Raw genomic sequence first — 115,343 nt, 5'->3', positions numbered from 1 at the left:
TTCGCCGGTGGTCCACACCCGCCACTCGCCGCCCGCGGCGAGCGGCGCGACGGAGACGCTCCTGCCGTCCCGGGAGAGCGCCGCCACCTGCTGCACCGACTGGCCGCTGATCGCCGGGCGGGTGAGCCCGCTCTCCTTCTGGCCGGCCCTGCCCGGCACGGGTCGCCCGACGTTCTCCTTGTCCAGCAGCCAGAGCGCGCCGTCGGCGAGATAGAACGAGGCGGCGGTGTCGGGGCTCGTCCACGGGTCGAAGTTCGACTGCTCCTGGGCGTCGATCTGCAGAGGCGTGTCGGCGTAGTACGACTCGCCGTTCACCTTGACCTCGAAGCCCCAGCCGCCCTGGGTGAGCGCGGTGAGCGTCGCGGCCAGCTGGGCCGACATCGGGTCGATCAGGCCGGGGTCCACCCGCTCGGTGAGGTCGACGACGACCCGGTTGTTCTCGGTGGTGACGTCGATGAGCTCGGTGCCGGCGAAGGCGGAGCGCACCGCGCCCTTGAGGGAGCTGCTCGGCCCCCGAAGCAGCCGCTCCACGGTCGTCTTGGCGAAGTTGGCGCCCGGGTCGATCGGTACCCGCACCTGATCGACCACCAGCCCCTTCCACTGGGAGTCGAGAAAGTAGAGATCCACGGGGAGGTAGCCGCGGGCGACGTCGGCCTCGGAGAGCAGGAGACCGTCGGGGGCCGCGCTGATGCGCCACTCCCCGCCCGCGTCCTTGGCGAGCGTGAAGGGCTGATTCAGGAGACCGCCGCTCGGACGGTAGCGACCGTCCTGATCGATGACGGCGGTTTTGGTGCCCTTGAGCGTGACCTGGGCATGCTTGTCCTCATCCCGCAGCGGCGCGAACCTCTCGTAGTCGCCCTGCCGGTAGACCGTGACACCGCTGTGCGGGTTCCACTTGTCCGCGAAGTCGTCGGTGAGGTATTCGCGGGCGACCCGGAAGTCGGGGTCGTCGGGGCTCGCCATCGCGGCGCGGAAGCCGGTGACGACCTCCTGGGGCGACCACGCGGCCTTCGGCGGCATGGCGATGACCCGCGCGTATGGGTTGTCCAGCGGGTTGCCCTTGCGCTCGTTGTCGACCGCGACGACGGACTTGCCCCCGGTGGGGATGACCGAGCAGGCGGTCACCCCGAAGACCAGGGCGACGGCCAGGGCGACGGCCAGGGTCGCCGTCCCCGCCTTCCGCATGCTCTCAGCCGGCATCGCGTCCCCCGTCGGCCACCGCCGGCGACAGCACCGGCGTCATGTGTCCCCGCCACGTGCGGCGCATCTCCACCTCCGGCGGGACCAGCGGCAGCGGCGAGCCCCGAAGCACCGCCCCCGCCACCCTGGGCAGCGAGAGCCGGAACTGCGCCCCCTCCCCGTGCGAGCCCCAGGCCTGCAGCCAGCCGCCGTGCAGGATGGCGTCCTCCCTGGAGATGGCCAGCCCAAGGCCCGTACCGCCGATTGTGCGCGCCCGAGACGGGTCGGCCCGCCAGAACCGGTCGAAGACCAGGTTCTCCTCGCCGGGTTTCAACCCCACCCCGTGGTCGCGTACCGCCACCGCCACCGCGTCCCTGTCGGCGGCGACCGAGACGACGATGTCCCGGCCCTCGCCGTGCTCTATCGCGTTGAACAGCAGGTTGCGCAGGATGCGCTCGACCCTGCGGCTGTCCATCTCCGCCATGCAGGGCTCACCGGGCAGGCGCAGGTCGAAGCGGGTGGCGTGGCGCTCGGCCAGCGCCTCGGAGTCGGCGACGGCGCGGAGCACCACGTCCCTGACGTCCACGGGGTCGACGTCGAGGTCGGCCGCGCCCGCGTCGTAGCGGCTGATCTCCAGGAGATCGGCGAGCATCGCCTCGAACCGGTTGAGCTGGTTCTGCATCAGCTCGGCCGAGCGCGCGGCCATCGGGTCGAAGTCCTCACGGGCGTCGTAGAGCAGGTCGGCGGCCATCCGCACGGTGGTCAGCGGGGTGCGCAGCTCGTGCGAGACGTCCGAGACGAACTGCCGCTGTACCTGGGAGAGCTCCTCCAGCTGGTGGATCTTCAGTGCCAGGTTGGCGGCCATCTCGTTGAAGGAGGTGGCCAGGCGGGCCAGGTCGTCCTCGCCGCGGACCTTCAGACGCTCGTCCAGGCGCCCGGCGGCCAGCCGCTCGGCGGCCTGCCTGGCCAGCCGCACCGGCGTGACGACCTGGCGGGTGACCAGGGAGGAGATCGCGGCCAGCAGCAGCACCAGGCCGGCGCCGACAAGGATGAGCATCTGCTGGACGTAGGCGAGCGTCTGCTCCTCCTTGTCCAGCGGGACGAGGTGGTAGATCTCGTACGACGAGTCGAGCCTGGTCCCCCAGGTGTCCAGGCGGGTGCCGATGATCATCCCGGGCACCGGATCGGGCTGCCCCTTGTAGTACAGCGGGGTGTACCAGGTGCTGTCCTTGCCCGCCTCCTTCTTGAACAGCTCGTCGCGCTGCCTGGGCGGGATGCTGACGGGGTCGATGTTCGTGGTGCCGTAGAACTCCCCCGGTAGCCCCTCGTTACGGATGATCACCGAGTAGCGGCTGGCGGACCCGGCCCGCCGCGCGAGCGCCTCGGTGGCCTGGCTGAGCGGGCCGCTCCCCCCCGGCTGGAGCACCTGGCCCGGCTCGACGGGCTGCTTGGCGGCCTCGGCCGGCTGGTTGAGGTAGCCGAGCACCGCGTTCCTGTCGGCCTGGGCCTCGCTCTTCGCCGCGCTCTCCCTGGTCTCCAGGGTGGCCCTGACGATCTGCTGCATGAGGAAGACGCCGAGCACGACGACGACCACGATGGAGATGACCATCGTGCTGGTGACCACGCGCAGCTGGAGCGAGCGCCAGAAGACACGGCGCACCCGCCCGGCCGCCCGCCGGGTACGACGCCGGACACCCCGCAGCAGCTGGCGCGGGGTGCGGCGGCGTTTCTTCGGTGCGGGAGGCATCTCGGGATCCGGGGGGAGTCTCGACTAGGCCGGGCCGGCCTTGTAACCGACTCCCCGGACCGTCACGACGATCTCGGGATGCTCGGGGTCCTTCTCGATCTTCGCTCGCAGCCGCTGGACGTGCACGTTGACCAGGCGGGTGTCGGCCGCGTGACGGTAGCCCCAGACCTGCTCCAGCAGAACCTCGCGGGTGAAGACCTGGCGCGGCTTGCGGGCGAGGGCGACCAGCAGGTCGAACTCCAGCGGGGTGAGGTTTATCGTCTCGTCCTCCCGCTTGACCGAGTGCCCGGCGACGTCGATGGTGATGTCGCCGATCTGCAGGATCTCCGGCGTCGGCTCGTCGGTGCGGCGCAGCCTGGCTCGCACCCTGGCGACGAGTTCCTTGGGCTTGAAGGGCTTGACGATGTAGTCGTCGGCCCCGGACTCCAGCCCGAGCACCACGTCGATGGTGTCGCTCTTGGCCGTCAGCATGACGATCGGCACCCCGGACTCGGCCCGGATCCGGCGGCAGACGTCGATCCCGTCGGCGCCGGGCAGCATCAGGTCGAGCAGGACAAGATCCGGCCGAGTATCACGGAACGCGTCAAGCGCCTTGTCACCATCGGAGACGAAGGAAGGTTCGAAACCCTCCCCGCGCAGCACGATACCGAGCATCTCAGCGAGAGCGGCGTCGTCGTCGACGACCAGCACGCGTCCTTTCATGGCCCCTCATTCGGTTTACGCAGTTCGGGAGTTATTGGGATAAACCGCTCGGTCGTCGAAGATTACCCTTGTCCGTCAAGTAGATGACACCAGCTGACCACCAGGCATCCAAACGACGAACTTCAGGCGCACACAACGTGAAACGCACAGTAGTGCCCCCCGTACGGCCGCCACCGGCCCCGGCGACTGCGAACGCCGGGCGGCGATGACCACGGTCCCAGTCTGCGGTAAACGACGGCGTCTCGGCCATCCCTCCGGCATCTCCACCGCTCTGCGGGAGACGAAACATCCGCGTGATCGCCCGATCACCACAAACAGTGTGGCCACATGCCAGGATTGGGATATGTCAGAAGGTCACGGCTCCGCTCCCGGTACGCCTCCGGGCTGGGCGTCCAACCAACCTCCGCCGTACGGCGATGCCCCGGGGTCACCGTGGACCGCACCCGGCTCGGTGCCCGACTCCCAGGCGGGCCCACCGCCGCCTTCCGGGCCGTTCCCCGGCCGGCCCCAGGATCGGCCTCAGGATCGGCCCCACGGCCAGGCACCGCACGATCGAGGCCCCTACGGCCAGGCACCTTACGGCCCGCCGCCTTACGGCGTGCGCCAGGAGCCCCCCGCGATGCGCCCCGGGATCATCCCGCTGCGCCCGCTCGGCCTGGGCGACATCCTCGACGGCGCGATCAAGCTGATGCGCTCCAACCCCAAGAGCGTCCTGGGCCTGTCCGCGATCGCCGCGGCGCTGAGCGCGATCCCCGTGGCGATCGGGCAGGCGCTCATGCTGAGCTCCACCGCCTCGTTCCTGGAGAACCCCACCGAGACGGCGAACCTCCCGGAGGCGAGCTTCCTCTCCCAGTACGGCGGCACCCTGCTCTCCTACGCGCTGCAGCTCGTGGCGGTGACGCTGCTGACCGGCGTGCTGACGCGCATCCTGGGCCGCGCCGTGTTCGGCGGCAAGATGACGGCGGGCGAGGCCTGGACGCTGACCAGGAGCCGGGTACCCACGCTGTTCGGGCTGGTGATCGTCAGCACGGTGGCCCTGCTCGCCCCGATGCTCCTGATCGTCGGGCTGTTCGCCACGCTTGACGCGGCCGGTGCCGGACCCGCCATGGTGGTGATCGCGGGCGTGTCTGCGCTGCCGGCCTTCGTGGCGTACGCCCTGTTCATCACCACCCGGCTGGCGCTCGCCCCCGCGGCCGCGGTACTGGAGCGGCGCGGCGTCGTCGACTCCCTGCGCAGGTCATGGAACCTGGTCTCCGGCGGCTTCTGGCGGACGCTCGGCATCCTGCTGCTCACCCAGATCATCGCCGCCCTGGTCGGCACGCTGCTCTCCCTCCCGTTCACCCTCGGCGGGAGCCTCCTCGCCTTCCTGGGCGGGGGCTCCACCGGTGCGCAGATCGCCACGGCGGTCATCATCGCCGTGGGCGTCACCGTCGGCTCGATGATCACCTATCCCTTCCAGGCGGCGGTCAACGGCCTGCTCTACGCCGACCGGCGGATGCGCACCGAGGCGTTCGACCTGGTGCTCCAGACCGCGGCGATCGAGCAGCGGCGGCAGGGCTGGGTCCACGCCTCGGCCGACGACCTGTGGGACCCCGCCGTCACGCCCACCGGCCCCGCGCGGCACGGGTTCCCCGATCAGGGAGCTCCGTGGTCCCAGTCCTGACGCCCCCACTCCCGACGTCCCCGTTCCCGACGTCCCCGATCGACATCGGGCGTGAGGAGGCGCGGCGCCAGGCGATCCAGGAGCTGCTCAGACCCGAGTACGCCAAGGAGTCCCTGGTCGACCGCCTCTGGCGGGGAGTGAACCAGTTCCTCGGCGACCTGCTCGACCAGGAGTCCGCGGGCGTCGTCGGCAGCCTGGCGGCGCGAGCCGTCCTCATCGTGATCGTGATCGGGATCATCGTCGCGGTGTTCCTGGTCGCCCGCAGGACCGCCAGGGGCGCCACCGCGCGCACGGAGGGGCTCTTCGGCGACCGTCGCCTCACCGCCACCGAGCACCGCGAGGCCGCCGAGCGGCTGGCCGCGGAGGCACGGTGGTCCGAGGCGGTCCGCGAGCGGCTCCGGGCCGTCGCCCGCGACCTGGAGGACCGCGTGATCATCGACTTCACCCCCGGCCGCACCGCCGGGGAGCTGGCCACGGAGGCCGGGCGCGCGCTGCCCGCGCTCGCCGCCGAACTGGCCGCGGCGGCCCGGGTGTTCGACGACGTGACCTACGGCGAGGTCCCCGGCACGCCCCAGGCGTACGAGATGATGTGCGCTCTCGACGAGCACCTGCGCACCACCCGCCCGGCGCCGGTCGTACGGATGGAGGCGCCATGAGCCTGGCCGCGCCCGAGCGTGCCGGGTCGACCTCCACCTCGCCGACCGCCCGCGGCCTCTGGCTCGGCGGCAGGGGCGTTTTCCTGGTGGCGCTCCTCGTGGTCGCCGTCGCCGTCACCGGCGTGCTGCTCGGCGGCTCCGGCCAGGAGGGGAGGCCCCTCGATCCCGCCGACACCTCGCTGTCGGGCGGCAAGGGCCTGGCCCGGCTGCTACAGACGCGGGACGTGCGGGTCGCCCGGGTCACCTCGGTCGCCGAGGCCGAGTCCCAGGCCAGGCAGGCCGGTTCCGCGGGCAGCACCCTGCTGGTGAGCGACACCTCCCCGCTCGACGAGGCGGAGGCGGAGCGGCTCGCCGCGACACCGTCGGACCTGCTGCTGGTGGGCGTACGGTCACATCTGGAGCGGCTCGCGCCGGGGGTGAGCCCGGCGCGGGAGGTGCGGGCGCGCTCCCGCGAGCCCCGATGCGCGCTGCCGGCCGCGACGAGAGCAGGCAGCGCCCACATCGGCGGCATGGCCTTCACCCCGCCCGCCGGGGCGACCGGCTGCTACCCCGCCGACGGACGGCCCACCCTGGTCTCCCAGACCACTGGGGACCGGCAGGTCACCGTCATGGGCGACGGGCAGTTCATGACCAACCTGAGGCTCGCCGAGGACGGCAACGCCGCGCTGGCGATGAACCTCGCCGGCGGGCGGCCCACCCTGATCTGGCTGACGGCCCCCGAGACCGCCCCTCGGGCGGACGGCACGGCCGGTTTCTACGATCTGATCCCCGAAGGGGTCAGGTGGGCCGTGGTGCAGGTGCTCGTCGCGGTGCTGCTGCTGGCGCTCTGGCGGGGCCGCAGGCTCGGCCCCGTGGTGGCCGAGCGGCTGCCCGTCGTCGTCAGGGCGGCCGAGACCGTCGAGGGACGTGCCAGGCTCTACCGTGCGAGGCGTGCCCGCGACCGGGCCGCCGCGGCCCTGCGCACGAGCTTCATCGACCGGGTGACCCCCCGGCTCGGGCTGCCCTCACGAGCGGGAGCCGACGCGCTGGTGAACGCGATCGCCGAGCGGACCGGCCAGGCGGCGCCACATGTGGGCGCCGCCCTGTACGGGCCCCCGCCGGTCGACGAGGCGGGGCTGGTAGCCCTGGCCGAATACATGGACATCGTGGAAAGGCAGGTCGGAAAGTCGTGACCACACCACCGGGGAACGGCGATCTCGCCGAGGCGACCTCCGTCGTCAGGACCGCGCCCGGCGCACCCGCCGCGCAGAGCGCGGACGGCGCCAGGGAGGCGCTGGGAGCCCTGCGCGCCGAGGTCTCCAAGGCGGTCGTCGGCCAGGACGCCGTGGTCACCGGGCTGGTGATCGCACTGCTCTGCCGGGGCCACGTGCTACTCGAAGGCGTGCCTGGCGTCGCCAAGACCCTGCTGGTGCGGACCCTGGCGGCGGCGCTCTCCCTCGATTTCAAGCGGGTGCAGTTCACCCCCGACCTCATGCCGGGCGACATCACCGGTTCGCTGATCTACGACGCGAGGACATCGGAGTTCGAGTTCCGTGAGGGGCCGGTCTTCACCAACCTCCTGCTCGCCGACGAGATCAACCGCACACCCCCGAAGACTCAGGCCGCGCTGCTGGAGGCGATGGAGGAGCGCCAGGTCAGCGTGGAGGGGGCGGCGCGCGGGCTGCCGGACCCGTTCATCGTGGCCGCCACCCAGAACCCCGTCGAGTACGAGGGCACCTACCAGCTGCCCGAGGCGCAGCTAGACCGGTTCCTGCTCAAGCTGACCGTCCCGCTGCCGCCCCGCGACCAGGAGATCGCGGTGCTGGAGCGGCACGCGCTCGGCTTCGACCCGCGCGACCTGTCGCACGTCAGGGCCGTGGCCACCGTCGCCGACCTCGCCGCGGGACGCGCGGCCGTCAGCCAGGTGCACGTGGGTCCCGAGGTGCTCGGCTACATCGTGGACATCGCCAGGGCCACCCGTCAGTCACCCTCGCTCCAGCTCGGCGTCTCGCCGCGTGGCGCGACCGCGCTGCTGGCCGGAGCACGAGCCTGGGCATGGCTGTCGGGCCGCGCCTACGTGACGCCCGACGACGTCAAGGCACTGGCCAGGCCCGCACTGCGGCACCGGATCCAGCTACGCCCCGAGGCCGAACTGGAGGGCGCGACCGCCGACGGCCTCATCGACGCCATCCTCGCCTCCGTCCCCGTCCCCCGCTGACCCATGGCGTTGACAGGACGGGCCGCGCTGCTGGCCCTGCTGGGCACCCTGGTCGTGCTGTTCGCCCCCCGCCCGGGGCTTGCCGTGGCCGGGGTGGCGCTGCTGATCGCGGTGCTGGCCGTGATCGACCTGCTGCTGGCCGGGAGCGTGCGCCCGCTGCGCCTCACTCGCTCGGGCGAGCGGCTGGTACGGCTCGGCGAGTCGGTCGCGGTCGAGCTGATCGTGGAGAACCCCGGCTCCCGAAGGGTGCGCGGCGTGCTCAGGGACGCCTGGCCTCCGTCCGCCGGGGCCACGCCCCGGCACCTGCCGCTGAACGTGCCCGCCGGCGAGCGCCGCCGCCTGGTCACGACGCTCACCCCCACCCGCAGGGGGGACCGCGAGGCGGTCACGGTGACGGTGCGGGCGCTGGGACCGCTGGGCATCGCGGCCCGCCAGGGCTCGCACCGGGTGCCCTGGTCGGTCCGGGTGCTACCGCCCTTCCTCAGCCGCAAGCACCTGCCCGCCAAGCTGTCCAGACTCAGGGAGCTGGAGGGCCGGCACCCGTCGATGGTCAGGGGACAGGGCACCGAGTTCGACTCGCTGCGGGAGTACGTGGTCGGCGACGACGTCCGCTCGATCGACTGGCGGGCCACCGCGCGCCGCAACGACGTCGTGGTCCGCACCTGGCGGCCGGAGCGCGACCGGCGGGTGCTGATCGTGCTCGACACCGGCCGCACCTCGGCCGGGCGGGTGGGCACCGCCCCGATCCCGCTGGCCGGCGAGGTACCAAGGGGCGGCCGGGGCGAAATGCCGAAGATCGTGCCCGGCTGGCCCCGCCTCGACTGGTCGATGGACGCGGCACTGCTCCTGGCCGCGCTGGCCTCCCGCGCGGGCGACCGGGTCGACCTCCTGGCCCACGACCGCGCGGTGCGCGCCTGGGTGTCCGGCACCGGCCGTACGGAACTGCTGTCCTCGCTGGTCAACACCATGGCTCCGATCGAGGCCGAACTGGTCGAGGCCGACTCGGCCGGGATGGTCGCGGCGGTCATGTCACGAGCCAGGCGGCGCTGCCTGGTCGTCGTGCTGACCGACCTCAACCCGGCGGCGCTGGAGGAGGGCCTGCTGCCGGTGCTGCCCCGGCTCTCCGCGCGGCATCTGGTGCTCCTGGCCGCCGTCTCCGACCCTCAGGTGGCCGAGATGGCCGCCGGGCGCGGCACCTCCGAGCTGGTCTACGCCGCGGCCGCGGCCGAGCAGCTGAGCGCGGGGCGGCGGCGGATCACCGCCCTGCTGCGCCGCCAGGGCGTGGAGGTGGTGGACGCCGCCCCCGAGCAACTCGCCCCCGCCCTGGCCGACGCCTACCTGGCGCTGAAGGCGTCCGGGCGGCTCTGACGGTCGTCCGATCGGTCTGACAGTCGTCCGGGCGGCTCCGACCGTCGTCCGATCGGCTCCGACCGTCGTCCGATCGGCTCCGACCGTCGTCCGATCGGTCTGACAGTCGTCCGGGCGCTCAGCCGACGCTCGGGGCGAGGTCGGGGGCGCGCTCCACGTCGCCGGTCTCGCCCGCGGCCACGGCCCGGCGGCCAAAGAAGATCACGTAGGCCAGGAAGGCGACCTCCGCGACCACCCCGATGCCGATCCGCGCCCAGGTGGGCAGCCCCGAGGGGGTGACCAGCCCCTCGATCAGCCCGGAGATCAGCAGCACCACGACCAGGCCGAGGGCCACGCTCATCACGGCCCTGCCCTGCTCGGCCAGGACCTCGACGCGCCTGCGCGGGCCGGGGTCGACGACCGTCCAGCCGAGGCGCATGCCGACGGCGGCGGCGAGGAACACCGCGGTCAGTTCCAGCAGGCCGTGCGGGGTGATCAGGCCGAAGAAGATGTCGAGCTTGCCGCGCGAGGCCATCAACCCCGCGGAGACGGCCACGTTGACCGCGTTCTCCCACAGGACGTACGGGATCGGCAGGCCGAGCAGGATGGACATGATGATGACCTGCATCGAGACCCAGGCGTTGTTCACCCAGACCTGGCCGGCGAAGGAGGTCGCCGGGTTCTCCGAGTAGTAGTCGGCGAAGTCGTGGTCGACGAGCTGGGTGATCTGTTCCGGGGTGGCGATCGCCGCCTGGACGCCGGGGTTTTCCGCCACCCAGACGGCGACGACCGTGGAGACCAGCAGGAACGCGGCGGTGGTGGCCATCCACCACCAGCGGGCCCGGTAGGCGACCACCGGGAAGGAGACCGTGAAGAAGCGGATGAACTCCCGCCAGGCCGGGGTGTGCGCCCCGGTCACCGCCGAGCGGGCGCGGGCGACGAGTGCCGACAGGCGGCCCACCAGGATCGGGTCCGCCGAGGCCGAGCGGACCAGGGACAGGTGCGTGGCCACCCGCTGGTAGAGGTCGACGAGCTCGTCGACCTCGGCGCCGTCCAGCGAGCCGCGCCGCCGGACCAGATCCTCAAGGCGGTCCCAGACGGGCCGGTGCGCGGTGACGAAGGCGTCGATGTCCACGCGGGCAGCCTATCCGTTGACCTCTTCCCGCAGCGCGAGACCATTTCGGATCCGTACCGCCCCGGGGGACGATGTCCGAGCCGTTCGAAAATCCAGGTCGAAGGTAAGGTCTGAGTGTGTCCGATGTCGTAACCGGCGAGGCCGTGGTCGTCGAGGTCCGCGTCGCCCAGCTCCCGAGCAGGGCCGCGGCGCTGCTGATCGACATGACCGTCCAGGTCCTGACGCTGCTGGGCGTCTCCCTGCTGGTCGGCAGCCTGGCCCTGCTGAGCGACCCGGCGCTGACGACGATGGTCTACATCGTGCTCACCGTGCTCGTGATCGTGGGATACCCGGTGGCGTTCGAGACGCTCACGCGCGGGCGCAGTCTGGGCAAGCTCGCCCTCGGACTCCGGGTCGTCAGCGACGACGGCGGTCCCGAACGGTTCCGGCAGGCCCTGTTCCGCGGGCTGGCCGGGGTCCTGGAGCTCTGGATGCTCAGCGGCGCCCCCGCGCTGATCAGCTCGCTGATCTCGGAGAAGGGCAAGCGGCTCGGCGACGTCTTCTCCGGCACCATCGTGATCTCCGAGCGCGCTCCGCGGCAGTACGGGCCACCGCTGGACATGCCGCCGCAGCTCGCCCCCTGGGCGGCGACGCTGGAGCTGTCACGGCTACCCGAGCAGGTCGCGGCCACCGCGAGGCAGTACCTCATGCGCTGGCACGACCTGGCCCCCGCCGTGCAGCACGGTATGGGAGTGCGCATCGCCACCGAGATGTCGGCCTTCGTCTCCCCGCCCGCCCCACCCGGCGTGCCGCCGTTCGCCTACCTGACCGCAGTCCTGGCCGAGCGCCGGCGCCGCGAGCAGGCTCGTCTGGCGCAGCAGATCGGCACGGGGTGGGCCGCCCAGCAGTGGCCCGGCCATGCCTCGCCCCAGTCCCACCCGCCCGTGCCACCACCCCAGCCGGGCCCGGGCACCCAGCCCTACCCGCCCGTGCCACCACCCCAGCCGGGCCCGGGCACCCAGCCCTACCCGCCTCCCGGAGGCGGAGGCCGGCCGTACGCACCTCCCGGGTCCGCTCCCGAGCCCTACGTTCAGCCCGCCTACCGGCCCGCACAGCCGCAGATCCCGCTCCCGCCCCCGGCCGGGTCGCCATACCCGGCACCCCCGCCGCCCGCAGCCCGGCACGCCGAGCAGGCGCCCGGCCCCACACCGGGTGGTTTCGTCCCTCCCGCCTGACCTTCCCGCCCGGCACGCGGTGCCACGGGTGCCCGGCAGCCGAGGAGGGATGGCGGGAGACCCGCCATCCCTCCTGTCACGAGACCCGCGAACTCGCCACCGGTCTCTCACCGTCGACCGGCCTCAGGGCGCGGTCAGTGCCCTCCCCGGTAGGAGGCCTGGGTCTGCACGTTCAGCCGGTCCAGGTGAACGTTCCTGGCCGGGTCGGTACGGCGGTCGTCGATCTTGATGACCTCCAGGCCCCGGTAGAAGTCGCTGGCGTAGACATAGCCGTTGTAGTAGTACGCCGACCAGATGCCGCCGCCTCCGCCGCTCGGCTCGGGGCCGCGCTCGAAGAAGCCGAACTCCTGCGGGCGGGCCGAGTCGGTGAAGTCCACGAAGGAGACGCCGCCCTGGTACCAGGCCTGGACCAGGATGTCCTTGCCCTTGACCGGGATCAGCGAGCCGTTGTGCGCGACACAGTTCTCCGTGTCGGCCTGGTAGCGGCCGATCTTGAAGTAGCTCCTGAAGACCAGCTTGCCGCGGACGATGTCATAGATGGCGTCGGCGCCGCGGTTCGGGCCGACCGCCTCGTTGCAGGTGGCCGCGCCACCGCCGCCGAGCTCGTCGGTGAAGATGACCTTGGTGCCCTTGTTGTTGAACGTCGCCGAGTGCCAGAACGCGAAGTTCGGGTCGGTGGTCCGCGCGGTGACCACCGGGTTCTCCCGGTCGGAGATGTCGAACAGGACGCCGTCCCCCATGCAGGCTCCGGCCGCGATGTCCTTCTCCGCGTAGACGGTGATGTCGTGGCAGCCACTGGTCGGGCGCAGCAGGCCGGGCTGCGTCTCGTTGCCGCCGTCGGGGAAGACGACCGGCGTGCTGACCACGGCCGCGTCGGTCGGCTTGCGCAGCGGCACCTTGATGATCGAGATCTTGTCGTGCGGCGGCCGGCAGTCCGGGAACGACTCGCTCGGGGCGTAGGAGGAGACGTAGAGATAGACGTTCTTCTTGTCCCTGCCCCTGCCGGGAACCAGCGTCAGGGTGTGCGAGCCACAGGCGGTTTCCACCGCCTTGATGTACTTGGGGTTCTTCTTGTCACTGACGTCGAAGATCCGAACCCCTTCCCACGACTCCTTGATGTCGGCGCCCTGACCGACGCTGTTGCACGAGTCGTCGCTGCGGGAGTTGTCGACCGCGCTGAACAACAGGTCGCCGTAGACGGAGACGTCCATCTGGGAACCGGGGCACAGCACGCCGCTGACCAGCTTGGCCCGCTTCGGGTTCCTGATGTCGTAGATCGAGAAACCACCGTAGTTGCCGACGTAGGCGTAGTCGCCTTGGAAGGCGATGTCGCTGTTGACGGTGGCCTCAAGGCCGGGGAGCTTGGGCAGGGTGGCCACATGCGTCACGTTTGGGCTGGTGACGACCTCACCGGGCGGGGGAATGTCGGCGGCCTGCGCGGAGATCGTGGTCATCAGCATCGCGGCGGCCGTCGCCGCCATGACCAATGCCCTGACGGTCCTTCGTGGAGTGAACACTCGGGTGCCTCCTTGGAACGGACATAAGGCATGCATAAATTAGCAAACCATCCGCACTGACACCCAGGCCAACAAAGCATGACTTTGTCACAATAAAATGTGATTCAAACCCTTTACTGAGGACCCAGAAAAGTTTACGGTCTACCTCCTTCTTTCGATTCGCCCCGGCACTCCACCCCGTCACGGGTGATGGTCACCGGGCGCCCGTCGGGCGCCCGGTGACCATCACATCAAAGGTCAGTGATCGCGGCCGTTGTCGCGGTCATCGTCATCGTCATCGTCGTCGCGGTCGTCGTCGTGGTCGTCGTGGTCGTGGCCGCGGCCACCCTCGTGGTAGGAGGCCTGGGTCTGTGCGTTCAGGTCGCCGAACTTGACCTTGTCGGCCTTGCCCGTGCGCCGGTCATTGATCTTCAGAACGTCAAGACCAAGGTTGAAGTCGCTGCCGTAGATGTGGCCGTCGTAGTAGTACGCCGACCAGAAGCCACCGCTGAGCCTGTGGGCGCTGTCGGGGCCACGCTCGAAGAAGGCGATCTCCTTGGCGTTGGCCGAGTCGGTGAAGTCCACGACCGAGATGCCACCCTGGTACCAGGCCTGGACCATGAGGTCCTTGCCCTTGACCGGGATCAGCGAGCCGTTGTGCGCGACACAGTTCTCGGTGTCGTCCTGGTGGCGGGAAATCTTGAAGTAACCCTTGAAGGCGAACTGGCCGTCCTCGATGTCGTAGTAGGCGTTGGCGCCGCGGTTCGGGCCGATCGCCTCGTTGCAGGTGGCCGCACTGCCGCCGCCGAGCTCGTCGGTGAAGATGACCTTGGTGCCCTCGTTGTTGAAGGTCGCCGAGTGCCAGAACGCGAAGTTCTCGTCGTCACGGACCGTGGCGGTGACCTTCGGGTCGACCGGGTTGGAGATGTCCATCAGGACGCCCTCGCCCATGCAGGCGCCGGCCGCGACGTTCTTCTCCGGGTAGGCGGTGATGTCGTGGCAGCCGCTCGTCGCCGAGGTGCGGTAGGGGTACGGCTGGCTCTCGCCGGGGTTACCACCGTCCGGGAACAGGACCGGCGTGGCGACGACCGCGGCGGACGCCGGGTTCTTCACCGGTACCTTGATGATCGAGATCTTGTCGTGCGGCGGCTGGCAGTCCGGGAACGACGCGCTCGGGCTGTAGGAGGAGACGTAGACGTAGACGTTCTTCTTGTCCCTGCCCTTGCCCGGAACCAGCGTCAGGGTGTGCGAGCCACAGTTGGTCTCGACCGCCTTGACGTACTTGGGGTTCTTCTTGTCGCTGACGTCGAAGATCCGGACGCCCTCCCACGAGTCCTTGTTCGCGGCACTCTGGCCGACGCTGCTGCAGGAGTCGTTGTTGCGGGAGGAGTCGACCGCGGCGAAGAGCAGGTTGCCGTAGACCGACAGGTCCATCTGGCCGCCGGGGCAGACGACCGAGCTGACCACCAAGGTCTTGCTCGGCTTCTTGATGTCGTAGATCGAGAAGCCGCTGTAGTTACCGACGAAGGCGTAGTTGCCCTGGAACGCCATGTCGGTGTTGATGTCCGTCAGGGGGGCGGGCTTGGGCACGTTGAGGACGTGCTCGATGTTCGCGCTCTTGGCGATCTCGCCCGGCGCCGGAATGTCGGCGGCCTGCGCGGGTACCGCGGCCAGCACCGTGGCGACGGCGACTCCGGCCACGAACAGGAAACGGCCGGTCAGGCCCTTCCCAGAGGGGGTGAACACTCGCTGAACCTCCTAGCTACCTGCACCAATAAAGGGTGCATAAATGCCTAAATCGTTCATCCTGTGTGGTCGGTCAGGCAAGCCATCACTGTGTCAGCAACTGTTTTCGATATGCCGCCTTTACGGACCGCCCCGACAGGGGTTACGGTCTTGCGGCACTGGACATACAGACCGAAATACCCTGCAATTTCGGTGCGGGGCCCCTCTAGTCGTATCAGCCCGACCCATTAAGGTTGGGGTGTTCCGCGACAGCCACGTTGGACATGGCATTCAAAAACGAGGTAGGACGTGCCGTGTCCAGGCGAGGAGGCTTCGGGCGTGCCCGACCTGTGAACCGGCAGGTCGGGGGCTTAAAAACCCCAGGCTCTCAAGCCGTTGAAGGACGTCAATGGACATTCACCAAGGAGGCCGGGTGCGCGTCGCGCTCATCGCCGTGATCGCCGCGCTGTCTCTCAGCGCGTGCACCTCGGAGCCGGAACCGGCCGCGGCCCCCCAGGCCGGCGCCCAGTCCCAGGCCTCGGCCTCGGCGCCGGTGATCGCCCCGGGCAGGCCGGGTGAGGTCGCCAGGACCGTCGACCCGAGCGAGGCCGCCACGCTCGTGCCCCTGCCCACCGCCAACGCGGCCGACGTGAAGTACGTCCAGGACATGATCGTTCATCACCGTCAGGCTCTCGACATGTCCTCCCTGGCCCCGACCCGGTCCGAGCACACCAAGCTGAAGGGCCTGGCCTCCCGGATCAAGGACGCGCAGGGGCCGGAGATCCAGTACATGACCTCTTGGCTCCAGCAGCAGGGGCAGCGGGTTCCCGAACACCACGCCGGGCACGGCGACATGCCCGGCATGGCCACGCCGGAGCAGATGGAGGCGCTCAAGGCCGCCTCGGGCAAGGATTTCGACCGGCTCTTCCTCCAGCTCATGACCGCGCACCACCAGGGCGCCATCACGATGTCCGAGCAGGTCCTGACCTCCGGCTCACACGTGCGGATCGAGGAGCTGGCCAACGACGTCTCGGTCACCCAGAGCGCCGAGATCCGCAGGATGCGGGAGATGCAGGCCGGGCGCTGAACCGCTTCCCTTCGGGAACGACTCCGCCGGCTCGGGAACGACTCCGCCGGCCGATGCGGGGCACCCAGGTCGCGAGGAGGGCGACAGAGTCATGCACGAGGAGACTCCTCCCCTGTGCGGCCTGCTCGCCCGTTCAGGTCGACGCGTGGATCGCGGGCGTGACTACGAGCCGAGCCGCCACGAATGGAGATACTCCTCCTGCTCGGGGGTGAGCTCGTCCACCTCGATCCCGGCCGCGGCCAGCTTGAGCCGCGCCACCTCCACGTCGACCTCCCCCGGCACGTCGTAGACCCCCGGCTCCAGCCGCGCCCGCTCGCGGGCCAGCCACGCCACCGAGAGCGCCTGCGCGGAGAAGGACATGTCCATGACCGCGGCGGGATGCCCCTCCGCGGCCGTCAGGTTCACCAGACGGCCCTCGGCGAGCAGCAGGATCCTGCGACCGTCCGCGAGAACGTACTCATCGGTGTTGGGACGTACCCCCCGGTGGACCGCCTGTGCCAGGTCGTCCAGGGCACGGACGTCGATCTCGACGTCGAAGTGTCCGGCGTTGGCCAGGATCGCGCCGTCCTTCATCTCCACCAGGTGCTCGCCCCTGATCACGTCGCGGTTGCCCGTGACCGTGACGAACACGTCTCCGGCGCGGGCGGCCGCCGCCATCGACCGCACGTCGTAGCCCTGCAGCAGGGCGTCCAACGCCTTGACGGGGTCGATCTCGGTCACCACCACCCGCGCGCCCAGGCCCCTGGCCCGTTCGGCGACGCCCCGGCCGCAGTAGCCGAAGCCGGCGACCACCACGGTCTTACCCGCGAGCAGGGTGTTCGTGGCGCGCATGATGCCGTCCATGGTCGACTGGCCGGTGCCGTACCGGTTGTCGAACATCCGCTTCGTCCGCGTGTCGTTGACCGCCACCACGGGGAACCTCAGGGCCTTCTCCGCGGCCATCTGGCGGAGCCGGATGATGCCGGTGGTGGTCTCCTCGCACCCCCCGGACACCGTCTCCAGCAGTTCGGTCCGCTCGGTGTGCAGGATGTTGACCAGGTCGCAGCCGTCGTCCAGGACGATGTCGGGGACGATGTCGAGCGCCTGGTGGATGTGGCGGTAGTAGACGTCCCTGGTAACCCCCGCCCGCGCGTGCACGACGACGCCGTAGTCACGGAGCGCCTCGGCGACGTCGTCCTGGGTGGACAGGGGGTTCGACGCGGCCAGGGCGATCTCGGCCCCGCCCGCCCTGAGCGTGCCCATGAGCACGGCGGTCTCGGCGGTGACGTGCAGGCACGCGGCGATCCGCAACCCTTCCAGCGGCCGCTCGGCGGCGAACCGCTCGCCGAGGGCGGTGAGCACCGGCATCGCCCGCGCCGCCCACCCGATCCTCCGCTCACCCGCGGCCACCAGAGCGCCGTCCACGTCCCTCCCCACATTGCCCGCCAGATCGCCCGCCAGATCGCCCGAAGGCCCCCGCGAAGCCGCGGGGGCCCGATGAACCTCAGCCGCAGGTATCAGTAACGGTAGTGCTCGGGCTTGTAGGGACCCTCGACGTCCACGCCGATGTATTCGGCCTGGGCCTTGGTGAGCTTGGTGAGCTTCACCCCCAGGGCGTCGAGGTGGAGGCGGGCGACCTTCTCGTCCAGGTGCTTGGGCAGCACGTAGACGCCGATCGGGTATTCGTCGGTCTTGGTGAACAGCTCGATCTGCGCGATCACCTGGTTGGTGAAGGAGTTGGACATGACGAACGAGGGGTGGCCGGTGGCGCAGCCCAGGTTCATCAGGCGTCCCTCGGCGAGCACGATGATCTGCTTGCCGTCGGGGAAGCGCCAGGTGTGGACCTGTGGCTTGATCTCGGTCTTCTCGATGCCGGGAATCCTGGCCAGGCCGGCCATGTCGATCTCGTTGTCGAAGTGACCGATGTTGGACACGATCGCGTTGTGCTTCATCTGGGCCATGTGGTCGGCCGTGATGATGTTGAAGTTGCCGGTCGTGGTGACGAAGATGTCGGCGAGGCCGACGACCTCGTCCAGCGTGGTGACCTGGAAACCATCCATGGCGGCCTGAAGCGCGCAGATCGGGTCGATCTCGGTGACGATGACCCGGGCCCCCTGGCCCTTGAGCGCCTCGGCGCAGCCCTTGCCGACGTCACCGTAGCCGGCGATGACCGCCACCTTGCCGCCGATCAGCACGTCGGCTGCACGGTTGAGGCCGTCGAGCACCGAGTGCCGGCAGCCGTACTTGTTGTCGAACTTGGACTTGGTCACCGAGTCGTTGACGTTGATCGCCGGGAAGAGCAGCGTGCCGGCCTTGAACATCTCGTACAGGCGGTGCACACCGGTGGTGGTCTCCTCGGTGACACCCTTGATGCGCGAGGCGACCTGGGTCCAGTGGCCCTCGTCGGTGACCGTGCGGCGGAGCAGGTCGAGGATGATGCCCCACTCCTCCGGGTCGTCCTCTCCCGCGCTGGGCACGGCGCCGGCCTTCTCGTACTCGGCACCCTTGTGGACGAGCAGGGTGGCGTCGCCGCCGTCGTCGAGGATCATGTTGGGGCCGTCACCGCCGGGCCATGCCAAGGCCTGCTCGGTGCACCACCAGTACTCCTCGAGGGTCTCGCCCTTCCAGGCGAAGACCGGGACACCCTTGGGGTCCTCGGGGGTGCCTTCGGGGCCGACGACCACGGCGGCGGCGGCGTGGTCCTGGGTGGAGAAGATGTTGCAGCTGACCCAGCGAACCTCCGCACCGAGCGCGACCAGGGTCTCGATGAGCACGGCGGTCTGGATGGTCATGTGCAGCGAGCCCATGATCTTCGCACCGGCCAGCGGCCGGGCCTGGGCGTACTCCTCGCGGACGGTCATCAGACCCGGCATCTCGTGCTCGGCGAGCTGGATCTCCTTGCGCCCGAAGGCCGCAAGGGAAAGGTCGGCGACCTTGAAGTCCATGTGTGGTTACCCCTCTGGTTGATGGGCGGCCGCTGCCTCACACCCTCGCCGATCGCGCTCGTCTCGCGACCGTGCTTCGCTCTCGGGCCGGGCTCACCGCTCCACCGGAAAAGTCGACGATTGCGAGTTTAGGCGGCTGGAGAGACTCCGCGCACCCACTGAGCGGGTAACCTGACACAAGAATGTAAGATTTCCCGGAAATCCTCAGAGAGGGGCGGCGATGCGGATCACCGAGGCCGCCAGGAGACTGGGCATGTCCCCCCGGATGCTCCGCTACCGCGAGGCGCTCGGCCTGCTCCCGGAGATCAGGGGCCAGGGCGCGCACCGGCGGTTCGGCCCCGAGGAGCTCTCCGCCGTCGCTCAGGGCGTCGAGCTGGAGAAACGGTTCGACATCTCCCCCGCCGAGCTGGCCTTCGCGCTGCGAACGCTGAGCGAGCCCGCGGTCGCCCAGGCCGTACGGGACCTGGGGCTGCGGATCGGCCGGCTCCAGGCACCCCGCAGGGCCCTGGACTTCGAGAAGGAGAAGGCGCTGCGACTGCTCCAGCACCGCACCCAGCGGTGACGCCGCGCATCCCATTCCCTCCAAGGGGCACGAAGCACGGCTCGTTGTCCCCGCCGAGCCCTATCCTCGACCGTATGCGTTGGCGAGAGGTCGAAGCCCTTCCAGAGCTCAACGGTGGCGTCGCGGCGATCCTCGCGTCGGCCGACGCTCTGAAGGGCGCCTGGAAGGACTGGCTGAAGCATGCCCCGGAAGAGGAGTTCCGTCAGGCTCGACGCCGCAGCCTGCGCAGGCACGCCATCGAGACCGGCATCATCGAGCGTCTCTACGACGTCGACTGGGGTGTGACACTCGCTCTGGTCGCAGAAGGGCTGACGCAGGAGGTGGCCGCCAGAGAGGGCGGCATCAGCGATGACACGCTCGCGGTCATCCGCTCGCAGTACGACGCCCTGGAATTCCTCGCCGACGCCGCCAGGGGAGGCAGGGACCTGAGCGTGCACTTCGTGAGAGAGTTGCACCAGGCCATCGCCCGAAGGCAGAACGTCTACGGCGCCACCGACACATTGGGCCGTACATTCGACGCTCCCCTTCGGCACGGAGAGTGGAAGAAGCACCCCAACCACGTCATGCGTCCAGACGGCACGTTGTTGGAGTACACCCCGCCGGAGCACGTGCAGGCCCAGATGGACCATCTGATCACGCTCTACCGGACAATGGAGCGGGTCCACCCCATCGTCAAGGCCGCGTGGCTGCATCACCGCTTCATCTGCGTTCATCCTTTCGAGGACGGCAACGGCAGGGTCGCCCGAGCTCTGACCCTGCTGGTTCTCCTGCGGGACGACTACGCCCCCCTTGTCGTGGATCGATCCCAGCGGGCCAGATACATCGACGCGCTGGACCAGGCGAACGATGGCGACCTGGCGCCTTTGGTCCGGCTCTTCGCCCGGCTGGAGATCAGCGCGCTTCGGTTCGAGTTGGAGGCTCCCGCCGTGCTCCGGGAGGCCGCGAGCGGGGCGGCGGAGGTGGCACGCGCGCACGTCGACCGGCTCCGGGCGAATCTTTCCAAGGACGTCACGAACCGCGCGGTTCCCGCCGTCCACCTGGCCGACTCACTTCAGACCAAAATCATCCATTACCTGCGAAAGCAGGGGGACGCCCTGCGTGACGCCTTCTCGGCCATCGCCCCGGAGACACTCGTTCTCGTCGAGCAGGCTCAGCCACCGAATCAGCGCTCTCTCCTCAGGAGAGACCACTTTCGGAGCATGGCGAGCGGTGCGGGATTCCGGCCCAACCTGACCGAAGGCGTCTGGTGGGGACAGCTCTATATCGAGATCATGGAATACGTGCTGCATTTCGACACCGCCATCATCAAGGCCGGGGCTGCGGAGACGGGAGCCCTCGTCTTCACCGTCTCGGCCGCCGTGTCACCACCCGGGGAGCCCGAGAGGACGGAGCCCCCGGGACCGGTCTGGGTCTGCCATCCGACGCCGGACGACAGCGTGACACTGGTCTTCAGCGACACACCCGACGCGCGCTGGTCCGAGATCACCGAGGTCATCGACCAGGTGCTGACCGCGGCCGTCGATCAGTTGGGTCAGCAGCTCGGCTGATCCTCCCGGGAGGTGGTCCGGAGCCTGTCACAGCCCCGGACCACCCGGTGAGGCTCAGACTGAGCCGTTGACGCCGGCTCTGTCCAGGTCGGGCTCCAGGTAGATGACCCGGGCCTCGGGGACGGCGTCGCGGATGCGCTGCTCGGCCTCGTCGATGCCCCTGGCCACATCCGCGGCCGTGTCGTCGTGCGCCACCGCGATCTTGGCGGCGACCAGGATCTCCTCCGGGCCCAGGTGGAGCGTGCGCATATGGATGACCCGGGTCACCTCGGGAGCGCTCTCCAGGGCCTGCGCGATGCGCACCTCGACCTCGGGGCCCGCGCCCTCGCCGATCAGCAGCGACTTGGTCTCGATCGCCAGCACGACCGCGATGACGGCGAGCAGGACACCGATCATCAGGGTGCCGATGCCGTCCCAGACGGGGTCGCCGGTCACCACGGCCATCGTCACGCCGAAGAGCGCGAAGATCAGGCCGAGCAGCGCGCCCAGGTCCTCAAGCACGATCACCGGCAGCTCGGGCGACTTGGAGCGGCGGATGAACTGCACCCACGACTGGTCTCCCCGGACGTGGTTGGACTCGATGATCGCCGTCCTGAACGAGAACGACTCGGCGATGATCGCGAAGATCAGCACGCCGAAGGCCCAGATCGGGGACTTGAGCTCCTCAGGAGCGGAGATCTTGTGCCAGCCCTCGTAGAGCGAGAACACCGCGCCGATGGTGAACAGCACGACCGCGACCACGAACGCGTAGAAGTAGCGTTCCCGGCCGTACCCGAACGGGTGCTGCGGCGTGCGCGCGCGCTGCGCGCGCTTCCCGCCTAGCAGCAGCAACGCCTGATTACCCGAGTCGGCCACCGAGTGGACCCCCTCGGCCAGCATGGATGACGACCCCGTGAAGAAGGCCGCCACGAATTTGGCCACCGCGATCGCCAGGTTGGCGGCCAATGCCGCGATGATTGCCTTGGTACCGCCGCCCGCGCTCACGGCAGCCTCCGCTCAGCTCATTTGCTCCGGTAAAGACGAGACATGATCCTATTGCGAAATCCTCGCCTTGACTTCTGTGATCGCCGACACAGGGGTCGGATCGATCCCGTACCCGAGAGCGAGGTACGTACTTGCGAAGTCTCCGAGTGCGATCAGCGCGGCGAGCCGCTCCAGCGGGTGCTCCCCCTCGGCGACGATCTGTGTGACCGGAACACCGCGGCTCTCCGCCAGGCGCACCGACGCCTCCCGGTGCCGTACGACCCGGGGGTGCTCCTCCACGTCGCGCAGCACGAACAGCCGGAGCGACCTGCCGCTCTCGTCGGCGAAGATGTCGCGGTGGGCGAGCGGGCCGTCGAGGGCGACCACCTGGTTGTGGTCGACCTCGGGGAGTTCTCCCCACATCGCCGGATATTTACCGTTCGTATTGAGCTGACAGGCCCACCAGTGGGCCGCGACGGCCGCCACCGGGGAGGACCCCCAGATCATCGGCACGGTCTCGGCGATCTCCATCGCGAGCGACTTGCCCGGATTGATGAACGACTCGCTCGTCGGACGGCAGCGGTGTGCGAGGTCCTCAAGGCGCTTGGCCACCCCCTCGAACACCTGCTCATCCGCCTCCTCGACCAGGCCGAGCTCGGCGGCGGCGACGACCAGCGGAACCGATAGCGCCCACACCTCGGCACGCGGCCGGCCGCCGTCCGTGACGGGCACGAACGGCGCCCCCGCCTGCCTGGCGATCGCGTGGAGCGGCGAATCGGGTGCGCCGACGGCGAGCAGGCGGCAACCGCGGCGGACGGCCTCGGCGGCCACCGTGAGCGTCTCCTCGGTCCTGCCCGAGCGCGACACCGCGATCACCAGGTCGGTCGCGCCGATCCAGCCGGGCAGCCGGTAGGACCTGACCGTCACGATCGGCAGCGGGGCACCGTGACCGCACACCACGTTGAGAATGTCACCGGCGATGCCCGAAGCGCCCACACCGGCGACCACGACCGCCCGGGGCCGGCCGTCCCTCGCGAGCGAGGACAGGCCGGACTCCATGGCAGCCCGGTGAGAGGTACGGACCTGCGCGGCCGAGTCGGCCACCGCCCGCAGCATGTCCGACGGGTCATACTCGGCCAGCCGTTTCCGATCGTCGAGCAGATCGGGCTCCCAATTCACGACTTCCGGGCCTCGTCGACCAGCAGGACCGGGATGTCGTCCCGGACCGGGTAGACCAGGCCACAGGAGACGGAGGTGCAGAACAGCTCGTCCACCTCGGGCTCGGCTCGCAGGGGAGACTTGCACTTGGGGCAGGCCAGGATCTCCAGCAACCAGTCGTCGATCTTCACTCGTTCAGCTCCTCACGACAGCAAGGACCTCGTCCCTGATCGCTGCCATCTGCATCTCGTCTGCCGCCTCGGCGTTCAGCCTGAGCAGCGGCTCGGTGTTGGACGGACGGAGGTTGAACCACCATCCTGAGCCGGAGACGGTCAGGCCGTCCAGCTCGTCGAAGGTAACGCCGTCGCGGGCCGCGAACGTCTCGCGAACCCGCTCCGTCGCCGCTGCCTGGTCGGCGACCGTACTGTTGATCTCTCCGGAGGCCGCATAGCGGGTGTATTCGGTCAGGATCTCCGAGAGCGGCTTCTCCTGCTCGCCCAGCGCGGCCAGCACGTGCAGCGCGGCCAGCATGCCGGAGTCGGCGAACCAGAAGTCCCCGAAGTAGTAGTGGGCGGAGTGCTCGCCGCCGAAGACCGCGCCGGTCTCGGCCATCTCGGCCTTGATGAACGAGTGACCCACCCGGGTACGGACCGGCCGGCCACCGTGCTCGGCGACGATCTCCGGAACGCCCATGGAGGTGATCAGGTTATGGATGATCACAGCGCCGGGGTGCTTACCCAGTTCGCGGGCGGCGACCAGCGCGGTGATCGTGGACGGGGAGACCGATTCGCCTCGCTCGTCGACGACCCAGCAGCGGTCGGCGTCGCCGTCGAAGGCCAGCCCGATGTCGGCGCCCACATCGAGCACCGCCTTCTGCAGGTCGCGCAGGTTGTCCGGCTCGATGGGGTTGGCCTCGTGGTTGGGGAAGGTGCCGTCGAGCTCGAAGTAGAGGGCGGTCAGCTCGATGGGCAGCCCCTCGAACACGGTCGGGACCGTGTACCCGCCCATCCCGTTCCCGGCGTCGACCACGACCCGCAGCGGCCGGATGCCGGAAAGATCGACCAGGCCGCGCAGGTGGTCGGCGTAGCCGCGCAGCAGGTCGCGCTCGGAGAGCGTCCCGCCCCCCTCGCCGCCGAGAGCGCCCGACGCCAGGATCGCGGTGGCCCGGTCACGGATCTCGACGAGTCCGGTGTCGCCGCCGACCGGCACCGCGCCGGCCCTGCACATCTTCATGCCGTTGTAGCGGGCCGGGTTGTGGCTGGCCGTGAACATCACCCCGGGCAGGCCGAGACTGCCGCTCGCGTAGTAGAGCAGGTCCGTGGACCCCAGCCCCGCGCAGATCACGTCGGCCCCCCGCGAGGTGGCCCCCCTGGTGAAGGCCGCCGCCAGGGGCGCCGACGACTCGCGCATGTCATGTGCCACCACGACGGTCCCGGCCCCGGTCACTTCCACGAAGGCCGCGCCGACCGCCTCGGCGGTCTCCTCGTCGAGCTCGTCCGGCACGACGCCACGAACGTCGTACGCTTTGAAGATCTTGACAAGGTCGCCCACTTCAGCTCCGCCCTTTGCGTCGTGTCCGCTGCCTCCAGCCTAGGCCCTGTCCCCTGGATCTTTTGCCCACAGCGGCCGGTCAAACGGCGCCTCACCGCGCCAAGGACCCACTGGGCAGTGCCCGGCAGGGTCAGCGGTCGCGCTGGGGCTGAGCGGAGCGAAGCACCCGCAGATGACCTCGGCGTCCGACCTCGACGCCCTGGCCGACCGGCTCGGTACCGCCGCTGGGGGCGGGTCTGGCGGCCTCGCGGACCGCGTTGGCGAGGGCCTCCAGGTCGTCCGTACTCGGTGTGGCGCCGTCGGTCGGCAGGCGGACCACCTCCCAGCCGCGGGGGGCGGTGAGCCGCTCGGCGTGCTCGGCACACAGGTCGTAGCAGTGCGGCTCGGCGTACGTAGCCAAGGGCCCGAGAACAGCGGTCGAATCGGCGTAGACGTACGTGAGCGTGAAAACGGCAGGCTGACTGCACGCGGTGCGGGAACAGCGGCGGACGGGGCTCACGGTGGGACCGTATCCGGTAAGCGTCCGGGGCGCCACTATCTGAGCGCTCTTAACGAGCGTGTCGCCACAATTCGGACACGTGTCCCGGCTTCCACCCGCCTGTATGGCTACGCCCCTCCTCCGCACTCCCGCCGTGCGACCTATCTCGCTCGCATACCCGGTACGCCACCTTCCGTCCTCCGCACCCCCGCCGTGCGACCTATCTCGCCCACGTAACCGGTACGCCACCTTCCGTCATCGGCACTCCCGCCCCCGCTCGGGTCACGTCTAAGCTGGGGCCGTGAGCCCGGCACCCGGCAGACCTCGTTCTCCTCGCAGACGCGACAGGCACGGCCGCGGCCTGCGCGGTCCGCTCGCGCCCTCGCACGTGCCGATCGCCAAGTCCCGCAGCGAGCGGTTCGACGATCTCGTCCTGGACGCCGTCGACCGGCTCAAGCCCCGCTGGGCCAAGCAGCTGGCGGCCGTGGAGTTCGCGGTCGAGGAGGTCCCTCCGGTCAGCGAGCTGGGCGACGGCCCCGGGCTGCTGACCGGCGAGCCGATCCCGTTCGGGCGGGCCGAGCCCGCCGACGGGAGTCACCCGGCCGTTGTGATCATTTACCGTCGCCCCCTGGAGAGCCGGTCCCGCGACCGTGACCACCTGGGCGCGATGGTGCACGAGGCGGTGGTCGAGCAGGTCGCGGGTCTTCTCGGGCTCTCTCCTGAATCGATCGACCCCGGCTTCGACGACCACGACTGATCCACCGTCCCAGCGCCCCCGGCCACCCGTCTCACCGGTCGCGACCTGCCTGCCACGATCTGCCTGCCGCGACCCGCAACGCCACGCCTCGGAGCGGGGTCTCAGGGCAGGACCGTCGCGGCGGACTCGGCGATCGGCGGGATCAGCGCCCACATCCGGGCGGCGGCCAGTGGCTGCACGGTCAGCGCCGGCCCGCCCTTCCGCCGCTCGTCCATGACGCGCCCGCCGTAGACCGGCCCCGAGCCGGGCAGCGGCTGCACGACCACCGCGAAGACCCCGTCCACCTTGGGCAGCTTGACCTGCTTGGTACGCGAGGCGGAGATGTCCACCTGGAACGGCTCGTGCGGCTCGCCCTTGCGCGGAACCACCTGCACGCTCACCTTGCCCGCCGTGTCCGGCGCGGTCAGCAGCAGCCGGGAGGTCGCCTTGCCTCCCGTCCGGTTGTCGGCGACGACGCTTCCCAGATCGACGGGATCCGCCCCGGCGGTGAAGGCCACGTCGACCTTCGCGCCGGTACCCGTGGCGACGAGCCCCGCGACGATCGGGGTTTCCGAGGTGAGCACCAGCGCGGACGGCTGGCCGCCGACCCCGGTGGACACATCGAGGGTGGCGACGGAACCGGCGGGCACCTCGACGAACTCGCTGCCCTTGAGCGCGTACGTCCCGTCGGGGGTGAGTGCCCTGACCTCGACCAGCGTGTCGGCCTCGGCGTCGGAGGCGACGAGCAGCTCACGTTTCCCGCCGCCGCCGGGGATGCCCGGCACGACGACGCGGGTGGCGGGGGCCGTGGAGGCCGGCAACCAGTCGACGCCGCGCCCGCCGTTCATGATCGCCCTGGCCGCGGCGGTGACCCGCCCGGAGCTGGTGCGCACCTGGATCGCCAGGACGAGTGCCGAGGGCGCGAGATCCACGACCTTGACCGCACGGCTCGCACCGGGTTTCAGGGTGAGCACTCCGCCGCTGTCGGCCACCACGGGCCCCTCGCCCGAGTAGACCATGATCTCCGCGATGGCTGGGGCGAGGTCGGCGTTGGTCAGGTAGAGCGTGACGTCGGCCGCGGCCGGCCCCGGGCCGACCAGCCAGGTGCTCGCCACCGGCTCGGTGCAGCGCACCCCGGCCAGCCCCCGCTGCCTGCCCGACTTCTCCCCGCGGGTCTGCGCCACCTCCAGCCCCGCCGCCATGCTCCCGGTGGCCGTGATGACAAGGGGCGGTGACGAGGCGGGGACCTTCTCGTGCCAGAGACGGCCGGGGGTGTCGAGGGTGGCGAGGGTCTTGTCGCCGGTGACGAGGGCCGCGACCCCCTGCTCCCGGCTGCCCGGCGGGGCCACCACGCCGACCGAGGTGTCGCCCGGCGACGGGCAGACCGTCGTCACCGAGGCGACCGGGACCTTCTGAACCTGTGGCGCGGGGGTGGCGACCGCCTGCGGCTGGGTGGCGGAGGCCACCCCGTACAGGGCGAGCAGGGCCACCAGGACCAGCACCAGCAGGCTGAACCGATTCTCGATCAGGGATTTCACCGGCCGGCCAGCTCTCTACGGGAATCGGGCAGGTCCTGTGGTGCGGCGGGCTGGTCGGGCTCGGTACGCGAGCCGGGCGCTGCCAGGACCGAGACGACCAGCACCAGCGCGGCCTGGATCCAGAGCCAGCGGCTGTGCCAGGGGTCGCCGGGCGGGGTGACGGGAACGGCGATCGGCTGGGTCAGCCGCCACACGCCGACCGAGCGGGACAGGCTCATCCTCGCCAGCGAGGGCTGTGAGTCGAGGGCGGCGCTGACCTCCGCGTCGACGGGCGCGGTCACCACGACGAACCGGACGCCGTGGGCCGCCAGCACCCGGGCGTCGTCACCGCCCCTGCCGGACACCAGCCCGGCCGCGGCGATGCGGACCCGCTCCCTGGGACCCTCGGGCGTGGGGATGTCGGCCTCGCCGATCACCGGGGTGCGCCCGCGCAGCACCGTGAAGAGCAGGCCGTTCGGCGAGGTGCGCAGCAGCAGGGTCCGCTCGCCACCGGCGGAGTTGTCCGCCGCGAGGGCGGGCATGACATCGCGTACGGTTCCGCGGATCGGGCCGTCCACGCCCTCGACGATCCACATGCCCGCGGCGAGCAGCGGCGTGGAGAACGCGACCAGCACGACCCCGAGCGCGGCGAGCCTGCGCAGCCCGCCGGCCGCCCGGAACTCCACGACCCGGTCGGAGGTGAGCGCGGCCACCACGAGCATGCCGGTGGCCGCGAAGGCCAGTGGCACGCCCGGCCACGCGGGGGCCTCGACGTCGCCGTTGACCGAGGTGACGGGGGTCCTGCTGACCAGGATGGCCACCAGCACCCCGAAGAGGGCGACGCCCCAGCCGACCGCGATGACCATCCGGTTGCGGCGCATCAGCAGCGCGAACAGGCAGGCGGCGATGAGGCCACCGGTCACCCAGAGTGGCGGCATGCCGGGGCCGCCCGGGCTGAGCAGCAGCAACGACAGCGCGGGCAGTCCGGGGTCGACCAGCGCGGGCTGGTGCAGCCCGGCCTCCAGTAGCAGCCGCCTGGGATCCGCGACCATCTGGGCCAGCCAGGGGAACAGCAGGACCACGGGCACGGTGAACGCCACGAGCATCGAGACGGCGACGCCCCTGCGCGGGAAGGCCAGTGCCGCCAGCGCGCCGAGGATCGCGGTCAGCGGGTAGACCAGCGGGGCGAAGGCGGTGCCGACGGCCAGCAGGAGCCCCAGCCCCCAGGCTGCGCGGCGGGCACGGCGCCGTTCCCCGGTGAGCACCGTGGTGGCGAGCGCCGCGTAGACGGGAAGCAGCACGAAGACCACCGCGGTGCCGAGCCGGCCTGCGGCGACCGCGCCGGTGGCCACCGGCAGGAGGGCGTAGGAGGAGGCCAGCCAGACCCGGGTCCAGTGGCCCGGGATCATCGACCGGGTGGCCGCGTACGCGGAGATCCCCGCCAGCGGCACGCAGCCGAGCAGCAGCAGCGAGACCGCGAGCCACGTCTTGCCAAACAGCACAGTGGAGAGCACGGCCAGCACCGCCACGTACGGCGGAGCCCACGCGTCGGTGCCCAGGCCCGTCTGGTGGCGGCTCTCGAGGTAGAGATCCCACAGGTCGGAGGCCCCGCCGATCACCGGGACGAGCGCGCCGCCGCCCAGCCTGGCGCCGCCGGTCAGGGCGCGCTCGGCGACCAGCGTGACCGCCGCGAGCGCCAGGAAGAGCAGGACACCCGGGTTACCGAAGAGGCGCTGCGTCATGCCGGCGTCGGTGAGCAGCTCCTCGCCGTCCTCCTGCGAGTGCGGCGAGGCGGCCATCGCGTGGTGGCGCCCCGCGGACTCCACGAACCCGCCCCCGGCCAGGTAGTTCTGGGCCCGGTCGACGAGCCGCCGATAGCCGGCACCGGGCGGGGTGAGCAACCGGCTGATCGCCGCGTACCCCTGCCTGCGCCCCTTGGCCCGTGCCCGCCGAGCCTTGACCATCCGAATGGGATGGCCGAACACCGAGCCGAACGCGAGAAACTCGTCCAGCGCGTTGGCGGGCTGCTTGGCCACGAGGAACAGCAGCGTGCGGAAGATCGACCCGAACGCGTTACGTACCAGCGCCCACAGCAGCGGCCTCAGCGGCAGGTTCGCCATGACGACGAAGAGGGCGTTACGCCGGTCCAGGCGGCGGGGGTGGTCACCGCTGGCGGTGATGCGGCGACGCCGTCTGGCGGCGGCCTCGGCGTGCCAGGCGACCGCCCGGGTGACGTTCTGCACGCGGTATCCGGCGGCCCTGACCCGCCAGCACAGGTCGAGGTCGTCACGGAAGAGCGGCAGAGCGGGGTCGAGGCCGCCGACCTCGTCCCAGACGTCCCTGCGGATCAGCATGCCCGCGGTGGAGACCGAGAGCACGTCCCTGATCCCGTCGTACTGCCCCTGGTCGAACTCGCGGGCCTCCAGCTCGGTGTTCCTGCGGCCGGTGCGGTCGACGGTGACGCCGACCTCCAACAGGATCCGCCGGTCCAGCCAGTCCCGCAGCATGGGGCCGAGCACCACCGCCTTGGGATCCGCCTCGGCGGCCTCCAGCAGGATCCGCAGGGCGTGGACGTCCGGCGCGCAGTCGTCGTGCAGCAGCCAGATCCACTCCTGCCCCCCACCGGGACCGAGCCTGTCGAGCACCTCGGCGACGGCCTCACCGAAACCGGTCGAGCGCGGCAGGGTGAGTACGGCCCTGGAGCCGAGAGCTCCGGTCAGCAGCGCGGCGCTGCCGTCCCTGCTGCCGTTGTCGACCCCGACGACCCGGTCCGCGGGACGGGTCTGCCGGAGCAGGGCTTCCAGGGTCTCCCCCAGCCAGCGGGAGCCGTCGTGGGAGACGACGATCGCGGTGACCGTGTGGTGGGGACGGTGGGGGCGCTGGGAGTCGGTGATGGACATACGTCCCGTGTTCAGGAGGTGGTAGTGATCGGCGCGACAACGATACGACACCCTGTGTTGGACTATGTCTTATACCTGGTCGCGCAACCGAAAAAGGGTCACGTGACCGATGGTCACGTGACCCCGTGGACATATTCGTCAAGCGCCCCCGAGAGGGCGTCACGTACTTGCTGTCAGATCATTCGAACTTCTTCAGTGCTTCTTCGGCGGCCGGATTTCCAGACCGCCCGGACCTCGAAGCGCCCAAGCCTTCCAGCCATCCGTTTCCCGGACGACTCAGACCGCCTCACGCTTGATCCGCCGTCGTTCCCGTTCCGACAGTCCACCCCAGATTCCAAACCGCTCGTCGTGTTCCAGCGCGTACTCAAGACACTCGGCACGCACCTCGCAGGAGCGGCAAACCTTCTTGGCCTCGCGGGTGGAGCCTCCCTTCTCCGGGAAGAACGCCTCCGGGTCGGTCTGCGCGCACAAGGCGCGCTCCTGCCAGCCAAGCTGCTCTTCAGCGATGCTCTCCTGTGCGATGACCAGGTCGGCCACTGCACACCTCCCTGCCGCACGCCCGCAAATGGAGCCCCCCTATGAACGCCTCCCCCTTACCCACCCAGAGAAAGGCGTAACAACACGTGTGTAATTACACGCGCGTGCCCGGTGTGGCGTCAAGCGGCATGCTGGTATCCGGGGAAAGACCTGCTCTCCCCGGTTGTGGGTCGTGTGCCTGCCACGACGGCAATTGCACCAGGTGATCGCCTCGATCGCCAGGGGCTCAGTGCTCTCGGCGGTCGGAACCGTACCAGGACATGTTCTGATCCTGACCGGGGCCCACCCTCTCTCTATCCGGGCTTTCCTCATCCATGCCCTGACCTGGGCGTTGTTCGGGCTTGTAGATCGCCGTGGGGTCTATCGGCTGCGAGTCCCACGTCCTGACGGGGAGCGCGGGGTCGCTCAGCGGGTCTCCGGAGTAGGCACTCGGGTCGAACCTGAGCGTCGCCTCCGACCGCGGGTCCCACTGGTGCCCGCCGCCCTGCGGCTGGTACGGGGCCTGCGGGGCCTGGAGGTTCTGTGGAGCCTGGAGGTTCTGTGGAGCCTGGAGGTTCTGCGGAGCGGGGACCTGGGGTGCCTGCTGCGGATGCCCGAACGGGCCGTCGTAGCCGGAGGAGCCGTACTCGGGGACGCGAATCTGCGGCTCGGTGCCCTGGGCCTGCTGCTGGTAGCTCTCCGCCTGCTGGTAGGCCTGAGCCATCTGCTGTGACCTGAGGTCCACCGGGTCGGGCGCGGGATACTGCGGGTCCGGCTCGGCCGACCGGCCGAACTCCGCGCCGGGGTAACCGCTGAACGGCTGACCGTAGTTCTCCGGAGGCTGCGGGAAGGACTGCGGCGGCTGGCCGTCGAACGCCGGGCTCTGCCGGCCGTCGGCCGGCGGGTAGGGCACGGGGGCCTGCTGCTCGGACTGGTGACCGTAACCGGGCGGCTGCGAGTCCTGCTGCCCGAAGCCCTGTGGCTCAGGCCGCTGGTAACTCAGCGGCTCGGACTGCTGGTAGCCCGGCGGCTCAGACTGCTGGTAACTCAGCGGCTCAGACTGCTGGTAGCCCGGCGGCTCAGACTGCTGGTAGCCCGGCGGCTCAGACTGCTGGTAGCCCGGCATCTGCGGCTCCGAGTGCCAGCCCGAGTTCGCCGGCTGCGGCTCCTGACCGTATGCCGGAGAGTCGGCCTGCCGGCCGAAATCATGCGGCTCGGACTGCCCGTACGCGGGAAGATCGGCCTGTCCGTAGTCCGGCTGCCGCTGCTCCGAGCGGAGGCCGTACGCCGAGGAGTCGGGCTGCCGGCCGAAGCCCTGCGGCTCGGGCTGCCCGTACGCCGGAGAGTCGGGGAACTGCGGATAGCTCGGCAGCCTCGGGCTGGAGTGCCGCCCGGAACTCGCCGGCTGCGACTCCTGACCGTACGCCGGAGAGTCGGCCTCCCGGCCGAAGCCCTGCGGCTCCTGACCGTACGCCGGGGAATCGGGCTGCCGGCCGAAGCCCTGCGGCTCGGGCTGCCCGTACGCCGGAGAGTCGGGGAACTGCGGATAGCTCGGCAGTCGGGATTCCGTCTGGGGCTGCTGCTCCACGTGAGCGGCGTAGACCGGCGGGTCATAGGCAGCGGCCGGTGGGTCGTAGGCGACGTCCGGCGGCTCGTACGGCTTGGCCGGGACCGGGGGCTGGACATCGGCCGCGACGTACGGGCTCGGGGTGTAGCCCCCGGGCTGCGCGGCGGTCGGGGAGGCGGGCTGCGGTGCCTGCGGCACGGGCTGCGCGTAACCCTGCCCCTGCGGCTCCGGCTGCTGAGGTGACGGCGCGTAGGCGCCGGGCGGGGGAGCGTAGGGCTGGCTCTCGGCGGGCGGCGTGTAGGGCGGCGCCTGGGGGTGCCCGTCGCCCGCCTGCGGCGTGGGCGGCGCGTAGGAGGCCGCCTGCTGCCCGTACCCCTCGGGGACTCCGGCGGAGCCGTGCGCGGGCGCGGGCGGAAGCGCGGGGAGGTTGTGCCGGGGCTGCGGGTTCTGGACGGGCGGCGCCTCCTGCGGGTAGCCGTGGCCGCCCTGCGAAGCCTGGTCCTGCGGGTGGTGAACGCCCTGCTGCGCCATCTGGCCCTGCGGGTAGCCGTGGCCGCCCCGCAGAGCCTGATCCTGCGGGTGGTGAACGCCCTGCTGCGCCATCTGGCCCTGCGGGTAGCCGTGGCCGCCCCGCAGAGCCTGATCCTGCGGGTGGTGAACGCCCTGCTGCGCCATCTGGCCCTGGGGGTACGCGCCCTGCCCCTGCGGATGCTCCTGGAAGGAAACCGGCCCCTGTCCGGGGACGGGCGGCTGGTAGGCGTACCCCTGCTCCCTGGAAGGCTCAGGGGAGCGGCCGAAGCCGTCCTCGGCGCGGAGGGACCCGGCGCGCGAACCGGCGGGGACCGCCTTCGGCAGCACGTAGAGCAGTGCGACCGCGGTCAGCGCGAGGGCGGGCAGGTGGACGAGGAGGAGTTCGATCTTCTCTCGGAGGTCCGTCGCACCACCGAACAGCGCGGTGAGCAGGCCGATCACGCCGAAGAGCACGGAGAGCACGAGCGTGCCGGCCGCCACGAGGGCCATCGGCTTCAGCCGCTCGATCACCGGACCGAGGTGGGTGGCCAGCAGCACGGCGCCGACGAGCAGCGCGGCGGCGACCGGCGAGGTGAGCTGACCCAGGTAGCCCGCCGCGCGCGCGGCGAAGGACGATCCACCGAACAGCAGGCGTTCGATGCCGACGAGAACGCTCGCGGAGGCAACGGCTACCATGAGCCACGCCGCCGGTTCTCGGAGCCGGCCCGCCTCGACATTGATCACAACTACCCCCATAGGGTCTTTAGGTAAACCCGGGTCAGTTTTGCACATGGCTGACTTTGAGGTTGGTAGTCCCAGGAAGCCCACCAACCTCATAAGTGCTCCATTGCACCTTATACATCCATAATTCGGACATCGGGTTAGGCGATTCCGCCAGCGCGGACGACCATCATAACGATCATGAAAAGACTGCGCCGCCTCTTTCCCGGCACCCCGCCGACATCCGTGATGACCTAGTGGAACACTGAACGGCATGCGCATCGTGTCCCTCGCCGGCGGAATCGGTGGCGCCCGCTTCCTGCGGGGTCTCCTCACCGCTGCCCCCGACTCCGAGATCACCGTCATCGGCAACACCGGTGACGACATCAGTCTCTACGGCCTGCGGGTCTGCCCCGACCTCGACACCGTGATGTACACCCTGGGCGGCGGTATCGACGAGGAACAGGGCTGGGGGCGGCGGCAGGAATCGCACGTCGTCAAGGAGGAGCTGGCCGCCTACGGCGTCGAGCCGCAGTGGTTCGGCCTCGGCGACCGCGACTTCGCCACCCACATCGTACGTACCCAGATGCTCGACGCCGGATATCCGCTGTCGGCGGTCACCGAGGCACTGTGCGAGCGCTGGCAGCCGGGCGTGCGCCTGATCCCGATGAGCGACGACCGGACCGAGACCCACGTGGTCGTCACCGACGAGCGGGGCCGCCGCGCCGTCCACTTCCAGGAGTGGTGGGTGCGGCTGCGCGCCTCGGTTCCCGCCGAGCAGATCATCCTGGTCGGCGCGGACGACGCCACCCCGGCGCCCGGCGTGCTTGAGGCCATCGCCGCCGCCGACGCGGTCATCCTCCCGCCGTCCAACCCGGTCGTCAGCATCGGCACGATTCTGCAGATCAAGGGCATCCGCGAGGCCCTTGAGCGCAAGACGGTCGTCGGTGTCTCCCCCATCGTCGGCGGCGCCCCCGTCCACGGCATGGCCGACGCCTGCCTGGCCGCGATCGGCGTGCAGACCACCGCGCAGGCGGTCCTGGAGCTGTACGGGTCGCCACTGGTGAACGGCTGGCTGGTCGCGGAGGAGGATGCCGGGGTGACCCTCGCCGACGTCGACGTCGAGGCCCGCCCGCTGATCATGCACGACGTCGAGGCCGCCGCCGCCATCGCCCGCGCCGCCCTGGACATGGCCGCGCGGCTCGCGTCCTCCTCCGCACACGGGGAGGGTTCGCGATGAGCCGCGTCGGGCGCGGACGGCGGAATTCCGCCGACGTCAAGGTGGAGATCTTCGCCGTTCCAGGCATACCCGAGGTCCGCGAGGGCGACGACGTCGGGGAGCTGATCGCAGCGGCCCTGCCCGACCTGCGTGACGGCGACATCCTCGTGGTCACCTCCAAGATCTCAAGCAAGGCCGAGGGCCGGGTCCTGCACGGCGTGCCCCGCGCCGAGGCCGTCGGCGCGGAGACGAGGCGGGTGGTCGCCCGCAGGGGCGACACCGTGATCGCCGAGACGGCGCACGGGTTCGTCATGGCCGCCGCCGGGGTCGACGCCTCCAACACCAGGCCGGACACGGTGGTCCTGCTACCCGTCGACCCGGACGCCTCCGCCTCGGCCGTCAGAGCGCGTATCGCGGAACTGCTCGGCGTCTCGGTCGGGGTGGTCCTCTCCGACACCTTCGGCCGCCCCTGGCGCAACGGCCAGACCGACATGGCCGTCGGCCTCGCCGGGGTGACCCCCGCGCTCGACTACCGGGGCATGTCCGACGACTACGGCAACGCGCTCGAGGTCACCCTGACCGCCGTCGCCGACGAGTTCGCCGCTGCCGGAGACCTGGTCAAGGGGAAGGTCGCGCAGACCCCGGTGGCGGTGATCAGGGGCCTGGCCGAGTACACCACCGCGGATGACGGGCCGGGCATCCGCGAACTGGTCCGCCCGTCCGCCGACGACATGTTCCGGTACGGCTCGCGCGACGTGGTCTTCGCCCGCAGAACCATCCGCGAGTTCTCCGCCGAACCCGTGGACGGCGCCAAGGTCCGCAGGGCCGTCGACGCCGCGATCGCCGCGCCCGCCCCGCACCACACGACTCCGTGGCGGTTCGTCCTGCTGGAGTCCGCCGGCGCCCGGGAGAAGCTACTCGACGCCATGCGCGAGGCCTGGATCAACGACCTGCGCGGCGACGGCTTCTCCGAGGAGTCGGTGGCCAGGCGGGTCAGGCGGGGCGACGTGCTGCGCGCTGCCCCGTACCTGGCGGTGCCCTGCCTGGTCATGGACGGCTCGCACACCTACCGCGACGACCGGCGCAACGCCGCCGAGCGGGAGATGTTCGTGGTCGCGACCGGCGCGGGGGTGCAGAACTTCCTCATCCAGCTCGCGGTGGAGGGTCTGGGCTCCGCATGGGTGTCCTCCACCATGTTCTGCCGCGACGTGGTCCGCGAGGTCCTCGACCTGCCCGCCGGCTGGGACCCGATGGGGGCCGTCGCCATCGGCCACCCCGCCGCCCCACCCCGCGACCGCGCCCCCCGGCAGGCGTCCGACTTCGTCGTCGTCCGCTAGGGTCCGCGGCGGATCCTCCGCTCACCCGGCCGAGGTCGCGTGACATCGCGGTGGTACCGCGAGTACCACCGCGATGTCACGCGTCCAGGCCCCGACGACCCGCCCCGGCGCATCCGCGTTGTCGGCCTCACCCTGCGGCCCCGGCCTCACTTCCCCTTCGGGGGAGCCTCGATCGTCACCGGCGGCTCCCAGAACAGGCCTTCCTCCTCGGGAAGGTCCTCGGCATCGACGACCCGGTCCTCGGGCGGCGGCTCGATCGTCACCTTGGTGCCCCAGCCGGTGAAGCGCAGGTCGGAACGGATACCCAGCTCGTAGTTGTCGTTCGTCTGCTGAGAGGTCGTGGTGGTCAGGCGGGTGACCCTGCCCTTGGCGTCGAACCAGAGCGCCCAGGCGACCTTCTCCCCGCGTCCAAACCACCCGCCGAGGGGCCGGCCGGGGATCTTGGAGGCATAGATGGTGCCCTTGGCCGCGCGCGGGCCGACGGAGGAGGCGGTGGCGAGCAGCGCCCGCAGCGTACCGGGTTCGAAGAGATCGACCGTGACATCCATGGGACTGGACTCGGGCCATCGGCTGCGCACCCACTGCTTGCCCAGCGGCAACGTGCCGATCAGATCACCACCCGAGGTGTAGTACGCGCCGTCGACTTTGATGAGCAGCACCGGGAAGAGGACGGAAGAGTCCAATTCCGGGGTCTCAGAGCGGATCGGCGAGGAGAGTGTGCTGATGTCGTCCGTTTCCACCAGCCCCCCCTTACGGAATCCGGCGACCCGCGTGGTCCGGCTGGTGAACAGGTGCTTGCCGTCGGCCAACATGCGGGTGACCGCGGAGACGGTGACGCCCCTGCCCGGTACGACCTGGGCGCGGAGCGCCTTGATCGGATCGGGCGCGTCGGCACGGGCGGGCAGCGGCGTGAGCAGGAGGAGGCTCACGACAAGACCGGTGGTGATCCGTCTCATTCGATTTCCTTTGGCGCCCGGAGGGAAAGAGGATCCTTCCAGGCAAAGATCACGTCGCCGTCTCAAATCTTCCCGATACGTTCGAGCGATACGGAAATGCGGAACCTTCTCAACCGGCCGCTACGCGGGCAGGTCCCAGCTCGGGCCGTCCGGGTCGCCCAGCCAGACGTACTGGCGATCATGGGTGACGGTGAGCCCGAACCCGGACTGATGCGGACGCCCGGCCTCCTCCCAGACCAGGAGTGCCTTCTCCGCCTCGTCCCACAGCTTGATCGGCCCGTGCTGATGCACCGTCCACCCGCCTGCGGGATCTGGCGTGGTGTCAGCCCACGAACCGGTGCTGACATCCAGCAGGATCGTTTTGTCCTCACCCCAGGAGCACTGAACCTGCGGGGCTGCGAGTTGGGCGACCCACAGGGCCGTATCGTCGTCCCTGAGAATCGACGGGTCAATCCTGCTCCTGCGGGCATCTCCGAAACCGGTCGTCACCGGCGGCCGTGGCGGTGGCAGGTGGGAACGGGCGGTCATGAAGTACAGATCGTCCTTGAGGAAACGACCGCTGGCACTGCCGTCGTCAGCCAAGGTCAGATGGGCAAAGGCAACCCCGCCCATCCAACCCCACATGGGGGCGGTGATGGTTCCCCCTTCGCGGACCTGCCACATCCACGCCCACGGAATGGTCCGCACCGAGCACGTGGCGATCAGCCGGTCGTATTCGGCGTCCTCGCCATACCCGAGCAGTCCATCCCCTACCACGAGGGTCGGCGCGTACCCGGCCTCGGTGATCGCCTTCCTGGCCCGAGCGGCGACCTCCTGGTCGTACTCGATCGAGGTGACGGCCTCCTCGCCGAGTCGCTGACACATCAACGACGTTGAGTAACCGGTGCCCGTACCGATTTCCAGCACCGTGTCGCCCTCGCTGATCTGGGCGGCCTCCAGCATCCGTACGACCAGGCTCGGGAAGGTGGAGGACGAACTGGGTTGTCCCACCATGACGCCGGTCGCGTCCCCGGCCATCACTCCGTCGATCTGCGTCACCCATGTGGCGTCGGTGTAGGCCAAGGAGAGCCACTCGTCCGCACCCACCTCCGCGCGCCGGACGGGAATCCACCGATCACCACGGCTCTCATCTGCCCGGTAAACGGCATCGCCCAGGAACAACTCTCGCGGCACCGCTTCCAGCGCCTGACGCCAGCCGGGAGAACCCACATGATCCGCCAGTGCGAGGCGAAGTTTTGCGGCCGTATCGCTCACGGCCACCATCCTTCCAGCAGTACATCGGCGAAGGCGTCCGCCATCGCATCGGAATCAGGCAGCCAGCCCCACTGCCCGTTGGGGTTGCATTCTTCGATACCACCGTCGGGGGCACCCGCAGCCCCAGCCTGGTACTGAGGCGATCATAAATATTGAGATTTTCCGGAGGTCCAGGTGGTCCGCCTGCCACTCCAGCAGGGCCGACGCGCCTTCCGATCTTCTCAAAAGTCCCAGAACTTGTAGGGTCGGGGGCTGGCGCGGTGGCTTCTCCTGGCGGGAGGGCCTGGGGCCTTCCTTCCGTCGGTTTCCCGGACGGGTGTGCCACCCCAGTGGCCGTGACCAGGTTCTTCGCTCCGTTTCCAACCCCCGCCACCTCGATCCGTGCATGCGGTTCTCCCGCACACGGCTCACCGACGTCGTTCACCGCCGGCATTCGGCCTTTCCCGCCAGGGCTTGCCCGCCCTGGGCGCGACGACGATTCCATACAGGCTGATCAAGCCGAGATCGCTGAGCGAGCGTTTCAGCACGCCCCGGCCGTAGCTCCGGCTGCGCCGGTGTTTTCGGCTGAGGAACAGCGCCAGGCGCATCCAGGCGAACTCTCTGATCTTGCTAAAGCGCCGGGCAGAATGCCCGTACCGGAAATAGCCAGCCCATCCCCGCAGGAACAGGTTGACCTCCTTGGTGATCGCTTCGGTGCGAAGCAGCAGCCTGCGGCCGTCCGTGAGGTCACGGATCCGGTCGCGGGCGTGTTGCATCGCCCTGTCTGAGGGCCAGCGAGCGAGGAAAACGAACGGCCGTTTCCCGTTGAACCCGCGTGAGCGCACCAGCCGGTGGTGAAAGCCCAGGAAGTCCAGGCCTTCCCCACCGACCTCCAGGTGCACGATGCGGGTCTTGGCGGCCTTCGGCTCCAAACCGAGTGCCGCCAGCAGCTCCGTCAGGCGGGCCAGGGCCCGCTCGGCTTGACCGCGGGACCAGCACATCACGATCGCGTCGTCGGCATAGCGGGCCAGCACGCCGTCCGCCTCGTCCCACGCCCGATCCAATCGGTGCAGGTAGACGTTACAGAGGACGGGTGAAACCACGCCGCCTTGTGGCGTGCCGGTGACCTCTCGCCGGATCTGTCCGTCCTCCATCACCCCGGCGCGCAGAATCACCCGCAGGAGCTTCAGGAGCGACTGATCGCAGACGCGTTCCTCGATCGCACGCATCAACTCATCGTGCGGAATCGCCGAAAAGCAGTTGGCGATGTCCGTCTCGACCACCCACCGGCGGCCCCGCGCCTGCTCCTCAATGAGCACTTGCAGAGCATCGTGTGCTGAGCGCTTCGGGCGAAACCCGAATGAGCAATCAGCCATGTCCGCCTCGAAGACCGGTTCGAACACGATCTTCACAGCGGCCTGCACGATCCGATCCCGAACAGCGGGAATCGACAACGGCCGGTACTCGTCCTTCAGCCCAGGCTTGGGGATCATCACCCGGCGCGCGGGCAATGGCCGATACCGGCCCTGCCGAAGTTCCGCGGCCAACTCCTCAAGAAGCCGGACGATCCCGTACTCCTCGATGTCGGCCAGCGTGGTCGCGTCGATGCCCGGTGCGCCGTTGTTGCTGCGCACCATGACCCACCCGCGCTCCAGAACGTCTCTGCGATAGACCTTGTCCATGAGCGCGTGGAACCGACGTCCGGGATCGGCCTTGGCCGCCCGGTAGAGCACATGCTGCAAGGCGCGGACCGGATCACGCGGAACACGCGGCCCCACGGCGGCGGGAATAGCCAAAACGGCACTCACCGAGCCCCTCCTCCACCTCAATATGCATCGACGAAGTAGCGGCCCTTCCCTCACCGCCGGTTATGTTGTCCGGTCGGCTCAAGCAGTACTACGGCCGCCTCCGACGCCCACCCGGCCAGCAATCCACTTCCCGGCGTTGACCGGTTATAGGACGCCACGCTCCGGTAACACCTTCCGCAGGTCACCGGGCCGGGGAGGGCCTCCCCAGTTCCCGCCGTCACTATCGATACGTTCCGCGCCCCATACGCCGGGGAGTTCTTCGCGGCTGCAATTTCCAGGCTCTTCGCCGCTTCCATGGCCTTCACCCCGATCACGAGGGGCTCGGCTCTCCCTTGTCCCGTCCGAAGACGGCTGAGTAACGACGCCGCAGGCTTCGCGTCATGCTACGGACCGCATCGTCGCTCCCCCTTAAGGGCTTTTGACGCTGGGCTTCGACCCCGCCCGTTTCCAGACGAAGCCGCCAGCCTGCTACCGGGCCTCCTGGCAGCTACCCGGACCGGACTTTCACCGGCAAGCGACGACGAGCTTACGAACATGCAGATCAGCCGCTATGTCACGGCTTCACCTCCAGTTCTACTGGGCGCACATGATCGGCTCAGTAGCCACCTGTAGCTGCGTGACTTTGAAATCAGCCCTTCCGATATTGGCGGGATGGTTGACGTAGCGACAGTTCGGCAGGCTCGCCAGCAGCCCGCCCAGCCCATGTCTGGCCTCCGTCACGGCGAAATCCCGAGCCGGCTTTTCCAGGCTCTCGAAACGCCAAGAGCTGGGGCGGCGGTAATACACCGCCCCGACGTCCTCCAGCGCGATGTCACGACTCGGCGAACGGAGCCGACCGATCCACTCCGGGCGATGGCTATTGATGTAGGCGCTGAACATCAGCTCGGGGCCGACATCGGCGGGATCGACGCGGGCGACGTACGCTTGGCGCTCGTTCAGCGCTTCGATGACCAGATTGGCGGTGACGTCCTCCGCCGACGTGATGACCAGTACGATCTGCGGCAAGTTCCGTTCGACATGTCATGCGCTCCTTCGTCAGGCGGCGCATGGGGCGCCGGCGAACAGATCTCCGTGTGGGGAACGGATCTCCACCGACGCTAGGGGCGAGCAGTGGGGCATGCCAGGTGTCGGCCGTGTCTGTCGTACGACAGACACGGCTGTGTGATCCAAAACGAAGACCCCCGGCCGCACAGCCGGGGGTCTTCTCAGCTTGGGGAGGCTTAGAAGTCGAATTCGCCCTTCTTGGCACCGTCAACGAACGCCGCCCAGACCTCGCCCCGCACCACATAGGGGGCCTGGCCAGGAGCTTCCGTGTCACGGATGGCGACGCGGCCCTGGGACAGCGGAGCGACCTCGATGCAGTCGCCACCGTTACCGGTCGAGCGCCTTGCCTTGCGCCAGGCCGCCGTCTCTAGTTCAGCCGTGAGGTCCACTTCTCCACCATCTTCCCGATGAACTCGACCGACGCGCTGTGAGGGAGGGATTCCGCCCTGATGATGTCCATCTTTATGGTAACCGCATTGACTACCTCGGGATTGCTGGTCACGACGGGCTCCGCAGCAGTTTCCAGGTAGACCGTGTGACGGTGACCCTTGGGAGCTTGCGCGATGACGATACCGCCGCTCAGACCGGGGTTGGCGCCCAGTGGCGTGATCTGGATGGTGATGTGTGGGAGATCAACGACTTCCAGGAGTCGTTTTAGCTGCTCACACATGACCTTCGGCCCTCCAATGGGGCGACTCAGGACACCCTCGTCGAGCAGCACGAGGTAGCGGGGCGGGTTGGTACGGGTGAAGATCTTCTGTCGGGCCAGTCGGGCCGCAACGAGGGCTTCGATCTGATCATCACTGTAGCGACACTCGCACTTCAGCAATGCATGTGCGTAGGCCGCAGTCTGGAGGAGTCCCGGGACGACCAGTGGTTGACATGTCGTGATCGACAGCGCCTCCGCTTCCTCCTCCAGCCAGGGTCGGAACCATTTGGGCGCTTCGTCCCTGTGTTTTGAGAGATCGGCCCACACTTCCCGCAGCCCCGGCCCGAAGCCCACCTCGCACCCCGCAATGAACGGCTCCGTGGGAGCGCGCTTCCCGACTTCGACGGAACCGACCTGGCTCGTCGAATATCCGATCCGGTTCCCCAGTTCTTCCTGGGTCAGGCCCGCCCCTAAACGCAAGCGCCGCAGTTCAACGCCGAATGCCGCGTTTCTCCCCGCCTTTGGGTCCAGCTCGCGTGGTGCAGGCATAGCTACCTCCCGGTGGGGTATCCGGCGACATCCAACACATCCGTCAGACATCTAAAGCACAGCTTGCAGGGCGATTGCCCTTTCGAGTTTTCCCACAAAGTACTCCCCAAGCAGCAAGCTATGAAGGGGAAGCGAGAAATCGGCGGACGCCATAAGTCTCGTCCCACACCGAAATCTACTGCCGATGCGGCACCTGTAAGCCGTTTATCGGACATAGAGGACAGGTGCGGCGATGCGCTTATTCAGAATCAAAGCCGACTGAGGCCGGCGTTCTGAAACCCCGCGACGACGTCGCAATTCACCGGCTCAATGTGGAGGACAGAAAGGGCAGGGAAAGTGACCACCAGACAGGAAAGAGCAATGGTCCCCGCAAGGGGAACGGATCAAAAAACCGCCGTGACCGACGCGACGGCGGAGAACCACGACAGGGCACTGGCTGTCGTGCAGAAGCTGCTGAAGGCGAAGGGAGTTCATTCCTACGCCGTGCACACGATCGGCTTGAAGCTGTCCGAGGGCGGGAAGCCATGGCCCTTGGGACAGCGCACCCGGTATGCCCCCGAGTTGGTGGCCTGCGATGAGGGTGGGCGAGCGGTCGCGTCGGTGACCATAGGGCCGCGTCCCGGCGGCTATCTGGTGTCCCTTCCCAACGTTCCCGGTCTCCGGAACATCAGGAGGGAGCGGCCCGAGAAGGTGGCGCAGCTGATCCTGTCGGCCCATCCCGAAGGAAGGCCATGACCGGTGCGACCGGCCCTCACGAGCAGGTCCGGGGAAAGAGCGGGCCGGGCGAGGCAGCCTCTGACGGCTCGCCTGGAGGAAAGAACGAGGTGACGACGCGGCTTCGCGTCCCGTACGTCATCGCACATGCCGACGAGGCGCTGCCACACCCCCTGCTGTTCGTACGCAGGCCGTTCACCACTCCACGACTCACCTACGTCACCCCACGCCCTGGAGACCGGGCCGACAACGGGGTGCTGCGCGCTCGCATTCTGGACAACCGTCAGGGTGCACCGCTGTGGCGGATGCTCAACACCGCCCGCCAGTGGCGATGCATGGAACGCGCCCTCTGCCAGCTCTGCGGCCAGGAGGCGACCGACCCGGAGACCGGGCGTATCCCCTGGATCATCACCGCCACCGCATTCCGCGCGATCCGAGGGGTTGAGGGCAGCGGCTACACCAGCGCCCCCGCGACCTGCCGGGACTGCATTCCCGAGGCGCTCGCCACCTGCCCGCAACTCCGCAAGTCCTCCGCCGTCGCCACGGTGGCCCGCAGCGAGCCCGCCGCAATCCTGGCCGACGTCTTCCGTCCCGGCCCCGACAGAACGGCGATTCACACAGAACGGCACAACGTCTTCGTCGGCCTGGACGAGACCGCCCTGCTGCGCAGGGTCCTCGCCACCCAGTTGATCGTCCGTCTTCACGACCTCCAGCCCGCGCCGCGCCTGGCGAGCAAGACCGGTTGAGACCCCCTCGGTAGGGCTCCTTCCCACAGGACGGTCACACCCGATCGACCACGCCCTACCGAGGGCTCCACTTCTCCCCGCTCACAGGCGCATTCCCGCGACACCGATCCCCCATGCCGCGCAGCGCGAAGAGGGGGAGCGATCAGGGGCCTTGTCGGTGCGACCAGGCGCCCGGCCATCACAGGAGCCGACACCGGTTCCGGTCACCGCAAGGCTCCGGGGCCCAACCTGGGATTCGGCGGCTCAGCCGTAGCGGATCACGTTCACGGCCGCCGCGAGCACGATCAGTGCTATCAGGCCAACCCCGATCATGCGGCGGACCGCCTTCCAGGCCGCCGACTTGGCGTCAGGGATCTTCGATGCGGCCTCGGCGGCCGCTTTGATCGCGTTGCCCCATCCCGCCCAGGTGTCCATCGTCCGCTGGAAAAGCCGTCCGACGGCGAACACGATCGCGGCCACTACGACAAGGGTCAGGATCCGGCCGTTCGAGCTGTCCACGTCGCACTCCTACCGGGGGGAAGCAGGGTCCTCATCACTGCCGGCATACGGGGGCTGTCAGAGCTGTGAGACGGCGAACACGATCATTGCGATCACGATGAGCGCCATGATCCGACCGTCGGCACTTTCCATCAGATACCTCCAGCGTGGATACCCCCGCCTTCAGGCGGGGGAGGAAACGCGGCACGGTGCCGCGCTTCCGGATGGGTGGTGTAGCCGTAGCCATCGGCTCGTTGGAGCAGGCGGACGTGGCGGTGGCCGATGCCCTGCACGGTGCCGTGCCGGGTGGTGATGTTGAAGCTTCCGGTGGTGCGGACCGCGACCCGTCCGGTGTGGACTCCGGCCTTCTTGCCGGTCGGGACGGTCGCGCGGACCAGGTCGCCGGTGGAGTCGGCGGCCACGCGGTCGCGCAGCCGGATGACGAACGGGGTGTGGCGGACCACCACCGCCCTACCGGCCGCCAGCAGACGGCGGGCGCGGGCGGGGTGGCAGGGGTCGAGCGGGTGGCCGCGGGCGTCCAGGACGAACACGACCGGGTGAACCTCACGGTTCGCTCCCTCGGACACCGCAGTGTCTTCAGGGTGACGCCGCGGCAGACGGGTGCCGTCTGCCGTGGTCTCCCCTCGCCCAGGTTCCACGCCGGTTACCGCGCTGAAGCGGTGTCCGCGTCCCGTTTCGTGCCCACCCTCGGGCGTGTCTGCTGACGCGGATTCCAGAGCAGCCCGCTGAGGAAGCACGGACTGGTGGGTCTGCTGACCTACGTGAAACGTAGTCAATCGAATGCACCTCCTTCAAGACGATCGACTTGGGCTGGTCAACGCGGGGCTATCAGTGCGCGGTGTGGCACCTCAAGCCCTGGCCTTTGGGCCAGGGTCGTTGACCGATGTACTCCTACCTGAAGAGAAGCAGGATTTCGTCACCAAGAGTAAGTCAATGACTACCGAAACTCCAGGCACCCTCTCCGATCTCCTCGCCGGAACGATCCAGACCTCCGGCCGGAGCAACCGTCCGCCACCCGGCGACAGCTGGTTACGGGGCCTTGGCACAGGTGGGGTGACAGAGGCGGCGGGCCAGGGCGGAGAGGAAGACGTCGATGATCTCCTCTGGGCGCCGGGCTCCTTCGGGTCGGCGCGCAGGGTCTGGGTCAGCTCCTCCAGGCGGCTGCGCCGGATGACCTGGCCGCCGTCGGGTTCGGTGATCGGGCCGAGGCGCACCGGGTCGCGGGTCGAGCACGAACCCCCCGCCTGGTCGAGCACCAGGACGGCGCCTCCCGCCGGGGCGACCGCCATCGCGACCACCGCCGGCGACAGACGCAGCAGAACCTGACGCCGACGCCGCTCAGCGCCGACGGCCACACGGTGTCGACCGGAGGAGGGCACGCGGAGACCTCTCGCTAGAGGAGAAAGACGACTGTGTCAACGAACCCCTCACGGAAGGCAAGCAACTATAGAACTCGTTACATTTTTGTCGACGCCTCCAGCGGGAGCAGTGGAAGGGCGTTGAGGCGGACGCTCCGGCAGACCCCGTCGCTCGCCCTGGCCGCGGCCAGCCGTCCGGCGTCCGGTACGCCGTAGGAGGTGGTCCGCTGCCGGACCGGCCGCCCGGTCGGGGCGACCATGGCCTCGATCTCGCTGATCGTCTTGAAGGAGCCGTTCTCCGACCCGGCCATCCTGCTGATCGTCTCCTCCATCAGCGTGCCGCCGAGGTCGTTGACCCCGCCCAGGAGCACCTCACGGCAGAGACCGTCCTGGAGCTTCACCCAGGAGCACTGGATGTTGGCGATCGCGCCGTGCAGCAGGACCCGGGCCAGCGCGTGCACCGCCCGGTTCTCCCGCGCCGTCGGCCCCGGGCGGGCGATCCCCGCCAGGTAGATGGGCGCGCTGTGGTGGACGAACGGCAGCAGCACGAACTCGGAGAACCCACCGGTCTCCTCCTGGATGCGGCGGATCAGCCGGATGTGCTGCACCCAGTGCGCGTGGTTGTCCACGTGGCCGTACATCATCGTGGAGGTCGTCGGGATGCCGACCCGGTGCGCGGTGGAGATGACCTCGACCCACTCGGCGGTGGGCAGCTTGCCCTTGGTCAGCACCCAGCGGACGTCGTCGTCGAGGATCTCGGCCGCGGTGCCCGGCAGCGAGTCGACACCCGCCTCCCTGGCGGCGACCAGCCAGTCCTTGATGGACAGGTTGGTGCGGCTGGCCCCGTTGATGACCTCCATCGGCGAGAACGCGTGGACGTGCATCTCGGGCACCCTGGCCTTGACCGCCCTGGCGATGTCGAAGTACGCGGTGCCGGGCAGGTCGGGGTGGATGCCGCCCTGCATGCACACCTCGGTCGCCCCTGCCTGCCAACCCTCCCCGGCGCGGTCGGCGACCTGCTCCAGCGAGAGGGTGTAGGCGTCGGCGTCGGTGCGGCGCTGCGCGAAGGCGCAGAAGCGGCAGCCCGTGTAGCAGACGTTCGTGAAGTTGATGTTCCTGTTCACCACGTAGGTGACGTCGTCACCGGCCGCCTCCCTGCGCAGGCCGTCGGCGATCCGGCAGAGCTCGTCCAGCGCGGCGTCGTCGGCGCCCGCGCCCGACGGGTCTCCGGCGAGGTCGAGGAGGACGAGCGCCTGTGCGTCGCTCAGCCCCGCCGGGTCGCTTTCGGCCTGCCGCAGTGCCTCCCGCACATCGCCCCTGACGGCGCCGCCGCCCACGGCTGCGGGCAGGCGCTCCTTCAGCGCCTCCCAGTCTCCGTAGACGTGGTCGAAGTCGTCACGGCGGTCGGCGGTACGGCCCTCCGTGTCGACCGCCGTGTGCAGGTCGACGCGGCCCAGGGAGACGAAGCCCCCGTCGGGCTCCTGCCAGGGACGGCCGGTCACGACCGCGTCCTCGCGGGCGAGGCCGGTGTCGGGGTCCGCCAGGGCGGCCACGTGCGCGTTGAGCCTGGGGTCGAGCCAGGGCTCCCCCGCCAGCACGAACTCGGGATAGATGGTCAGCCGCTCGCGCAGCGTGAACCCGGCGGCGGCGGTGCGGGCGGCGAGGTCGTCGATCTGCGGCCAGGGACGCTCGGGGTTGACGTGGTCGGGCGTCAGCGGCGAGACACCGCCCCAGTCGTCGATGCCCGCCCTGATCATCAGCTCGTACTCGGAGTCGACCAGGTTCGGCGGGGCCTGCACCCTCATCTTCGGCCCCAGCACCAGCCGGGTCACCGCGATGGTGGCGGCCAGCTCCTGCAGGTCGGCGTCGGGCATGCCGCGCATCGCGGTGTCCGGCTTGGCGCGGAAGTTCTGGACGATGATCTCCTGGATGCCACCGTACTCGCGCGCCACCCTGCGCAGCGCGAACAGCGACTCGGCGCGGTCGGCGACCGTCTCCCCGATGCCGATGAGGATGCCGCTGGTGAACGGCACGTTCGTCCGCCCGGCGTCCTCCAGCACGCGCAGCCGCACGGCGGGGTCCTTGTCGGGCGAGCCGTAGTGCGGCTGCCCCTTCTCCTCGAAGAGCCGCCGCGAGGTCGTCTCCAGCATCATGCCCATGGAGGGCGCGACCGGCTTGAGGCGCTGCAGGTCCTGCCAGGTCATGGCGCCCGGATTCAGGTGCGGCAGCAGCCCTGTCTCCTCAAGCACCCGCACGGCCATCGCACGGACGTAGGAGAGCGTGTCGTCGTAGCCGTGCGCGTCCAGCCACTCGCGGGCCTGGTGCCAGCGGTCCTCCGGCCGGTCCCCCAGGGTGAACAGGGCCTCCTTGCACCCGATGGCCGCGCCCTGCCTGGCGATCTCCAGCACCTCGTCGGGGCTCAGGAACATGCTCTCCAGCTTGTGCGGGGCGGTGGCGAACGTGCAGTATCCGCAGCGGTCCCGGCAGAGCCTCGTCAGGGGGATGAAGACCTTGCGGCTGTAGGTGATGATCCCTTGCCGCCCGACCGCCTCCAGGCCCGCGTCCCTGACCCTCCCGGCGTGATCGAGGAGGGTCTGTAGATGCGTGTCCCGGGCGTGCAACAGGGTTGTGACCTCGGCGACATCGAGAGCTTTGCCGTCGCGGGCCCTAGCCAGAGCCCGGCGCATCGCGTTGTCGGTGGGGTTGGCGCTCATGACGGCACAGTACGGCGCGGCGGCGGCGCACGGAGCAGCGGGTGCCCTGCCGTGGCCCAACGATTCAGATCTGCTAAACAGTTCGGTCAAGCAGATCTCGATGGACATAAATGCTTGCATATACATAAATTGGATGCATCAGCCGGAACCCCCGCATCCGCAGGAGCCCCCGGCCTCTCTCCGGGGCACCCCGCCTCGGATCCCACCCTCAGGAGCCGAAAATGATCTGGTTTCTTCTCGCCCTCGTCGCCGTCGCCATCCTCGCCCCGCTGGTGGGCGCCGACACACGCGACAGCCTCGACTGGCATCACCGGGAACCCTCCCCCGACGAGGGGATGCTCGACACGACCGCCGGCCACGCGCGGGTGCCCGCGGCCCGCGAGCGGGTGGCCGCACACCGCCCGACCCCGGCAGCCGGCTGACCCGGCCCCGGCGAAGAGCGAGCACGACGAAGAGCGAGCACTGCGAAGAGCGAGCACGACGAAGAGCGAGCACTGCGAAGAGCGAGCACGACGAAGAGCGAGCACTGCGAAGAGCGAGCACGACGAAGAACGAGCACTGCGAAGAGCGAGCACGTCAACCCACCGGGTGCGAATCCGTGTCAGAACGCGACCGGCCCGCCGTACACCGCACGGCGGGTGCGGCGGAAGGAGCCGGCCGTGCCGCGGTGAGGTCAGATGTCGCTGGAGAAGCGGATCGCGGACTCGGGGAGCACGACACCGGGCCAGACCCGGCTGCCCGCGAGCAGTTCGTTTCCGGGGCCGACCACGGCGCCGTCGCCGACGACCACGTCTCGCAGGACCGCTCCACAATCGACGCGCGCGCCGATGCCGACCACCGAGTCGACCACGACCGCCCCCGAGTGCACGATGCAGTCGTCTCCGAGCACGCTGCCGGTGACCTGCGCCCCCGACTCCACGATCGCGCGGGCGCCGATCACGGAACCTCCGGAGACCTCGGCCTCGGGCGAGATCATGGCACCGGGCAGGGCGAGGAAGTCGCCGGTGGGACCTGGCAGCGCGGGTGAGACGAGCCGGCCGAGGACCAGGTCGCGGGAGCCCTTCACGAAGGCGGCGGGCGTGCCCACGTCGAGCCAGTAGGACGCGTCGGCGTAGCCGAGCACCAGGGCGCCGTCCTCGATCAGGCCGGGGAAGGTCTCGCGCTCGACCGAGACGACCTGCCCCTCCGGGATCGTGTCGATCACCGAACGGGTGAAGACGTAGCATCCGGCGTTGATCCGGTTGGTGACCGGGTTCGGGGTCTTCTCCAGGAAGGCGGTCACCCTCCCGTCGTCGTCGGTCGGCACGCAGCCGAATCGCGAGGGGTCGTCCACCTCGGTCAGGTGCAGGGTGAGGGCCGCCCCCCGCGAGACGTGCGTCGCGATCTGGTCGCCGATGTCGTGACCGGACAGGATGTCGCCGTTGAGCACCAGCACCGGATCGTCCGGGCCGCAGGTCAGCGCCTTGGCGGCATTGCGGATGGCCCCGCCGGTGCCGAGCGGGACCTCCTCCGTCATGTATTCGAGTTCGAGGCCGAACGCCTCACCGTTCCCGAACGCCTCGGAGAACATCTCCGCGCGGTAGGAGGTGGCGAACACGATGCGCCGCACGCCGAAGGCCCTGGCGCGGGCGAGTTGGTGGGAGAGGAAGGGGACTCCCGCCGTGGGCAGCAACGGTTTCGGGGTGTCGAGCGTCATCGGACGCAGGCGCGTCCCTCGTCCACCGACAAGGAGAATCGCCTCCAGATCCGGCAAAGGGGTCTCCATCATTCCGCGAGGTTAACTCACTACTCGGCCGCACGTTGGTAAGAGAGCATGTGCGCCTCGGCCGAGGCGTCCCAGGTGAACTCCTTGGCACGGGCGATGCCCGCCGCGGACAGCAGGTCCCTGCGCTCGGGTGAGGAGAGCAGCGTGCGCAGCGCCGCGGCGATGCTGTCGGCGTCCGGCTCAGTGTAGGCGACCGCGTCGCCACCCACCTCCGGCAGCGAGGTGCGGTGCGTGGTGAGCACCGGCGCGCCGCAGGCCATGGCCTCAAGCACCGGAAGCCCGAAGCCCTCACCCCGCGAGGGAAAGGCCGCGACCACCGCTCCTCCGAGGAAACCGCACAGGTCGGCGAAGGAGAGGAAGCCGGGACGGAGCACCCGTACCATCGAGGGGACCTGCTCCACCGCGGCGTCCACCTCGACGTCGCGGACGCCCCCGGCGAGCACCAGGGCGGGCGGGGAGGAGGCGTCCTCGACGGCGCGCACGAAGCCACGGATCAGGTTCGGCACGTTCTTGCGGGGCTCCAACGGGCCGAGGAAGGCCACGTAGGGGGTGCCGTGCAGGCCGAGCCGGTCGGAGGCGTGCTTGACCTCGCGCTCGGACGGCGGATGGAACAGCGCCGGGTCGACACCGTGATAGGCGACGTCGATGCGGGTCGGGTCGGCCGAGAGCAGCCTGATCAGCTCGTCCCTGGTCGCCTTGGAGGGCACGATCACCCGGCTGGCGTGCCGGACCGCCGTGCGGGTCGCCGCGCGGAAGAACGCCGCCTTGACCGCGTCGTGCTGCAGGGGCTCGGTGAAGCAGGTGAGGTCGTGCACCGTCGCCACGGTCGGCAGGCCCGAGTTCAGCGGGATCGAGTAGTAGGGGGCGTGAATGACCTGGGCGGCGACCTTCCTGGCGAGGAACGGCAGCCCCGTCTGCTCCCACGTCAGGCGGGCGGCCCTGTTGGTGATCTCATGAGGCCCCGGCACGATCCGCGCGGAGGGCGCCAGTCCGGCATATCGGGCGGCGTCGGCGCGCTGGCAGACGATCACGAGATCAGCGCCCGCCCTGTCCAACGCGGCGACGAGCCCATCGACGTACCTGATCAGCGCACCGCGATCGGCCGGAACCGCGGCCGCGTCGACGAGCACTCTCGGCGTCAAGAAGGATCGCTCCCCTCATGATTCACATGGGACGGCCGTCCCCTTCTTCCGTTCACTCTATTGCCAGAGTCTCCGAAATCATGGAGGAAATCACACGGCTTTTCCCGAAGCGTGGTCCTTCTTGGAAACCGTGGCGCGGCGCGCGGCCAGACCCGCGAAACCCGCGCAGACGAGATCGCCAAAAATGATCACGATCCGGGAGCAGAGCGCCGCCGCTATGGCCGATCCCTGATCCAGGACCGGCGCCAGGACGGCCACCATGGCCACCTCCCGCACACCCGCCCCTGCGGGGACGACGAACGTCATGATCCCCAGGCACCACGACAGGGCGAACGCGCCGACGGAGAACAGGACCGCGGAGAACCCGGAGGGTCCGAGGTCGTGGACGATCGCCGCCAGGTGCAGCCCGTACGCGATCCAGCCACCCAGTGCCCAGCCCAGCGCGGTGAGCATGCCACGGCGGCTGAGGGGGCGCTCCAGCGGCTCGCGCCCCAGCTTGCGAAGCCCGAACCCGAGGACCGCGTTGACCACCCTCGGCTCGAAGGCCACCGCGAGCACGGGGATCAGCAGGAAGACCCACGCGTACGGCGCGGCCGCCCCCGGCCGGGCCGCCAGCAGCGTCACCCCCGAGACCACCAGCCCGCTGCCGAGCTGCACCGGCAGCGTCAGGAAGAACGCCGCCGCGCTGCGCGACCGGGGAACGCCCAGCTCCCGCCCCATCTCCATCTGAGCGATCACCGGCCAGAGCGAACCGGGGATGTACTTGCCCAGCTGGCCCACGAAGAAGACCCGCGCCCCCGCGCGCAGCGGCAGCGGCGAGCCCAGATCGGCCAGCAGCGCCCGCCACGTCATCATCCCGCCGCACAGCGCGGCGAGCACCGCGACCAGTGACAGCATGAGCGACACTCCGGACAGCCGGGCGAACCCCGCGCGGATGTCGTCCCACTGGCCCACCACCACCCACGCGCCGAACCCGAGGGCGAGGAGCAGGAAGGCGACGCGCGCCAGCCGCCTCACGGAGGACGTGCGGGTGGCGCCACCCACCGGGGACGTGCCTTCTCCGGCCTCCGTCGCGTCGTCCTCGGTCACGGAAGACTCACCTCGGGCTCCAGCGGGCTCACAGAGGACGTACCGGCTCGGGCGGCTGCGGCAGCGACCGCCCGGCCGGGCGGCGGTCGCCCCCGGTCGCCACCCACAGGTAGGTGGGCACCACGGGCAGCAGGGCACGCAGCACCGGGCGGGGCAGCCGCGACAGCACGCCACCGGCCACCCGCCCCGCCACGCCGCCGAAGAGCTCGTCGCCCGCGAACGCCGCCGGGGTGGCGAGCACGGGGAAGGTGTAGTCCCACACCCGTAGGCCGCGCACCATCCTGCGCAGGCCGCGGCGGGTGCGGTAACGCTCGTAGTAGTTGTCCGCCCGGCCGAAGAGCCGCACATAGCGGTCGGCCGCCGCGGGCGGCAGATATGACAGGAACGGCAGCTTGTAGTGCGGCTCCATCACGCCGAGCCTGTTGCCCAGCCCCAGATAGAGGACACCGTCGTCGGAGAGCACCCGGCGCATCTCGGCCATGATCGCGTCCGGGTCGACCACGTGCTCGTAGATGTGGTTGAAGACCAGCACGTCGATCGAGCCGTCGGGGAAGGGCAGCGCGGTGCCGTCCGCGCACACGAACTCGACCCGCTCGCCGAACCGCTGAGCCGCCCTGCGCAGGCCCGGCACGTCGATGTCGACGCCGAACGTCCGGCTCGCCCCCGCCGCGGCCAGCTCGTCGGCGATGAACCCCGCCGAGCAGCCGATGTCGGCGACCGTCAGACCGGCGAGGACGCCTTCGTCCCTGCCGAGGAAGTGCCCGAGCACCGCGACGATCTTCGCGGCCTTCCTGCGGCGCTTCTCCTCGTCCAGCATCGCCGCCTGGAACTCGGAGTACTCAAGCTGCGCGACCCGCTCGGCGCTCATCACTCGCTCACCGCTCCTCTTCCCTTTCGCGTGATACCGGGACTTCCCTTCCGGAGGGTCATGTATCTCCCTTCCGGATGGTGCCGGACGACGTGCCGCTCCCGGCTGCGCGCGACGCCCTCGGGCGCTCCACCACGCCGCCCAAGAGTACCGGTGACCCGTGCCCCTACCGTCGAGTAAGGAGAGCGTCGTACCCTGGGCGGATGCTCAGCCGACTGCGGTCAAGCCGCCTCCTCCGCGTGCTGCTCGCGCTGGTCGCGGTGGGTTTCCTGGGCTACGGACTGCTCAGGAACGGCGAGGAGACGGCGGCCGCGATCTCCCGGCTGTCATGGTGGTCGCTCGCCGGTTCCTACCTGTCGGTGATGGCCGGGATCTGTCTCATGATGCTGGCCTGGCGGGCGCTGCTGGCCGGAATGGGCTCCCCGCTGCCCCCCGGGATCACCGCGCGGATCTTCTTCATCGGCCAGCTCGGCAAGTACGTGCCGGGCAGCGTCTGGGCGTACGCCGCGATGATCGAACTCGGCCGCGACCACCGCGTCCCGCCCCGGCGCATGTTCGGCGCCATCACCCTCTCGGTGCTGGTCTCCCTGGGCTGCGCCCTTGTCGTGGCCGCGGTGACCCTGCGCGAGACCATGCCCCAGGCGTGGTACCTGCTGGCGCTGATCCCCGTCATCGCCGTCTGCCTGCACCCCGGAGTGCTCACCTTCGGACTCAACCTGGCCATGCGGATCGCCCGCCAGGAACCGCTCGGGCCGGGCCGGTTGCTCAGCGGCCGCGCCGTGCTCACCGCGGTCGCCCTCACCGTGGCAGGCTGGCTGACCTACGGCCCCCACCTGCTGCTCCCCATGGCCGACCTGGGCGCCTTTGGCGACTCCCGCTACCTGGTGGCGACAGGCGCGTACGCGCTGGCCTGGGCGACGGGCATCCTCACGGTGGTCGTCCCCGCCGGGATCGGCGTCCGCGAGGGGGCGATGGTGCTCGCCCTGGCACCGGTGCTCGACTCCCCCAGCGCTCTGGTGGCCGCGGTGGTGTCCAGGGTGATGTTCACCCTCGCCGACGTGAGCTGGGCCGGGATCGGCTTCCTGTGGGGCAGGGTCTCCGGCCCCCCAGGGGAGCCCATCCGGAAAATACAGGAATCCGTCCGGGAAGCAGGGGGGTCCGTCCGGGAAACACGGGAATCCGTCCGGGAAACACGGGAATCCGTCCGGGAAACACGGGAATCCGTCCGGGAAACACGGGAATCCGTCCGGGAAACACGGGAATCCGTCCGGGAAACACGGGAATCCGTCCGGGAAGCAGGGGGGTCCGTCCGGGAAACACGGGAATCCGTCCGGGAAACAGGCCCCGAGCCCGTGACGGCACGAGAGGGCAACGCCTGAGACCCCCCGCACGGGTCCCGGCTCAGCGCGAGACCAGTGCTTCCACGTAGGAGGTCCAGTACGGCTCGGGGTCGACCGCCTTGACCCCGGCGCGGAGCCGCTCGGGCTCGCCGGGGCGGTAGAACGCGGCCAGCGCCGCGCGCAACTCCTCCGCCGAACCCGGCTCGACCAGCAGCCCGTCCACCCCGTCGGTGACGTGGTCGCCGAGCGTGCCCGCCCGGCTGGCGATCACCGGCACCCCGTGCTCGTGGCCGAGCCACACCTGCTGGCTGGCCGTCCCGCTCCGGTAGGGCAGGACCAGCGCGTCCACGTCCGCGAACAACCCCGGCACGTCCGCCGCCGCCACGTAGCCTGGCCGCAGCTCCACCCGTCCGGCCAGTCCCAGCTCGGCGACCAGTGCCCTCGTCGTCTCCTCCAGGCCGCCCCAGAACTCCCCCGCCACCCGCAGTGACACGCCCTCGGGCAGCGCGTGCAGCAGCAGGTCAAGCCCCTTGTACGGGCGGACGAGGCCGAAGAACAGCAGCCGGTCGTGCACGCCCTCGGCCGGGCTCCCCGTCGAGGACGGCAGGTGCGGGGCCATCTCGGCCACTCGCACGGGTGCGGCGGCCAGCTCACGTGCCTTCTCCGCCTGCCGCTCGGAGTGCACGAGCACCGCGTCCACCCTGCGCAGCAGCGCCTTCATCAGCGGCGTGTCGTACGGCTTGCGCTCGTGCGGCAGGACGTTGTGGCAGAGCGCCACGACCCTGGTTCTGCGGCCCAGGCCGGAAAGGATGCCCAGGTAGGGCGGGACCTGCACCGGGCTGAGGACGGCGAGAACCACCAGGTCGGCGTCGCGCAGCCGCCTCCCCGCGCGGACCCAGCCGTCCGGGCGGCGCCAGTCGAGGTCGTGCCGGACGTGCGGGAACGGCTCGCCGTCGGGGGTGTCGACGGTCTGCTGTCCCGGATACAGGAAGGAGGGGTACTGCGCCCGCCACGACTCGATCACCACGTCGTGCCCGGCCGCTTTCAGCCGGTGGGCCAGCTCTGTGGTGTGCGCGGCGCCGCCGCCCTTGTATGGGTACGTCGGCCCGACGACGGCGATCCGCATCTACTCGCTCCTGGAACGCACGATGAGGTCGGCCAGCAGCGCCAGCGAGCCGATGAGCAGACCGGAGATGAAGATCACGATGGTGTTGCTGGTCAGGTAGAACCCGTAGCGGACGATGTCGACGACGCCCTTGACCAGGCCGATACCGATCAGCCAGAGCGCGGGCGGCATGAGAACCTTGAGCGGGTTGAAGTACATGACCATCCGCAGCACCTGCAGGATGTAGCGGTAGGCGTCGGAGACGAAGCTGAACTTCGACTTGCCGGCCCGCTTGCTGTAGCCGATCGGCAGGTAGTAGACGTCGTGCTGATTCGACAGGAACGACAGCGTGATCGTGGTGACGCAGGAGAAACCGGGCGGCAGCAGCCGCAGGTAGGGCTTGGCCACCGACTTGCGGAACGCCCGCAGCCCGCTGTTGAGATCGGGGATCTTCTGCCCGGCCAGCCGTTCGGCCACCTTGCGGATGAACCACTTGGCCGGGACCCGCAGTAACTTGTGGGAGCCCTCCTCGCTGGTCCGCGCGCCCACGACCTGGTCGATCGTCGTGTCCTTCTCCAGGATCTGGACGAGCTCGGGGATGCGCTCGTTCGGGTAGGTCATGTCGGCGTCGGTCCACACGACGATCTCGCCGCGCGCCTCCTGGGTGCCGATCCTGCGCACCGTGCCGGAGCCGCCGTTGCGGTGGAAGGCCCTGATCCGCATGTTCGGAAACCTCGGCGCGGCCTCTTCGAGCCTGGCCAGGGTCTCGTCCGTGGAGAAGTCGTCGACCGCCACGAGCTCGTAGGTGTATCCGCTGTGGTCCATCGCCTCACAGATGCGCTCGACCTCGGCGATGACGTGGTCCTGCTCGTTGTAACAGGGCAGGACGATGGTCACGTACGGTGTTGCGTCCACAGCTGATCCACTCTCGGGCTCTCGGGCTCTTGGTCTCTCGGGCATGCTCTCGACGGGCGAGGATACTCTGCCCGGCCGGGAACCGAGCGCACATCACGTTCTCAGGACAGCTCCCCGGAGCATTCCTGGGTGAATCCCAGCCAGGAACAGCCTCCGTCCAGGCGCCTGACGGATCCGACGCCCGACATCCCCTCGACCGCGTCGATGACCGCAGGCACACTCGCCGGATCCATGAGCTTGACGTGGTAATTCTCCGAGATGAGGACAATACGGAGAGTGCTAGAGGTGAGCTTGCCCATCAGGAGATGCTCGAAGACCCGGCGAGCATGGGTGGCGTCTTCGAAGTAGACACGCTCGATCCCTTCGAGCTCTGCGAGCCTGGCCTCGATGGCCTTCTTCTCTTCCTCCGTGGCCGCGCCTCGGCCCACACAGGGATCGGAAGCCTCTTCCGTCTCCTTGGTTTCTGAGTTCTCGGCTTCACACAACCCGATGGAGAGGTCCGCCTTATCCTCCCAGAAGTTATTGCCGAGGACGTATCCGTAGGAGACACCCGGCGCGTTCTCCACGGTGGCTGCGAACAGCTGGAAGTCGGCCCGGCGGTGGAGTCTGCCCTTGAACGATGTCGGCAGGTCCTCAGGCTGAATGGTCGAGGTCAGAACCCAGTTGTCGGCTTCTCGTCCACGAAGTTCGCCCACACCGTCTCCTGGGATCTAAATGTCACCTCCGCGACCTCAGGCGTCGCACGCAGCCTCTCCTCAAGTGCCCGCTTCTGCTCTGGAGTGATCACCCGCTTGCGACACCTCCCGGAGGGGTCGTCATCCCTGCAGAGGGAGATGGTGAACGTCGCCCCCTCGGGCCAGGGGCCATCCGGTGGCGGGAGCACCCGGCCGGGGTTCTCGTACCCACCGCTTCCGGCCACCCCGAGCACCAGGGCGACGACCGCCACACCGGCCAGCAGGACGCGGCGGGCTCCGGCCCGTCTCCAGGTGCGCGCTCCCCGCTCCGAATCCCCGGAAGACAGTTCTTCGACGTCGGCCCCATCGTTTCGGCCGTCCGAGCCAACCACCGGATCCATCGCATTCAACGCATCACCCACCGCAACAATCCGGCATTTGCCCCAATATCCTGACACAGATACTCAGGATTTGATCACCGAAAATAGAGCGGGTCTCTCCCTTGGAACACATGGACTCCGGTATCGGTGGGCATCCCGTCGGGCAGGAAACCTTCCCCGCCGTTCCGGCAACGACTGCCCGAATGGCTCGGGAATGGAAGACGGTGAGGAAGGCGGTTGGCGTGGGCGAGACGGCGGGCGGGCAGGTGGTCGTTGAGGTCCTGGGGCCGAAGAATGCCAAAAGACTCTGCGGCACCGGCTGGCCTGGCAAAAGCGTCTGGTTCGCCCTCCCGGTGAAGCATGCACCGAATTGACTCCGAGGTTCGGGTCATACGGAAATCAGAGCGGGCCGGATCAGTGACCGGGCCGCGTCGAGAAGTATCGCGATGTCACCCGGGTCCGAGATGAGGGGGCGCGTCCACGGACGTGGTGTACGAGCATCCGAATCCGGTAAGCCGGTCACGGTGGAAAAGCGCGGCGTCGTCCGTGGGGAAAAGCACGCCGAGGGTGGTGGAGCGGTTCAGGGCCGCTCGCTGATGTCGCGTCGTACGGGGTCGAAGGTCAAAAGCGCGCCGAGGGCGGTGGAGTGGCCCAAGGCCGCCCATCGGTACGGGTCCGCCGCGGTGTGGAAGGGTTCGGGGCCGCTCCTCGCCGCTCCTCACCGCCGCCTCGTGCGGGGCTCTCGCCGTGCGGGGTACGAAGGTCCGCGGGATGTCCGGTCAGGGGTCTCCCTCGGCCGGGCGCGGGGACGAATCGGGCCTTCCACCACGAAAAGCGGCCCACCCGAGGGGGCGGGAGTGGCGCCTTCCTTGATCTGGGTGAATCCGCACGCCCCCAGCGTGCCAACTCACCCAGATCATGGAAAATCCCCGATCGTCACCACCACGGCCCCGCCTCCACGCCCGCCATGACCCGCTTTGCCCCCTCCCGGAGCTCCACCGGCCCGCCCCCGGTCACCCACACCCGCCCAACGCCCGCCACCACCCCGCACGATGCGACACCGGTGAGCGGCCCCCAACCACTCCACCGCCCTCGCCGCGCTTTTGACCTTCCACCCCGCACGACGCGACACCGGTGAGCGGCCCCCAACCACTCCACCGCCCTCGCCGCGCTTTTCCCCACGGACTACGCCGCGCTTTTCAACGGCGATCAGCCAGGCGCGACGCAGGTACCGATCTCAAACACTCGTACACCACCTGCGCGGACGCGACCAGATGAGGATGCTCGCTGGGCCTCGGATCGTCATGGCCCTGGGTGGGCACCGGGACGGGCACGAGTTCTCAGGTTTTCGGATCCGCGCGGGGAACGGTCATCCAGACATCGGCGGCCAGGGACCAGGTGCCGTTGGGGGGGTCGACGAGGGAGCGCTCGTCCTGGCGGGTGCGGAGGTTCATGATGTGGACGGGGGTGCCGTACCGGGCGACCTGGCGGGCCTCGGCGGCCAGCAGGACCGGGACGCGGCCGGCGGCGCGGATGCGGGCGGCCAGGCGGGTGACGTCGCTCGCCCTGGGAACGTTGGTGCGATAGAGGGGGAGCCTGGCGGCGGGCAGGCCGCAGGTGCTCCGGACGAGCTGGGTGAAGCGGGCGGCGGTGACGCGCTCGACGACGAGCACCGAGGCACGCGCGGGAAGGGCCGCGCACAGTGCCTCGACCGCGGCGCGCTCGCCGCGCTCGATCGGGGTGAAGGCCGTCCCCGCCGAGACGAACGCCGCCGGGACGAGGAGAAGGACCGCGCCGGCGGTGGCGAGGCCCCTTCGGGCGGCCGGGCCGTACCCGGATCTGCGTGCTCTGTCGCGCACCCGGTCCAGGCCCCAGACGGCCAGCAGGATCAGGCCGGGGATGACGACGGGGACCAGCCGCCGGGCGGCCCACGGCTGGTCGGGGGTGATACCGGGGCGGTAGAGCGTGGTGACCGTGGTCCAGGCGATGACGGCCAGCGGCAGTAGCCACTCCGGAGCCGTCCCCCTGACGAGCCTGCGTGCGAGCAGCGCCGCGGCGAGGGCGGCCAGCAGCGCCGCGGGGAGCCCGATATACCAGATCACCCAGTACGCCGAGTTCTCGTAGTAGAGCCGGGAACCGTTGATCGGCAGGCCGTTGACCCGCTGGACCCCCTCGACGAAGCCCGCGGTCAGCCGGTCCTCCGCCGTGACGGGTGGCCGGATCACGGTCTCCAGCCAGGGCCGGGCCGCAAAGGCGGCCGCGACCGCCGCGACCAGGCCCCCGGCGATCTCGGGCAGCCTCCGAACCCGGGCGGCACGCCGCAGCGGCGCCGCGAGCCGGGGGGCGAGCGCCGCCACCGCGACGGTGAGCACCACGACCACGCCGCAGATGGCCAGCAGCGGGACGAGCGAGCCCGACAGGTATTTCAGGTAAGGCCGGGAGAGCAGGTAGGCCGCGGCGAAACCCAGCCCGGCCCCCACCGCCAGCCCGCCGAGCAGCGGCACGCCCAACCGGCCCCCGTCGCGGTTCCCGGCCCGGCGCACGGCGATGAGCAGTCCGGCGTAGACGAGCACGGGAAGCACGTCGCGCAGCCCGTCGATCCTGACCATGACGGCCAGCCCGAACACCAGCCCCGCCAGGGCGGCACCGGTCCGCGCGGAGCGGATCACCGCAGGATCGGTGCCGGGGGGCACGGGCGGCGGATGACCGACACCGGCGGCGCCGTAACGGACCGCTGTCGGGTCGATGCCCGAGTGCACGAGTGGCGGATCGCCGACACCGGCGGCACCGGAACGGACCGATACCGGGTCAATGCCCGAGAGCACGGGCGGCGGGGACCCGATGGCACCGAAGCGGAGCCTGGCCTCGGCGTCGTACAGCAGGGCGAGGCCGCCGAAGAGCAGGATCAGGGACGGGATCTCGCTGAAGGTGGTCCGCGAGGTGTAGAGGATCGGGAGGCTGACGGCGAAGAGCAGCGCGGCGAGCGGCGCCCAGCGGGCCCCGACGAGCCTGGCGACGACCCCCGCGAGGACGAGCACGGCCGCCGCCCCCAGCACCGGCGGCACCAGCAGCAGCCCGGCGACGTCACCTAGCCAGGCGCCCACCGCGTGGAGCATCGGCGCCCCAGGCATGAACTGTGGCACGACCGCGCCGTCGAAGCCGTAGAAACCCATGCTGTCGAAATGGAGCGCCGGATCGGCGCCGCCGAAGGCACCCTCCTGGAAGGGGACCGGCAGCGAGCCGTTCCTGGCCAGCCAGATGCCGTACTGCGCGTAGGTGGCGGGGTCGCGGCGGACGATCAGTTGCTCGCTGCGGAACAGGCCGTTGAAGACTCCCGAGGCCAGTGCGACCGCGATCACCCCGGTGACCTGCCAGGCGGTCGCCGGAGTGGTCTCCGGCAGGCGTCGCAGGCCGTACCGGCAGAGCAGCGCGGCGGCCGTCAACCCCAGCGGGACCGCGGCGAGCGGCCGGAACCAGCCGAGCAGCAGCAGCGGCAGCCCGGCCAGCAGCCAGCCCGCCAGGACGAGCGCGGGCACGGCCGAGACCACGGCGAGCACCCTGCCCGCCGAAGGCCTGCGCGTACGATCCAGCCAGCCGATGGTCATGACTCGAACCGAGCCTAGTGGCATCCCCGGCAGGTGGCGGCGGACGCGCGGAGAGCTTCCGGGCATGGACGAGAGGTCCGGAAGAACGGACGCGAAGTCCATGTCAGAGGACGCGAGGGCGAGACACCGGACTGGGCGGGAGCCGGTAGCGTACGCGCAGCACGCGAGGACGGGGGACGAGTGGTCGAGTGGGCACGGCGGCGGCATCGCCGGCTCTTTGAGCATCACAGGCTCTTTGAACATCACAGGCTCTTTGAGCATCGCAGGCTCTTTGAACATCACAGGCTCTTTGAGCATCACAGGCTCTTTGAGCATCGGTGGTTCTTGGGCGTGCTGGGCGCGGGGGCCGCGCTGCGGGTGATCGCCATGCTCGGCTACCGGCCCGCGCTCTGGTTCCCCGACTCCTACACCTACGTCGTCACCGCGCTGAAACCCCGGCCCGACCTGGTCCGCCCGGCCGGATACCCGATGTTCCTGCGACTGCTCGAACCGTTCCACGACTTCGCCCTCGTCGTGCTGGCCCAGCACCTGCTGGGGCTGCTGGTCGGCGTGCTGGTCTACCTCACCGCGCGGCGGCTGGGGGCACCCGCCTGGGCCGCGACGCTCGCGTCCGTCCCCTCCCTGCTGGACGCCTACCAGATCGAGCTGGAACACCTGCTGGTCTCCGACACCCTGTTCACGGTCCTGGTCATGTCGGCGGCCTGCCTGGCCGTGCGCCGATCCGTCGGATGGCGTACCGCGTGCGGGATCGGGCTGCTGCTCGCGGCGGCCACGTTGACCAGGACCGTCGGGCTGCCGCTGGTCGCGCTCTTCGCGGGCTGGCTGATCTTCAAGCAGCGGGGCCGGGTGGCCGTGGCGGGGGTGATGATCGCCGCCGCGACGGTGCCGATCCTCGGGTACGGGGCCTGGTTTTACGCGACGTACCACCGGATCGGCATCGTGGGTGCGAACGGGGTCTTCCTCTACGCCAAGACGATGACCTTCGCCGACTGCGACGTGATGCGCCCGCCGCCGGACCTGGCGGTGCTCTGCGACCCCCGCCCGCCCGCCCTGCGCCCGCCCGCGCAGGAGTACGTCTGGGCACAGGACTCACCGCTGGTCAAACTGCCCGGCATCACCTTCAGCCGCCGCAACGACGCGCTGGCCGGGCGGTTCGCGTCGCTGGCGATCCGGAGCCAGCCGCTGGACTACCTGGGCTCGTTCGCCTCGGAGCTGGCCCGCTCGTTCACCGTGGGCCGCCCGGTCTACCCGGATCAGGAGATCTACGACTACTACCTGTTCCCCGCGGCGCCGCCCGCGCCGCCCGGGCGCTACCCGGCGACGGCGGGTGCCCAGGCCGCGGAGCACTACCAGCGGGGTCCGATCACCACCCGGATCGTCGAACCGTACGCGGGCTGGATCCGTACCTATCAGGGAATCGCCGGACTGCCCGGCGCGGCGGTGCTGGTGATCCTGCTGCTGCCGCCCGCGGCGGCGTGCGTCCGGCGGTTCCGCCCGGACACCACGGCGTGGGTGCTGCCCTGGTCGGTGGCGGTGGTGCTGCTGGCGATGCCCCCGGCGGTGGCGGAGTTCGACTACCGGTACGTCCTGCCGGCCGTGCCCGCCGCCTGCCTCGCGGCGGCACTGGCCGTGCGTAAACCTAATTTCAGTAACATTCCATTAAATGTCCGGATTTGAGTATGCTAGCCGCCGGATCATCACGGCGGCGGCAGGGGGCGGTCTTGGCCAAGTTCGCATCATCACGGCTCCTGGTGCGCACCTCGTGATCTACTCTCTGGGCGCGATGATCGAGCTGCGCGAGAACCGGACGATGCCGCCGAGCAGGGGAATCGTATGAGCGACCACCGGCAGGCCGCCGTCAGAGACCGTCGGCCCGAACCCGCCTCCCACGGCCGCAGGGGAGCTCGGCGCGCAGGCGGAGATGGTCCTCCGCCACAGAACCCGGAGCCAGATCTTCCGCCACGGCCACAACCGAAGGAGACTTCGCCGAGAGGCAGGGGCCGCAAGCAGAAACGGCTCAGCATCGGCGCCTGGGCGGGCATCGCGGCGACCGGCCTGCTGGTGCTCGGCACCCTGGGCGGCTACAAGGTCTACCGGGACACACTCGGCGAATTCCGGACCGTCGACCTCGCCGGCAAGCTCGGCAAGAACCGTCCGGTGAACGCCACGGGCGCGCTCAACGTGCTGATCGTGGGCTCCGACACCCGTGAGGGCGACAACCTGAAGTACGGCCAGAAGATGGCCAACGACGGCAAGCGCACCGACACGATCATCCTCATGCACATCGCGCCCGACCGCGACAAGGCGACGTTCGTCAGCTTCCCCCGTGACTCGGTGGTCGCCATGCCCGCCTGCACGTCCGAGACCGGCGCGCAGGTCGCGGCCCGCACCGAGATGATCAACGCCGCCTACAACGAGGGTGGCATCACCTGCACGATCGCCACCGTCGAGTCGCTCACCGACATCCGGATCGACCACTTCGTCGAGGTCGACTTCACCGGTTTCAAGAACATCGTGAACGCCCTCGGCGGTGTCAGGATCTGCCTGACCAAGCCGGTCGACGACAAGAAGGCCAAGCTCACCCTCCCGGCCGGCTGGCACCTCCTGGCGGGCGAGAAGGCGCTGGGCTACGTCCGGCTGCGCAACTACGGCGACGGCAGCGACATCGGCCGGATCAAGCGCCAGCAGGTCTTCCTCAGCCAGGTGGTGAAGAAGGCCACCAGCAGCGAGCTGCTGACCGACCCCGGCAAGATGCTGAACTTCATCCAGACCGCCGCCAAGTCCGTCCGAATGGACAAGGCTCTGGCGCAGGACACCGCCACCCTGCTCCAGATCGGGCAGAGCGCCCAGAAGCTGACCGCGAGCGGCGTCAAGCTGATCACCGTCCCGTGGGCCCCGCACCCGGACGACCCGAACCGGGTCGCCTGGACGCAGCCGTACGCGGACCAGCTGTTCGCCGCGATCAAGAGCGACACCGAGGTCACCCCGCCCCCCGACACCACGGTCAAGACCGTCAAGCGCGAGCAGGTCAGGCTCCAGGTGTTCAACGGCACGGACACGCCGGGCCGGGCCAAGCAGGTGGCCGACGAACTGGCCGAGCAGGGCTTCGTGGTCACCCACGTCGGCAACGCCCGCCCGGCGGCCGGCAACGTGCCCACCACCACGGTGCGCTACGCCAAGAAGGACACCGCGGACGGCCCCTCCTACGGCGACGCGGTGGCCGCCAGGCTCTCCGGTGACAAGCGCACCCCGGTCGTGGGCAAGGTCAGGCCGGTCACCACCGACAAGTACACGCCTGCCGTGGCCCCCACGCCCACCCCGGGCGCCACCGCCCCGACCGGACCGGTCATCCAGCTGATCATCGGCGCCGACTGGCCTGGCGTCCGAGTCCTTCCCAAGATCCCCGACGCCCTCACGGACAAGGTCGTCGACAGCAAGACCAACCCCTGCACCTGACCCCCTCGCCCGGCGAGTGGCCGGGCGAGGCGCCCGGGCCGAGCGCCACGGCCGGGCCGAGCGCCACGGCCGGCCGGGCGACAAGCTCGGGCCAAGCGGAAAGCCCGGGCCAAGCGACAAAGCCGGGCCGAGCAGCGAGGCCACGGCGTCCGGACGGCCGGGCGCCACGACAAAACCGGGCGAACCGAACACCCGCCCCCGGGCAACGGAGCGCCACCACCGGGAAAGAGCGCGAGCACCGGCCGTTCCCGGGTTTTGGACAGTCACGATTACCCGAGAACCTCCCGAATCAGAGTGCGTGAGTGCGACAGCGGGCTCACAGTCGGTTTAGGGTGGTCAAGGCGAAGAGGCGAACGCTTGCCCGGCCCTCCCCCTGGCCCGCCCCGGGCGCCTCCGCCAGTCTGCCCGACTACTCCCCGGTCTCCGACAGATAGCTGAGCCTTCCCCTCGTGAGCGACATCCGACCCTTCCAGGTGCCGGCCCCCCAGGACGACGGCGATTCCGACGGCCCCGGCAGGTCCGCCGGCGGACAGGGCCGGAAACCCGCCCCGTGGCCGACGCCCGGCCAGACGCAGCCGCCCGGCGGGCATCAGCCCACCTGGCCGGAGCCACCCGGCGGCTCGGCCGCCCCCGGCAGTCCGTCCCGGTACGAAACCTGGGCCCCCCGGGAAGAGGAGAACCCCGGCGAGGTCACCGAGTGGGGCGGCTACCCGGCATATCGGGAGCCCCACCCCAACGATCCACTCGACCTGTCCAAGCCCCTGGAGCCCGAACCGGTGCCGCAGGAGTCCATGTGGGCCCGTGAGAAGCCCTCGTCGTGGACTCAGGACGGCCCGGCCTGGGCACAGGAGAACACCGCATGGGCACAGGAGCCGTCGCGGGCACAGGAGAACACCGCATGGGCACAGGAGCCGTCGCGGGCACAGGAGAACACCGCATGGGCACAGGAGCCGTCGTGGGCGAGGGAGGCCCCTGCCCCGCAGGGGGCTCCCCAGGTGCCCCTCCCCCGTCCTGACTGGGCCCCACCGCCCGTTTCGCAGCCGCAGACGGGCACGCACCCCTACGCCGCCCCCCAGCCCCAGGCACCCGGCCCCGGACAGCCCCTGGCTCCCGGACAGCCCCTGGCTCCCGGACAGCCCCTGGCTCCCGGACAGCCCCTGGCTCCCGGACAGTCCCCGGCTCCCGGACAGCCCGCGAGTCCCGGGATGTTCCCGGGCGCCGGGCCCCCGCAGACCGTCGCACCCCCCCGGCAGGCGCCGCCCGCGGGCGGAGAGCGCCCCTTCTCCTACTGGGAGAACAACCACCGGGAGAGCGAGCCCTCGTTCTGGAACCAGGGCCCGCAGGCCGAGCAGGAGCTGCGGGCGGAGCTGGAGCGCGAGTCGCGCGTCGAGGAGGAGCCCCCCGCTTCCCCCGCCAAGAAGAAGCGCGAGCCGTATCTCGACAATGTGAAGTTCGTCCTGATCGCCCTGGTGGTGGTGGGCCACTCGCTGGTTCCCACCCTGAAGGCGGACTCGGCGAGCGCGGCATACCTGTTCGTCTACATGTTCCACATGCCGGCGTTCGTGCTGATCAGCGGCTACCTGGGCCGCAACTTCTGGCACTCCAACGCGAAGATCAACAAGCTGGTCGACACACTGCTGATCCCGTACGTGGTCGTGGAGATCGGCTACGCGCTGCTCCGCTACGGGCTTGGCCAGAAGTGGACGCTGACGATAATTGATCCGGCCTGGCTGAACTGGTATCTGGTGGCCCTGGTCCTCTGGCGGATCTCCACGCCCATCTGGACCCGGATGCGGCAACCGCTGCTGGTCGCGGTGGTCATCTACATGGCGGCGGGCTTCTCCGAGATCTCCGGGGACTTCAGCATCGACCGATTCTTCGGCCTGCTGCCGTTCTACGTGTTCGGCCTGCTGCTCAAGCCCGAGCACTTCGACCTGCTCAAGCCCACCTGGGTCAAGATCACCTCAGCTGTCGTCCTCGTCGGAGCCGCCGGGGTGGCGATCCTCATCGCTCCCCACGTCCCGCGCGACCCGATCTACTTCCGCTACAGCTTCAAGGCCATGGACATGTCCTGGTGGACGGGCTTCGGCGTGCGCGCCGCCGTGCTGGTCGCGGCGCTGATCATGACGGCCGCGGTGCTCGCGCTGGTGCCCCGCCGCGAAACCTGGTTCTCCGACCTCGGCACCCGCACCCTGTACGCCTACCTGCTCCACGGCGTCGTGGTGGTCATCGCCAAGGACCAGGGCTGGCTGAGCTTCCCCTGGCTGTACGGCCCGCTGGGCGTGGCGGCGATCGCGTCGAGTTCGCTGGCCCTGGCCATCGTGCTCTGCCTGCCGGAGACCCGCAAACTCTTCAAGTGGCTGCTCGAACCCAGGCTGGTATGGCTCTACCGGCGGCCGTCCCCGGCACACGCCGCCAAGGCCGTGCCCACCACCGAGGCCGCACCCGCCGCCAAGGAGAGTTCAGCGGCAGTTCCCCGGTAATTAACGCAACACCTCCGGTGATGACGGAACAGACGCCCAGCATCGGCATATGCGGGTATGCGTCGCGACAATCGTTCATCATCCAGAAGACGCCCGGATCATGCATCGGCAGGTCCGGGCGCTTCTCGACGCCGGGCACGACATCACCTACGTCGCTCCCTTCACCGACTGCAACGTAACCCCGGATCCGCGGATCCGCGCGATCGACGTGCCCAGGGCGATCGGCAACCATCGCGGGCGCGCGCTGAAGGCCGCCAGAGGAGCTCTCAGGCGCGGGGTCGAGGGCGCCGACCTGCTGGTCGTGTACGACACGGAGCTGCTCTCCCGCCTGCCCAGGCACCGCCCCACCACCGTCTGGGACGTACGCGGTGAAGCCGGCGCCACACCTGCGCGCCGGGGCCTGCCCGCGCTGGTACGCCGGACCGAGGCCCGCGCGGAACACCGCCTGCACCTGATCCTGGCCGACGACTCCTACCGGGACCGGTTCTCCCTTCCCCACCCGGTCGTCCCCAACACCGCCTGCGTACCCGAGAGCCCGCCTGCGCGGCCCGGCCGCGACCGGGTGGTCCACATCGGTCACCTCTCCGAAGCAGGTGGCGTGGCCGAGCTGGTCGAGACGGCCAGGCGGCTGCTCCCCCACGGGATCAGGCTCGACCTGATCGGCGCCGCCGACGCCGGGGTCAGGCCGCTGCTCCGGGACGCGCAGCGGGAGGGCCTGCTCGACTGGTACGGCTACGTGCCCAACCGGCACGCGCTGCGGATGGCCGAGAGGGCGATCGCCGGGCTGTCGTTCCCGCACGAGGTGCCCGACGATCGATCCGTGCCGGCCAAGATCATCGACTACATGTCCCGGGGCGTCCCCGTGGTCACCGTACCCCTGCCCGCCGCCGCCTCCCTGGTCGAGCGGACCGGCTGCGGGGTCGTCGTCCCCTTCGGGGACGTCGGGGCGGCGGTACGCGCGGTGCTGGCGCTGCGGGACGATCCCACCGGGGCGGTGGAGATGGGCGGGCGCGGCCACGCCGAGGCCCTGGCCCATCACAACTGGCCGGACCACGCGGGTGCGTTCGTCGAGCAACTGGAGGAATGGGCGGCCGGACCGGTGACGTCCGGCCTGGAGGTTGGTGTACTGGAGGCATGGCACGCCATCTGATTCAGGGACGCGAGATCACCATGCCGGTCCGCGTCCGAGACGCCATGGTTTGCGGCGCTTCCTACCTGGTCCGGGCGGACGCCGCACGGGCCGTGATCGCCTACTCCCACCTCGACGTCGCCGAGGTGCTGCCCGGCAAGGCCCTGTGCACGCTGATGTTCGCCGACTACCTCGACGGTGATCTGGACCCCTACCACGAGTTCGGCATCGCCTTCCTGGCCCGGCCACCCGGCGCGGACCACGCCCCCGGCGGGGGCCTGCGCGCGAACCTGTCCGAGCTACGCAGGACCGGCGCCGGGGCGTTCATCCACTGGCTCCCGGTCGACCAGGGCTTCACCCTGGAGGCAGGCCGCACGATCTGGGGTTTTCCCAAGGAACTGGCCGACATCGACCTGCGCACGTCCTCCCCCTACAAGCGGTGCATCCTGCGCCAGGACGGGCGGCTGGTGCTGGACCTGTTGATCAAACCCGGCCTGCCGGTGCCGGGCACCGGCATGATGACCGCCCTCGACGCCTACAGCCACCTGGACGGCGTCACCCGCCGCATCCCCTGGTCGATGTCCCCCCGCGGCATCCGCACCCGCCCCGGCGGCGCCCTGATCCGGCTGGGCAACCACCCGATCGCCAGGGAACTGAGCGAACTCGGCCTGCCCAGACGAGCCCTGGCCACGGCCACGGTCTCCCACATGGCCATGACCTTCAACGAGGCCAAGGAACCCTGACCGCCCACTGTCAGGCCCGATCGCCGGGCCCCGGCGGAGATGGTCCGCGGTTCTTCAATGATCAGAACCGGGTGTACGCCAGTTCGGTCACCGTGCAGTCGGCGTCGATGACCGGGATGACCCGCCACTTGTCGAACGTCGTGCACGGGTGGGAGATGCCGAATGCGATCAGGTCACCCACCGCGAGCGGCCGGTCCGCCAGTATGGCGAGATACGCGTGCTGGTCGTTGACGGCGGTCACCTGTACCTCGCCGTTGAGCCGGGTGGTCCGGCCGGTGCGGTCGCGCACCATGCGGGGCACCGGCAGTCCGTCGTCGGCGGAGGCGTCCCGTCGGCCCAGCCCGGCGAGCGCCAGCGTCGGCTCGGGGCGTGACAGCACCGGCGCCCAGATCCGCAGCGCTTCGCGGAGCCGGTACGGGGCGCGTGGCCGGGCGCCGAACGGCGAGATCGCGTCGTAGCCACCGGCGTCATGGGTGACGTAGCACCCGCTGCGCAGGACGGTCCGGTACGGCGTGCCGGCAAGGGCCGTCGGCAGTCGCCGTACCACCCGGTCGAAGTAGGCGCTGCCGCCCACCGTGACGATCGGTGGTGGTCCCGCGCCGAGTAGCCCGTCCGCGTACGCGGTGCGCGCCACGCCGGACAACCGGTCGAGGAGCCGGTCGACCAACGCCAGGGTGCCGGCCAGGTCGGCCCCGTGCAGGATGCCCTCGAAAGCGGAGAATCCGGCCAGCCCCATCGGGCCGCCCGCGGTCCTGGCCGCCAGGGCGAGCACGTCGCGGTCGTCGCGCAGACCGGTCCGTCCGCCGGTCACCCCGAGCTCGACGAGAACCCCCACCCGGCCGCGCAGGCTCGCGTCGATGCCGGTTTCCAGAGCGCGCAGCGCGGTCGGCGAATCGGCGTAGCAGTAGAGTTCGAGGTCGTCGTAGCCGGCCAGCACGCCGTTGAGGAGCCGGAGCGAGCCGGGGTCGACGACGGGGTTGGCCAGCAACAGGCGGCGCACGCCCATGTCGGCTACCGTCCGGGCCTGCCACGCCGTCGCCACGCTGATCGCCCACGCCCCGGCGGCGAGTTGCCGTTCGATGATCTGCGGGCACATCGTCGTCTTGCCGTGCGGGGCCAGCAGCACGTCGTGGGCCGCGCAGTAGGCGGCCATCGTGGCGACGTTGTGCTCTAGTTCGTCCCGGAGCAGTACGGCGGTGGGCAGCGGGAACGTGCCGTCGAAGAGCCGGGCTCCGCGCGGGTCGGCGACGTCGGGCAGCCCTTTCGCCGGCCTGACCGTCGGCTCACCCGGCATGGCGCAGCACCTTTCCCGGGCGGGCGGTGCGGAGCACGCCGTCCCGTACGACGATCTGCCCGCCGACCACGGTCAGCGCGATCCCGACCGGCGCCTGCCGGGGCCGTTCGAAGGTGGCCCGATCAGCGACCACGGCCGGGTCGAAGGCGACCAGGTCGGCGACGAACCCCGGGCGGATCTGCCCGCGATCGCGCAGGCCGAGCCGGGCCGCCGGGGCGGCGGACATCTTGTGTACCGCGTCGGGCAGGGCCAGCACGCCGAGTTCGCGGACGTAGCGCCCCAGTACCCGGGCATTTGTGCCGTAGGCGCGCGGGTGCGGCTGATCGGCGCCGGCGTGCAACGGCAGCGCGTTGCCGTCCGAGCCCACGATCGAAAGGGGGTGGGCGAGGAACGCGGTCATGTCGGTCTCGGTGCGGTAGTGCAGCACCACCTGAGCCGCGCTGCCCAACTCGACGCACAGGTCGAGTAAGACCTCCTCGGGCGGCCGCCTCCGACGCCGGGCGATCTCGGCGATCGAGCTGCCGGGCAGGTCGTCGTGCGGCCCGGCGGCGGTGATCACAACCCGGTCCCAGTGCCAGGGAATCCCGCCGAAGAAGCCAGTGCGAATGTCGCAAAGCGCGCGCTGCCGCCATGCGACGTCGCCGGAGCGCCGGCGCAGTCCCGCACTGCCGTCCCGCTGTACCCACTCGGGAAGGTACTGCACCAGCGCCGAGGACGAGGCGTCGTAGGGGTAGACGTCGAAGGCCACGTCGAGGCCCTGTGCCTCGGCGGCGTCGAAGCGGGCGAGCGCATCGGCGGCACGGCCCCAGTAGGCGGGATCGTTCAGCGCGAGGTGAGAGAACTGCAGTCGCCCCCCGGTGCGCCTGGCGGTGTCGACGGCCTCGTCGACGGCCTCCAGCTCCCGGCCCGCCGAGGCCCGGGCGTGGGTGGCGTAGACGGCGTCGTGCCTGGCGCAGATCTCGACCAGCGCGGCCACCTCGCCGGGGTCGCCGAGCGAGGACGGCGTGTGGGTGAGCCCGGTGGACAGACCGAACGCGCCGGCCGCGAGCGCCTCGTCGAGCAGGTGCCGCATGCGCGCGACGTCGTCGGCGGTGGCCGTCCCGTACGGGTCGTCCATCGCGGCGATCCGCAGCGCGCCGTGCCCGGCGAGGGCGGCGACGTTGATGGCCGGTCGCACGTCGGCCAGGGCCTCGGCGTACCCGTCGAAGTCGGTCCAGGTGACCTGGGCGGGGCCGTCACCCAGGCGGGCGAGGTGGTCGGTCAGCAGGTGGTGACGGGCCGGACGCACCGGGAACGCCGAGTACCCGCAGTTGCCGACCACCTCGGTGGTCACGCCCTGCAGGGCCTTGCTCTCGCCGCGCGGGTCGAGCAGCAGGCTGACGTCCGAATGGGTGTGGATGTCGATGAAACCGGGAGCGAGGGTGAGCCCGGTCAGGTCGACCGTCTCGACTGCCGTCGTGCCGTTCGCCGCGGAGGCTTCCGGTGCCTCCAGGTAAGTGATCTGGTCCGAGGTCACCCCAATGTCGAGCCGGCGCGCCGGCGCGCCGGCGCCGTCCAGCACGGTGGCCCCGTGCAGCCACAGGTCGAAAGCCATCGGGACTCCCCTTCCAGGGATCACGTGAGCGCGTTGCCGAGCTCCACACATACGTCGGCCAGGCGCTGCCCCACCGCGGCCAGGGTCTCGCCGGTCATCCGCGAGGTGGGCGCGGAGACGCTTATCGCGGCGACCGGCCGGCCCTCGCCGTCCAGGATGGACGCGGCCACACAGCGGGAGCCCACCTCGTTCTCCTCGTCGTCGACGGCGTAGCCGAGCCGGCGGAAGGCCGCGAGGCTCTCCAGCAACTCGTCGGCCGAACCGGCGGCGTTGGAGGTGAGCTGCGACCAGTCGGCCTCGGCGAGCTGCTCGCGGGCCTCCTCTTCGGGGAGCGCGGCGAGGACCGCCTTGCCCAGCGCGGTGGTGTGCACCCTGTCGCGCAGCGCGATCTGCACCGTCGTGCGCAGCCGCTGCACGCTCTCCACCGCGTCGAGGTAGACGACCTGGCCGTGACTGACCACACCGAGGTTGACGGTCTCGCCGAACTCCTCGTTGAGCGACTGCATGGCCGGGCGGATCAGCCGGACCAGGTCGGTGGAGTTCCGCGCCGCCCGGCTCAGGCCGTAGAGCGCGGGGCCGAGCGAGTACTCCCGGCGCACCTCGTCGCGCACCACGTATCCGCGCTGATCGAGGGTTTTGAGTATCCGGTACGCCGCGGGCTTGGTGATCCCGGTGTGCTGGCAGAGATGTGCCACGGTGCAGGGTGCGCTGGTCGCCATCCGGTCGAGGATGTCGAGTGCCTTGACGAGGACTCCCACCTCGTCGGACCGCCGTTCGCTACTCACCGGTACCTACTCGCTCCTTCCGGGCAGCCGCCCGCTCATTGATAAGTACGTTATACGGAATTAGATTTCGCTTATCGTACATCAGGGTGATCGGAAGGGCAAAGTGATGACGGTGCGGATCGGGCTGGGCGGAATCTGGCAGGAGACGAACACCTTCGCGGTCGAGCCCACCACACTGGCGGACTTCCGCCGGTACCAGTTCTTCGAGGGGCCGGAGCTGGTGGCCTCGCTGCGCGGTACGGGCACCGAGCCGGGTGGGGCCATCGACGCCGCCCGGCAGCGGTCGGCGTACCCGGTGGGGCTGTTCTTCGGCGCCGCTCTGCCCTCCGGCACGGTGCGGTCGCAGGCGTTCGAGTCGATGCTGCGCCGGCTGGTCGCCATCACCCGGGCGCGGCTTCCACTCGACGGTCTGGTGCTGTCGCTGCACGGCGCGATGGTGGTCGACGGCCATCCGGACCCCGAGGCGGAGATCGTCACGGCGCTGCGTGCCGTCGTCGGCGACATCCCGATCGGCGCCACGCTGGACTACCACGCCAACGTCGGCGCGACCCTGCCCGAGGTCACCGACATCCTGGTCGGCTACCGCACCTATCCGCACGTCGACATGGCCGAACGCGGCGCGGAGGCGATGGAGGCGGTGCTGCGCCTGCTGCGCGCGTCGCGGACGGGACGCCGCCCGGCCCGGCACCTGGAGAGGCTTCCGCTGCTCACCGTGCCCCCGGCCCAGGAGGATGTGGCCGAACCGATGCGGTCCATCCTCGCCGCGGCCGAGCAGTTACGCGCCGAGCCCGGTGTCTGGGCCGCCAGCGCGCTTCCCGGGTTCGCCTACGCCGAGAGCGGCCGGCTCGGGTTCGCGGTGTATCTCGCGGCGGAGACGCACGCGGTGCCGCGCGCCCGGGAACTGGCCGCCCACGTGTGGCGGGAGCGCGACGCGTTCTCCGCTCCGCTGGTCGGCCCGGCCGACGCGGTGGCCGCGGTGGCCGGCGTCCGGGGGCCCACCGTACTCGTCGACGTGGCGGACAACGTGGGCGGCGGCTCACCGGGCGACGGTACGGCGCTGCTCCACGCGTTGACCCGGGCCGGGGTGTCGGGCGTCGTCGCGGTCATCTGGGATCCGGTCTCGGTCTCCGCCGCACACGCGGGGTCCGCCGACCGGATGGAGCTGTGGGTGGGCGGCCACAGCGACCCGGCGATGGGACCGCCGTTCCGCGCGTCCGGGCCGGTCCGCCGCTTCGGCTCCGTGTCGTACCTGCGCACCGGCTCGTACATGCGCGGCCAGCGGGTGGAGATGGGCCGGGTGGCGGTGATCGAGGCGCCGATCGGCGCGATCGTCCTGACCGAGAACCGGGTGGTCCCGTTCGATGACGATCATCTGCGCGCGCTGGACCTCGCACCGCGCAGCGCCCGCGTGATCGTCGCCAAGGGGGCCATCGCCTGGAAGGCCGCGTTCGCCGGTTACGCCGCGCAGACCGTCTACGTCCGCACTCCGGGCTACTGCCCGGCCGCGCTCGACCAGCTCGACTACCGGTCACGCCCGGCGCCGCTCTACCCGCTGGAACGTGACCCGGCCTGGGAGTCCGCGGTGGCCGCCGGGCTGACCTCGGGGAGCCTTCCGTAACCTGCCCGGTCACAACTCGATACCAGTCGGAGATCACGATCCGTTGAGTGATTGACACAGAGTTGCGACATTCCTAGCTTGGTCCGCATAGCAGAAAGACAGTCCGCATAGCGGACTAACCCTAAGAGGTGGCAATGCCTGACGCATCGAAGGGCCCAGGGCAGTTCAACCGGCGCGATCTACTGCGCCTCAGCGTCATTACCGGAGCCGGGCTCACTGTCGGTGCGCCGCTGCTCAGCGCGTGTTCGGTCGACAGCGGGTCGGGCTCCGGCTCGAAGCAGAGCGCTGGGTCGGGTGCCACCCAGAAGGCGATCGGCAACGGCATCACCGAGAAGAAGAAGCTGGCGCCCTTCCAGTTCGGCGCTCCGGCGGGAGAGAAACCCTCGATCCCGAAGCGGATCGCTTGGGCCAACACCTCCGATGCCGAGTTCTTCCTGCAGATCACCCGATCCATCGAGCTGGCCGCCACGGCGCGCGGGCTGGAGTTCGTGACGGCGATCGCCAACGACGACTCGGCCAAGAACGTCGAGCAGATCGAGACCTTCCTGCAGCGCGGCATCGGCGCGCTGTGCATCCAGCCACTGGACGCCAACGCCCAGGCTCCGCTGATGAGGCGCGCGATCGAGGCGGGCGCCGCCGTGATGTCGCTGGTGACTCCGCCGAGCACCTCACAGGCCGTCGCCGACCAGTACAAGGTCGGAAACACCCAGGGGCTGGCAGCCGCCAAATACATCACCGAGAAGCTGGGCGGCAAGGCCAATGCCGTCTACTTCAACATCGACACCATCGAAGTGCTCAAGGCCCGGCACCAGGGCGTGCTGGACGGTCTGAAGACCGCCGGACCGGGCGTGAAGATCATCGCCGACGTCCAGCCGCCGGCTCTCACGCAGGATGGTGGCTTCAAGGCGATGAACACCATCCTGCAGGCCCACCCCGACGTCAACGTCATCCTGGGCGGCGACACGTTCTGCCTGGGCGCGCTGTCGGCGCTGCAGGCCGCGGGCAAGGACCGGCCGGAGATGTACCTGTCCGGGATCGACGGCGACGAGCAGGCACTGGCCGAGGTCCGCAAGAGCGGAGCGTACAAGGCCAGCTTCGCCTTCGCTTACCCGCTGATGGGCTACGCCTGGGGACAGTTCGCGGCGGACTGGCTGGAGGGTAAGCCGATCCCCCAGGTCATGCAGTTCAACGCCATCGAGCTCAACTCGGCCGAGACCATCGACAAGTACCGGGCCGACATGAAAGCGGTGGCCGAGACCTGGCAGAACGCCGGCACCTACTTCACCCTGCTGGGCTCCATCCGCTACCAGGAACGTGACCAGTTCATCAACTACGCCGCCTGAACCGCCGCCTGAGGGGTTGCTGTGTCGATCAGTTCCGTGCTGGTGAACCGCCGTTACCTGGTTCCCGGCGAGCCCAGCCGGCGTACCGGGCTGGCCCTGCTCTGCGTCGTCCTGGTGGCCTACTTCGGGTTCGCCTACGACAACTTCTTCACGGTCTCCAACGGTCTCGCCATTCTGATGAACATCTCGGCGATCGCGATCGCGGCGGTCGGCGCGATGTTCCTGGTCGTCTCAGGGAATGTCGACCTGTCGATCGGCGGCCAGTACGCGCTCATCTCGGTGATCATCGCGTACTTCGCCCAGGACCAGGGCAGCGTCTGGGTCGCGGTGCTCGCCGGGTTGGTCGCCGGGCTGATTCTCGGCCTGACCAACGGGATCCTCGTGAAGTACATGAAGATCTCACCGCTCATCGTCACGCTGGGCACCATGGCGGTCTTCAAGGGCCTGGCCTACCTGGTCAGTGAGGGCAAGTCGGTGTTCGGCTTCTCCGACGCCTTCATCTTCCTCGGCCGTGCCCGGATCGACAACGTGCCACTGCCGGTCATCATCGCCACGGTCGTCTTCGTGGCCGGCGGCTTCTGGCTGCTGCGCGCGGCCACCGGTCTGCGGCTGTTCGCCATCGGCGGCAACCAGCAGGCGGCCAGGCTGACCGGGATCGACGTCGACTGGGTGATCGTCCGGCTGTACGTGCTCAACGGCCTGTTGATGGGCGTGGTCGCGCTGCTGACCACCGCCCGGCTGGGCAGCGGCACCCCGCAGATCGGCACCGCCTTCGAGCTGGACGTGCTCACCGCCGTCATCCTCGGCGGAGTCGGGTTCGCCGGCGGCAGCGGGCACCCGGCCGGCGTTTTCGTCGGCGTCGCCACCATCGGCATCCTCAGTTCCGGTCTGATCTTCGCAGGGCTGGCGGACTGGTGGCAGCAGATCAGCAAGGGTCTGGTGCTGCTGCTGGCCCTCGGCGCCGACCAGATCGCCGAGCACCGGCGGGCGCGATCGGCGCGCGACGACGCGCCCCCCGAGGCGGGCGAACCGGTGGCGGCAGGCGTGTCGCCACCCACCGACTCCGACGACGAGTACGGCCTGGGTGTGCAACGAACCCGCGAGCCGGGCGACGTGGTGCTCACCGCGACCGGCCTGTCCCGCCGGTTCGGACCGGTCTTCGCACTGCGCGACGGCACGTTCTCGGTGCGCGGCGGCGAGGTCGTCTGCGTCGTCGGTGACAACGGCGCCGGCAAGTCGACGCTGATCAAACTGATCTCGGGCGTCTACAAGCCGGACGCCGGCCGCATCGAACTGGACGGCCGGCCGGTCGAGTTCGGCGGCCCGATCGACGCCCGGCGGGCCGGCATCGAGACGGTGCACCAGGATCTGGCGGTCTGCCCGAATCTCGGGGTGGCCCACAACCTGATCCTGGGCGACGAACCACGGCGCCGGATGTTCGGGCTGATCCCGGTACGCGACGACGCCGCCGCCGTCGCCCGCACGAGGACGCGGCTGGCATCGCTGGGCATCACGCTGACCGACATGAACCGGTCGGTGGGGCGGCTGTCCGGCGGCCAGCGCCAGTCGGTCGCGATCGCCCGTGCCATGAAGGAAGACGTCAAGCTGGTCATCCTCGACGAGCCCACCGCGGCGCTGGGTGTCGCGCAGACCCGCAACGTGCTGCGCATCACCCGGCAGGCCGCGGAGAACGGCGCCGGTGTGATCCTGATCAGCCACGACATCCGCACCGTCTTCGCCGTCGCGGACCGGGTGGTGGTGCTGCGGCTGGGCCGGGTGGTGTACGACGACTCGGTCCACCGGATAACCCACACCAGGCTGCTGCACCTGATGGCCGGCCTGGAGGACGTCGACGATTCCACCAGCAGGATGGGGAAGTGACATGGACGACTTCGACCTGACCGGCCGCCGGGTACTGGTCACCGGTGGCGGGGACGGGCTCGGCCGGCAGATGACCGAGGCGTTCGTGGACGCGGGTGCCGACGTGGTCATCTGCGGGCGCCGCCTGGAACCGCTGGAGCGGACCGCCGCCGAGCTGGCCGAGCGCGGTGACGTCCGGCCGGTCCGGGCCGACGTGACGGTCCCCGCCGACGTGGACGCGCTGGTCGCCGCGGCCGGCGAGATCGACGTGCTGGTCAACAACGCCGGACTGGCACACCGGACCCCCTGGCAGGAGGTCGACTCCGCGGAGTGGCGACGGATCATGACACTCAATGTGGAGGCGCCGTTCTGGCTCTGTCAGCGTTTCGTACCCGGCATGATCGAGCGCGGCTGGGGCCGGGTGATCAACGTCGCCTCGGTGTACGGGCTGGTCGCCGGCGATGCCGGCCGCTATCCGGGCCTCGGCCTGGACATCGCGTCCTACTTCGCCAGCAAGCACGCCGTCATCGGGATGACCAGGTTCCTCGCCGCCCAGGTCGGGCCGACCGGGGTGACGGTCAACGCGCTGTGCCCCGGCATGTTCCCCAGCCCGGCCAACGACGACGCGTTACGACCCGAGGTGATCGCGGCGTTGTCCGACGGCACCCCGATGCGCCGGCTGGGGACCGACCGGGAACTGCGTTCGGCCGTCCTGTTCCTCGCGGCGCCCTCCTCCTCGTTCGTCACCGGGCAGAGCCTGGTGGTCGACGGCGGATGGACGATCTGGTGAAGGAGAGCGACTGATGGAATTCGACGTGTCACGCGCACAGATCGAACACGCCTCGGCGGTGGTCGCGGGTGGGGTGAACAGCGCCTTCCGGCTCGGAATACGCCCCCATCCGCTGGTCTTCGCGTCGGCGGACGGCCCGATCCTGACCGATGTCGACGGCAACCAGTTGATCGACTACTTCCTCGGCATGGGACCGATGCTGCTCGGCCACCGGCCACCGGCCGTCGTCGAGGCCGCGCGGGCGCAGCTCGACCGCAGCATCCTCGTCGCCGGGCAGACCGAACTGGAGTACGCCGCCGCGCGGTTGCTGGTCGAACTGGTGCCCTCCGCGGAGCTGGTTCGCTTCTCCGTCTCCGGCAGCGAGGCGGTACAGGTCGCGCTGCGGGTGGCGCGGGCGGCCACCGGGCGGTCGACGGTGGTCAAGTTCGAGGGCCACTATCACGGCTGGTTCGACAACGTCCTGTGGAGCGTGGCGCCGGACCTCTCCGAGGCCGGCCCGCGCGAGGCACCGGTGCCGCTCCCCGGCTCTGCGGGCCAGATACCCGACCGGAACATATCCGTACTGCCCTGGAACGACACCGAGGCCCTACGCGACCGGCTCGGCTCAGGCGACGTGGCCGCCGTCATCATGGAGCCGGTCATGTTCAACAGCGCCGGTATCGTTCCGGCGCCGGGATATCTCGAAGCGGTCCGCGAGGCCTGTGACGCCGCCGGGACCGTGCTCGTCTTCGACGAGGTGATCACCGGTTTCCGGGTCGCCCCGGGCGGCGCGCAGCAGCGGTTCGGCGTGCTGCCCGACCTGACCGTCCTCGGTAAGGCGCTGGCCAGCGGGTTCCCGGTGGCCGCGCTGGTGGGCCGGCGGCGGTACATGAACCTGGTCGCCGACCGGCAGGTGCTGCACGGCGGCACCTACAACACCCAGTCCATCGCGATGGCCGCCACGCTCGCCACCCTGACCCAGATCCGGGACGGCGCCCCCTACCGGCGGATCGACCAGGTCGGCACCCGGTTGATGGCGGGGCTGCGCGAGGAGTTCGCGGCAGCGGGGGTGGACGCCCGGATCGTCGGCTATCCGGCCGTGTTCCACGTGCGGTTCGGCACGGTGCACCCGCGCGACTACCGCGAGGCGCAGCAGGCCGACACCGCGCGGTACGCCGACTTCGCGGCGGCGCTGCTGCGCCACGGGGTGCGGGTGCTGCCCCGAGGCACCTGGTTCGTGTCCGCCGCGCACGAGGACAGCCATGTCGACGCCACCCTTGCCGCGGTTCGCGCGGTACTCGCCGGCGCCCGACCAGAAGGGAACGTCTCTTGAAGATCGTTGACATTCGTGCGACCCCGGTGACGGTGCCGCTGCGCCGGCCGCTGCGCTGGTCCTTTGGTGTAGAGGTGTCCACCACCCGTACCATCGTCGAACTGATCACCGACGAGGGACTGATCGGCGTCGGCGAGACCCGGGGTGGCGATGAGATCGTGCGCGCCCTCATGCTGCACCGCGACCTCTACATCGGAGTCGATCCGATGGAGGTGTGGCGGATCACCCGCCGCTTCAGCGTCTTCCGGATGACCAGCGAGCAGTTGGCGCTGGTCGGCGCCGCGAAGCTGGCCGGTGCCGCCGTGGAGATGGCCTGCTGGGACCTGGTCGGCAAGGCGCTGGGCAAGCGCTGCGGGGATCTGTGGGGCGGCATCGAAACCGAACAGGTGGAGTTCGCCGCATATGTCTTCTACCGCTACGCCTCCGCGGGCGAGATCGGTAACGGCGACCGTCCCGAGGACGCCGCCGACCATGCCGAAGAGCTGTTCGACACATACGGTTTCTCCGACATCAAGTTCAAGAACGGGGTCCTGCCGCCGGAGCAGGAGATCGCGTCGGTCCGGATGATGCGGGAGCGGCTCGGTTCGCGGCTGCGGTACCTGCGGATCGATCCCAACGCGGTGTGGTCGGTGGAGACCAGCATCCGGGTGCTCAACGAACTGGCCGACTACGGCCTGGAGTTCTGCGAGGATCCGACCTGGGGGATCGAGGGAATGTCGCTGGTCCGGGAGCGCACCCCGGTGCCGTTGGCCACCAACATGTGCTGCGTCACGTTCGAGCAGATCCCGCTGTCGGTACGGCTGCGCGCGGTCGACGTGATCCTCGGCGACGTCCACTTCTGGGGCGGCCCCAGCTCGGTGCTGCAACTGGCGAAGGTGTGCGAGACGTTCAACCTCGGGCTGAGCATGCACAGCGACCGCGAGCTGGGCATCTCCACCGCGGCGGTGCTGCATGTGGCGGCCGCGGAGACGATGGTCAGTCACGCCGTCGACTCCCACCTGCCGGAGCAGGCCGACGACATCATCACCGCGCCGTTCACCTTCCGGAACGGGCGGATCCAGGTGCCGACCGGACCCGGGCTCGGCGTCGAGATCGACCAGGACAAGCTGCGGTTCTACGCGGACTACCACCGCAGGAACGGTGAGGGCAGCGAGTTCGCCGACGCCGCGCAGCCCGGGTTCCGCGCGAAGTTCCCGAGGTTCTGATGTCGGCACGGCCATTGGCCGGCCGGGTGGCCGTGGTGACCGGGGCGGCGGGCGGCATTGGGCAGCGGATCGCGCAGCGGCTGGCGGCCGACGGCGCGGCGGTCGCGGTGAACTACCACCCGGCAGCCGGCGAGGAGGCCACCGCCGAGGCGCTGGTCCGGCAGATCGGTACCGATCGGGCCACCGCGATTCCCGCCGACGTGTCCGACCCGGACCAGGTCGCGGAACTGATGAGCACGGCACGCGACCGGTTCGGGCCGGTATCGGCGCTGGTGTGCAACGCGGCGACGTCGGTGGCCGCGCAGGGCGACTGGCGACGGCTCACCGCCGAGGACTGGTCGCGGGTGCTCGCGGTCAATGTCACCGGCGCCTTCCTCTGCGTCCAGGCGGCCTATCCCGACCTGGTCGCCGGCGGCCACGGTGCGGTGGTGGTGATGTCGTCGGTCACGCCGTTGCTCGGCCGGACCGGGAACCTGCACTACGTGACCTCGAAGGCCGCTCTGGTCGGGCTGACCCGGGCGCTGGCCCGGGAGGCCGGTCCGGACGGCGTGCGGTTCAACGCCATCGCGCCTGGTGCGATCCGTACCCCGGCGGAGTCGGTGTACGGCGATGAGACCGAGCTCGCCGCGGCCATGTCGGCGGTACAGTCGCTGAGCCGGCGCGGCGAACCCGCGGACGTGGCGGCGGCGGCGAGCTTCCTGCTGAGCGACGACGCGTCGTTCGTGACCGGGCAACTGCTGGTCGTCGACGGTGGCTGGGTGATGCACTGATGCCGGCCCGGATCGCCGTCGCGAGTCTCATCCAGGAGACCAACACCTTCTCCCCGCAACCGTCCGCCATGGACGACTTCCGGGCGCAGGGGCTCTGGCTCGGTGCCGAGGCCAAGGCCCGGTCCGCCGGCACCAACACGGAGTTCGCCGGTGCGGTCGAGCGGATCGAGGAGGCAGGAGCACGGCCAGTGCCGATCATGCGTGCCTGGGCGATGTCCGGCGGCGTCCTCGACAGCCGCGCCTTCGCCACCCTGCGGGGCCTGCTGTCCGACGGCCTGGTCGCCGCCGGACCGGTCGACGCGCTGGTGCTCTGCCTGCACGGCGCGCTGGTCGCCGACGGCGCGGCCGACGCCGACGCCGTGCTGGTCGAAGCCGCGCGCGCGGTGCTCGCTCCCGGCGTGCCACTGATCGTGACACACGACCTGCACGCCAACGTGACGCGGCGGATCGTGCGCACCGCCACCGCGCTGATCGGCTTCCACACCTACCCGCACGTGGACCAGGGCGACACCGGGCGGCGCGCCGCCGACCTCGCGCTGCGCGCGGCGGCCGACGGGCCGCGGCCGGGTACGGTGGTGGCCAAGCGGCCCATGCTGGTGCCGGCCGAGTCGCAGGCCCTGGCCGACCCGCCGATGGCACGGCTGCGCGCGCTCGCCGACGCGGCGACCGGCGGGCCGATCCTCGATGTGTCGCTGTTCCCGGTGCAGCCCTGGCTGGACGTGCCGGAGCTGGGGTTCGGCGTAACGGTCACACACAACGGAGCGCCGGGCGCCGATTCCGCGGCCGAAGCGGTCGCCGAGCGGATCGCCGGCGAGGCGTGGGACGGCAGGGCCGGGTTCGCGGTCGAGCCGGTACCGGTCACCGAGGCCATCCGCCGGATCCGCCCGGGTACCGGACTCGGGCCGGTGCTGCTGGTCCAGTCCGCCGACTCGCCCACGGCGGGGGCCACCGCCGACAGCGCCGCCGTGATCGCCGCACTGCGGGAGCACGGCCGGGGCCTGCGGGCGTACGCGACGGTGGTGGACGCGCCGGCGGTGGCCGCGTGTTTCGCCGCAGGCCCCTGGGCCACGGTCGACACCGTGGTCGGCGCGACCCTGGACCCGCGGTGGTCCGCGCCGGCGCCGCTGACCGGAACCGTACGGCGGCTGGGCGCGGAACCGGTCATCCTGACCGGTGACTCGATGACCGGCCAGCCTGTCTCCATGGGCCGCTGGGCGACCGTGGACACCGGCGAGGGCTTGGTGGTGCTGGTGACCGAGCGACCGGCACCGACCTTCGATCCCGCCGGATACCGGCATGCCGGGCTCGAACCCGCCGACGCGGACACCGTCGTGGTCCGCTCGGCCACCATGTATCGGGCCGGGTTCCGCGGCATCCACGCCGGCGCGATCCTGCTCGACCTGCCCGGCGCCAGCACGCCCCGGCTCGACTACCTCGAGTTCCGGCACGCGCCGCGACCGCTTTATCCCCTCGACGATCCGCCCCCGGCGGGAGGCAGCCGATGAACGCCACACCAGCCCCGCTGCGACTGGCGGACAACCGGATACCGGTCTACTACTCAGGCGGCGAGCGGATCACCGAGTTCCGGGGCGGCGGTGCCGGCCCGACCGGCCCGGAGGACTGGGTCGGGTCGCTGACCGCCCTGCCCGCCGCCATCCTGCCGCCCGGGTACCCGTCGGACACAGGGGTCTCGCGCACCGACCGCGGCTCGCTGCGCGACCTGGTGGCAGCCGACCCGCAGGCCTGGCTGGGGCAGGAGCTCGCCGCCGCCTACGGCACGGAAAGCGGGCTGCTGGTCAAGCTGCTCGACGCGGGCGAACGGCTGCCGGTGCACTGCCACCCGACGCGCGACTTCGCCCGTGCCCACCTGGGCAGCCGGTTCGGCAAGACCGAGGGCTGGATCGTGCTGGCCGCCGCGCCCGGCGCCCGGGTCTGGCTCGGCATGCGTGACCGGGTCGGCACCGAGGAACTGCGGCGCTGGATCGCCGCCCAGGACAGCACCGCCATGCTCGCCGCGATGAACGAGATCCCGGTGACCGGCGGCCAGGTGTTCTACGTACCCGCCGGGCTGCCGCACGCGATCGGCGCCGGGGTAATGGTGACCGAGCTGCAGGAGCCGACATCGTTCTCGGTGCTCGCCGAGCACGACGCGTTCGGGCTGGGACCGGCGGCGGCGACGCTCGGACTGGGCTGGGATCTCGCGCTGACCTGCTTCGACCTGAATGGCTATGCAGACCGGCTCGGCGAGCTGACACCGGCGCCCCGTGACCTCCGGTCGTCCTCCGGCGGCCGGCTGCGCAGCCTCTTCCCCGCCGACGCGGACGCCTACTTCCGCGCATGGCAGGCGGAGTGCACCGAGGAACAGGCACTGCCGGTCGCCGGCTTCGCCGTCCTCGTCGTCACCGACGGCGCAGGCACACTGGTCTGGAACGGCGGAAAAACCCCCATCGCGCGCGGACAGACGCTGGTGGTGCCCGCCGCGGCCGGACCGCTGCGCCTGCGGGGCACGGTCCGGGTGATCGCCTGCCTGCCGCCGGAGTGCCGATGAACCTCGGCCGCCTGCCCCGCCTCCCCGCGCGCACCGTACAGGTCGTCGACAGCCGGTGTGCGCTGGCGGAGAGTCCGCTGTGGATGCCCGACACCGCGGAACTACGCTGGGTCGACGCGGTACGCGGCGAGCTGCACACGCTGCGTCCGGGCGGGCACGAACACCGGCCCGTCGCGGCCGGGGTGGTCAGCGCGGTCGCCGCCGAGACCGGCGGCGGTCTGGTACTCACCGTCGACCGGCAGGTTCTTCGCCGTGCGGACGGGCCGGGCGGACCGGCCACCGTACTGGCGCGGATCCCCGACCGGCCCGCCGGGATACGGTTCAACGACGCGAAGGCGGGCCCGGACGGCCGACTCTGGGCCGGCACGGTCTGTCCGGGGCAGCCGGGCGCCGCCGCACTGTGGTCGATCGACCCGACCGGCGAGACAGTCCGGCACTGGACCGGGATCAGCCACGGCAACGGCATCGCCTGGAGCCCGTCCGGCGACACGATGTTCTTCGTCGACAGCGGCGAAGGAACCGTGTCCCGCGCCGCGTTCTCCCACAGCGGCGGGGTCGGGGCGCGCGAGGTCATCGCTCGGATCTCCAATGGCATCCCCGACGGCCTGACCGTGGACGCGCAGGCCGACCTGTGGCTCGCTGTCTGGGGTGCCGGCTGTCTGGTACGGCTGCGCGCCGACGGCACGCCGGTCGGGCGGGTCGACCTGCCCGACCGGAACGTCACCTCGTGCGCCTTCGCCGGCCGCGACCTCGACCTGCTCGCGGTGACCACCGCCGCGGACGACGTCGACCCGGCCGGCGGCGGGGGGTCGGTCTACCTGCTCGACGTCGGCCGGTGCGGCATCGCCGGTTATCTGTTCGGCACGACCGCGGGAAGGAGCGGTGACCATTGAGCATGCGACAGGTGTGGATCAACGGGCCTGAACTGGTCGAGGTGCGCGAAGTGCCGATCCCCCGGCCAGAGGCGGGCGAGGTTCTGGTACGCATGGCCTACGCCGGTATCTGCGGCTCGGACCTGCACACGCTGCGGCGCGGGCATCCATGGCTGCCCTACCCGATCGCGCCGGGCCACGAGGCGTCCGGCGTGGTGGCCGAGGCCGGCCCCGGCACGGCCGGGCTCGCGGTGGGCGACGCCGTCTACCTGCGCCCGAGCCTGCACTGCGGACAATGCTTCTACTGCCGGCGCGGCCGGGAGAACCTGTGTGCCAACCTGGTCGGGATCGGCTCGCACCGGCCCGGCGCGTTCGCCGACTACTTCGCGGTGCCGTACGCCGCGCTCGCACCGGTCCCCACCGGCGTCTCCCTGCGTGCGGCGGCGATGACCGAGCCGCTGGCCACCGCGGTGCACGCGGTCGGCCTGGCGGCCGGGCGCGGCGGGCGGCTCGACGGGTGCACGGTCGCCGTGCTCGGCGGCGGCACGATCGGGCAGTGCGTGCTGCTCGCGGCGCTCGACGCGGGGGCCGGTGCGGTGGCGGTCACCGATCCGGTCGCGGGCAAGCGGGCGCTGGCCACCCGGCTGGGCGCGGTGGCGGCCCTGGACGCGGCCGACCCGGCGCTCGAAGCCGGCCTCGCCGGCGTTCTCGGCGGCCGGCCGGACGTGGTCTTCGACTGCGTGGCGACCGCGGGCTCGCTGGGTGTCGCGATCTCGCTGTCGTCACGCGGCGGCAGCGTGATCGTCGTTGGCGTCGGCCACGGTCCGCTGGAGGTCGCCATCGAGGCCATCCAGGACCAGGAGATCCGTATCGCCGGCTCGGCCATGTACGTACCGGACGACTTCACCGCCGCAGAACGGCTCATCGCCGCCGGAGCGCCGGTCGACCGGCTCGTCACCTCGGTATGTCTGGTCGGCGACGCGCCGGACGCGCTGCGCACGGCGGCCACCGGTACCGAAGTGAAGATCCACATATCCGGGCCGGCCGCCGGCTGACCGTTGAAGGAGGAAACCCGATGCGCGTAGCCACGCCGGTGCTGTTTCAGGCGGGTACCCCGCACCGCGTCGTCGAACTGGACGTCGACGAACCCCGCGCGGGCGAGGTACGGGTACGGATGGCGGCCTCCGGAGTCTGCCACAGCTGCCTGTACACGATGAACGGCCAACACACGGGGATCCCGATGCCGATCGTGCTGGGCGACGAGGGGGCCGGGGTGGTCGAGTCGGTCGGCCCCGGCGTCACGTCGGTCGCCGAAGGCGACCATGTCATCGTTTCCTGGGCGCCCGGCTGCGGCCGGTGCCGGACCTGCCTGCGGGGAGCGCCCGCCCTGTGCACCGCCCAGCCGCCCCTGGGCCGGATGGCCGACCACACCACCCGGTTTCACCTCGACGGCGCGGAGGTCTTCCACTATGGCCCGGCCACCAACGCGCCGCTGACCGTGCTGAACGAACGCGCCGTGGTCACCGTCGACCCGCGGATCCCGCTGGACCTGGCCGCGCTGATCGGATGTGCCGCCGCGACCGGGGTGGGCGCGGTGCGCAACACCGCGCGGGTGCGGACCGGCGAGAGCATGGTGGTGGTCGGATGCGGCGGGGTCGGCATCAGCGCGCTGCACGCGGGCGCACTGGCCGGCGCGTACCCGATCGTGGCCGTCGACGTGGTGCCGGAGAAGTTTCCCGCGCTCACAGCGCTCGGCGCCACGCATTGTGTGGACGCGACAGCGGACGACGCCGCCGAGCGCATCCTCGACATCACCGGCGGTGGCGTGGACTACGCGTTCGTCACCAGCGGTGCGCCGTCCGCGTTCCCGATCGCGACGCGCGTCCTGGCCGCCCAGGGCACCTGCGTGCTGATCGCCGGGTATCCGGACGGTGCGACTCTCTCCTTCGACCCGGGACACCTGCTCAACGGGGAACGCCGGATCATCGCTTCCAAATACGGCTCGTCGAATCCACCGGTCGACTTCCCCGATCTGGTCGACCTCTATCTCGCCGGGCGGCTGCGCCTGGACGACCTGGTCTCCGGAAGATGGCGGATCGATCAGGTGGACGAGGCGTACGACGCGCTCAGCTCCGGCACCCAGACCCGCGGCCTGATCGTCTTCGCGTGACCCGAACGAGGAGAAGCCAATGTACGCCGTAGTGGTAACGGCACCGGACCGGCTCGCCGTGACCCAAATGCCCGATCCGACACCGGCACCCGACGGCGTGGTGATCGCCGTCCGTTCGTGCGGCATCTGCGGCACCGACCTGCACCTGGTCAGCGGCGACCTCGGGGTGGACCGGCTGCCGCTGATCCCCGGGCACGAGCCGTACGGCGAGGTGGTCGCGGTCGGCGCCGGCCTCGTCTACCGCTGACCCTGTAGCCCATCCGTTCCCACCTGGAGAAACGTTCATGTACCTGATGCGCAGTCGCCGTCGGCGGCCGGGAGTATCCGGCTGTGGAGTTCCGCGAGGGGGACCTGCCGGCCCGCAGGACCTGAACCGCTCCGGCGTACGGGACGTCGGAGCATTTCACGCCCGTCTGCGGGGTGGGACTGGAATGCGGTCGAGGTCGTGGGCGACGACGATGTCGCCACGGAACGCGGCGGCCGCCTGGTCGGCGAAGCGGTGCTCGTCCTCGGCGCGGTACCGCTCGGAGAAATGGGTGAGCCCCAGCCGCCGGACGCCGGCCTCGGAGGCGACCCTGGCTGCCTGGCCGGCGGTGACCTGGCCGTCTTCCCGCAGCCGACGTATGGCGAGGCCGTGCACGCCTCGGGCGGCGAGTTCGTCCGGCAGCATGGTGATGCCGTCGGGCTCGACCAGGCGATAGCCGTACGCCTCCACCGGATGGTCGAGCCGGCGGGCCGTCAGGATGAACGGCGCGCCGGTGGTGTCGAGTTCCGCCACGGAGCCGCCGAGCGGCTGCTCGCGGATCCGGATGGTGTCGTGGAAGATCGTCGCATGCCGCAGCCGCTCCCAGTAGAGCGCACCACTGGCGGGAAAGGCCGCGTTCGCCTCGGCCACCCCGTCCCGTGACATCCGCTGGACGATCCCCGGCACGCCGAGGCAGTGGTCGCCGTGGAAATGGGTCAGGCAGATCCAGTTGATGTTGTGCACGCTGAGCCCGGCGTGAATCATCTGCCGCTGCGTCCCCTCTCCCGGGTCGAACAGCAGGCCGTGTCCGTCCCAGTGCAGCGGATAACCGTTGTGATTACGGGTACGGGTGGGAACCGCACTGGCGGAACCGAGCACAACAATCTCACGTGCGGACATACGTCAATGATCACTTAACGGGGGGCGGCGAGCGACCGAATAACGACCGGGTGAACGGCTCCGGCTCGTTCGAGGAGGCCCGCGCCCGGGTGAGCGCACCCCGGCGGTCCAGGTACGAAGTCAGCCGTCGAGTTCCAGCAGGGGCAACTCGGCCCTGGTCGGGAGACCCTGCCAGTCGCTGGGGCCCGAAGAGGCGAAGGCGGAGAGCAGGAATCCACGCCGCAGCCGGTCGGTCGGGTGCAGTCCTTCCAGCGCCGCGCTGAGATAGCCCGCGACGAAGGCGTCCCCCGAGCCGTTGGGATCGACCACGGGTGCGGAGACTCCGGCGGCGTCATGACGGACGCCGTCGACCCGGACGCTCGCCCCCCGGGTGCCGCGCATCACGATGACCTCGCGGTCTCCGGCGAGCGCGGGCTTGACCAGGTCAAGCTCGCTCTGCCGGACGAACAGCACGTCCGCCGAGCAGGCCAGCACGCTGAGGATCTCCTCGGCCTCCCGCAGGTCGGGCCAGAGCTGGTCGTGGTAGTCGATCGCCACCGAGACGGGGACCCCCGCGGTCCGCGCGGCCCGTACCGCGGCGTGCATGGCGTCCCGCGCGCTCAACCCGGCGGTGATCCCGCTGACGTGCAGGACGCGCGATGCCGCGACCCGGTCGACGGGAACGTTCCCCTGGGCGAGCCTGACGCCGGTGCGGTAGTAGGTGACCCTGGCGGCCTGACCGAGCCTCGACTCCTTCAGGATCATCCCGGTCGGCGACCCCTCGTCCACCCGGGCGTCTGAGACGTCCACCCCCTCGCCACGCAGCACGGTGAGGATCCGTGCCCCCAGCTCGTCACCGCCGACCTTGCCCAGCCAGCTCACCCGGTGGCCGAGCCTGGACAGCCCGATCGCGACGTTGAACTCGGCGCCGGCGACGTCCAGCCTGGCCTCGTGCTCGTGGCGGATCCGGCCGCTGGTGACCACGCCGAACGCCTCGCCGAGGGTGTAAACGTCCATGCCTGACCGGGATTCAGACGATAGGTGGGCGGCCGAGGCGCAGCATGCGCCAGGCGGTCTTCCAGCCCATCGGGCGGCGCTCCCCCGCAGGCTCCCTGAGCCCCTCGCCGAAGCCCTTGAACCAGGCGCGCAGGGCGGGCCCCGAGCGCTCGCGGAGCAGGGTCAGGATGATCCAGTTGAGCAGGTAGAGCGTCGCGAGCGCCCAGGGAAGGTTGCGGCGGGCCAGCCAGACCCGGTTGCGTGCGTTGAGCCGGTAGAAATCGGTGTGCCTGGTCGGAGGGACCTGCGGGTGGTACATGACCGTCTTGGCGTCGTACTCGATGCGGTAGCCCTCGCCGAGCAGCCGCCAGGCCAGGTCGGTCTCCTCATGAGCGTAGAAGAAACGCTCGGGAAGCCCGCCGACCTGGAGGAACGCCGACCGGCGGATGGCGCACGCGCCGCCCAGGAAGGTGGTGACCGGGGAGGAGCGCTCGGGGTCGCCCGCCCGCAGACGGGGAACGTGGCGGCGCTGGCCGATACCGCCGTCGGGGTCCTTCACCCGGAAGGAGACGACCGCGAGGTCGTGCTCGGTGGAGAAGCGCTCTCGCAGGTGGGAGACGAGCCCCGGGTCGGCGTACCAGCCGTCGTCGTCGAGGAAGAGGACGACATCGCCCGTACACTCCTCGACGCCCCGGTTGCGTCCCGCGGGAATGCCCGTGTTGTGACTCAGCCGCACACTTCTGATCGAGGCCGAGGACCCCTCGGGCACGGTGACCGACAACTCGGGCACATCGACGCCGTTGCCGACGATGACCACCTCGACGTCGCCGTCGACCTGGTTCAGCGCGGACTCGACCGCCCGGTCCAGCTCGGGGATCCGGTTACCCATGGTGAGGATGACGCACGAGATCTTCAACGGGTCATCGCCTTGACGCGTCGAGAGCACGTACGGAGCATACGTTCATGATCACCGAGTCTGCTGGGTCGGGCAATTCTGGCAGGGTCAAAGCTTCCTTGTTTACCGGAAACAAGCGTATCGGAACCGTCGGCGAACACCTGCCAAACAGTAAGGTGTTCGCACCTACGACGCGCCCGAATGCCATCCGGTTCCTCATGAAAGCCGCCTGGACGCCAGAATACTGATCAGATGCAGGATCATCTGCAGCACGGCGACCACCACGCAGGCCACCACGAGCACCCTCGTCGCGGCCAGACCCCCGTTGATCGCGTCCCAGATCGCCGCGACCACCACGAGAAGCGACAACTCGACCGCCTGCACGATCCGGTGGAACCTCAGTGCCGCGGCGGCCTTACGCGCCAGGCCCAGCCCGCGCGACTGGAAGTGCTCGGCCGAGGCCTCGGTCGCCGCGACCAGCCCTGAGCGGGCGCGGGCCACGTCGACCAGATCGGTCTCCGCCTTGATCAGGATGGCGCCGAGCGCGGCGGCGAAGCCCACCACCGTGTACCAGTCGGGCAGGATCTCCGACGCCCGGAACCCCAGCCCGATGAGCAGGGCGGCCTCGGCGAAGTAGTGGCCGACCCGGTCGAGGTAGACGCCGGTGATCGAGGTACGGCGAGTCCAGCGGGCCAGCTCGCCGTCGGAGCAGTCGAGCAGCAGGTAGAGCTGGACCAGCAGTGCCGCCAGCACGGCCGCCCAGAGGCCGGGCAGCGCGAGCACCACTCCGGCCAGCAACCCGGTGAGGATCATCAGCCAGGTGGTCTGGTTGGGCGTGATCGGCGTCTTGGCGAGGAACCAGGTGACGTAGATCGACAGCTTGCGCATGTAGAGCACGCCGGCCCAGTGCTCGCCGCTGTTGCGTTCCATGGTCGAGTGCGGCTGGGCCACCGCACGGAGCTCAGCGACCGACGGCCCGGACATAACCCTCCACCCGATCGCGAATCTCCGGCTCTGACAGGCGCAGGTGCTCAAGGATCGTGTAACGGCCGGGGCGGGTCGACGGCGCCAGCATGACCGCCTCGGCGAACTGGGCCGCGGTCAGCCCCACGTCGGTGGGGCTGACCGGCAGCTCGTGCCCACGCAGGCAGTCGACGACCTGGTCGAGCCTCCGCGAGTCCTCGCGGAGGAAGAAACAGAACGCGGCACCTATCCCGGCGAGCTCGCCGTGGTTGGAGGTGCCGGGAAAAAGCTGATCCACGGCATGCAGGATCTCATGGTCTCCGCCACTCGAAGGACGGGAAGACCCGGCGACCACCATCGCCATGCCCGACAGGATGAGCGCCTCGGCCAGCACGGTCAGGAACGCGTCGGCCTCGATCGAGTCGGACCTGCCGATCACCGCCTCCGCCGCGGTGCGGGCCATCGCGCAGGCCAGGCCGTCGATCGGCTCCCCGCGCTCACTCGCGCCGAGCTGCCAGTCCTCGATCGCCGACAGGTTGCTGACCACGTCGCCGACCCCCGAGCGGACCAGCGAGGCAGGCGCGTCGTGGACGAAATCGAGATCCACCATGATGGCCAGCGGCATGGGCACACCGAAGGAGCCCTTGCCGCCGTCGTGCGTCAGCGAGGCCACCGGCGAGCAGATCCCGTCGTGCGACAGGTTGGTGGCCACCGCCACCATCGGGATCCCGGCCAGCGACGCGGCGTACTTGGTCACGTCGATGGTCTTGCCACCGCCGATGCCCACGACCGCCTCGTACGCGCCCTTGCGCAGGTCCGCGCCGAGCGAGATCGCCTCGTCCACCGAGCCGTCGGGGACCCGGAAGAACCTGGCCTCGTCGAGCGAGGGAGCGATCACCGAGGTGATCCTGTCTCCCTGGCCCGGCCCCACCGCCACCGCCACCCGCCCGGAGGTCGCCACCCGGCTGTCGGCCAGCAACGATCCGAGCTGGGCGATCGCGCCCCGCCGCACCTCCATGGACAGGGGTGCCGGGAGCATCCTGGCTAGTATCGGCACGCGATCTCCCGCGCCTTGGCGAGGTCGTCGTGGTTGTCTACCTCAACCCACGGGACGTCGCCGATCGGGGCGACCGCGATCTTCTCGCCTCGGGCGACGAGTTCCTGGTAGCCGTCCTCGTAGTAGAGCTGCGGGTCGCGCTCGAAGGTGGCCTGGAGGGCGTCGGCGAGGCGCCCACCGATGCCGGGACGGATGAGCGTGGCGCCGATGTACTCACCGGCGGCCTCGGCAGGGTCCATCAACTTGGTGATCAGCCGCAGGTGGCGGTCACCGTCGAGGGTGACCTTCATCTCCTCGTCGGCGAGCTTCTTGACGTCGTCGACCGCGAGCAGGATGTCGCTGGTCGCGGGCGCGGCCAGCAGCGTCTCCTCCACCGAGACGGGGTGCACCGTGTCGCCGTTGACCAGGATCACGCCCTGGTCGAAGTAGTCGCGCGCGCACCACAGGGAGTAGGCGTTGTTCCACTCCTCGGCCTTGTCGTTGTGCACGAGGGTGAGCTTCACGCCGTGCCGCCGTTCCAGCTCGGCCTTGCGCTCGTGTACGGCCTGCGCCTGGTAACCGACGATGACCACGACATCGCGGAGATCGGCCGCCGCGAGGTTACGCAGCGAGATGTCCATGATCGTGGTGTCGCCGTCGACCGGCACGAGCGCCTTGGGCAGCGTGTCCGTGTACGGCCGCAGACGCCGTCCGGCCCCGGCGGCCAGCACCATTCCCAGCAACGCGCACTCCTCATTCGGGTGAGAGCCTCCCGGCGGGCACTCCTAGGCCCCAAAGGTTAGTTGCCTTCAGGCCCTGATCGTGTAATCGAGGGTTTGCCGGGCGTTCTCAATCGTGTGCGCCGAGGTCGGCCGCGTCCACCCCGAGCCTCGGGGCCGCCAGCCAGCAGGTGATGCTCTCCCAGCCGAAGAGGCACCACAGGTACAGCGAGAGCAGCACGAACACCAGCGTGACCTGCCCGGCGAGGCCGCCGAGGGCGACCAGCAGCATCCTGCCGTCCCAGCCGAGGCCGGATGTGGCCAGCCAGGCCGGCGGGTAGACCCGCTGCCGGAGGCGGTAGACGACGTCGTAGTGGTGGAAGGCCATCGCGCCGAGCAGCACGAGGATCAGCCACGGCGGCACGTCGTGCGCGAAGCCCACCGAGGCCACGAAGCCGTACTCGGTGAGGCGCAGGATCGGCGGCACCAGCCAGTCGAGCCGGCCGTCGTGCGGGTGGGAGCTGCCCGGACCGGCGAGCAGCAGCGCCACCGCGGGGGCGAACACCGCCAGCCCGTCGGTGCCGGCCACGCCGACCAGCAGCAGCACTCCGGTCACGAACATCCCGACGATCGCGGGCGGCAGCGGCGGGAGTTGCCCGGCGACCAGCGCGCCCATGGCCCTCGATGGCACCCCGTCGTCCCGGTAGGCGACCACGGCGCTACGCGGCACCGGCGTCATATGCACAGAAACCATGATCACACCCGTTTTCCACTCGCCTCAAGAAAAGCCGCCCGGTCCCGCCCGCCCCGCGACAGGCCCCGCCCGCCTCACGGAGGGCCCTGCCGACCCGATGGCAGGAAGCACCGCCCCGCCGAGGTCTCCCGTCTCGTGGCGGGCAGCCCCGCCCTCCCGCCCTCCCGTGCGCCCGTGCGCCCGTGCGCCCGTCGTCTCCGGTCACCGGCTCAGCGACCTGCCCATCCGGCCGGCGAGGATGTAGGTCGCGGCGATCCCGCCCCAGACCAGCAGCGCGACGAAGGTCACCCTGGCGTTGAAGAGGGCGGCGGTCACCGCGATCAGGGCCATCCGTTCCCCGATGGGCAGCACGATGATCTTTTTGAACCAGCGGGTCGGGGACGCCTTCTCCATGGTCCGCGAGAGCCGCACGATCGCATTGCCCGCACCCGGCCCGCCGCCGTCCCCGGCCCCTTTCCCGGCACCCGGCTCAGCCCCGATATCCGGCTCAGCCCCGGCACCCGGCTCAGCCCCGGTATCCGGCTCAGCCCCGGTATCCGCGGCCTGCCCGGCCCCGGGCGCACGCATCACCTCGGCACCCGCGAACGCGGCCTGCCGTTCCGGCTCGTGGAGCGGCACCGGCCGCCTGGCGCCGGCGTCGGCCGGGTCGCTCAGCGAGCCCGGCGTCCTGGCCCAGGCCGCGCCCACCCGGCCGGCGTCGGCACGCGCCCCCGCGTACGAGAAATCGATCATGTGGCGGAGCAGCTGCAGGATCATCGCGGCCACCGCGAGCCCCCAGATGCCGTCGGGCCCGCCGCCGGTGGCGTCCAGCCCGGCCGCGTACCCGAAGGCGAGGCCCACGTAGACGGCGTACTCCTTGACCCGGTCGAAGGTGGCGTCCAGCCACGCCCCGAACGGCGAGAAGGCGCGGGTGTAGCGGGCGAGCTGGCCGTCGACGCAGTCGAGCACGAACGACAGGTAGAGCAGGACCGCCCCGGCGATCAGTGCCTGCCGGGTGCCCGCGGAGAACCAGACCGCGGCGAGCGCGGCCAGGCCGACGGACATCCCGGTGATCGCGTTCGGCGTCAGACCGAGCCTGGCGGCGAGCTTCACGAGGTGCCTGGACCAGGAGCTCACCCCGTACGTGGCGAAGAAGCCGTCGTTGGTCTTGACCGCGCCGTCCAGCCTGGCCTCGGCCTCGTCGACCTCCGCCAGCCTCGGCACCGCCGAGTCGACGTCCGCCTGCTCGGCCATCCGGTCGCCGTGGAGCCGGCCGAGCCCGGCCGCGTGCACCGGGACACCGGAGCGGACCAGGCCGACCAGGAGCAGCTGCGGGGCCTCGCCGCCGTCCATCGGGCCGAAGCCGCCCGCCTCGGCGAGCTCGGCGAGCGTCTCGGCGGTCTCGGCGAGGCGGGCCAGGTCGGACACGCCCACCTGGAGCGCGCCCCTGAAGGTGCCGCACGCCTCGCCCACCTCGTGAAAGGAGGTGCCCGCGGCCACCACGAACCTGCCGTCGATCCTGATCGGCGGGCGTGACGGCCCCGGCGCGTCCCTGCCGTCGTCGCTCACCAGCGCGCGGGTGTCACGGGCCGGATGCTCCACGAGCATGGCCAGCGCCTCGGTGTGCGCCACCAGGTCGCCGGCGACCAGCAGCACGGGGCCGATGGACGAGCGAGCCACCTTCGCGACCCGGCGCAGGTCGTCGGCGAGCCCCCGCGACCCCTCGGCCCCGATCATGTGGGTGCCGCCGGGCGCGTGGATGATGTCGCTGGAGCGGGCCACCACGTGCACCTCCCGCACCGGGAGTGTGGCAAGCTGACCGGTCAGCCTGTCGAGGAGTGTTCCGCCGGGACAGCGCAGGGCGGACGCCTCGGTGGTGGCGAGCACGACCGCGGCCGTCTGGGAGGTGGCGTGAGAGTCAGGCAATCCGGGCTCCTTCGTATCCGACGGGATCACCGTACGAATCGGGGAGTGCGCACTCAGGGTAGCTAGATCTTGACGGGATAGCACGGGAGCACGCCGGACGATCGGGTACGCACCCATTACGCTCGCCATATCCGAACTGTCAAAGGAATCTGATCTTGGCCGAACGTGAACCGCGTCTTCGAACCGTCGGAGTGGTCCTGGCAGGCGGCGTCGGCCGGCGCGTCGGCCTCGGCACCCCCAAGCAGCTGCTGGAGGTGGCGGGCCGGACGATCCTGGAACACACCCTCGCCCTGTTCGAGGGGGCGCCGGAGATCGACGAGGTCATCGTGCTGATGGCGCCCGGCTTCACCGGGGAGGTGGAGCGGATCGTCGAGGCGGGCGGCTTCGCGAAGGTCACCCGGATCCTGGAGGGCGGCCAGAGCCGCCCGGAGACCACCTGGCGGGCGCTGCGGGCCCTTGGGTCGCAGGAGTGCGACGTGCTGCTGCACGACGCCGTACGCCCGCTGGCGGATCGGAGGATCATCGCCGACTGCGTCGAGGCGCTGAGGACCTGCTCGGCCGTCGAGGTGGCGATCCCGAGCTCCGACACGATCGTGGTCATCTCGCGGGATCCGGATGGGGAGATCGTCCGCGACGTCCCCGACCGTTCCACCCTGCGCCGTGTCCAGACCCCGCAGTGCTTCCGGCTCTCGGTGATCCGCGAGGCGTACGAGCGGGCCTTCGCCGACCCCGGCTTCGGTGACCGGCCGCCCACCGACGACTGCGGCGTGGTGCTGCGCTACCTGCCCGAGGTACCGATCCACGTGGTGCCGGGCAGCGAGCGGAACATGAAGGTCACCCACCCGGTGGATCTCCTCATCGCCGACACGCTCCTGCGGCTCGCCGCGAGCGAGGTTCCCTCCGTCTCGGCCCCCGCCCTGCGCGAGGCGATGGCGGGCAGGACCGTGGTGGTCTTCGGCGCGGGCGGCAGCGCCGGCGCGGAGGTGGCGGAGCTGGCCGGACGGTACGGCGCCCGCGTGTTCTCCTTCCCCGGATCGTCCGATCTCTCCGGGCCACTCGAAGAGGTACGTGTCGAGGACCCCGGCGCCGTGGCCGACGCGCTCGCCCGCGCCGCCAAGGAGACGGGCGGGATCGACTACGTGGTCAACGCCGCGGGCGCCCCGTACCCGGGCAGGCTCGACGCGGTGGACGACACCGCGATCGCCGAGAGCGTGAACGTGCACCACCTGGGCCCGGTCAACGTCGCCAGGGCCGCCCTTCCCCATCTCCGCGCGACCGGGGGCCGCCTGCTGTTCCACGCCCCCTCCCGTACCGAGAGCACTGAGGGTACTGAGAGCACTGAGGGCGCCGAGGGCGCCGAGGGCTACGTGGGTGACAGCCTGAGCTCCGCCGCGGGTGCCGCCGTGGCCGGTCTGACCCGGTCGCTGGCGAGGGAATGGGCCTCCTGCGGGGTACGGGTCAACTGCGTCGTTCCCGAACGGGGCGACGCCCCGCACACCGTGGCCCGTACCTCGCTGGACGTGCTCGCCTCCGATGTCACCGGTCAGGTGGTCGACGCCCGCCCCTGACGGGTGCCCGCCTCGGTGAACCTGACGGGTGCCCGCCTCGGTGAAAGGTGAAAGGGTCAGCCCGGCTTGCCGAGCCTTCTCGGGCTGGTCAGGAAACCCCAGCCCCACGACATGTGCATGGTGACGTAGACCAGCGGCAGTCTCACCAGCGCCGGGACGGGCAGGCCGATGCCGGTGACCGCGGAGCCGGCCAGGATCGCCGCCAGGTAGCCGCCGGGGATCAGCAGACCCGGCCAGAGGAAGGGGGAGATCACCAGGCCGGCGAGGATGGCCAGCACCGCCAGCGGCGGCGCCAGGTAGCGCAGGTTGATCGTGCCCTCATGGGTGCGGGCGACCACCCTGCGCCAGCGGCCGTAGTGGAAGTACTGCTTGGCGAGGGCCTTGATGTCGGGCCTTGGCCGGTAGGAGACGCGCATCCGGGGCTGGAACCAGACCAGGCCGCCCGTCTCTCGGATGCGGTGGTTCATCTCCCAGTCCTGGGCCCGCTGGAAGTGCTCGTCGTAGCCGCCGACCCGCTCCAGCGCCTCCCGGCGGAACACGCCGAGGTAGACCGTGTCGGCCGGGCCCGCGGTGCCGCCGGTGTGGAACCTGGCGCCGCCGACACCGATCTTGGAGGTCATCGCGCGGGCCACGGCCTGCTCGAACGGCGTGACGCCCTCGGCGGCCATGATGCCGCCCACGTTGTCGGCGCCGGTCTCCTCAAGGGTCTCGACCGCGACCCGGAGGTAGTCGTCGGGGAGCATCGCGTGCCCGTCCACCCTGGCGATGATCCTGTTGCTCGACGCGGCGATGGCGGCGTTGAGCGCGTTGGGAGTGCGGCCCGTCGGGTTGGGAACCACGATCACGCGGGGGTCGTCGGCGGCGATCGCGTCGGCGACCTCCTGGGTCCGGTCGTGGGAGGGGCCGATCGCGAGCACGACCTCGATCGGTCCTTCGTACCACTGCGACAGCACCTGACGCACCGCCTCCCGCAGATGGCGCTCCTCGTTCAGCACCGGGATGACGACGGAGATCGGAGGCCAGACGCGTGTCTCGGAAGACGACGCCGGCGCGGGCGAGTCGGGGAACTGCTTCATGGCGTCGCTCACGCTACTGTACTAACGGGTACCTCATCGACCCAGCAGGAGCCTAGGGGGCCATGCATGCGTGACCCGCATGAGGATTCGGGTGTGCAGGTGGGCGGCGACGCCTACGGCAGCATCCGATTGAACCCGAGACGTGACCGCAGGTCAGCCAGGGGTGCCCGCACCAGGCGACGCGGCCTCGTCATCGCGGGCACACTCTCGTGCCTGGTCCTGGGCAGCTCCGGAGTGACGTGGGCGCTGACGAACTACGCGACGACGAAGATCAAGTCGGTCGACGCGGGGTTGCAGGGGTCGCGGCCGAGCACCGGCGCGATGAACATCCTGGTGGTCGGCGTCGACAGGCGCGACGACCTCACCCGCAAGCAGCAGAACCAGCTCAAGCTGGGCCGCGAGAGCGGTGAGCGCACCGACACCATGATGGTGATGCACCTGTCGGAGGACCATCGCAGGGTCACCGTGGTCAGCCTCCCCCGCGACACCTGGACGACGATCCCCGGCAAGGGCCAGCACAAGATCAACGCGGCCTACCAGCTCGGCGGACCCAAGCTCGCGACACGCACGGTGCAGGCGGCCACCGGCCTGACCCTCCACCACTACGTCGAGGTCAACGTGCTCGGCTTCATCAACGTGGTCGACGCGCTCGGCGGCATCTCGGTCTGCACGCCGGTCCCGATCAACGACCCGAAGACCGCGCTCAACCTGGAGCCGGGCACCTACTCCTTCGACGGCGTCAAGGCCCTCGCCTATGCCCGCACCCGTGCCACCGCCCGCTCCGACCTCGACCGTATCGACCGCCAGCAGCAGGTGATCTCCGCACTGCTGAACCAGGCGCTCAGCGGCGACACGCTCACCAACCCGGTCAGGCTGGCCTCGTTCGTCGACACCGCCCTCGACACGGTCCGGGTGGACGACGCGCTCCGCAAGGACCTGCTCGGCCTGGCCGACCAGCTCAAGAACGTCTCCACGGACGACGTGACCTTCGCCACGGTCCCGCTCGCGGACGTCGACCACCGGACGCCGACCGGCGAGTCCGCCGTGCTCTGGGACTCCGAGGCGGCCAAGGAGCTGTTCCGCCGGATCGCCGCCGACGAGACGCTCGTCAAGCCTTCCAAACCCGTCAAGTCCACGCCCACCCCGAGCGCCTCGGCCTCCCCCTCGGCTCCCGCGCTGACCGTGCCGCCCGCGCGGATCTCCCTCAGGGTTCTCAACGGCACCACGATCAAGGGGCTGGGCGCGCAGACCAGGACCGAGCTGCAGCGGGTCGGATTCCTGGTGCCCGAGACGGCCGGCAACACCCCGCAGAAGGGCTTCGAAAAGACGGTCGTCCGGTACGGCCCGGGCCGCGAGGACTCGGCGCGCACCGTCGCCGCCGCGCTACCCGGCGCGGAGTCGCGCCGGGTGGAGAACCTCGGTGACACGATCGAGGTGGTCGTCGGCCTGAAACACGCGCCGGCGAAGAAGGTCACCGTGAAGGGGACGGCCACGCCGTCGACTCCGACCGCCTCCCCCTCTGCGACTCCGACGGCGAGGACGGCCACGGAGAACATCTGCAAAAAGTGATTTATGCGCATGACAATCTTCGGTCAGGGCAGTCAGTGGCGCACGGAGGTGATGACCGTGATCTCAACATTCGACGTTCAGGCGTGGCGCAGCGGTCCCTGCGCGGTTGTGCGGGCGACAGGCGAGCTTGACCTGGCCGTCGCTCCCCGGCTGCGCGCGGAGATCGACCGGCACTTCGAGGTGCGCGGCAGCCTGCGCGAGGCGCTCGACACCCTGACTCCGAGCCACTCGCCGAACTGAATCTTCCCAGCTCAGAGCGGCTTTCAGTGCCGACCCGCACCCCCTTTCCCGCCCCTCGGACCGAGGGCGGACAGGCGCCACCCGCAAACTGTTTCCTTGAATAGCTGGCACATATACGGGTAGGCATCTACACTTCGCTTCGAAGCTATACGATCACGGAAAGCGATGGTTCGCACCGTTGAGGAGTATCGTGGCTTCAGATCGTCCATCCTTCTTCGCGCCAGGTAAGGCGCGACCGGGGAGACGAGCTGGGGCCGGACGTCAGAGTGACGCTCTCCGGCCGGATACGTACATTCACGTGAGCCTGCAGGGAAGTGGGCGATGAACGCACTTCAACTCACGAGCGAACACGCGAGCGGCTTCGTGGTCATCACGGTGGCCGGTGAGCTCGATCTGGCCACCAGGCCGGAACTGTCCGACTGCGCACAGGAAGCCGTCGACGCCTGCCCCGGCACGGTCATCATCGACCTCTCCGGGGTCACCTTCATCGACGCCTGCGGCCTGAGCGCGCTGATCGGTATCAAACGGTACGCACGCGAACACGACACACCGCTACTCCTGGCCGGAGCTCCCCCCGTGGTCCTCAAGCTTCTGAAGCTCACCAACCTTGAGGCCTCCTTCACGGTGATCTCTCGCTCGGAGACGATGGGTCCCCCGCCGGGCTGCCCCCAGTCCGCACCACACGTCCGGACGGTCATCCCCCTCGCCGACCGGTAGGAACCCCCGCACGTCGACGGAGGCGGCCACTCCGGCCGCCTCGCGCCCCCTCAGCCGCCGTACCGGCCACGCGAGGGCGATCGCCCCCGTCCGCTCTCCTTAAGCGTGGAGACCCCCGGCCCGAGCACGGCGGCGCACTCGTTGTCGGCGCTCCCCTCGGCTGGTGCGGTCGGCGACACTCTTAGCAACTCATGTTGACCAATCGAGAATTAGTCAACTAGGGTTGCTTGCATGTCCGACGTTGAGAGTCCCGCTTCCCGGGAGCCCGCTGACGCGCTGGCGGCCGTGGCGGCGTTGAGACGCCTGGCCGACCAGATAGAGGACGCCGCCGTCGAGCAGGCGATGCGAGCGGGCTGGAGTTGGCCGCAGGTCGCCGAGGCGCTCGGCGTGACACGCCAGGCGGTCCACAAGAAACACGCCAAGCGGCTCATCACCGCGGGCGTGACGCTGAGGAGGCGCTGACGATGGCCGCCATCGACGAGTACATCAACACCATCATCGAGCGGGGAGGGCGCGCCGCGCACCACGACAGATCGGCGACGATCGAGGCACACCATCTCCTGCTGGCGATCGCCGCCGAGCGGGAGACCACCACACATCAGGTTCTGGCCTCGGCCGGGCTCGACCGTCGGGCGATCCGCGAGGCGCTGGATCGCGAGTTCGAGCACAGCCTGAACGGGGCCGGGGTGTCTCTGGCCACCTTTGACCTCCCTCGGCCGAGCGACATCGGCAAGCCTTCGACGCACTTGGGGGCATCGGCCAAACTCGCGCTCGAACGAGGCTTCTCCTCCGTCGGCTGCAAGAAGGATCTACGGCCGGCGCATCTGCTGCTCGGAATCCTGCAGGCGCAGGTCGGCACCGTGCCGCGCTCGCTCGCCCTGGCCGGTGTCGACCGGGAGGAACTGAAGGCGCGCCTCCTGCGGACACTCACCCACGAGGGCGAGTAACGAGCGGGCGCGGCTTAGGCCGTACCTCCCTCTGCACGGTTCGCGTCACTCGAAAGGAAACACCCTCATGCGTACCCGGGTGATCGGCCTCCCGCCGAATCGCCGCGCCCTCCGCACGCCGCCACGTTCACCGGTCGAGGTTCGCTGCCAGGGCGACAGCGCCGCCGTACCTCAGTCCTGGAGATCGCCGAGCCAGCGCAGGGCGCTCAGTCCGGGCATGAAGCAGTACTCGCCGCCGCGCGTGACGACGAACCGCGGAAGCTCCGGCAGGCGCCGCCGTACCGGCCTCCGGGGAATGATGAAGTCACCGGAGCCGTCATTGGCCCCGATGACGGGATCCCTCGCCTTGCCCGCGCCGAAGAAGACGCCGTCGTTCATCCATTCGGACTGGACGAACTCGAACTGCCGCCCGAGGTGCGCGCCGACGAACGCGAACATCAGCCCCCGATCGGCCCCGTCGTCCACCAGGACTCCCTCGGGCAGCGGCGGGCCGTACGCGGTGCCACGTCTGATCATGCGGTGCAGCCTCGGTGCTCCGGCCACCGACGCGTCGCGGGGATTGCCCCGGCGGACGTGGCAGCCGCCGGGAGTCGTGAAACCCGCCGGATCGTCCCGCGCGTACAGGAAGTCGTTGTTGCGGTGTCGGTCGGCGCCAAGGTCGGGGTCGTCGTGCAGCGGGCTGAGTGCCAGCGGCGCGCCGCTGCGCCAGCGTCCCATGATCTTCGCCGCCAGCAGCTCCTCATCCTCGGGGCAGGTGGAGTTGTCCTTCAGATACTGCCGGAACAGGGCGACACGCTGGTGAAGCTTGCGAAAGACCACATAGGTGCCGTTGCGTCCCAGCACCTCGGGCTCCGTGGTCTGGAGGCCGCCGATCTCATCACGGTAACCGAGCACGAACTCACCGGCCTTGAGCGGCACTTCCAGCTTGTTCGACCCGGCAATGCCACTGCCCTCGACCGCAGGGTGACTGATGCCGTCGCGATAGCCGAAGGGTTCGGTCTCGGTAGGCAGCGCGTGGCAATTCTGCCGCCAGATCGCCGTCACACCGGGGAGGCCGTCGTATACCGGGCGGGCGCGATCGATGGCGGCCTCCAGCTGCACGCTGTCAGGCGCGAGCGCCACCAGCACCACGTGGACATCGGGCGTGCCAAGCGGTGCCTCCCAGTTCTCGGGGCTGCTCTCGTCGATGTCGCCCAGCACTTTCGCCCGTGCGGCCATCCCCTGCCGGAACTCCCAGGCGAACGTGTCCAGCGATTCCTGTGGCACGCCCAGCGCCTTGAGGCCGTGATAAGTGACCGCGACGCTCACCCAGGTCTCGCCCAGGGGACTCATCGAATCCGCGGCCGAGGTCACCACCGCGCTCGCGCGCCGCATCAGCTCCCGCCCGTGCACGCGGTCGTCGATGCGGAACAGGACGTAGGTGGCCGCGTACGGGGTCGGCCGAGGGCTGAGAACCCCGCGTTGGATATCGTCGAGTTCAAGCGCGACATGCTGCGTTTGTTCGGCCACGAGAACCCACCTTCCTGCGGCGCTACTTCGACGAGACGATGTTTCCCCAGAAGGCGCGCAAGCTCTCGTCGACGCCGAACAACGAGCTGAAGATCGTGGTGTCCGCCATGAGCACATCACCGGCCCGATCACCGCTCGGCGGCATCCACAGGAACATGTTGAACTCGGTGTTGCCGGCCTCGGTGAACGGGTGTGGCTTGGACATGTCGATCGGCTGCCTGCCCAGCACATGGATGACGTTCGGATCGTCGGTGGTCACCGCGTAGTGCGGTAGGTGCATGTGGAAGTTGAAGTGGGTCACCCCTGCCAACCAGCCCTTGGTGTCCAGATCCCGGACAACGGACAACGGGGTGATCTTTCCTGCTTCCCGCACCGCAGGACGCAACCCGTAGCGGTTCTCGACGGGCACCCCGAGCCCTTCCATCAAGGACCGGGTGTACCTGCCGAACCGTTGCTGGCGCGGCACCAAGGCGTCGCCGTGATGGTGGTACTCCATGTCGCGCACGGCCAGGTCGTCCGATGCCCCGACATCGTGATGCGGCCCCAGGACCAGGCAGGTCCCTTCCCGGGTGAGGAACCGCCGCAGCGCCTCGATCTCCTCGGGTGCGGCATCCTGCCCAGTGATCATGTGATCCAGCCCCCACACGAACAACGTGTCGGTATCCGCCAGCACCCGCTCATCCAGCGGAGTATGGAAACCGGCTTGATCGACGCGTTGGTACACGGGTACGGCGTATCCGGTGGCCTCTTCGACGAACTGCTGGAACGGCAGCCAGCCCCAGAAGAACAGTTCCAGTCCTCCTGATATGCCCTGCTGGAACCGGAGCGGGTCGGACCACTGTGGCTCCTCATAGGCCGGCCAGGTCACGCGCCGCACTTCGGTCATCGTGGAGAACCGGTTGTCGAGCTCGGCCGGGTTTCTGCCGGCCTCGGCCGGATAGCTCCACGAAACGTATACGCTCAATCGCCGCCGACCAGGGGCATACGGGCGCGGCGCATGATTCTGGTTGTACGTGCGTGCACTCCTGAACTCGTCCATCTCATCTCCGAACAGGTCATGCGGGTGAACTCACTGCAGCCGATCGAGCACCTCCGATGAACTCACTGCAGCCGATCGAGCACCTCCGATGAACTCACTGCAGCTGATCGAGCATCTCCGACAGAGCGCCCTTGATCCGCAAAGCCTTCTTGATCTCGTCGGCGGTGAAGTACGGATACTCCCCGTACTCGATGAAGCTCGGGCACTGGTGCTCACGGACGAACCTGACAAACGCGTCAGGGTTGGTCTTCCAGTCCTCGGGGAACCCCTCCAGGTTCTCGAAGGCCGTGTTCACCCCCGCCTGCGAGAAGAGCGCGATGGCGTCTTCGGTGTACTTGTCGAAGTCGGTGTCGAAGATCCCCTGGTACATGAATCGCGTGTCGTCGTCGAAGAGCACCCAGCGCAGGTAGTGCAGCTTGAGCGGGGCGAGGATATGCGGATCGGCTTCCAGCGCCTTGGCGAGCGTGTAACCGTAGTCGCGGATGGTGCCGGCCCGGCCGGGCTTGACCCTCGCGATGATGGTGAACCCGTAGCACGCGGGCGTCTTCGGAAAGATGGGACCGTATTTCCCCTGTTCGAGGTGGTCGGTCTCCTTGGGGATGACGACTGCTTGTGGCGTGATCTCCATACCTGTCCCTTCCGTCACTTAGCCCGGGGGAAAGGCCAAAGCTGCCTAACTGTGGAATTATCGCACAGTGCGATCGATGAGTAATGAGGGGGCAGATGGTCACTCATGTACCGCCGCATCTGTTCTGCGGTGTGGCCGACCTGCTGTGGACCGTCTCCCGCCGGCCCTGTAACGGCACATGCGAGGTCCGGTCCGAGAGCCTCGCCCGGACCGGACCTCCGCTGTTCAGGCCCTACTTCAGCAGCTGGCGGGCCATCACCACGCGCTGGATCTGGTTGGTGCCCTCGTAGATCTGGGTGATCTTGGCATCGCGCATCATGCGCTCGACCGGGTAGTCCCTGGTGTAGCCGTACCCGCCGAGGAGCTGGACGGCGTCGGTGGTGATCTCCATGGCGGCGTCGGAGGCGGCGCACTTGGCGGCGCTGGAGATGAAGGTGAGGTCGGCCTGAGGCTCGCCGTGCATGGCACGCTCGGACTTGGCGGCGGCGACGTAGGTGAGCTGGCGGGCGGCCTCCAGCTTCATCGCCATGTCGGCGACCATGAACTGGACGCCCTGGAAGTCGGCGACGGCCTTGCCGAACTGCTTGCGCTCCTTGATGTAGCCGATCGCGTAGTCCAGCGCGCCCTGGGCGATGCCGAGCGCCTGGGCGGCGATGGTGATGCGGGTGTGGTCCAGGGTGGCCAGGGCGGTCTTGAAACCGGTGCCGGGGTCGCCGATCATCCGGGAGGCGGGAATCCGCACGTTCTCCAGGATGACCTGGCGGGTCGGGGAGCCCTTGATGCCGAGCTTGCGCTCCTTGGCACCGAAGCTGACGCCCTCGTCGGCCTTCTCCACGACGAACGCGGAGATGCCCTTGGCCCCGACGCCCGGCTCGGTGACGGCCATCACCGTGTAGTAGTCCGACACACCGGCGTTGGTGATCCACATCTTGGCGCCGTTGAGCACGTAGTGGTCGCCGTCCGCGACCGCGCGGGTCTTCATGGCGGCGGCGTCGCTGCCCGCCTCCGCCTCCGACAGGGCGTACGAGAACATCCCGTCACCCCGCGCGACCGGTGGAAGGTACTGCTGCTTGAGCTCCTCGGAGGCCGACAGCAGCAGCGGGACGGTCCCGAGTTTGTTGACGGCGGGGATCAGTGAGGACGAGGCGCAGGCCCGCGCCACCTCCTCGATGACGATGACCGTCGCGAGCGCGTCGGCACCGGCGCCGCCGTACTCCTCGGGAATGTGCACGGCGTGCAGGTCCGCCGCGACGAGGGCCTTGTATACGTCCGAGGGGAACTCCCCGGTCTCGTCGGCCTCGGCGGCGCGAGGGGCGATCTTCTCGTCGGCGAGGGCGCGGACCGTCTCGCGGAGCATCTGGTGCTCCTCGGGTAGTGCGTAGAGAGGGTAGCTCATAGGGAAATAGTAGGACGTCCAACAAACGCTGGAGCGCTCCACCCCATGTGGTATACCCCTCCACGTTTACGCAGGTGGCAAAGTGGAAGTGTTAGATGCCGATACTCTGGCGGCAAATAATCGGGCAGAACCGAAAGGAGCACCAGTGGCCTACCGCCTGACGATGGTGGGAACCGGATACCTCGGTGCGACGACGTCCGCCTGCATGGCCGAGCTGGGCTTCGAAGTCCTCAGCCTCGACGTGGACGCGGAGAAGATCGGCCGCCTACAGGCCGGCGACCTGCCCATCTACGAACCGGGCCTGCAGGAGATGCTGCGGCGCAACCTGGCCAACGGGCGGCTGCGCTTCACCACCTCGTACGAGGAGGCCGCGGCCTTCGGAGACGTGCACTTCCTGTGCCTGGGCACCCCCCAGAAGCCGGGAGAGTACGCGGCGGACGTGTCCTATCTGGACGCCGCGATCGAGTCACTGGCCCCTCACCTGAGGCGCGAGTGCCTGGTCGTCGGCAAGTCCACGGTTCCGGTCGGCACCGCCCAGCGCCTGGCCGACAAACTCGCACAGCTGGCCCCCATCGGCGCGGGCGCCGAGCTGGCGTGGAACCCCGAGTTCCTCCGCGAGGGCTTCGCGGTGAAGGACACCCTGCACCCCGATCGGATCGTGCTCGGCGTCGCCTCCGACAGGGCGGAGAAGGTCATGCGGGAGGTGTACGCCTCCATGCTGGAGATGGACATCCCGATGGTGATCACCGACTATCCCACGGCCGAGCTGGTCAAAGTGGCCGCCAACGCCTTCCTCGCCACGAAGATCTCCTTCATCAACGCGATGGCCGAGGTCTGCGAGGCCGCGCACGCCGACGTCAAGCAGCTCTCCCTGGCGCTCTCCTTCGACGACCGCATCGGCGGCAAGTTCCTCAACCCCGGGCTCGGCTTCGGCGGCGGCTGCCTGCCCAAGGACATCCGCGCCTTCATGGCCCGCGCCGGAGAACTCGGCGCCGACCAGGCGCTGACCTTCCTGCGCGAGGTGGACGCGATCAACATGCGCCGCCGGGCCCGCATGGTCGACCTGGCCCGCGAGCTGGCCGGAGGCTCCTTCCGCAACTGCACCGTCGCCGTGCTCGGCGCCGCGTTCAAGCCCAACTCCGACGACATCCGCGACTCCCCCGCCCTGGATGTCGCCGTCAAGATCAGCGAGCAGGGCGGCCGGGTCACCGTCTACGACCCCGTCGCTCAGGAGAACGCCCGCCGGGCCCACCCCGGGCTCTCCTACGGCATCTCCGCCCTGGAGGCGGCCAGGGACGCCCACGTGGTGCTGCTGCTGACCGAGTGGCAGGAGTTCATCACCATGGATCCCGAGGAGCTGGGCTCCGTCGTGGCCTCCCGCAAGATCGTCGACGGCCGCAACGCCCTCGACGCCGAAACCTGGCGAGCCTCAGGCTGGCACTACCGCGCACTCGGCCGCCCCTGACCGCACTGTTCCTCCGCCCTTGCGTCGGTCACCGGGAGGATCCTCAGAGTGGGAGTACGGCGCGAACCGTCTCCGAACACGGCGACGGGTTCCCGGCATGTGCCGGGAACCCGTTCGAATGCGCGTTGACCGTCCGGGAACCTCGTCGACCGTCCGGGAACCTCGCCGCTCCGCACCGTGCCGCGCTCACCACCACCAGTCCCAGTAACGCCTGCGCCAGCGGCGGCGACGCCAGCGGCGCCTCCAGCGACAGCATTCGGCCCGGCCCGCCCCAGGAAAGATCATGTTGAAGTTCATAAGCCCTCCTCATGTCAATCCTCCGAATCCACCAATAATCACAATATTCGCCATATCCACACAAGCTCATAAAAACACCCCCAATTTAGTATAAGAATACTTTTGGGGAATATTGTGTTTTCAAAAAACACGCGGTCGATCTCACGCGCATGGCCGGCCCCCTCAGGCCCGGCTTTCACGACCGATCGGACATTTGCCCAGGTCAGAGCGGGATATCCGGATTCCGGAGGCACGGGTCGCGGGAGCGTCTCCCCCTTCAAGGCCAGGGAAAAGAATCGCACTGGAGGAGCCAGGCAGGACCCGGACACACAGACCCGGAAGGCCAGATTGGCCTCCATGCGGACATCGGCCACGTCGCCGAAGAAGTCGGTGAGGAAGAAGTACAGGCCCGGCCACCCGGACCGGAAAGACCGGGCCGGGACCGGCCGCCATGGACCGCCGAACGAAAAGACCCCCGTCCCGGACGGGGGTCTTCAGGCCTGACTCCGTCAGTTGTCGAACTCGCCGAGCTTCACGCCGCCGACGAAGGCGTCCCACTCCGAGCGGGTGAAGAACAGCTTCGGGCCGTCCGGGTTCCTGGAGTCGCGCAGCACGTAGAGCGGACCGCCCCTCGTCGAGGTCGTCGACCGTGGTCACACTCACCTCGGACGGGCCGCGCGGCAACAGTGATCCGGTCCGGGGCGGGTGGTCGCCTTGGGGGAACATGAGGGTCGTGTGCGCGAAGTGAGCCGAGGTTCCCAGATATGGTGAAACCGCTCGACAAGCATGAGGGGGAAGACCGTGAAGCAGCCGCCCGAACTGAGGCCATTGATCGACAACTCCGCCGACGTACGATCCCCGGCGCAGTACGCCGACGAGCAGGCGATGGGCGAGATCTCCGGGACCATATCGGGAATCGAAGATGCCATCCGGCGTGCGGACGCGGCGCGCAAGAATGTCAGTCGCACGGTAGACAATCCCAACCTGGTGGTCGCACTCGACACGGCGATCAACAGATTGGAAGCGATCCGCAAGGAGCTGTTCCAGTCCACCTACTTCGGGGGCGACCAGCAGCGGATGTTCTGATGCCAGGAGGCGGCGTTGCGCAGTGGTGAAGAGATCCAGTCCGCCCTACGGGACTTCGTCTCTCGCTGGAAGGACTTCCAGGGCACCGAGCGGTCGGAGGCCCAGACCTTTCTGAACGATCTCTTCGCCTGCTACGGCAGCGATCGCAGAGCGGTCGGCGCCACGCTTGAGGACAACCAGTCCTCGCAGGGCTTCATGGACCTCTACTGGCGCGACGTCTGCATCATCGAGATGAAGGCTCCTGGACAGGCCGGCCGTCTCGACCAGCACCGCCCACAGGCCCTGACCTACTGGCGGGAGTCGTCCGACTCCGACACCAACCGCCCGGCGCCACCCTACGTGGTCCTCTGCGCCTTCCACCGCTTCGAGGTATGGGAGCCTGGGCGCTATCCGAAGGCTCCTCGGGCGGTCCTGTCGCTCGACGAGCTTCCCGACAAGTACGAAACCCTGCTGTTCCTCGCCGGTCCTAGCGAAGAGCCGATCTTCGACATCGCCGACCGGAGCCTGACCACCCAGGCCGCCACCACCATGGCGAAGCTTTACCAGAGCATGGTGTCCCGGCAGGCGGCCTCACGGGAGAAGATCGGCGCGTTCGTCCTCCAGACCGTCTGGGTCATGTTCGCCGAAGACTGCGGGATGCTCCGGGGACATGCCATGGAGCACCTCGCGAGGGCAGTGCTCGACCATCCGAAGGTGTGGAACACCTACATCACCCTGGGAAGCCTGTTCGACGCTCTCGGCGACCCCGACTACCGGCCCCGTACCAGCCTCCTCAAGGGGACCCAGTACGCGGGCGGCGACCTTTTCGCCAGACCCGCCAAGATCGACCTGGTGGAGGGGGAGCTGAGGATCCTTCTCGAAGCGTGCGGATACGACTGGCGAGAGGTCAACCCCACGATCTTCGGTTCCCTCATGGAGGGTTTCCTCAGCAACGAGGGGCGCCACGAGCTCGGTGCGCACTACACCCACGAGTCGGACATCATGAAGATCGTCCGCCCTGTGATCGTACGGCCGTGGACCGAGCGGATCGAGGCGACGACGACCCCGGCCGAGGCCCGGCAGGTGCTCGACGAGCTGTGCGAGTTCCGAATCCTCGATCCCGCCTGTGGCTGCGGCAATTTCCTCTACGTCGCCTACCGTGAGCTGCGCGCCCTGGAGTACGAGCTCAAGCAGCGGATGGTGCGCCTGGCCGACGAGACCGGGCTTCCGGTGCCACCTGGCGTTCCGCCGTATGTTCCGCTGCGCAACATGCTTGGCATCGAGGTGAACGGCGTCGCCGTCCAGATCGCCCGCCTCACCCTGTGGATGGGCCAGCGGCAGATGATCGAGAGATTCGGCCATGCTGAGAATCCCCTGCCGCTGCCCGAGCTTCCCGGTATCCAGCGCAACGACGCATTGCGCGTGACCTGGCCGGAGGCCGACTGTGTGATCGGCAACCCACCGTTCCTGGGCTCTCAGCAGCTCCGCGCCTCGCTGGGCGACGAGACGATGAAGTGGCTGCAACGGACCTTCAAGACCGGCATCAAGGACTACTGCGTCTACTGGTTCCGTAAGACCCACGACCATCTGAAGCCGGGCCAGCGCGCGGGCCTCGTCGGCACCAACTCGATCTCCCAGAACCGGGCGCGATCGGCCAGCCTGGAATACATCACCGCTCATGGCGGCGTGATCACCGATGCGGTCTCGACCCAGAAATGGCCAGGCGAGGCCAAGGTCCATGTCAGCCTGGCCTCCTGGGTCAAGCGCCCGCAGTCCCCACCGGCCGAATTTTTGCTTGATGGTCAGCCGGTGTCGGGGATCACCGCCGAGTTGCGTTCGACGGAAGATTCCACTGGGGAGGCACAAATACTTGCCTCAAGCAAAGGCTACTGTTTCCAAGGACCGATCCCCAATGGGGACTTTATTCTTTCGGACCATGAGGCAGAAACAATTCTTTCTGACAAAAAGGCCGACTATCGGGAAGTTGTTCGCCCGTACCTTATTGGCGACGACATCGCCCATGACCCCAAGCAGCACCCCCGCCGTTGGATCATTGACTTCGGACAACGCCCTCTGGAGCAGGTGCTCAAGTACCCCTCTGCCGAAAAAATCGTTCGCGAGCGAGTAAAATCTTTTCGGGAAACCAAAACTGACAAGCGCCTTCGCGAGCTGTGGTGGCAGTTCGAGCGTCCCCGCGTCGACATGCGCAATTCACTGGACGGCAAGAGCCGCTACATAACAGGTATTCGCGTGGGTAAGCGGCCGCTGTTCTCATGGACAGACGCATGGACTTGCCCCAGCGATCTCACGAATGTGTTCGCCTTCGATGATGACTGCACAATGGGAATTCTCTCATCATCTGCGCATGCCGCATGGGCATGGGCTAGATCATCGACGCTGAAAGGCGACATCCGCTACACCCCGACCACGGTGTTCATGACCTTTCCCTGGCCGGATCCGATCAGTGGGGAGATCAGGGAACGGATCGCGCAGGCGGCGCAGAAAATGGTCAAGCGGCGGCAGGAGATCTGCGCGGCGGAGAACTTCGGGCTGACACGGCTCTACAACCTGGTCGATGAAGGTGCCTACGCCGACCTCAAGGCGCTTCATCGGGAGCTGGACGAGGCTGTTGCCACCGCGTACGGCTGGCCGAAGAACGTGGCCCAAAATCCTGACGAGATCGTCAGCCGACTGCTCCAGCTCAACAAGGAGATCGCCACCGGTCAGCGCCCGTACGAGCCGTTCGGCTCCCGGGACGACCAGGGCACGCTGGACATCGGAGTCTGAGCGTTTTCCGGTGCGATGTGTGTCTTCACCACGATGACGACACACATCGCACCGGCTCTGAATGCTTCCTCTGGGCCACCAGGAGGCACCCGGAATATGTCCGATCAAGCCCCGGACATCCCTCAGAGCCGGGAGCCGAGGCCCCCGGCTCCCGGCTCTGTCAGTTGTCGAACTCGCCGAGCTTCACGCCGCCGACGAAGGCGTCCCACTCCGAGCGGGTGAAGAACAGCTTCGGGCCGTCCGGGTTCCTGGAGTCGCGCAGCACGTAGAGCGGACCGGCTCCGGCCTTGTGCCCCTCGTCGAGGTCGTCGATCACGGCCACCTCGACACAGTCCTCACCGCTGTCGCCCCCCGGAGCCGCCTTGCGCCAGACGGCATTGCTCAGGTCCGCGTCCATGTGTCCATCACCTTCGTCAAGAGGTCGATGCCCGCTCGCGGGGGCAGGGCCTCCGTGCGGAGCTCTTCAAAACGGGTGCAGATCCAAGCGACGTCTCGGGGATGGTCGGTGACATGCCCTTCGACGGCGCGGTCCACATACACAGTATCCGGACCGCCCCGGCAGGTCTCCAATATCGGTACCGCTCCCAGACCTCGTATAAAAACGCGTGGAAAGCCTCGCCTGGACGGCCGGAGAGCCTTCGGACAGCCCGCCGGCAGCCAGGAGTCCCCGTCACCGGATGAGCTCCCGGAGGGGTTCGACGCTCGGGTCGTCGACGTCCGCGTGGTAGTCGTCGGCCGAGGTCTCGTCGCGACCCGCCGGCCGTTTCGCCGCGCGGAACGCGAAGGTGGCGGCCACGCTGACGACCGCGTTCAGTACGCAGGCGGTCAGGGCGATGTAGCCGAGACGGCCGTCGCCTATGACCGGGATCTCCGCGAGCGATCCACTGAAGTGCCTGCCGGTTCCGGGGTTGACGATGCCGTAGGCGGTGACGGTGCCGTATGCCATGCCGAACGCCCAGCCGATGAGCAGCGCTCCGGGGTGGAACCAGCGGGTGTAGAGCCCGACCACGATCGCCGGGAAGGTCTGCAGGATCCAGATTCCGCCGAGGAGCTGGAAGTCCAGCGCGAACTTCCTGTCGAGGAACAGCACGAAGACCAGCGCCCCGAACTTGACGAGAAGGGAGGCTACCTTGGAGACGCGCAGCTCCTCCTGGGAGCTCGCGCCCGGCCTGATGAATTCGCGATAGACGTTACGGCTGAAGAGGTTGGCGGCGGCGATGGACATGATCGCGGCGGGTACGAGTGCGCTGATGACTATGGTGGCCAGGGCGATGCCGGTGAACCAGCTCGGGAACAGGTCCGCGAAGAGCTGCGGGATCACGAGTTGGGGGTTGAACTGACCGTCCACGCCGACAGGGCGCGTACCGGCCGCGATCGCGAAGAAGCCGAGCAGGGCGAACAGGCCGAGAACCAGCGTGAAGGCCGGCAGAAGTGCGGCGTTGCGGCGCACGACGTCGCGGCTTCTTGTCGCGAGCACGGTGGTGACCGTGTGGGGGTACACCACCAGTGCCATCGCCGACCCGAGAGCCAGCGTGGCGTACGGCCAGAAGCCGCTCTCTCCCGGAATGAAGACCCCGGTGGGCCGCCCCGTCTTCGGGTCGGGCGCCGCCATCTTCTCCTGGGCCGAGGCGAAGATCGCCTCGAAGCCGCCCAGCCGATGGAGCAGCACGACGAACGCGGCCGTCACGACGAGGCACAGCAGAAATGCCTTCAGGACCGCGATGAGCGCGGGTGCCCGGAGCCCGCTGACGTAGGTGAAGGCGGCCAGCACGGTGAAGGCGACGGCGAGAGGCAGGTCGTTGATGAGGGGGTTGCTGCTCCCGAGGCCGAGCACCTCGAACACGGCCTGGATCCCCACCAGTTGCAGCGCGATGTAGGGCAGGGTGGCCAGCAGTCCGGTCAGGGCCACCGCCAGCGCGAGCCCCCTGCTCCGGTAGCGGCCGCGCACGAAGTCGGCGGGAGTGACATAGCCGTGACGATGGGCCACCGACCACAGGCGTGGCATGACAATGAAGATCAACGGATACACGATGATGGTGTAGGGGACGGCGAAGAAGCCGCTCACCGCGCCCGAGGCGAACATCGCCGCCGGTATCGCGATGAACGTGTAGGCCGTGTAGATGTTGCCGCCCAGGAGCAGCCACGAGGAGAGGGTGCCGAAGCCCCGGTCGGCCAGCCCCCACTGGTCCAGCGCGTTCACGGTGCCCGTGATGTGGCGGCCCTTCCTGCCCTGGACCGCGGCGAACCCCATGAAAGTGACGATCAGAAAGAAGATCACGAGGACCGTGAGAGCGGTCATGTCGATGTCGTCTCGGTTCATCGGAGTCTCTCTCCGCGCTCTCCCCGATCGGCGCGGCCTCCGCGGTCGGCGTGGTCTCCGTGATCGGCGCGGCCTCCCCGATCAGCGCGGCCTCCGTGATCGGCGCGGCCTCCGCGGTCGGCGTGGTCTCCGTGATCGGCGCGGCCTCCCCGATCAGCGCGGCCTCCGTGATCGGCGTGGTCTCCGCGGTCGGCGTGCTCTCCGCGATCGGCGGGCCGGTGCGCGCCGGTGCGCGCCGGGCGGGTGGGGCGGGTGGGGCGGGTGGGGGTCGTATGGAGGTAGGCACACCAGGTGAGGCCGGCGGACAGGAAAACCCACAGGAACTGGTACCAGTAGAAGAATGGGAAGCCGAGCAGCCGTGGCTCCGCACCCGCGTAACCTCCGACCCAGAGCAGCGCCGGGAAGGGCATCCACAGCGCCACGGTGCTCAGCTTCGCCCAGGGGCTTGAGGTCCTGGACCTGACCGGCCGGGCCGGCGGTGACGATGGAGCTGCCACGTCGTCTCCTGAAGTGTCGTCGTCTCCCCCGAGGTAGGACAGGACGCCGGCCCCCTCCAGCCCGCTCACCCTAATGTGGTGGGCGAACGGGCGGGAGGGGCCGGCGAGGATGGCGCGGATACGGTGACGGATCCCGCCTCAGCAGCACCGGATGCCGGGACTCTTCTCCCGCAGGTCGGATCGGCGCCGCTCGAACTCCCGCCGTGATGGCGGCGGCGAGTGCGAATGGGATCGGTGCTGGGCGAGGTACCGGTCGTATTCACCGGAACCGGTGAGTTCGCGCAGGTACCAGCGGGCGAAGCGCAGCAGTGCAGCCACGGTCATGATCGCTCGCTGTCCGCTCCGTTGTTCCCCGCCCCCACCTCGGCCAGCTCGC

At 69.7% G+C, this 115,343-nt stretch carries 102 protein-coding genes (2 of these 102 running past the window's edge); 44 read left to right on the top strand and 58 right to left on the bottom strand.

The features are described from left to right. The 3 genes in view from OG884_RS23435 to mtrA are tightly spaced (at most 24 nt apart) and all read right to left on the bottom strand, a layout consistent with a single transcriptional unit that may run on beyond the window. On the bottom strand, positions 1-1,200 hold the 5' portion of the coding sequence (locus OG884_RS23435; RefSeq protein ID WP_326636175.1) for an LpqB family beta-propeller domain-containing protein. The gene continues 600 nt to the left of window position 1, outside the view; the window shows 1,200 of its 1,800 coding nt (coding positions 1-1,200); its start codon is at positions 1,198-1,200; its stop codon lies off the left edge, out of view. Continuing rightward, positions 1,190-2,926 (bottom strand): MtrAB system histidine kinase MtrB, encoded by a 1,737-nt coding sequence (gene mtrB, locus OG884_RS23430; RefSeq protein ID WP_326636173.1) that lies wholly within the window; start codon positions 2,924-2,926, stop codon positions 1,190-1,192. Before mtrB ends, OG884_RS23435 begins: the two co-directional genes overlap by 11 nt. Before the next feature lie 24 nt (positions 2,927-2,950). Next, positions 2,951-3,628 (bottom strand): MtrAB system response regulator MtrA, encoded by a 678-nt coding sequence (gene mtrA / locus OG884_RS23425; RefSeq protein WP_326636171.1) that lies wholly within the window; start codon positions 3,626-3,628, stop codon positions 2,951-2,953. 619 nt (positions 3,629-4,247) lie between these two features. Between mtrA and OG884_RS23420 the strand changes: the two genes are divergently transcribed. From OG884_RS23420 to OG884_RS23400, 5 genes are all read left to right on the top strand, one after another. Next, positions 4,248-5,291, top strand: a complete 1,044-nt coding sequence (locus OG884_RS23420) for a glycerophosphoryl diester phosphodiesterase membrane domain-containing protein (RefSeq protein ID WP_326636169.1) — start codon at positions 4,248-4,250, stop codon at positions 5,289-5,291. Continuing rightward, positions 5,276-5,947 (top strand): DUF4129 domain-containing protein, encoded by a 672-nt coding sequence (locus tag OG884_RS23415; RefSeq protein WP_326636167.1) that lies wholly within the window; start codon positions 5,276-5,278, stop codon positions 5,945-5,947. Before OG884_RS23420 ends, OG884_RS23415 begins: the two co-directional genes overlap by 16 nt. Continuing rightward, the gene (locus tag OG884_RS23410) at positions 5,944-7,119 is read left to right on the top strand and encodes a DUF4350 domain-containing protein (protein WP_326636165.1); all 1,176 of its coding nucleotides are present in this window, start codon (positions 5,944-5,946) and stop codon (positions 7,117-7,119) included. The genes OG884_RS23415 and OG884_RS23410 overlap by 4 nt, the downstream gene beginning before the upstream one ends. A 101-nt stretch (positions 7,120-7,220) precedes the next feature. Continuing rightward, entirely contained in the window at positions 7,221-8,144 is a 924-nt protein-coding gene (locus OG884_RS23405) for an AAA family ATPase (protein WP_326646976.1), read from the top strand. A gap of 3 nt (positions 8,145-8,147) precedes the next feature. Then, entirely contained in the window at positions 8,148-9,512 is a 1,365-nt protein-coding gene (locus OG884_RS23400) for a DUF58 domain-containing protein (protein WP_326636163.1), read from the top strand. A 118-nt stretch (positions 9,513-9,630) separates the two neighbouring features. Here OG884_RS23400 and OG884_RS23395 read toward each other — a convergent pair whose 3' ends face one another. Beyond that, positions 9,631-10,626 (bottom strand): stage II sporulation protein M, encoded by a 996-nt coding sequence (locus tag OG884_RS23395; protein WP_326636161.1) that lies wholly within the window; start codon positions 10,624-10,626, stop codon positions 9,631-9,633. A 116-nt stretch (positions 10,627-10,742) separates the two neighbouring features. Here OG884_RS23395 and OG884_RS23390 point away from each other — a divergent pair, with 116 nt between their 5' ends. Further along, positions 10,743-11,840, top strand: coding sequence for an RDD family protein (locus OG884_RS23390; protein WP_326636159.1), 1,098 nt, complete (start codon positions 10,743-10,745; stop codon positions 11,838-11,840). Positions 11,841-11,974: 134 nt separating this feature from the next. Here OG884_RS23390 and OG884_RS23385 read toward each other — a convergent pair whose 3' ends face one another. Then, complete coding sequence (locus OG884_RS23385; RefSeq protein ID WP_326636157.1) at positions 11,975-13,357, bottom strand: LVIVD repeat-containing protein; 1,383 nt, start codon at positions 13,355-13,357, stop codon at positions 11,975-11,977. Positions 13,358-13,594: 237 nt separating this feature from the next. Beyond that, positions 13,595-15,082 carry an LVIVD repeat-containing protein gene (locus OG884_RS23380; RefSeq protein ID WP_326636155.1) on the bottom strand — a complete coding sequence of 496 codons (1,488 nt, stop codon included), beginning with the start codon at positions 15,080-15,082 and terminating at the stop codon, positions 13,595-13,597. Positions 15,083-15,494: 412 nt separating this feature from the next. Here OG884_RS23380 and OG884_RS23375 point away from each other — a divergent pair, with 412 nt between their 5' ends. Continuing rightward, a complete protein-coding gene (locus tag OG884_RS23375) occupies positions 15,495-16,148 on the top strand; it encodes a DUF305 domain-containing protein (RefSeq protein WP_326636153.1) in 654 nt (217 codons plus the stop codon). A gap of 162 nt (positions 16,149-16,310) precedes the next feature. On the opposite strand, the gene OG884_RS23370 is transcribed toward OG884_RS23375, so the two are convergent. Next, positions 16,311-17,552 carry an adenosylhomocysteinase gene (locus OG884_RS23370; protein WP_326636151.1) on the bottom strand — a complete coding sequence of 414 codons (1,242 nt, stop codon included), beginning with the start codon at positions 17,550-17,552 and terminating at the stop codon, positions 16,311-16,313. 92 nt (positions 17,553-17,644) lie between these two features. Beyond that, positions 17,645-19,072, bottom strand: coding sequence for an adenosylhomocysteinase (gene ahcY / locus OG884_RS23365; RefSeq protein ID WP_326636148.1), 1,428 nt, complete (start codon positions 19,070-19,072; stop codon positions 17,645-17,647). A gap of 220 nt (positions 19,073-19,292) precedes the next feature. On the opposite strand from ahcY, the gene OG884_RS23360 reads away from it, so the two are divergent. Together OG884_RS23360 and OG884_RS23355 are read left to right on the top strand one after the other, a co-directional pair. Continuing rightward, positions 19,293-19,634, top strand: a complete 342-nt coding sequence (locus OG884_RS23360) for a MerR family DNA-binding transcriptional regulator (RefSeq protein ID WP_326636146.1) — start codon at positions 19,293-19,295, stop codon at positions 19,632-19,634. Between the two features lie 74 nt (positions 19,635-19,708). After that, the gene (locus OG884_RS23355; RefSeq protein ID WP_326636144.1) at positions 19,709-21,181 is read left to right on the top strand and encodes a Fic family protein; all 1,473 of its coding nucleotides are present in this window, start codon (positions 19,709-19,711) and stop codon (positions 21,179-21,181) included. 54 nt (positions 21,182-21,235) lie between these two features. On the opposite strand, the gene OG884_RS23350 is transcribed toward OG884_RS23355, so the two are convergent. From OG884_RS23350 to OG884_RS23330, 5 genes are all read right to left on the bottom strand, one after another. Beyond that, complete coding sequence (locus OG884_RS23350) at positions 21,236-22,165, bottom strand: cation diffusion facilitator family transporter (protein WP_326636142.1); 930 nt, start codon at positions 22,163-22,165, stop codon at positions 21,236-21,238. Positions 22,166-22,213: 48 nt separating this feature from the next. Further along, positions 22,214-23,323: an SIS domain-containing protein gene (locus tag OG884_RS23345; protein ID WP_326636140.1), complete on the bottom strand. Its 1,110-nt coding sequence runs from the start codon at positions 23,321-23,323 to the stop codon at positions 22,214-22,216. Continuing rightward, entirely contained in the window at positions 23,320-23,493 is a 174-nt protein-coding gene (locus OG884_RS23340; RefSeq protein WP_326636138.1) for a Trm112 family protein, read from the bottom strand. The genes OG884_RS23345 and OG884_RS23340 overlap by 4 nt, the downstream gene beginning before the upstream one ends. 4 nt (positions 23,494-23,497) lie before the next feature. Continuing rightward, complete coding sequence (locus tag OG884_RS23335) at positions 23,498-24,853, bottom strand: phosphomannomutase/phosphoglucomutase (protein ID WP_326636136.1); 1,356 nt, start codon at positions 24,851-24,853, stop codon at positions 23,498-23,500. A 130-nt stretch (positions 24,854-24,983) separates the two neighbouring features. Beyond that, positions 24,984-25,352, bottom strand: a complete 369-nt coding sequence (locus OG884_RS23330) for a DUF3499 domain-containing protein (RefSeq protein ID WP_030907363.1) — start codon at positions 25,350-25,352, stop codon at positions 24,984-24,986. 280 nt (positions 25,353-25,632) lie between these two features. On the opposite strand from OG884_RS23330, the gene OG884_RS23325 reads away from it, so the two are divergent. Beyond that, a complete protein-coding gene (locus OG884_RS23325; RefSeq protein ID WP_326636133.1) occupies positions 25,633-26,088 on the top strand; it encodes a metallopeptidase family protein in 456 nt (151 codons plus the stop codon). 101 nt (positions 26,089-26,189) lie between these two features. On the opposite strand, the gene OG884_RS23320 is transcribed toward OG884_RS23325, so the two are convergent. The 4 genes from OG884_RS23320 to OG884_RS23305 all read right to left on the bottom strand — a co-directional run bounded on the left by OG884_RS23320 (position 26,190) and on the right by OG884_RS23305 (position 33,773). Then, entirely contained in the window at positions 26,190-27,605 is a 1,416-nt protein-coding gene (locus OG884_RS23320) for a DUF5719 family protein (protein ID WP_326636131.1), read from the bottom strand. After that, entirely contained in the window at positions 27,602-30,484 is a 2,883-nt protein-coding gene (locus tag OG884_RS23315; protein ID WP_326636130.1) for a glycosyltransferase family 2 protein, read from the bottom strand. Before OG884_RS23315 ends, OG884_RS23320 begins: the two co-directional genes overlap by 4 nt. Positions 30,485-30,760: 276 nt before the next feature. Continuing rightward, on the bottom strand, positions 30,761-31,021 hold the full coding sequence (locus tag OG884_RS23310; protein WP_037969494.1) for a WhiB family transcriptional regulator: 261 nt from the start codon (positions 31,019-31,021) through the stop codon (positions 30,761-30,763). 226 nt (positions 31,022-31,247) lie between these two features. Continuing rightward, positions 31,248-33,773, bottom strand: coding sequence for a hypothetical protein (locus OG884_RS23305; protein WP_326636126.1), 2,526 nt, complete (start codon positions 33,771-33,773; stop codon positions 31,248-31,250). A 298-nt stretch (positions 33,774-34,071) separates the two neighbouring features. On the opposite strand from OG884_RS23305, the gene cofD reads away from it, so the two are divergent. Both cofD and OG884_RS23295 read left to right on the top strand, forming a co-directional pair. Beyond that, entirely contained in the window at positions 34,072-35,037 is a 966-nt protein-coding gene (cofD, locus tag OG884_RS23300; protein WP_326636124.1) for a 2-phospho-L-lactate transferase, read from the top strand. After that, positions 35,034-36,353 (top strand): coenzyme F420-0:L-glutamate ligase, encoded by a 1,320-nt coding sequence (locus OG884_RS23295; RefSeq protein ID WP_326636123.1) that lies wholly within the window; start codon positions 35,034-35,036, stop codon positions 36,351-36,353. The genes cofD and OG884_RS23295 overlap by 4 nt, the downstream gene beginning before the upstream one ends. A 146-nt stretch (positions 36,354-36,499) precedes the next feature. On the opposite strand, the gene OG884_RS23290 is transcribed toward OG884_RS23295, so the two are convergent. The 6 genes from OG884_RS23290 to OG884_RS23265 form a co-directional block, all read right to left on the bottom strand. Next, positions 36,500-37,309 carry a hypothetical protein gene (locus OG884_RS23290; protein ID WP_326636121.1) on the bottom strand — a complete coding sequence of 270 codons (810 nt, stop codon included), beginning with the start codon at positions 37,307-37,309 and terminating at the stop codon, positions 36,500-36,502. Between the two features lie 120 nt (positions 37,310-37,429). After that, positions 37,430-38,572 (bottom strand): ATP-grasp peptide maturase system methyltransferase, encoded by a 1,143-nt coding sequence (tgmC, locus tag OG884_RS23285; protein ID WP_442811509.1) that lies wholly within the window; start codon positions 38,570-38,572, stop codon positions 37,430-37,432. A 398-nt stretch (positions 38,573-38,970) separates the two neighbouring features. Continuing rightward, a complete protein-coding gene (gene ltrA / locus OG884_RS23280; protein WP_326636118.1) occupies positions 38,971-40,350 on the bottom strand; it encodes a group II intron reverse transcriptase/maturase in 1,380 nt (459 codons plus the stop codon). Between the two features lie 573 nt (positions 40,351-40,923). Next, a complete protein-coding gene (locus tag OG884_RS23275; protein ID WP_326636112.1) occupies positions 40,924-41,355 on the bottom strand; it encodes an MvdC/MvdD family ATP grasp protein in 432 nt (143 codons plus the stop codon). Positions 41,356-41,570: 215 nt separating this feature from the next. Next, complete coding sequence (locus tag OG884_RS23270) at positions 41,571-41,783, bottom strand: DUF397 domain-containing protein (protein ID WP_326636110.1); 213 nt, start codon at positions 41,781-41,783, stop codon at positions 41,571-41,573. Beyond that, positions 41,762-42,592 (bottom strand): helix-turn-helix domain-containing protein, encoded by an 831-nt coding sequence (locus OG884_RS23265; protein ID WP_326636108.1) that lies wholly within the window; start codon positions 42,590-42,592, stop codon positions 41,762-41,764. The genes OG884_RS23270 and OG884_RS23265 overlap by 22 nt, the downstream gene beginning before the upstream one ends. Before the next feature lie 396 nt (positions 42,593-42,988). On the opposite strand from OG884_RS23265, the gene OG884_RS23260 reads away from it, so the two are divergent. Both OG884_RS23260 and OG884_RS23255 read left to right on the top strand, forming a co-directional pair. Beyond that, entirely contained in the window at positions 42,989-43,327 is a 339-nt protein-coding gene (locus tag OG884_RS23260) for a hypothetical protein (protein WP_326636106.1), read from the top strand. After that, positions 43,324-44,052, top strand: a complete 729-nt coding sequence (locus OG884_RS23255) for a hypothetical protein (protein WP_326636104.1) — start codon at positions 43,324-43,326, stop codon at positions 44,050-44,052. Before OG884_RS23260 ends, OG884_RS23255 begins: the two co-directional genes overlap by 4 nt. A gap of 243 nt (positions 44,053-44,295) precedes the next feature. Here OG884_RS23255 and OG884_RS23250 read toward each other — a convergent pair whose 3' ends face one another. Continuing rightward, entirely contained in the window at positions 44,296-44,550 is a 255-nt protein-coding gene (locus OG884_RS23250; RefSeq protein WP_326636102.1) for a hypothetical protein, read from the bottom strand. Between the two features lie 131 nt (positions 44,551-44,681). Beyond that, on the bottom strand, positions 44,682-45,116 hold the full coding sequence (locus OG884_RS23245) for an RRXRR domain-containing protein (RefSeq protein ID WP_326636100.1): 435 nt from the start codon (positions 45,114-45,116) through the stop codon (positions 44,682-44,684). 367 nt (positions 45,117-45,483) lie between these two features. Here OG884_RS23245 and OG884_RS23240 point away from each other — a divergent pair, with 367 nt between their 5' ends. After that, entirely contained in the window at positions 45,484-45,876 is a 393-nt protein-coding gene (locus OG884_RS23240) for a hypothetical protein (RefSeq protein ID WP_326636098.1), read from the top strand. A gap of 130 nt (positions 45,877-46,006) precedes the next feature. Here OG884_RS23240 and OG884_RS23235 read toward each other — a convergent pair whose 3' ends face one another. Next, entirely contained in the window at positions 46,007-48,622 is a 2,616-nt protein-coding gene (locus tag OG884_RS23235) for a bifunctional FO biosynthesis protein CofGH (RefSeq protein ID WP_326636096.1), read from the bottom strand. A 221-nt stretch (positions 48,623-48,843) separates the two neighbouring features. Here OG884_RS23235 and OG884_RS23230 point away from each other — a divergent pair, with 221 nt between their 5' ends. Further along, on the top strand, positions 48,844-49,044 hold the full coding sequence (locus tag OG884_RS23230) for a hypothetical protein (protein WP_326636094.1): 201 nt from the start codon (positions 48,844-48,846) through the stop codon (positions 49,042-49,044). A gap of 251 nt (positions 49,045-49,295) precedes the next feature. Here the strand turns inward: OG884_RS23230 and OG884_RS23225 are convergent, their stop codons facing one another. The 4 genes from OG884_RS23225 to OG884_RS23210 form a co-directional block, all read right to left on the bottom strand. Continuing rightward, positions 49,296-50,390, bottom strand: coding sequence for an NDP-sugar synthase (locus tag OG884_RS23225; RefSeq protein ID WP_326636092.1), 1,095 nt, complete (start codon positions 50,388-50,390; stop codon positions 49,296-49,298). Positions 50,391-50,407: 17 nt separating this feature from the next. Further along, entirely contained in the window at positions 50,408-51,529 is a 1,122-nt protein-coding gene (locus OG884_RS23220) for a glycosyltransferase family 4 protein (protein ID WP_326636090.1), read from the bottom strand. A 90-nt stretch (positions 51,530-51,619) separates the two neighbouring features. Further along, entirely contained in the window at positions 51,620-52,618 is a 999-nt protein-coding gene (locus tag OG884_RS23215; RefSeq protein WP_326636088.1) for a lysylphosphatidylglycerol synthase transmembrane domain-containing protein, read from the bottom strand. A 28-nt stretch (positions 52,619-52,646) separates the two neighbouring features. Continuing rightward, positions 52,647-53,486 carry a class I SAM-dependent methyltransferase gene (locus OG884_RS23210; RefSeq protein ID WP_326636085.1) on the bottom strand — a complete coding sequence of 280 codons (840 nt, stop codon included), beginning with the start codon at positions 53,484-53,486 and terminating at the stop codon, positions 52,647-52,649. Between the two features lie 203 nt (positions 53,487-53,689). On the opposite strand from OG884_RS23210, the gene OG884_RS23205 reads away from it, so the two are divergent. Continuing rightward, a complete protein-coding gene (locus OG884_RS23205) occupies positions 53,690-54,865 on the top strand; it encodes a lysylphosphatidylglycerol synthase domain-containing protein (RefSeq protein ID WP_326636083.1) in 1,176 nt (391 codons plus the stop codon). 22 nt (positions 54,866-54,887) lie between these two features. Here the strand turns inward: OG884_RS23205 and OG884_RS23200 are convergent, their stop codons facing one another. The 5 genes from OG884_RS23200 to OG884_RS23180 form a co-directional block, all read right to left on the bottom strand. Next, a complete protein-coding gene (locus tag OG884_RS23200) occupies positions 54,888-55,952 on the bottom strand; it encodes a glycosyltransferase family 4 protein (RefSeq protein ID WP_326636082.1) in 1,065 nt (354 codons plus the stop codon). Further along, positions 55,953-56,891, bottom strand: a complete 939-nt coding sequence (locus tag OG884_RS23195; protein ID WP_326636081.1) for a glycosyltransferase family 2 protein — start codon at positions 56,889-56,891, stop codon at positions 55,953-55,955. Positions 56,892-56,947: 56 nt separating this feature from the next. Next, entirely contained in the window at positions 56,948-57,541 is a 594-nt protein-coding gene (locus OG884_RS23190; RefSeq protein ID WP_326636079.1) for a permease-like cell division protein FtsX, read from the bottom strand. Beyond that, the gene (locus tag OG884_RS23185) at positions 57,499-57,921 is read right to left on the bottom strand and encodes a permease-like cell division protein FtsX (protein WP_326636077.1); all 423 of its coding nucleotides are present in this window, start codon (positions 57,919-57,921) and stop codon (positions 57,499-57,501) included. The genes OG884_RS23190 and OG884_RS23185 overlap by 43 nt, the downstream gene beginning before the upstream one ends. Before the next feature lie 1,319 nt (positions 57,922-59,240). Beyond that, positions 59,241-61,505, bottom strand: coding sequence for a hypothetical protein (locus OG884_RS23180; RefSeq protein ID WP_326636075.1), 2,265 nt, complete (start codon positions 61,503-61,505; stop codon positions 59,241-59,243). Positions 61,506-61,835: 330 nt separating this feature from the next. Between OG884_RS23180 and OG884_RS23175 the strand changes: the two genes are divergently transcribed. The 5 genes from OG884_RS23175 to OG884_RS23155 all read left to right on the top strand — a co-directional run bounded on the left by OG884_RS23175 (position 61,836) and on the right by OG884_RS23155 (position 69,316). Continuing rightward, positions 61,836-63,182 carry a hypothetical protein gene (locus tag OG884_RS23175; protein WP_326646975.1) on the top strand — a complete coding sequence of 449 codons (1,347 nt, stop codon included), beginning with the start codon at positions 61,836-61,838 and terminating at the stop codon, positions 63,180-63,182. Positions 63,183-63,338: 156 nt separating this feature from the next. Further along, positions 63,339-64,961: an LCP family protein gene (locus OG884_RS23170; protein ID WP_326636073.1), complete on the top strand. Its 1,623-nt coding sequence runs from the start codon at positions 63,339-63,341 to the stop codon at positions 64,959-64,961. 449 nt (positions 64,962-65,410) lie between these two features. Next, entirely contained in the window at positions 65,411-67,444 is a 2,034-nt protein-coding gene (locus tag OG884_RS23165; RefSeq protein WP_326636071.1) for an acyltransferase family protein, read from the top strand. Positions 67,445-67,544: 100 nt separating this feature from the next. Beyond that, positions 67,545-68,594, top strand: coding sequence for a glycosyltransferase (locus OG884_RS23160; protein WP_326636069.1), 1,050 nt, complete (start codon positions 67,545-67,547; stop codon positions 68,592-68,594). Then, the gene (locus OG884_RS23155) at positions 68,579-69,316 is read left to right on the top strand and encodes an acetoacetate decarboxylase family protein (RefSeq protein ID WP_326636067.1); all 738 of its coding nucleotides are present in this window, start codon (positions 68,579-68,581) and stop codon (positions 69,314-69,316) included. Before OG884_RS23160 ends, OG884_RS23155 begins: the two co-directional genes overlap by 16 nt. Before the next feature lie 61 nt (positions 69,317-69,377). On the opposite strand, the gene OG884_RS23150 is transcribed toward OG884_RS23155, so the two are convergent. From OG884_RS23150 to OG884_RS23140, 3 genes are read right to left on the bottom strand one after another with little or no spacing between them, the layout of a single operon-like run. Then, the gene (locus tag OG884_RS23150; protein ID WP_326636065.1) at positions 69,378-70,610 is read right to left on the bottom strand and encodes a hypothetical protein; all 1,233 of its coding nucleotides are present in this window, start codon (positions 70,608-70,610) and stop codon (positions 69,378-69,380) included. After that, positions 70,600-72,204, bottom strand: a complete 1,605-nt coding sequence (locus tag OG884_RS23145; RefSeq protein ID WP_326636063.1) for an N-acyl-D-amino-acid deacylase family protein — start codon at positions 72,202-72,204, stop codon at positions 70,600-70,602. The genes OG884_RS23150 and OG884_RS23145 overlap by 11 nt, the downstream gene beginning before the upstream one ends. A gap of 20 nt (positions 72,205-72,224) precedes the next feature. Continuing rightward, entirely contained in the window at positions 72,225-72,989 is a 765-nt protein-coding gene (locus OG884_RS23140; RefSeq protein ID WP_326636061.1) for an IclR family transcriptional regulator, read from the bottom strand. A gap of 106 nt (positions 72,990-73,095) precedes the next feature. Here OG884_RS23140 and OG884_RS23135 point away from each other — a divergent pair, with 106 nt between their 5' ends. The 13 genes from OG884_RS23135 (at position 73,096) to OG884_RS23075 (ending at position 87,724) form a co-directional block, all read left to right on the top strand. After that, positions 73,096-74,607 (top strand): M81 family metallopeptidase, encoded by a 1,512-nt coding sequence (locus OG884_RS23135; protein ID WP_326636059.1) that lies wholly within the window; start codon positions 73,096-73,098, stop codon positions 74,605-74,607. Between the two features lie 134 nt (positions 74,608-74,741). Continuing rightward, positions 74,742-75,950, top strand: a complete 1,209-nt coding sequence (locus OG884_RS23130; protein WP_326636058.1) for a sugar ABC transporter substrate-binding protein — start codon at positions 74,742-74,744, stop codon at positions 75,948-75,950. A 21-nt stretch (positions 75,951-75,971) separates the two neighbouring features. Then, positions 75,972-77,831 carry an ABC transporter permease subunit gene (locus OG884_RS23125; protein WP_326636056.1) on the top strand — a complete coding sequence of 620 codons (1,860 nt, stop codon included), beginning with the start codon at positions 75,972-75,974 and terminating at the stop codon, positions 77,829-77,831. A 1-nt stretch (position 77,832) separates the two neighbouring features. Further along, positions 77,833-78,600, top strand: coding sequence for an SDR family NAD(P)-dependent oxidoreductase (locus OG884_RS23120; protein ID WP_326636054.1), 768 nt, complete (start codon positions 77,833-77,835; stop codon positions 78,598-78,600). A 13-nt stretch (positions 78,601-78,613) separates the two neighbouring features. After that, a complete protein-coding gene (locus tag OG884_RS23115) occupies positions 78,614-79,912 on the top strand; it encodes an aspartate aminotransferase family protein (protein WP_326636052.1) in 1,299 nt (432 codons plus the stop codon). Next, entirely contained in the window at positions 79,909-81,117 is a 1,209-nt protein-coding gene (locus OG884_RS23110; protein WP_326636051.1) for an enolase C-terminal domain-like protein, read from the top strand. Before OG884_RS23115 ends, OG884_RS23110 begins: the two co-directional genes overlap by 4 nt. Then, positions 81,117-81,887 carry an SDR family NAD(P)-dependent oxidoreductase gene (locus OG884_RS23105; protein WP_326636049.1) on the top strand — a complete coding sequence of 257 codons (771 nt, stop codon included), beginning with the start codon at positions 81,117-81,119 and terminating at the stop codon, positions 81,885-81,887. Before OG884_RS23110 ends, OG884_RS23105 begins: the two co-directional genes overlap by 1 nt. Continuing rightward, positions 81,887-83,392 (top strand): M81 family metallopeptidase, encoded by a 1,506-nt coding sequence (locus tag OG884_RS23100; protein ID WP_326636047.1) that lies wholly within the window; start codon positions 81,887-81,889, stop codon positions 83,390-83,392. Before OG884_RS23105 ends, OG884_RS23100 begins: the two co-directional genes overlap by 1 nt. Then, a complete protein-coding gene (locus tag OG884_RS23095) occupies positions 83,389-84,435 on the top strand; it encodes a class I mannose-6-phosphate isomerase (protein WP_326636045.1) in 1,047 nt (348 codons plus the stop codon). The genes OG884_RS23100 and OG884_RS23095 overlap by 4 nt, the downstream gene beginning before the upstream one ends. Continuing rightward, positions 84,432-85,328, top strand: a complete 897-nt coding sequence (locus OG884_RS23090; RefSeq protein WP_326636044.1) for an SMP-30/gluconolactonase/LRE family protein — start codon at positions 84,432-84,434, stop codon at positions 85,326-85,328. Before OG884_RS23095 ends, OG884_RS23090 begins: the two co-directional genes overlap by 4 nt. Positions 85,329-85,330: 2 nt before the next feature. Continuing rightward, positions 85,331-86,362 (top strand): zinc-dependent alcohol dehydrogenase, encoded by a 1,032-nt coding sequence (locus tag OG884_RS23085; protein ID WP_326646974.1) that lies wholly within the window; start codon positions 85,331-85,333, stop codon positions 86,360-86,362. A 20-nt stretch (positions 86,363-86,382) separates the two neighbouring features. Next, the gene (locus tag OG884_RS23080) at positions 86,383-87,477 is read left to right on the top strand and encodes a zinc-binding dehydrogenase (protein ID WP_326636042.1); all 1,095 of its coding nucleotides are present in this window, start codon (positions 86,383-86,385) and stop codon (positions 87,475-87,477) included. 19 nt (positions 87,478-87,496) lie between these two features. After that, a complete protein-coding gene (locus tag OG884_RS23075) occupies positions 87,497-87,724 on the top strand; it encodes an alcohol dehydrogenase catalytic domain-containing protein (RefSeq protein WP_326636040.1) in 228 nt (75 codons plus the stop codon). 156 nt (positions 87,725-87,880) lie between these two features. Here OG884_RS23075 and OG884_RS23070 read toward each other — a convergent pair whose 3' ends face one another. The 8 genes from OG884_RS23070 to OG884_RS23035 form a co-directional block, all read right to left on the bottom strand. Beyond that, the gene (locus tag OG884_RS23070) at positions 87,881-88,621 is read right to left on the bottom strand and encodes an MBL fold metallo-hydrolase (RefSeq protein WP_326636037.1); all 741 of its coding nucleotides are present in this window, start codon (positions 88,619-88,621) and stop codon (positions 87,881-87,883) included. Between the two features lie 120 nt (positions 88,622-88,741). Continuing rightward, the gene (locus OG884_RS23065) at positions 88,742-89,617 is read right to left on the bottom strand and encodes a sugar kinase (protein ID WP_326636035.1); all 876 of its coding nucleotides are present in this window, start codon (positions 89,615-89,617) and stop codon (positions 88,742-88,744) included. A 13-nt stretch (positions 89,618-89,630) separates the two neighbouring features. Beyond that, positions 89,631-90,512: a glycosyltransferase family 2 protein gene (locus OG884_RS23060; protein ID WP_326646972.1), complete on the bottom strand. Its 882-nt coding sequence runs from the start codon at positions 90,510-90,512 to the stop codon at positions 89,631-89,633. 195 nt (positions 90,513-90,707) lie between these two features. Then, a complete protein-coding gene (locus tag OG884_RS23055) occupies positions 90,708-91,475 on the bottom strand; it encodes a CDP-alcohol phosphatidyltransferase family protein (protein WP_326636033.1) in 768 nt (255 codons plus the stop codon). After that, complete coding sequence (locus tag OG884_RS23050) at positions 91,453-92,493, bottom strand: iron-containing alcohol dehydrogenase family protein (protein WP_326636031.1); 1,041 nt, start codon at positions 92,491-92,493, stop codon at positions 91,453-91,455. The genes OG884_RS23055 and OG884_RS23050 overlap by 23 nt, the downstream gene beginning before the upstream one ends. A gap of 5 nt (positions 92,494-92,498) precedes the next feature. Beyond that, the gene (locus tag OG884_RS23045) at positions 92,499-93,233 is read right to left on the bottom strand and encodes a phosphocholine cytidylyltransferase family protein (protein ID WP_326636030.1); all 735 of its coding nucleotides are present in this window, start codon (positions 93,231-93,233) and stop codon (positions 92,499-92,501) included. A 106-nt stretch (positions 93,234-93,339) separates the two neighbouring features. Beyond that, a complete protein-coding gene (locus OG884_RS23040; RefSeq protein WP_326636029.1) occupies positions 93,340-93,963 on the bottom strand; it encodes a DUF5941 domain-containing protein in 624 nt (207 codons plus the stop codon). 201 nt (positions 93,964-94,164) lie between these two features. After that, positions 94,165-95,868 (bottom strand): CDP-alcohol phosphatidyltransferase family protein, encoded by a 1,704-nt coding sequence (locus OG884_RS23035; RefSeq protein ID WP_326636027.1) that lies wholly within the window; start codon positions 95,866-95,868, stop codon positions 94,165-94,167. A 155-nt stretch (positions 95,869-96,023) separates the two neighbouring features. Here OG884_RS23035 and OG884_RS23030 point away from each other — a divergent pair, with 155 nt between their 5' ends. Then, positions 96,024-97,436 carry a bifunctional cytidylyltransferase/SDR family oxidoreductase gene (locus tag OG884_RS23030; RefSeq protein ID WP_326636025.1) on the top strand — a complete coding sequence of 471 codons (1,413 nt, stop codon included), beginning with the start codon at positions 96,024-96,026 and terminating at the stop codon, positions 97,434-97,436. Between the two features lie 56 nt (positions 97,437-97,492). Here the strand turns inward: OG884_RS23030 and OG884_RS23025 are convergent, their stop codons facing one another. Then, positions 97,493-98,512, bottom strand: a complete 1,020-nt coding sequence (locus OG884_RS23025) for a glycosyltransferase family 2 protein (RefSeq protein WP_326646971.1) — start codon at positions 98,510-98,512, stop codon at positions 97,493-97,495. A gap of 66 nt (positions 98,513-98,578) precedes the next feature. Between OG884_RS23025 and OG884_RS23020 the strand changes: the two genes are divergently transcribed. From OG884_RS23020 to OG884_RS23000, 5 genes are all read left to right on the top strand, one after another. After that, positions 98,579-100,081: an LCP family protein gene (locus tag OG884_RS23020; protein WP_326636023.1), complete on the top strand. Its 1,503-nt coding sequence runs from the start codon at positions 98,579-98,581 to the stop codon at positions 100,079-100,081. 9 nt (positions 100,082-100,090) lie between these two features. Beyond that, positions 100,091-100,321: a hypothetical protein gene (locus tag OG884_RS23015; protein ID WP_326636022.1), complete on the top strand. Its 231-nt coding sequence runs from the start codon at positions 100,091-100,093 to the stop codon at positions 100,319-100,321. A gap of 321 nt (positions 100,322-100,642) precedes the next feature. Continuing rightward, positions 100,643-101,038, top strand: a complete 396-nt coding sequence (locus OG884_RS23010) for an STAS domain-containing protein (RefSeq protein ID WP_326636021.1) — start codon at positions 100,643-100,645, stop codon at positions 101,036-101,038. 231 nt (positions 101,039-101,269) lie between these two features. After that, positions 101,270-101,500: a hypothetical protein gene (locus OG884_RS23005; RefSeq protein WP_326636020.1), complete on the top strand. Its 231-nt coding sequence runs from the start codon at positions 101,270-101,272 to the stop codon at positions 101,498-101,500. A 2-nt stretch (positions 101,501-101,502) separates the two neighbouring features. Beyond that, positions 101,503-101,985: a Clp protease N-terminal domain-containing protein gene (locus tag OG884_RS23000; RefSeq protein ID WP_326636019.1), complete on the top strand. Its 483-nt coding sequence runs from the start codon at positions 101,503-101,505 to the stop codon at positions 101,983-101,985. 171 nt (positions 101,986-102,156) lie between these two features. On the opposite strand, the gene OG884_RS22995 is transcribed toward OG884_RS23000, so the two are convergent. The 4 genes from OG884_RS22995 to OG884_RS22980 form a co-directional block, all read right to left on the bottom strand. Continuing rightward, positions 102,157-103,494 (bottom strand): Dyp-type peroxidase, encoded by a 1,338-nt coding sequence (locus OG884_RS22995; protein ID WP_326636018.1) that lies wholly within the window; start codon positions 103,492-103,494, stop codon positions 102,157-102,159. 22 nt (positions 103,495-103,516) lie between these two features. Continuing rightward, complete coding sequence (locus tag OG884_RS22990) at positions 103,517-104,458, bottom strand: hypothetical protein (RefSeq protein ID WP_326636016.1); 942 nt, start codon at positions 104,456-104,458, stop codon at positions 103,517-103,519. Positions 104,459-104,627: 169 nt separating this feature from the next. After that, complete coding sequence (locus OG884_RS22985) at positions 104,628-105,161, bottom strand: hypothetical protein (RefSeq protein WP_326636014.1); 534 nt, start codon at positions 105,159-105,161, stop codon at positions 104,628-104,630. Between the two features lie 232 nt (positions 105,162-105,393). Beyond that, positions 105,394-106,557: an acyl-CoA dehydrogenase family protein gene (locus OG884_RS22980; protein WP_326636011.1), complete on the bottom strand. Its 1,164-nt coding sequence runs from the start codon at positions 106,555-106,557 to the stop codon at positions 105,394-105,396. 163 nt (positions 106,558-106,720) lie between these two features. Between OG884_RS22980 and OG884_RS22975 the strand changes: the two genes are divergently transcribed. Next, positions 106,721-108,022 carry a UDP-glucose dehydrogenase family protein gene (locus tag OG884_RS22975; RefSeq protein ID WP_326646970.1) on the top strand — a complete coding sequence of 434 codons (1,302 nt, stop codon included), beginning with the start codon at positions 106,721-106,723 and terminating at the stop codon, positions 108,020-108,022. Between the two features lie 785 nt (positions 108,023-108,807). On the opposite strand, the gene OG884_RS22970 is transcribed toward OG884_RS22975, so the two are convergent. Next, on the bottom strand, positions 108,808-108,912 hold the full coding sequence (locus OG884_RS22970; protein WP_442811508.1) for a DUF397 domain-containing protein: 105 nt from the start codon (positions 108,910-108,912) through the stop codon (positions 108,808-108,810). A 187-nt stretch (positions 108,913-109,099) separates the two neighbouring features. On the opposite strand from OG884_RS22970, the gene OG884_RS22965 reads away from it, so the two are divergent. Continuing rightward, positions 109,100-109,384, top strand: coding sequence for a hypothetical protein (locus OG884_RS22965; protein ID WP_326636010.1), 285 nt, complete (start codon positions 109,100-109,102; stop codon positions 109,382-109,384). Positions 109,385-109,399: 15 nt separating this feature from the next. Then, the gene (locus tag OG884_RS22960; RefSeq protein ID WP_326636008.1) at positions 109,400-112,150 is read left to right on the top strand and encodes a DNA methyltransferase; all 2,751 of its coding nucleotides are present in this window, start codon (positions 109,400-109,402) and stop codon (positions 112,148-112,150) included. A 160-nt stretch (positions 112,151-112,310) separates the two neighbouring features. Here OG884_RS22960 and OG884_RS22955 read toward each other — a convergent pair whose 3' ends face one another. The 6 genes from OG884_RS22955 to OG884_RS22935 form a co-directional block, all read right to left on the bottom strand. Then, positions 112,311-112,547, bottom strand: a complete 237-nt coding sequence (locus OG884_RS22955) for a DUF397 domain-containing protein (RefSeq protein WP_326636007.1) — start codon at positions 112,545-112,547, stop codon at positions 112,311-112,313. Beyond that, positions 112,532-112,720: a Scr1 family TA system antitoxin-like transcriptional regulator gene (locus OG884_RS37585; RefSeq protein WP_442811507.1), complete on the bottom strand. Its 189-nt coding sequence runs from the start codon at positions 112,718-112,720 to the stop codon at positions 112,532-112,534. The genes OG884_RS22955 and OG884_RS37585 overlap by 16 nt, the downstream gene beginning before the upstream one ends. A gap of 100 nt (positions 112,721-112,820) precedes the next feature. Further along, entirely contained in the window at positions 112,821-114,470 is a 1,650-nt protein-coding gene (mctP, locus tag OG884_RS22950) for a monocarboxylate uptake permease MctP (RefSeq protein ID WP_326636006.1), read from the bottom strand. Continuing rightward, positions 114,467-114,880 carry a DUF3311 domain-containing protein gene (locus tag OG884_RS37580; RefSeq protein WP_442811739.1) on the bottom strand — a complete coding sequence of 138 codons (414 nt, stop codon included), beginning with the start codon at positions 114,878-114,880 and terminating at the stop codon, positions 114,467-114,469. The genes mctP and OG884_RS37580 overlap by 4 nt, the downstream gene beginning before the upstream one ends. Positions 114,881-115,105: 225 nt before the next feature. Further along, positions 115,106-115,291, bottom strand: a complete 186-nt coding sequence (locus OG884_RS22940) for a CstA-like transporter-associated (seleno)protein (RefSeq protein ID WP_326636003.1) — start codon at positions 115,289-115,291, stop codon at positions 115,106-115,108. After that, positions 115,288-115,343, bottom strand: partial view of a carbon starvation CstA family protein gene (locus tag OG884_RS22935; RefSeq protein WP_326636001.1) — the 3' end only. It continues 2,122 nt past the right edge of the window; 56 of the gene's 2,178 nt are visible here — the last part of the coding sequence; its start codon lies off the right edge, out of view; it ends in the stop codon at positions 115,288-115,290. Before OG884_RS22935 ends, OG884_RS22940 begins: the two co-directional genes overlap by 4 nt.

The organism is Streptosporangium sp. NBC_01755 (genome assembly GCF_035917995.1).
In the GTDB taxonomy this organism is placed as follows: Bacteria; Actinomycetota; Actinomycetes; order Streptosporangiales; family Streptosporangiaceae; genus Streptosporangium.
Note: the sequence above shows the minus strand (reverse complement) of the source record. Positions and strands in the feature narration are given on the sequence as shown.

Coding starts and splice junctions, on each gene's coding strand:
- OG884_RS23145 (WP_326636063.1), bottom strand. CDS start 72,204: ATGGCTTTCGACCTGTGGCTGCACGGGGCCACCGTGCTGGACGGCGCC.
- OG884_RS23225 (WP_326636092.1), bottom strand. CDS start 50,390: ATGATGGAGACCCCTTTGCCGGATCTGGAGGCGATTCTCCTTGTCGGT.
- OG884_RS23120 (WP_326636054.1), top strand. CDS start 77,833: ATGGACGACTTCGACCTGACCGGCCGCCGGGTACTGGTCACCGGTGGC.
- OG884_RS22985 (WP_326636014.1), bottom strand. CDS start 105,161: ATGGAGATCACGCCACAAGCAGTCGTCATCCCCAAGGAGACCGACCAC.
- OG884_RS23040 (WP_326636029.1), bottom strand. CDS start 93,963: ATGGTTTCTGTGCATATGACGCCGGTGCCGCGTAGCGCCGTGGTCGCC.
- OG884_RS23265 (WP_326636108.1), bottom strand. CDS start 42,592: ATGCCTGCACCACGCGAGCTGGACCCAAAGGCGGGGAGAAACGCGGCA.
- OG884_RS23015 (WP_326636022.1), top strand. CDS start 100,091: ATGACAATCTTCGGTCAGGGCAGTCAGTGGCGCACGGAGGTGATGACC.
- OG884_RS22980 (WP_326636011.1), bottom strand. CDS start 106,557: ATGAGCTACCCTCTCTACGCACTACCCGAGGAGCACCAGATGCTCCGC.
- OG884_RS23130 (WP_326636058.1), top strand. CDS start 74,742: ATGCCTGACGCATCGAAGGGCCCAGGGCAGTTCAACCGGCGCGATCTA.
- OG884_RS23160 (WP_326636069.1), top strand. CDS start 67,545: ATGCATCGGCAGGTCCGGGCGCTTCTCGACGCCGGGCACGACATCACC.
- OG884_RS23200 (WP_326636082.1), bottom strand. CDS start 55,952: ATGCGGATCGCCGTCGTCGGGCCGACGTACCCATACAAGGGCGGCGGC.
- OG884_RS23180 (WP_326636075.1), bottom strand. CDS start 61,505: ATGACCATCGGCTGGCTGGATCGTACGCGCAGGCCTTCGGCGGGCAGG.
- OG884_RS23255 (WP_326636104.1), top strand. CDS start 43,324: ATGACCGGTGCGACCGGCCCTCACGAGCAGGTCCGGGGAAAGAGCGGG.
- OG884_RS37580 (WP_442811739.1), bottom strand. CDS start 114,880: ATGCCCTTCCCGGCGCTGCTCTGGGTCGGAGGTTACGCGGGTGCGGAG.
- mtrA (WP_326636171.1), bottom strand. CDS start 3,628: ATGAAAGGACGCGTGCTGGTCGTCGACGACGACGCCGCTCTCGCTGAG.
- OG884_RS23075 (WP_326636040.1), top strand. CDS start 87,497: ATGTACGCCGTAGTGGTAACGGCACCGGACCGGCTCGCCGTGACCCAA.
- OG884_RS23355 (WP_326636144.1), top strand. CDS start 19,709: ATGCGTTGGCGAGAGGTCGAAGCCCTTCCAGAGCTCAACGGTGGCGTC.
- OG884_RS23065 (WP_326636035.1), bottom strand. CDS start 89,617: ATGGACGTTTACACCCTCGGCGAGGCGTTCGGCGTGGTCACCAGCGGC.
- OG884_RS23295 (WP_326636123.1), top strand. CDS start 35,034: ATGAGCCGCGTCGGGCGCGGACGGCGGAATTCCGCCGACGTCAAGGTG.
- OG884_RS23055 (WP_326636033.1), bottom strand. CDS start 91,475: ATGTCCGGGCCGTCGGTCGCTGAGCTCCGTGCGGTGGCCCAGCCGCAC.
- OG884_RS22955 (WP_326636007.1), bottom strand. CDS start 112,547: ATGGACGCGGACCTGAGCAATGCCGTCTGGCGCAAGGCGGCTCCGGGG.
- OG884_RS23210 (WP_326636085.1), bottom strand. CDS start 53,486: ATGAGCGCCGAGCGGGTCGCGCAGCTTGAGTACTCCGAGTTCCAGGCG.
- OG884_RS23235 (WP_326636096.1), bottom strand. CDS start 48,622: ATGAGCGCCAACCCCACCGACAACGCGATGCGCCGGGCTCTGGCTAGG.
- OG884_RS23085 (WP_326646974.1), top strand. CDS start 85,331: ATGCGACAGGTGTGGATCAACGGGCCTGAACTGGTCGAGGTGCGCGAA.
- tgmC (WP_442811509.1), bottom strand. CDS start 38,572: ATGGTGGCCGTGAGCGATACGGCCGCAAAACTTCGCCTCGCACTGGCG.
- OG884_RS23315 (WP_326636130.1), bottom strand. CDS start 30,484: ATGTCCATCACCGACTCCCAGCGCCCCCACCGTCCCCACCACACGGTC.
- OG884_RS22940 (WP_326636003.1), bottom strand. CDS start 115,291: ATGACCGTGGCTGCACTGCTGCGCTTCGCCCGCTGGTACCTGCGCGAA.
- OG884_RS23080 (WP_326636042.1), top strand. CDS start 86,383: ATGCGCGTAGCCACGCCGGTGCTGTTTCAGGCGGGTACCCCGCACCGC.
- OG884_RS23305 (WP_326636126.1), bottom strand. CDS start 33,773: ATGGTAGCCGTTGCCTCCGCGAGCGTTCTCGTCGGCATCGAACGCCTG.
- ahcY (WP_326636148.1), bottom strand. CDS start 19,072: ATGGACTTCAAGGTCGCCGACCTTTCCCTTGCGGCCTTCGGGCGCAAG.
- OG884_RS23000 (WP_326636019.1), top strand. CDS start 101,503: ATGGCCGCCATCGACGAGTACATCAACACCATCATCGAGCGGGGAGGG.
- OG884_RS23115 (WP_326636052.1), top strand. CDS start 78,614: ATGGAATTCGACGTGTCACGCGCACAGATCGAACACGCCTCGGCGGTG.
- OG884_RS23005 (WP_326636020.1), top strand. CDS start 101,270: ATGTCCGACGTTGAGAGTCCCGCTTCCCGGGAGCCCGCTGACGCGCTG.
- OG884_RS23090 (WP_326636044.1), top strand. CDS start 84,432: ATGAACCTCGGCCGCCTGCCCCGCCTCCCCGCGCGCACCGTACAGGTC.
- OG884_RS23410 (WP_326636165.1), top strand. CDS start 5,944: ATGAGCCTGGCCGCGCCCGAGCGTGCCGGGTCGACCTCCACCTCGCCG.
- mtrB (WP_326636173.1), bottom strand. CDS start 2,926: ATGCCTCCCGCACCGAAGAAACGCCGCCGCACCCCGCGCCAGCTGCTG.
- OG884_RS23095 (WP_326636045.1), top strand. CDS start 83,389: ATGAACGCCACACCAGCCCCGCTGCGACTGGCGGACAACCGGATACCG.
- OG884_RS23400 (WP_326636163.1), top strand. CDS start 8,148: ATGGCGTTGACAGGACGGGCCGCGCTGCTGGCCCTGCTGGGCACCCTG.
- OG884_RS23185 (WP_326636077.1), bottom strand. CDS start 57,921: ATGGATCCGGTGGTTGGCTCGGACGGCCGAAACGATGGGGCCGACGTC.
- OG884_RS23170 (WP_326636073.1), top strand. CDS start 63,339: ATGAGCGACCACCGGCAGGCCGCCGTCAGAGACCGTCGGCCCGAACCC.
- OG884_RS23290 (WP_326636121.1), bottom strand. CDS start 37,309: ATGAGACGGATCACCACCGGTCTTGTCGTGAGCCTCCTCCTGCTCACG.
- OG884_RS23155 (WP_326636067.1), top strand. CDS start 68,579: ATGGCACGCCATCTGATTCAGGGACGCGAGATCACCATGCCGGTCCGC.
- OG884_RS23010 (WP_326636021.1), top strand. CDS start 100,643: ATGAACGCACTTCAACTCACGAGCGAACACGCGAGCGGCTTCGTGGTC.
- OG884_RS23150 (WP_326636065.1), bottom strand. CDS start 70,610: ATGCCGGGTGAGCCGACGGTCAGGCCGGCGAAAGGGCTGCCCGACGTC.
- OG884_RS23240 (WP_326636098.1), top strand. CDS start 45,484: ATGACTACCGAAACTCCAGGCACCCTCTCCGATCTCCTCGCCGGAACG.
- OG884_RS23230 (WP_326636094.1), top strand. CDS start 48,844: ATGATCTGGTTTCTTCTCGCCCTCGTCGCCGTCGCCATCCTCGCCCCG.
- OG884_RS23025 (WP_326646971.1), bottom strand. CDS start 98,512: ATGAAGCAGTTCCCCGACTCGCCCGCGCCGGCGTCGTCTTCCGAGACA.
- OG884_RS23070 (WP_326636037.1), bottom strand. CDS start 88,621: ATGTCCGCACGTGAGATTGTTGTGCTCGGTTCCGCCAGTGCGGTTCCC.
- cofD (WP_326636124.1), top strand. CDS start 34,072: ATGCGCATCGTGTCCCTCGCCGGCGGAATCGGTGGCGCCCGCTTCCTG.
- OG884_RS23205 (WP_326636083.1), top strand. CDS start 53,690: ATGCTCAGCCGACTGCGGTCAAGCCGCCTCCTCCGCGTGCTGCTCGCG.
- OG884_RS23420 (WP_326636169.1), top strand. CDS start 4,248: ATGCGCCCCGGGATCATCCCGCTGCGCCCGCTCGGCCTGGGCGACATC.
- OG884_RS22975 (WP_326646970.1), top strand. CDS start 106,721: ATGGTGGGAACCGGATACCTCGGTGCGACGACGTCCGCCTGCATGGCC.
- OG884_RS23135 (WP_326636059.1), top strand. CDS start 73,096: ATGACGGTGCGGATCGGGCTGGGCGGAATCTGGCAGGAGACGAACACC.
- mctP (WP_326636006.1), bottom strand. CDS start 114,470: ATGAACCGAGACGACATCGACATGACCGCTCTCACGGTCCTCGTGATC.
- OG884_RS23100 (WP_326636047.1), top strand. CDS start 81,887: ATGCCGGCCCGGATCGCCGTCGCGAGTCTCATCCAGGAGACCAACACC.
- OG884_RS23020 (WP_326636023.1), top strand. CDS start 98,579: ATGCGTGACCCGCATGAGGATTCGGGTGTGCAGGTGGGCGGCGACGCC.
- OG884_RS23360 (WP_326636146.1), top strand. CDS start 19,293: ATGCGGATCACCGAGGCCGCCAGGAGACTGGGCATGTCCCCCCGGATG.
- OG884_RS23050 (WP_326636031.1), bottom strand. CDS start 92,493: ATGCTCCCGGCACCCCTGTCCATGGAGGTGCGGCGGGGCGCGATCGCC.
- OG884_RS23105 (WP_326636049.1), top strand. CDS start 81,117: ATGTCGGCACGGCCATTGGCCGGCCGGGTGGCCGTGGTGACCGGGGCG.
- OG884_RS23195 (WP_326636081.1), bottom strand. CDS start 56,891: ATGCCCGAGAGACCAAGAGCCCGAGAGCCCGAGAGTGGATCAGCTGTG.